This is a genomic window from Hornefia butyriciproducens, from assembly GCF_009695915.1.
GTDB classification, from domain to species: Bacteria; Bacillota; Clostridia; order Peptostreptococcales; family Anaerovoracaceae; genus Aminicella; species Aminicella butyriciproducens.
Window position 1 is genome coordinate 115,344 of the sequence record NZ_VUMZ01000003.1, and the last position, 115,343, is coordinate 230,686.

The window sequence follows — 115,343 nt, forward strand, 5'->3', positions numbered from 1 at the left end:
GATGTGCTGAAGCTGTCGGGAATCACGGATTTCTCTGAATACAAAGTTATCGACGGCGGACCGATGATGGGACCGCTGCTGGCAGATATCCATGGTTTTGTCGTCAAGAAGAACAAAGGATATGTCATCCTGAGGAAGGATCATCCGCTTATCAGAAAGAAGGAAGTCACCGATCCGCAGGCGCGGAAAATCAATCACGCCACCTGTGAGCAGTGTCGTATGTGCACGGATATGTGCCCCAGAGCGCTGATCGGACACGATACGGCACCGCATAAAGCGATGCGGTTCATGCTCTACGGCGGAGACGACATGCAGGGAAAGACCATCGGACAGCTCTGCTGCCAGTGTAATCTTTGTGAATACTTCGCATGTCCGATAGGACTCCATCCCAAGATGGCCAACATGGCCCTGAAGGATGAGACGATGAAGGCGGGCGTCCGGTTCCAGAGAGACGAGAACCGGGAATACAAGCCGAACAAGAACAGAGACTGGCGTCTGGTTCCGAGCCATCGCCTGATCGCCAGGATCGGGCTCACCGGGTTTGACGCTCCCGCGCCGATGTCTGACATCCGGTTGGAGCCTCAGGAAGTGCATATCATGCTGTCTCAGCATGTAGGCGCACCTGCGCAGCCGATTGTCCGCGCGGGCGATAGAGTAACCGTCGGTCAGATGATCGGCAGAATTCCGGAGGATGCTTTAGGCGCGGCTGTACACGCCAGCATCGGTGGAGAAGTAACCGAAGTCACAGACAAGTACATCGCGATTAGGAGGTAGCAGGATGCAGAGAGCGATAGGAATGGTCGAATTTACGAGCATTGCGCGCGGCATATATGTAGCGGATCAGATGGTCAAGATCTCAGAGGTGGAGATTGTCACGTCGGTCAGCACCTGCCCGGGCAAGTACATCACTATTGTGACCGGCGATGTTGCGGCGGTTCAGTCCTCCGTAGCATTAGGAGAACAGCTGGCCGAAGAATTCTTTGTGGATTCGATTGTCGTGCCGAATGTAACAGAATCCGTATTCCCGGCGATTACCGGCGCAACGATGCCGGAGAAGCTGGATGCCGTCGGAATTATGGAATCCTTCTCACTGGCGACGATGATCATCGCGGCAGATGAGATTCTCAAGTCAGCGGAGCTGGAGCCCATTGAACTGAGACTCGGCAATGGATTGGGCGGCAAATCATACTTCACCTTTACCGGAGAGGTTGCGGCAGTTCAGACCGGTGTCGATACCGGTATGGCAATTGCGAAGGAAAAGGGACTTCTGGTCAACGCGGAAGTTATTCCATCACCTTCCGATCGATTGATAGAATCACTACTATAATGAAAGGAGTGAAACTAAATGAAAACGTTGATAACTGAGAAGTGTGTCAGAGAATTCATCGAGAAGGGACAGAAGAGCATCTGCATTGACGATAACACTCTGATCACACCGGCCGCTCGGGACATGATACGCGCGAACGGAATCGAGCTTACGGAAGGCTGCGCGCCGGCCGCCGGCTGCTGTACACCGGCTGCGCCCGCGGCACAGACGACATCCGCTGCACAGCCCGCGTGTGAAGGAGACAGCCTGAGCAGCGACATGATCTATCAGGTGCTGAAGAAACTGGCGGATCAGGGACTGCTGGACGGATTCGTCAACAGCCTGAATGCGGCGTCCGGAAATGCTCCCTACACCGCGGAATGTGAGAACGGTCTGAAACTGGTCCGGGGACAGGGCATCAAAATGGAGGTTCTGGATACCGGAGTGCCTGCTGATTACGGCAAAGTCATGTACCAGGAGATCGTCGGGGCGGATGACGGCGCTTCAGTGGCATCCGGCTTCATGACGGTGGATCACTGCACATTCGACTATCCGGTGGAAATCCAGGAAACGCATTATGTTGTCGAGGGACAGATGACGATCACAATCGACGGAAAAGAGCATACGGCTTATCCAGGCGATACGTTCTTCATCCAGAAGGGACAGCAGGTCCGCTTCAGCAGCGGCGACACATTTGCCAAGACGTTCTACGCAACGTATTAATAGATGAAAGCAGTTAACGACGAGTAATCTGAAAAGGAGCAATTACTATGAAAGCAATTGGTATGATTGAAACAAAGGGTCTGGTTCCCGCAATCGAAAGTGCCGATGCGATGCTGAAGGCAGCGGAGGTTACGCTGATCGAAAGAAGATTCGTAAAGGGCGGACTTGTGACGATCGTGATTGCCGGTGATGTAGCGGCCTGCAAGGCTTCCGTCGATGCGGCGGCGTCAGCGGTTCAGAGAATGGGCGGTGAGATTGTTTCAACTCACGTCATTCCGAGACCGCATTCGACACTCAGCGGTCTGATCGTGAACAGGATTCCCGGGGATGATGAAGAAATCTCCGATCCTGACGATGAGGAGTCTCACATAAGTAGCCGGAACAAAGAAAATGAAGGCGGAGGAACTCCGTCGGAGACGGTAGAAGAGGCAGAGGAACACGCGGAGAATACAACGGAAGAACCCGCGGAAATCGAAGAGACCGGGGAGAGCAGAACGGTCGAAATCCCTGAAAATCTCCATAAGGCAGAGCTCGACGAGATTGTTGAGGCCAAAGGCGCCGACGCAGTCCGGGAGATCCTTTCCGGGAAGAAGGTAGTTGAGCTGAGGACACTGGCTCGTGAATATAACGGACAGTTCGGCATCTCAGGCAGAGAAATTACCCACTCGAACAAATCAGCGCTCATTGATCAGTTCGAGGAATACTACAAGAAATAACAAGTTTTAGCAATTTAAAAGGAGGTGCTGCATAATGGAGAATATGGATTTTGATCTGCGCTCCGTACAGGAGGCCAGAGATCTTGCCAGAGCCGGTCAGATCGCGACAGAGCAGATCGCTACATACACAGATGAGCAAATCGATAAGATCCTGCAGAACATGGTACGCGTAGCGGAAGAGCACGCATATGAGCTGGCGCAGATGGCTGTTGAGGAAACGGGTTTCGGAAAGGTTCCGGACAAGACCTACAAGAATCATTTCGCCTCAACCGTTCTCTACAATTATATTAAGGGAATGAAGACATCCGGCGTTCTCCGGGAGGATCCGGTCAACAAAACAATCGAGATCGCAGAGCCGGTCGGGCTCCTGCTGGGAATTGTTCCCTCCACGAATCCGACATCGACCGCGATTTTCAAATCAATGATCGCGGTCAAGGCGAGAAATGCGATTGTTTTCGCTCCGCATCCATCTGCAAAGAAATGTACGCTCAGAGCAGCTACATTAATGAAGGAAGCGGCAGAAGCGGCGGGTGCACCGGCAAACACCATCGGATGCGTTTCGATGCCCAGCATGCCCGCAACTAACGAACTGATGCATCATCCGGACGTCAAGATGATCATTGCCACCGGCGGTCCGGGAATGGTCAAGGCTGCGTACAGCTCCGGTAAACCGGCTCTTGGCGTCGGCGCAGGGAACTCCCCGGCGTACATCGAGAGAACAGCGAATGTTGCAGAGGCTGTGAAGAACATTATTGCGAGCAAGAGCTTTGACTACGGCACAATCTGTGCGTCTGAGCAGTCAGTCATCGCAGAGGAATGCAACAAAGATCAGGTCATCGAGGAATTCCGGAAGCAGGGCGGATATTTCATGAGCCCCGAGGAAACTGAGAAGGTCTGCAAGATTCTGTTCCGGCCGGGAACGACTTCCATGAGCGCCAAGTTTGTCGGAAGATCTCCGCTGGTCATCGCGAACGCGGCGGGATTCAGTGTCCCTGACAACACAAAGGTACTGATCGGACCGATGGGCGGCGTCGGAAAAGAGTATCCGCTGTCCTTCGAGAAGTTGACCTCCGTGCTGGCGTTCTACACAGTGAAGGACTGGCACGAAGCATGTGAACTCAGCAAAAAACTCCTGCAGAACGGAATCGGCCATACGATGAGCATCCATACGCAGGACAGAAATATGGTTATGGAATTCTCCGCGAAACCGGCGTCCAGAATTCTGGTCAACACCGGCGGAAGCATGGGTGGCGTCGGTGCGAGCACCGGTTTGGCTCCATCCTTCACACTGGGATGCGGAACCTGGGGCGGAAGTTCTGTTTCGGAGAATGTATCGCCGCTGCACCTGATCAATGTCAAACGAGTCGCTTACGGCCTCGTGGACTGTGCGAACCTGGCGGCGAACGATCCGACGTTCAATCATCCTGAGCTGAACGGCGGATATGCTCCGGCGCAGGTTGCTCCGCAGTGCACACCGGCTCCCGCAGCACCTGTACAGAGTTATATCGGATACAGCCCCACCTGCGGAACCTGTGCTCCGTACAGCCCGGTAAATATCACAGGAGCACCGTCTCCTTCCGAGATCCAGAACGGAGCGGCGTCTGCGGCTCCCGCACCGCAGGCAGCGCCGGCGGCAGGGGATCAGGGAATCAACACTGCCCAGCTGAATGACATGATCAATTCCATGGTGAAGGCTCTGAAAGGAGAATGATAAATGGAGAATTATGAACAGCTGATCAGACAGCTTGTCGATGCGGCCATGGCCAGCGCAGGAAAAACTGCAGCCGGCTGCGGGGCAGAAACCTGTGCAGACGGGTCGGATATTCCGGTAGGCGTATCCAATCGGCATCTGCATTTGTCCCAGCAGGATCTGAATGTACTGTTCGGCTCAGGATATGAACTGACTGCCATCAAGGATCTTGGCCAGCCGGGACAGTTCGCCTGTAAGGAGACGCTGACCGTCTGCGGTCCGAAAGGAGCGATTGAAAAGGTTCGTGTTCTCGGTCCGGTCAGAAGCAGGACACAGGTTGAAATCCTGGCCGGAGACGGCTTCAGGCTCGGCGTCAAAGCACCGGTTCGTCAGTCGGGTGATCTGACCGGTACGCCGGGTGTCACGCTGGTCGGCCCCAAAGGGAGCGTAGTGCTGACAGAGGGAACGATTGTCGCTCAGCGTCACATCCATATGACTCCTGCGGAGGCGGAGCGATATGGTGTTAAAGACGGCGATGTGGTCTCCATCGATTTTGATACGGAACGCGGCGGTGTTATGAGGAATGTGCTTATCAGAGCAACCGACACCAGCGCACTGGAATGCCACGTAGATACGGAGGAAGCGAACGCTTTCGGCGTCAGCTCCAAATCGCATTTCAGGATCATAAAATAGTTGAAAAATGTTAAATAACAATATAAAATCTAATTAGAAATATTAGGAGGATAAGAAAATGGCTAAGTATGATGCATTGGGAATGATCGAAACTAAGGGACTGGTTGGATCCATCGAGGCTGCAGATGCTATGGTAAAAGCGGCGAATGTATATCTGATCGGCAGAGAGTTCGTAGGCGGAGGACTGGTAACCGTCATGGTCAGAGGCGATGTCGGTGCGGTCAAGGCTGCTACAGACGCTGGTGCCGCTGCCGCGCAGCGTGTCGGCGAACTGCTGTCCGTACACGTGATTCCTCGTCCGCACGTTGAGGTTGAGGGAATCCTGCCGTCGATTGAAGGAAAATAAGCTGTCGGGGATTTACGGAAGAAACAGACGTAAGATCGCTTAACAATTCAATCGAGCCATTCTGAAAATATGACGTGCGGTGCGGAAGGAATTTCCCTGCCGCACGTCGTTTTAGATGTTTTGTGTCAACGTCTGCGGAATCTGATGCGATTTCGCGAGCGAACACTTGTTTCAAACGAATAAGGCAGGCAAAAAATGAGTAAAACGATTTTAGTCCTTACAGGAAGTCCGCGTCAGGGAGGAAATTCCGACATCATGGCGGAGGCATTTATTCAGGGCGCACAGAGCCGTGGACACCGGATCCTGCGTTTCGATGCGGGAAGAAAAAATGTGACCGGCTGTGTCGCATGCAAGACATGCTTCAGCACCGGACATCCATGTTCCTGGCAGGACGATTTTGAAGAATTCGCATCCTGTCTCCAACAGGCGGATACACTGGCGATTTTCACTCCTCTGTACTGGTTTTCTTTTCCGGCGCAGGTGAAGGCCACTATCGATAAGATGTATTCTTTCTTCTGCTCCGGAACCGAACTTCCGGTGAAGGAGAGTTTCATGGTTATCTGCTGCGAACTGCCTGATCCGTCGGCTTGTGACGGAGCGGTGACGACATATCGGAAAATCGCGGATATCATGAAATGGGAAGACCGCGGACACATTGTCGTTCCGGGAGTCGGTGAACCCGGAGATGTGCTCAGAACTCCGGCTGTCGACGGTATGAGACGTATCGGCGAAGCAATTTAACAAGCATGAGAAAATAAACAGAGCTGCCGCACTGAATCAGGAATCAGTGTGACAGCTCTGTTTTGATAGTGAACTGAAGATGAGTACAAAGGATGTGAACAGGCAGCGGAAGCAGTGCGTTCGTTCGGTTCCCGCCACGCAGACGTCCGTTATTTCAGGTTCTCGGGGTTCAGACTTTCCAGCTCCGGAAGAACGAACCGGCCGTCTTCCCGGATCAGAACGTCGTCGAACCAGACTTTGCCGCCGCCATATTCCGGCCTCTGGATCATGACCAGATCCCAGTGAACTGCGGATTTGTTTCCGTTGGGAGCATCTTCATAGCACATGCCGGGAGTCAGGTGAAAACTTCCGGAGATCTTCTCATCAAACAGAGTGTCTTTCATGGGCTCCAGGATGTACGGATTGAAACCGAAGGAGAACTCGCCGAAATATCTTGCTCCTTCATCCGTATCCAGCAGCTGGTTGATCCGTGTTGTATCGTTGGCTGCGGCTTTGATGATTTTCCCGTTTTCGATTTCAAACCGGATGTTTTCGAAGGTGAACCCCTGCTCCTGGGAAGCCGTGTTGTAGCTGATGACGCCGTTCATCGATTCACGGACCGGTGCAGTGTAAAGCTCTCCGTCGGGGATATTGCATTCTCCGGCACATTTTACAGCCGGGATTCCCCGGATGGAGAATGTCAGGTCGGTTCCGGGACCCTGAATGCGGACCTTGTCCGTGCGTTCCATCAGAGCCTTCAGAGGATCCATGGCCCGGCTCATCTTTGCGTAATCCAGCGTGCATACATCATAGAAGAAATTCGCGAAGGACTCTTGGCTGGTATTGGCCAGCTGTGCCATGGAAGCGTTGGGATATCTGAGAACGACCCATTTGGTTCTGTCCACACGGTAGTCTGTCGCAGGAGTCAGCTTCTTGCTGTACAGATTCAGTTTTTCGGCCGGAACGTCAGCCAGTTCCGCAGTATTGGCGCCGGCACGCACTGCGATATATGCGGCAACGTCCCTCAACTGATACAGTTTGTAATCGTTCATATAACTCAGCTGTTCTTCATCAGCCCCCAGGAGGAGCTCACGGGTGATGAGGCTGTCGCTGCAGTTTACAAAGGGTTTTCCGCCTGCCCGGTAAACGTCTCTTACAATCTGCTGAATCAGAGGAACGCATTCGGTTCCTTCATATTCGATTAAAACCTTTTCATCCTTCTGTACTTTACAGGAATAGTTCACCAGCAGGTCTGCCAGTTTTTTGTCTCTCGGATCCATTCTGTCCTCCTTTGTCTCAGATCAATTAATATAACCCGGCTGCTCTGGCCGCTTCTGTCAGTTCATCGCGGAAATCAGGATGAGCGATGGAAATCAGCGCATGAGCACGTTCTTTTATGGTCAGCGGCTTCAGATTCACGCAGCCGTATTCCGTGACGACGTACTGCACATCAGAGCGAGGCGTGGTGACCGCTGCACCGGTCGGAAGTGAAGCAACGATGCGGCTGCTGACCTTTCCTGTGTGTTTGCTGATGTTTTCTGAGGTTGCGGCGATAAACGACTTGCCGCCTCTGGACATCTGGGCACCCCGTACAAAATCCAGCTGACCTCCGGTTCCGCTGAACTGTCTTCCGGCGATGTTGTCTGCTGCGACCTGTCCCATCAGATCAATACAGATGGCGCTGTTGACGGAGACTGCCCTGTCGTTCCTTGCAATGATTCTGGGGTCGTTGGCAATGGTGAATGGCATGTAATACATGTCTTTGTTGTGATCGACAAATTCATACAGCGCCTTTTCACCAAGAGTAAAGGCTGCCACAGATTTTCCCGGCAGAACCCGTTTGCCTCTGTTAGTGACGTTTCCGTTCTTCATCAGGAAAGCCAGAGAGTCGGTCATCAGCTCCGTATGGATTCCCAGATCGTTCCGGTTCCGAAGACCGAAGCCCACTGCGTTTCCGATTCCGCCGATTCCCAGTTGAACGCATGCGCCGTCCGGAATCTGATCGATGACATATTCAGAGATGGCTTTGACCTCAGGGGTGGGTTCCATATTGGGAACTTCGGCGATCTCCTCGTCGAAACGAACCGCCATGTCGCAGTCCCGGATATTGATAAGGTTGTCCTCTCCGTAAACATAGGGGGCATATTTGTTAATCTGCAGAATAACAGTTTTCGCCTGCTCCTGAATGAATTTGTTCAGAGCAACGCCGGTCGCTCCGAAGCTCATGTATCCGTCCTCGTCAGGAAGGGAAACCTCCAGGAAGGCGACGTCCGGGGGACAGGTTTCGCGGCAGAAGATGTCGACAAGACTCAGGTGAATGCTGGTGTAATCCAGTGAACCTGCCTTTTGGGCCTGACGCTCCGTCGGTCCCATAAAATATGAAATGATACGGAATCGATCTGGATCAGTCATGATATCCAGCGGCTTAAACAGATTGGAGCATCCGATTGTAATATTTTCCAGTTCGTCCGATCTGCGGCCGAGGGCGCGCGCCAGCTCGTAGCAGGTGCTGGTGCAGGTGCCGATATAGACAGTCTGCCCGCTCCGGATGCATTGAACAGCTTCGTCCGGGGTGACGAGCTTTTCGTCAAATAGTTTCTTCAAAGAATCTTTCATGTTCATCACGTTCCTTACAGCATATTTTTTCGGTGGGCTTTGTTACAGAAATGCAGTCTGACCATTGGAATTTCAGTTATATTCCGATGTCGGGCATGCATCGGCAACAAAATAAAATCCACTTTTTCAGTATAGCATAAAAAAATAAAATGTCCATATTTCCCAAAAGGTGTTGACAAATGAAAATATCGGATATATAATTAGAACAATTCTAAGAGGAAGTGATGAGATTGACAAAATACGCAAGGAAGATCGCACAGATCGTGGACGGCTCCAGCGAGCATCTGACTGCGGAACAGATATTTCTCCGAATGAAGGAGGAATATCCCGGGATTGTCCTGGCGTCTGTATATAACAATCTGAATATGCTTTGTGATACAGGACGGGTTCGCAGACTTCTGCTCGAAGGCTCTCCGGATCGCTTTGACAAGACGTTGCGTCATGACCATGTGGTGTGCAATGTCTGCGGCAGGTTGTCGGATTTCAAGTTTCGGGATCTGACCGGAGAGATTGAGGAACAGCTCGGTAGAAGCATTGAGTCCTACGATCTTAAAATCAGCTATACCTGCCCCGAGTGCAGGCGTGCGATGAAAAAAAACCAAAGCAACAGTTAACTCAAGTCTATTATTTTTTAATGAATATCTGATATAAGGAGGTAATTCGATGAGTAAATACGCAGGAACACAGACCGAGAAGAATCTGGAAGCGGCTTTCGCCGGTGAATCCCAGGCGACAAACAAGTACACATACTTTGCTTCCAAGGCGAAGAAGGAAGGGTTCGAGCAGATTGCCGATCTTTTCCTGAAGACCGCGAACAATGAAAGAGAACATGCCAAACTCTGGTTCAAGGAATTGGAAGGCATTGGAGATACCGCGGCGAATCTGGCGGCTGCAGCGGCTGGAGAGAACTATGAGTGGACCGATATGTATGATGGATTTGCGAAGACCGCGGATGAGGAAGGATTCCCTGAACTGGCGGCGAAATTCCGTCTTGTCGCGCAGATTGAGAAGCGTCATGAGGAACGGTATCGTGCTCTGCTGAAAAACGTAGAGACAAAGGCAGTGTTTGAGAAGAGCGAAGTCAAGGTATGGGAGTGCAGAAACTGCGGTCATATCGTTATCGGCGAGAAAGCGCCTGAGGTATGCCCGACATGCAATCATCCGCAGAGCTACTTCGAGATTCACGCGGAAAACTATTAATCTCATAACAATAAACCGATCAGAAAACCCCGCGTCAGACGCAGGGTTTTCTTTTACTGGCGGAGAGTCAGGGATTCGAACCCTGGGTCCGGTTAAGGACACAGCATTTCGAGTGCTGCACGATCGACCACTCTGACAACTCTCCGGATATATTTGGATATATTACCGCCGGTGCATCCGCTCTGCGCAGAAACCGGCCGCATATTTGCGGCGCGCTTCTGAAGGACTCACCGACTGGATTATTATATCACGGTTCAGAGCGCGATTCAAGAAAAACATATTTCTGCATGGTCTTAACATATTTCTCTGTGGACTGAATCATGCATGGAAGGGGAAGTGAGGATTATGAATAAAAACCTCGGGAATGAAAATCAGAAAACAACTGAAAGCGGAGAACTCCGGAAGCTGGGCTTCGGCATGATGCGGCTTCCGCGCAGGGGCGTGAACATTGACCTGGAGAGAACCGGGAGAATGGTGGATCTCTTCATGGAGGCGGGCTTCACCTATTTCGATACGGCTTTTATCTATCCGGGTTCAGAGAATGCGGTCAGGCGTGCGCTGGTGGAGCGCTACCCGAGGGAGAGCTATCAGCTGGCAACCAAGCTTTACGCCGGCGTGATGCCGACAGCGGGAGCGGCGAAAAGAGAGTTCGCTTCCAGCCTGAGAAAAACCGGCGCGGGATTTTTCGATTACTATCTGCTTCATTCCCTGCGCGGCAGTAATGTGAAAAAATATGAGAAATTCGGCCTCTGGGATTTCGTCGGTGAACAAAAGGAAAAGGGACTGATCAGAAACATCGGGTTTTCCTTTCATGACGGCCCGGAACTTCTGGACGAGATCCTGACGAAGCATCCCGAGACAGATTTTGTACAGCTTCAGATCAATTACGCGGACTGGGACGATCCCAGAGTTTCGGCACGGGCCAACTACGAAACCGCTCGCCGCCACGGAAAGCCTGTCGTCATCATGGAGCCTGTGAAGGGCGGACGCCTGGCCGATCCGCCAAAGGAGGTGAAGCAGCTGCTTCTAGAATATGCTCCCGGAGCATCCTGCGCTTCATGGGCGCTGCGTTTCGCCGCGTCGCTGGAGGGCGTTCTGACCGTTCTTTCCGGGATGTCCACAGAGGAGCAGGTAATGGAGAATATCCGTCTGCTGGCGGAGCCTGAGCCGCTGAACCGGGAAGAACAAAGAATAATCCGACGCGTCCGCGCAATCATGGGAGCATCGAAGGAAATCCCGTGCACGGCGTGTGGATACTGTCTGGAGCAATGTCCGAAGGAAATCCCGATTCCGGATATCTTCACAGCGATGAACAGCTGGCTGGGGGCGGGACAGGCAGCGGAGGCGCAGACACAGTATGAGGCGGCGACAAAGGGCGGTTCAGGCGCCGGGGACTGCATTCACTGCGGCGCCTGCGAGGAAATCTGTCCGCAGCAGATTGAGATCCGGAAAGAACTGACAGCCGCCGCAGAAGAATTTACCGGAAGCCGCAATGAAAAGAATTAAGGGTCGACCGTTGGGGAAATATACCGACTGCCGCACGATACGCGTGATACGTGCGATAAAATAAGGTTGTCTAATTCTTCTTCTGTGCTATAATAGTGTCTGCTCATTACGTCCCCGCCGGACTTAATGGGTACTGGCACAGCTTGTCAGCAGCGCCGAGGCGTACCACAGTCCGGTGACTGTGTGTGCCGGCAGGCCGCCGAATATGCCTGCTGTGTTACTGATGTTTCAGGCATATGCGATGGCTGAGCACGATTATTGTATTTTATGCTTTATGCTGCGGGGGACAGATGATGGAATGGAGTGCTTTATTTTTTCTGAACAGTATCGTTTTTGGAGTCGGGCTGGCTATGGACGCCTTTTCCGTATCCATGGCCAACGGCCTGAATGAACCGCATATGAAGACGGGACGCATGAGCGCCATTGCGGGAACCTTTGGGGGCTTTCAGATCGCTATGCCGATCCTCGGCTGGCTCTGCGTTCATACGATCTCTGTTCAGTTCAAGGCCTTCCAGCGGTTTATTCCCTGGATCTCACTGCTGCTGTTGGCTTTTATCGGCGGGAAAATGCTGTATGAGGGTATAAAAAAAAGAACCGGAGAGGGAGAAGTACCGGCGGTTGGATTTCTGAGCCTGATGGTGCAGGGAATCGCCACATCCATCGATGCGCTGTCGGTGGGATTCGCAATTGCGGATTATCCGTGGAGCATGGCGCTGATGGAGGCTCTGATCATCGGAATTGTGACGTTCGGAATCTGTATCGGAGGTCTGATGATCGGAAAACGCTTCGGAACGAGGCTTTCAGACAAGGCACAGATCCTGGGCGGCGTGATTCTCATCGCTATCGGTCTGGAAATCTTTGTTCGTGGAGTTCTGTAAGGAGGAGACAGAGATGGAAATTGAAAAACTCGTTGAAGCACAGAGAAAATATTTCCGCACGGGCAAAACCCGTACGGTGAAATTCCGCCGGGAGATGCTGCTGCGTCTGCGCCGATCCTTGTTTGACCATGAAAAAATGCTGGCAAAGGCGATGTACGAGGATATGAACAAAAGCCGCCTGGAGGTGTATATGACGGAAACCGGCATGGTGCTGGATGAGATCCGTTTTCATCTGAAACACATTGACGGATGGGTCCGGCCGAAGCTGCGCCGAACGCCGATGGCGCAGTTTCCTTCGAAATCCTTTGTACGACCGGAGCCCCGCGGCGTGGCACTTATCATGGCGCCGTGGAATTATCCGATTCAGCTGGCGCTGGAGCCCCTCGTCGGGGCGATTTCCGCAGGATGCACGGCGATAATCAAGCTGCCGTCTTATGCACCGAAGACCAGTGAAGCTGTCGCGAGAGTCATTGAGGATGTATTTCCTCCGGAATATATCGCTGTGGTGCAGGGAGGAAGGGAAGAAAACCGGACTCTGCTGGATCAGAAATTCGATTATATTTTCTTTACCGGAAGCAGGGAGGTGGGCAAAGTCGTTATGTCCGCAGCAGCTGAACATCTTACCCCGGTGACTCTGGAACTGGGTGGAAAGAGTCCGGTCATCGTGGATGAAACTGCTGATATTCGTCTGGCGGCTCGGCGAATCGCCTTCGGGAAAGTTCTCAATGGCGGCCAGACATGTGTGGCGCCAGACTATCTGCTGATTCACGAGGATGTAAAAGAAAAATTTATCACGGCGTACCGGGAAGCGATTGGGGAATTCTTCCCAGGCGGTGATATGTCCGATATGAATGTGATCATCAACGAAAAGCATTACGCCCGTGTCAGCCGTCTTCTGAAGGACGGCCGGGCGGTTGTGGGCGGCGGTACCGACTCTTCTCGCAGATTCATTGAGCCGACCCTGCTGGATCAGGTGAGTCCCGATTCAGACATCATGAAGGAGGAGATATTCGGTCCGATTCTGCCGATGCTGACGTTCCGGAGACTGGAGGAGTGCGTGGAGTTTATCAGCAGCAGGCCGCATCCGCTGGCGCTGTATCTGTTCACGAAAAGCAGAGCGGCGGAGCGGAAAGTGCTTGGCAGCTGCATCAGCGGCGGCGCGTGTGTCAATGATACGATTATGCACCTGGCAACCTCCCGGATGCCCTTCGGAGGTGTCGGCGACTCCGGAATGGGAGGATATCACGGCAAGTCGAGTTTTGATACGTTTACACACTACCGCAGCGTGCTGAAGAAGTCGAACCGGTTGGATATTCCGGTGCGCTACCGTCCGTACAGCGACCGGAAAGAAAACCTGATCCGGCTGCTTATGAAGTAGAGGCGCGGGAGCTGAGCAGTACGCCGCAGATTGTGAGGCCCAGTGCCGCCAGTGTGAACCATCCGAAGGGATCTCCAGCGAACAGGATGCCGGAAACTACGCCTACCGTGGTGGTAAGACTTGCGGATATATTGCTGGCCGCTGCGGGGTTCATCCTGCCGATCACATAATTGAACCCGAGGTAACACAGGCAGCTGCAGCCGACGCCCAGAAACAGAACGGCAGCCAGCGTGGGACTGTCGGAAAACGTAAGTCTGATGCTCTGAAGGAAATCCCCCTTCAGAGCATTTATTGCGGAGAAAAATCCGCCGGCCATCAGGGACATCAGCGCTGTAATCTGCATGGATGAGCAGGTTTCAGACGCCCGGCTGCTCGCATGAGAAAACAGTCCCCCGGTGATTACGGCGCCGGTCAGCAGGAAATATCCGGTAAGTTTTCCTCCGGCTGAGAAGGATGGGGAGAACAAAGTGTTAATCAGGACGCCGCCGAAGGCGGCCGTGATTCCCAGCAGGAGCAGCGGACGCGCTTTCCGATGGAAAAACAGGATTCCGAAGATCAGAGTCATGCAGGGAATCGTCGCGATAAATAAAGAGGATTCAGAGGAAGAGGTAAGTCCGATGCCCGGAGTTTCGAACATGGAATAGACGCAGGGCTGCAGGAGTCCGGCGAGAACCGCATATTTAAGTTCGGCGGGACGATGGGGAAGACGGACCTTCCTTACCGCGATAAGAATCAGGAAAATCACGGCAGAGATACCCCAGCGCATCTGCAGAACCTGGAAGGTGCTTAGTTTTCGGAGTGCGATAATAGTGGCATAAAAAGAGAGCCCCCAGAATACGGCGATGGTGATGAAGGCGATGTAAATTCTGATTGTCTCTCCTGTTTTTTCTGTCATTTTCGTTTGGTCAATTTTTTTTAGCCAGTATTGCTGCCGTGCCGGCTACCGCGGGGAAGAGGCGGCAGCAGTCGTTAGCCTTGCCGGGTCATGTGTCCGCTGAGCCCACACGGCAGCTTCGACGGGATGTGTGTCTGCTGAGCCCGGCCCGCCACTCCGTCGGGTCGTCAGTTACTGCTGTTTTTCTGATAAATCTCGTAAAGCTGAGCCATCTCCTCGTCGGACAGGTTCTCCTGAGCGAATTCCTTCAGTTTGTCATAATCACCGTCCTTGTAATATTTCAGCAGTTTTGCCGCAGTGGAAGCGGTGATGTGTTTTTTTATGATTTTGCTGACGGCGGCCTTGTCCGAATCGGAAAGACTGTCGGCGGCTTCTTTGATTTTCCGGCTTTCGGCGCTGTTATCCGAGGTGGCGCTTTCAATGACCTTTTCGTAGGTCGTTTCTGCGGCCTTCTCCATCGCCGGATCATATATAAAATATTTGGCTGCGAATCCGCAGATCACAAGGATCAGGACAATGATCAGGGCGGTGCGCAGGCGATGCTTTTTTCTGACTCCGTGTTTCATGACGTAATCTCCTCCTTCTGTACGCGGTGCGGTCACTCCTTCTGATTTGTAACAGGATACCACAGGAATGTGTTGAGCACTTGAAGATGATGTTCTTTCCAGAGACGGGGTTTTGTGGTATAGTGAAGTAAGAGTTTTCCGGATGCGTGTGACACATGCCGCATATCACGCGGAGGGAGATGGGTCGGAGAGGCGGCTCCGATGAAGATTCCATGCGCGCGGCGCGTCCGGAAGGTAACGGCTTAGGATAACGACTTGTTTTGTACGCCAGGGAGGAGCCTATGGAAGTAAAAGAATATGCAAAGAGGCTGGCCGCAGCAAATCCTGCGGTGCAGGATGTGATCGACCGGAAGGAAACGATATGGATCAACGACAGGCTGCTGCCGGTTGATCTCATCGACGGTCTGTGTCAGCTGGTGGTATCAGATGAGGATATCACGGACGCCGAGGACCGTCTGGCCCGGTTTGCGCCCTATATCCGGAAATGTTTTCCGGAGACGGAGGAAACCGGCGGTCTGATTGAATCTCCGCTGAAATGTATTCCAAACATGCAGCAGAAGCTGGCAGACAGGGAGAACGTCGATATTCCGGGAATGCTGATGCTGAAGATGGACAGTCATCTGGCCATCGCCGGATCGGTCAAGGCGAGGGGCGGTATCTATGAGGTGCTGAAGCATGCGGAAACACTTGCGATGGAGGCAGGGCTTCTGACCCGGGAGGATGACTACGCCAGGCTGGCGGATGACGAGATGAAGAAATTCTTCGGACAGTATACTGTGCAGGTGGGTTCCACCGGAAATCTGGGACTTTCCATCGGTATCATGAGTGCCTTCCTGGGATTCCGTGTCAAGGTTCATATGTCCTCTGATGCGAAGCAGTGGAAAAAGGATATGCTCCGCAGCAAGGGCGTGGAGGTTATTGAATATGAAGACGATTATTCCAGAGCAGTAGAGGAAGGACGCAGGGACAGCGACCGCGATCCCATGAGTTATTTTGTTGACGACGAGTATTCCGTGGATCTGTTCCTGGGTTATGCGGTGGCAGCGCACCGGCTTCAGGAGCAGATGGAGCAGATGCATATCACGATCGACGAGGAGCATCCCCTGATTGTTTACGTTCCCGCCGGGGTCGGCGGTGCGCCCGGAGGCGTCTGCTACGGCCTGAAGCGCCTGTACAAAGAAAATGTTCATGTGTTCTTTACAGAACCTGTGATGTGTCCGTCTCTGCTTGCCGGCTTCGCGTCTCAGCGATATGAGAGGGCGAATGTTCACGACTTCGGCCTCAGCGGGCTGACTCACGCAGACGGCCTTGCCTGTGCCAGCCCGTCAGGCTTTGTTACCCGTATCGACAACAACCTTGTGTCCGGGGACCTTACGCTGAACGATGACAAGCTGTACGATTACATGCGTATGCTGATGGAGACAGAGAACGTGCGGATCGAGCCGTCCAGCTGCGCCGCGTTTATCGGCCCGGTAGGCCTTTCCCGCTATCCGGCAGCCGGGGAATACTGCAGGAAGCACGGTCTGACTCGAGAGAGACTGGAAAATGCTGTTCAGATCTGCTGGGCGACAGGCGGACGCCTGGTTCCGGAGGAAATATGGGAGGAATACCTGGAGACTCATCTGTAAGTTAAACGACCGCGGACGCGAACGAATTCGGAGTCTCTGAGCACGGCGGACGGAGAGACCGGGAAAACCTGTGTTTTTTCGCAATTCGGGGTTTCATACAGAGGGGAAAAGGGTAGTAAATTCAAAGGATAACTGTTTCTGTGTAACAGCGGCCGGAAGGCCTTTAGAAATTAGAAAGAGGAAATCAAAATGAGGAAATTAGTTAAGAACAATGTCAGCTGGGTCGGTTACATCGACTGGGAACTGGAAACCTTTCACGGAGATGAATATTCCATTCTGAACGGTTCCAGTCAGAACGCCTATCTGATCGAAGAGGAAAAGACCGTGCTGATGGATACCGTATGGCTGCCGCATAAGGAATGGTTTATGGAGAACCTGAAATCAGAAATCGATCTTAATAAAATTGATTATATCGTAATGCAGCACGGCGAGCAGGATCACTCCGGTTCTCTGAGCGCGCTGATGGAGGAAATCCCCAATACGCCGATCTACTGTACCGAAGAGGCGGTCAAGAGCCTGGAGGGTCAGTACGGAAAGCACGGATGGGACTTCCATGTGGTAAAGACAGGTGACAGTCTGGATATCGGAAACGGCAAGAAGTTGATCTTTGTCGAAATGAAGATGCTTCATTGGCCGGATTCTATGGCCACATACATGACCGGAGACAATATTCTGTTCTCCATGGATGCGTTCGGACAGCATTTCGCAGTGGGCGAACTGTTCAACGACCTGGCGGACCAGGGGCTGCTGTATAAAGAGGCCCTCAAATACTTCACCAACATTATCAACCCGTTTGCGAATTTCGTGACCCCCAAACTGGATGAGATTGCGGCGCTGAATCTGCCGATTGACATGATCTGCCCTTCTCACGGAGCGATCTGGAGAGATAATCCGATGCAGATCGTTGAGAAATACAGAGAATGGGCGGACGCTTACCAGGAGGATCAGGTAACGATCGCCTATGATACCATGTGGGATGGAACAAAGAAAATCGCTCATGAAATTGCGGATGAGATACAACGTCAGAGTCCGGAGACAACGGTCAAGGTGCTGAATATCTCCAAGGTGGATAAAAATGAAATCATGACGGAGGTCTTCAAATCGAAAGCGATTGCTGTCGGTTCTCCAACCTGCGTCAACGATGTTCTGACTTCTGTTGCGGGATGGCTTGCCTTCCTGCGCACGCTGCGGTTTAAAGGAAAGAAGGCGGCGGCCTTCGGCTGCTACGGATGGAGCGGCGAGTCTGTGGACATTATCCGTGATGAGCTGCAGAAATCCGGCTTCCTGGTCGTCAACGAGCAGGTTAAATCTCTGTGGAATCCTGATGAGGATGACTTTGCGAAGATCCCGGCGCTGGTAGAGGCGCTGCTGTCGAAGGAAGCTCCTGCTTCGGAGCCTGCCGGCGAACCGGTAGCGGAGGGCAGAATCTTCCAGTGCTCCGTCTGCGGATGGACATATAACGAGGCGGAGGGCGCACCGGACAAAGGAATCCCTGCGGGCACTAAATGGGAGGATCTCCCGGAAGACTTCCGCTGCCCGGTCTGCAAGGTGCCGAAATCAAAATTCCAGGAGAAGGGAGGCACCGGAGCACCGGCTGCTGAAGAGGACGTTGCGGAGACAACCGGAAATGCTCCGGGAAGCCGCGTGTACAAGTGCTCCGTCTGCGGATGGACATATAGCGAGGCAGAAGGCGCTCCGGAGCATGGAATCAAACCGGGAACGCTCTGGGAGAATGTTCCTGAAGACTTCCGCTGCCCGGTCTGCAAGGTACCGAAAACCATGTTTGAGGAAGAAAAGTAAGCACAGTTCAACGAGGTCGCTGAGGTCCCAGCGGCCTCGTTTTCAGGAAGAGCGAAGTGCCGCGGAGGAACGTTGTTTTCTATGGTGAAGGTCGGAATATGATCATAAATACCGGAAGCAGAACAGATATACCGGCATTTTTCAGTTCCTGGTTCTATAACCGGATCCGGGATGGTTTTGTGATGGTAAGAAATCCCTTTGATCCGCGGAGGGTGATTCGCTACAGGCTGGATCCCGCCGTCGTTGACGCCATCGTCTTCTGCACCAAGAATCCGGAGCCGATGTTGCCCCGCATTGCGGAACTCGATGCATTCAATACTTTCTGGTCTGTAACCGTCACATCCTACGGAACGGAAATCGAGCCATATGTGCCTCCTGCGGAACGAGCCGTAGAAGCGCTGTGTGCACTCTCGGAGCATGTGGGATTTCATAGTTGTGGCTGGCGGTACGACCCGGTGTTTATCAGCGAAAAATACAGCGTGGATTATCATCTGAAGGCCTTTCGAAGGATGGCAGAGAGCCTGAAGGGGAGTACCGGTCAGTGTGTAGTCAGTTTTATCGATCTCTATAAAAAGACGACCAGAAATTTTCCGGAGGTGAGACCGGTGTCTTACGGGGACCAGAAAACTCTGGTCTCGCAGATGGCGGAAATCGCCGGGGAAAACGACATGGTACTGTATTTGTGCTGCGAGGATCCGTCTCTTGAAGGCCCCGGCGTTGACGCAGGAGGCTGCCTTTCACGAGGCGTTCTGGAGCGTGCTCTGGGTGTCACTCTGGATGTGCCTGTGCTTCCGCGGGCCAGAAAGGGGTGCGAGTGTCTTCTGAATGCGGACATCGGTGCCTATAATACCTGCGGCCACGGCTGCAGATACTGTTACGCCAACTATGACCGGAAACTGGTCGCGCAGAATATGAAACGTCATGATCCGGAATCACCTTTCCTGATCGGAAATTCCATGCCTGGGGATATCGTTTCAGACGCTCAGCAGCAATCCTGGGTGAGTCCGCAGCTCGATATGTTCGCGCGGATGGGATAAGTTCAGCGTGCTCGCATGATTACGATAGCCCGACATGTTCGCGCGGATGGAGCGGGTATGACAGACGAAGGAGGAGCATTTCTGATGAAGAGAAAAAACTATATTTTCCGTCGCTACTGTATTTTTTTCACGGGTCTTTTTTTTGTGGCGTTCGGCATAGCCTTTGTAACAAAGGCAGGTCTGGGCACCTCGGCGATTTCCTCTGTACCGTATACCCTGTCGCTGATCTGGCCCGCGCTTACGATGGGGCAGTGGACGATTCTGTTCAATTATCTGCTGGTGGCAGCGCAGATCGTGATTCTGAAAGGTCGTGTCAGCAAAATCGAGATGCTCCTGCAGCTGGGAGTCACGTTGATTTTCGGATACTGTATCGACTTCGGAATGTGGATCCTCACCCCTCTGGAGCCGCAGAACTACGGGACAAAGCTGGCGGCGCTGGGAATCGGCATCTTAATTATGTCCTTCGGCGCATATCTTGAATTCGTCGGCAACGTAGTTATGCTTCCGGGAGACGGATTCGCAAACACGATTGCCGGGGTCAGCCACAGAAGTTTTGGATTCATCCGCTTCATTTCCGATACGATTATGGTCGCGTGTGCGGCACTCATGTGTATCTTCTGTCTTCACGCGCTGACCGGTGTTCGTGAGGGAACTGTCATCGCAGCTCTGACAGTGGGAAATGTGGTGCGCATCTATACGAGATTGTTCCGAGGAGTTGAAGAGCGTATACTGCCGGCGGAGTGAGGGAATTGTCATTCCAAAAAAGAGAGTATCATCCCGATATATCTTTTCTTCTTATATAAAGTTTATCGTAAATCGCTGAGATTTCAGATGCGGTCTCTTTCAGCTTCTGAGCCAGTTCCTTGCGTCCTTTTAGTTCCAGACGGCTTGTGGGGGCAGAGAGGCTTATCGCGGCGATTAATTTTTTTTCATGATCATATAGCGGCGCAGCGATGCAGGATAATCCGTATTCATATTCTTCCGTCTCTGTTGTAACTCCTGTTTTATCGTATTCCTGCTTCCAGTTAAGGTAATCCTCATAGGTTGTTTGTGTGTATATCGTTCGTTTTGGGAGCTCCTGATCAAAAAAGGAGATTATCTCATCTTTACTCCGGTGCATCAGAAATATTTTTCCTAAAGAAGAGCAATATAAAGGAGAAATCGGCACTAATTTGGATACCAGTACAGAAGATTCTCCTGATACATTATATATTGTATAGACCGTATCTTCATTGCAGATACCGAGATTGATGCTTTCTCCGATATCTTTGGCCAATTTGTCTATATACGGCTGGGCAATTTCCGCAGAGTTACGCGATGCTTTAACGCGTTCGCCCAACGCGATGAAGATTAACCCCAGAGAATATTCGTCCTGTTCATTTCGGTCGAGCATGCCGAGATTTGTCAGCGTTACACAAAAACGGGAAACCGTCGGTTTGGGAATACCGGTCTGCTTTGAAAGTTCTGTGACGCCGACCGGCTCCGGAGATAATGATATTGCTTTGATTAGGAGTATAGTACGCTCAACCGCGGTCACATTATTTTTTTCGTTCATCAATCAGCCCTCCAATCGAAATATAAAAATATAAAAATTCAAAAAAATCTTGACAATCCCTCCTTGTTGGATATAATAGTCAAAACTAAAAATGAAACCGTGTTTCAAAAATAAAACCATAGTAATCGTTTTTAGAAACAGCGTTTCAAAAAAATAAAGATTTGTCATAATTATAGAACAGCAGAGAATTTTGTCAAGGAGGAGGGAAGCACAGAAAATGAGACATAAGTTTATTGCAAAACGGTACTGGAAAGACATATCCACACCAATGGGGAAGGTGGATGAGTTAGCAAAGAACTATAATGACGTGATTAATTTAAGTCTGGGTGATCCTGATTGGACGACAAATAAAATTATCATTGACGGAGCGTATAAAGACGCGCTGGCGGGACATACTAAGTATACGGAATTTCGCGGCGATCCGGAGCTCCGTACAGAAATCCGCAAATACTATAAAGAGAGTTTCAATCTGGATTTGAAAGATGAAGAGATTTTTGTCACTGCCAGCGGCTGTCTGGCCATGTATCTGATTATGGAAGCTATTCTTGACGATGGTGATGAAGTTATTTTACAGGCGCCGTATTTTACGCCATATCCACAGCAGGTGGAACTGGCAAGAGGTGTTCCGGTGGAACTTCCGACATATGAGAAAGAAGATTTTCAGATTGATATCGACCGGCTGGAATCATTAATTAATGAGAGAACAAAGGCTCTCGTGATTAATACCCCAAGCAATCCGACAGGGAACTGTCTTACCGTCGATACGATGAAAAAGATTGCAGATATTGCTGAACGGTACGATCTGATCGTTATCTCAGATGATATTTATACGGCGTTCAGTTATCAGCATCCTTTTGTACCATTTGTATCAATTGGAAACATGAAGAGCCGTACCTGTGTTATCAACAGCTTCTCCAAGGATTTTACAATGACCGGCTGGCGGATCGGAAACATTATCGCACCCGACTATATTGTCAAAACGCTTCAGTCCATTAACGAGAACGTTGTTTTCACGGCTCCGTCTGTTTCCCAGAGAGCGGCGATTCATGCACTGAGAAACAGAGATGTTATACAGCCGCCGATGATTGATGAATACAAGAAAAGAGTATTTTACGCTGCGGAACGTATCAATCAGATTCCGGGAATGCATGTCATTACACCGCCTAAAGGAACCTTTTATTTGTTTATCAACATCAGAGAAACAGGAATGGATTCCGTTGAAGTAAGCAATGTGATCTTGCAAGAGGCGCATGTGCTGACGATTCCGGGAATATCATTTGGTATGTGCGGTGAAGGATATCTCAGAATTGCATGTACGGTGGATGTGGATCTGCTGAAAGAAGCTTTTGATCGGATTGAAGGTGTGAGCATATTCAGATAGTATCTGTTGCAGCATAGGCAAGATACGAGTCGACGATTTAAAACTGCAGAAAAATGAAACAGAGCTGAATCTGATGCGTGGAATTAAAAGAGTGTTTGATCCCAAAGGAATATTGAATCCGGGAACGGTAATTAATGGATGAGCATGTATTAATCTGCAGAGACAGGAAATTCTGCAATCTGCAAATTGCTGTACACAGAAGTCCGGGGATTTACGCTCTCTTGCGTTTGCAGGGAAAATGTGCTATACTGATTTAGTTGTAAAAGCAACTAAATCAGTATAGGAGCAGGATAATGAAGGAAAAGTCAAAATTGAACTTCGGGCTGATTCTCACCGTTTATCTGCTGGGAATTTTTATGGGCGCACTGGATACGGGAATCGTAACGCCTGCACGCACGGTGATTCAGGAATCGCTGAATGTAGGGGACAAAGCGGGGATCTGGATGATCACCGTTTATACGCTGGCTTATGCTGCGAGTATTCCCGTGATGGGGAAACTCGCCGATCGAATGGGGCGCAGAACAATCTATCTGCTGAGTATTTTCCTGTTCGGCGGCGGCTCTCTGTTCTGCGGGCTTTCTCACGGAATGAACAGCTTCACTGCGCTGCTGATCGCCCGGGCGGTTCAGGCCGTCGGCGGCGGAGGGATCATGCCTGTGGCGACAGCGGAATTCGGGACGACGTTCCCGGAGGAAAAGAGCGGAATGGCGCTGGGAATGGTGGGCGGCGTCTATGGAGTAGCGAATATTTTCGGCGCCAGCGTCGGAAGTGCCGTGATGGACTTTTTCGGAACCGGTCATTGGGAATTTATTTTCTTCGTGAATGTGCCGATTGCGGTATTCATACTGGCCGCGGGATTTTTTTGTCTTCCGAATACAAAGGAAAAGTCGCGCGATCCAATTGACGGAACGGGAATCTGCGTTCTTGTCATAATGGTCCTGTGCATAATGTATGGCCTGAAAAATATCGATTTTTTCAATTTCCGGGAAACGCTTCAGAGTACGGATGTCTACCCGTATCTTCTGATCTTTTTAGCACTGCTTCCGATTTTTGTCTGGATAGAGCGCCGGGCTGCTGATCCGGTCATGAATCTGCATTATTTCTCAACTCCCAGAATCCTTATTACTCTGGGAGTTTCCATCATTACCGGAATCGTACTCATGGGCGTGATCTTTGTGCCTCAGCTCTGCGAAAACGCTATGGAAGTGCCTTCAGGCAAGGGAGGATATTTTGTCATTATACTCGGTGTGTTTGCGGGGGTGGGAGCACCGTTCTCCGGACGCCTGACGGACCGGTTCGGACCAAGGGCAGTTCTTGGAGCGGGACTGATCGCATCAATCCTCGGGTCTCTGACGGTCATCTTTTCCACCACAGTTGATCCGGGCTGGCCGAATGTTATCGCCGCTCTGATGTTTATCGGTCTGGGAATCGGATTTACTATGGGAGCACCGCTGAACTACATGATGCTGTGGGAAACGGATGAGCGAGAGGCGAATTCCGCACTGGCGACGCTGTCACTGGTCCGGTCTCTGGGGACAGTAATTGCACCGGCAGTCATGGTAGGCTTTATTGCGCATGCCGGAACAGGTATTTCCGATGATGTTATGAAACTGATGCCCAAGGAAGTGAATGTTCCCCGGCTTCCGTATGCGGCGGAACTCACAAAGGTGATGAGATCTCAGGGCGTGGAGAATGTGCCGGATTTCGATTCTATGACACGCATACAGATTGACATGAACGCATCCGGGGGTGACACGGAAATTCCGGAAGCATTGCTGAACGAGTTGAAGAATTCCGATGTGACGACTATTACTGAGAATACAAAGGATATGGCCCGCTATATGTTCGAGAAAATGAGTCCTCAGATACAGAAAAAGATTGATCGCGGAATCAGCAAGGGAGAATCCGGTGTGCGGTCAGGGATCCGGGGGATGGATCAGAGCATCCGGAGGATGCGGGAAGCAGAGTCAGGAATGCAGCAAGGTATCGATGGAATGAATCAGGCTCTGGCGAAACAGTCTGAGGCTCTGAAGAAAATGAAAAAAGGCCGTGCCGGCGTGCATAAGGGATATCAGGGAGTAAGCAAAGGTGTGAAAGAAATGCAAAAAGCATATGACGCACAGCAGGTTCCCTTTGTGAGAGAGAAAATGAAACCGCAGCTTGAAAAACTTCAGAAGAAACAGAAGGAGCTCGCCCGAACGGGAAAAAAGATGGATAGGGGTATTGCGTCGCTGACCGCCGCACAGAGAAAAATCCGGCAGAAGCAGGCCAGGCTTAAATATCAGAAAGCGCAGATGGCAAAGGCGATTACCGGCATTCAGGAAGGAAAAAGAGAAGCGAAAGATACGCTAAGGAAATTGAAAATCATGAAAAAGGCGGTACCGGGGGCGCTTGCAGCTGCAGAAAAGAATTATATAAAGGAGCTTGACAGGAAGTCACCGGAAATACGGCAGACATATCAGAGTGCACTGAACAGAGGATTCCGGCAGGTCTTCATCATGACAGCGATCGCATCTGGCGCAGGCCTTCTTCTGCTTCTGATGTATCGCAGAAGAAGAGAGGAGAGCAGCTCAAATGACTGATGTATGTATGTCAGACTGCTATATGAGTATCGGACGGATTATGATGGATTATGACCGTCAGTTTAAAGGGTTTCTCAAAGCTGAACTTGCTCCGCGGGAGCTGACTGTCGCGGCGGCTCTTGTGCTTCTCGCTCTGTACGAGAGGGACGGACAGACCGCAGACAGTCTTCTGCAGACCGTATATTATGATAAGAGTGTAATGACCAGAACGCTGCAAATCCTGGAGAAACAGGGACGAGTCCGCCGCAGCCGGAATCCGCAGGATGGACGGTCATGGCTCTTTCATCTGACAAAAAAAGGGGGAGAGGAGAGAAGAAAAATCACAGATTCTCTGCGGGACTGGTGCTCCATTGCCTTCCGCGATATGGACGAGGAAGAAGTCTTTTCTCTCTTGCAAATACTGCAAAATCTGCAGAAAAACATCCGGAACAGGGGTTGATTTTTTGAAATTCTATGTGATAAAATAGCAAAAGTTGAGTAGCGAAGAGCGTAAGTCCAAACGGGCCTGCGCTCTTTTCTTTCGTCAGGAACAGGAGGTAGTGAACTATATGATAAAACTTATTACGAAACACAGACGGTGGAGACTGGCGGCGTCGATTCTGTCCCTGTCTCTTCTGACTGTCATGGCGGGCGCGGCGGTGGCACCGGCGCTGAATCTGATTCAGGAGCATTTCCGCGATACGGATCCGATTTATGTGCAGATGATCATCAGCATGCCGGCGGTGTTCATTGCGCTGACAAATCTTTTTCTTTTTAAACCTCTGAGCAAGCGGCTGAGGGCGCGTACCATGCTTCTGATCGGACTTGGATTCTATGTCGTGTTCGGATGTCTGGCAGGCGCGTTCAGCGATATCCGTCTGATTCTGATCTGCCGCGGACTTGTCGGCATCGGCGTCGGCATCCTGATGCCGCTTTCCACGGGCCTGATTTCCTTTTATTTCACAAAGGATAAGCAGGCGGAGCTGATGGGCTATGCTTCCGCGATGAATATGCTGGGAGGCGTGGTCGCTACGCTGATCGCGGGTGGACTGGCAATGGTCAGCTGGAGATTCAGTTTCCTGGTCTATCTGCTCGGACTCATCAGTGTTGTGCTCTGCTTGTTCTGGATGCCGAACGAACGAATCTATGATTCCGGAAAAGATGTTAAAGAAAAGGGCGTGTTCCGCCGGTATCTGATTTTCGTTGTAGCCATGTTTCTGGTGATGGTAACATTCTTTATCTATCCTGCGGACTTTGCGATGGAGACGGCGAAGCAGGGAATCATTCCGCAGCGTTTTATTGCGGTGATTATGGCCGCGATGGATGTTTTCGGATTCTTCGGAGGTCTCGCGTCGGCTCCTCTGCGAAAAGGACTGGGGCGGAACGCGAAATTCTCTGCGCCGGTATTCTTTCTTGTCGGATATCTCTGCCTGCGGTTTGCGGGTGGCTGGACAGGCGTGCTGGTCGGCTCTTTCATGGTGGGATTTGCCAACGGCGTCGGAGTTCCGTATGTTATGACCGCGGCGTCGATGCAGGCGGGGAGAAGTGCGGCGACTACGGTGATGCCCATGCTTTCTGTATCTCTCTACACCGCGCAGTTCGTGACGCCGTTTATTATTTCAGCCGTAAAGGCGCTGACTCTGCACCTGGGTTTAAGCGGCAGTTCCTATACCGTCGCAGTCATCACGGCGGTTCTGCTGTTCGCATGCTGCTTTGCAATTAGGGAACCGGAGACAAAGGGAGATAAGGCAGATTCTGAAAAATGTACGACCGGAGCGGAGATAGCCCGCACCATCTGAAATCGCCTCTGCAACGGCCGCCGCCCGTTGCGGCGGCCCGGTTCCGCAGACGATATGAAAAAAATTCAAATTAGTGCTTGCATTCCTTTCATTTTCGTGTATAATAATATTTGCGTGCTGATGAAGCGCGGAAACAAAAGGAAATAAGCGGTCTTGGCGGAATTGGCAGACGCGCACGGTTCAGGTCCGTGTGAGGAGACTCATGGGGGTTCGAATCCCTTAGACCGCACCAATGGTAATGATGAAAAGCCTTGAAAACAGCCGATTAGGTTGAGATTTCAAGGCTTTTGTCATACATAATCGGAAACGGCCGAAGCCCTGAGCACAGGCATCAATTAGTGTCTTTCGGCGCACCCTTTTATTGGTCGGTGTGCCGCGGCGCTGCTGACAAACTGCCGTCAGCGTCCATTAAGTCCGACGGAGACTTAATGAGCAGACACTAATTTAATCTCTCTTCTCAATACCGTATCGTATATCAGAAAACACCTGGCAAGTGCTGCGCCTGGTGTAGCAGCCTGGCTGATGGACATTATGAAGACGAAGCTCCGGATGATATCTATGCAAGGCATGACAACTGCAACTGCACGGTGACGTATATCTCCGAGAAGGGATATCAGGACGCACACACGAAAAAGTAAATTGATCAGCAGGAGTTGGAGGCCAGAAGGGAACGAATATTAGTAGATAGAAAACATAGACATTCACACGAGAAAAAGTTACAAACGGGAGGGAAAGAAAGGGAAGTTCAGAGTTATGTAACAACTGGTGGTAAGAACTACAAGCCGTATAATATTGATAATCCCAAAGATGTTAAGGCCGCATCTACATATAGGAAAATCAGCCGAACAAATGATATAGACTTAATAGCAAAGGCCACTGGGTTCACGCATGATGAGATACGCCAAATTAAAAGGCATATATTCTTTGATAAGCATAAGAAATATGACGGAGAATATGGAATGCTTGACCCGGATTACGATATGGCCGTAGCATGGAAACGATTACAGCAAGGATGCCCAAAAGAACGGGACATATTACTATTGAAGCATGAATTTCTTGAAAGTCAGCTGGAAAAGAAGTATAATCTAACTGTGGCAGAGGCACATGCGATGGCAACAAAAAAATATGATTGGCAGTCAAGACTTGAATCAGAGGTTGGAACACGAGGTGAACCAGATGGTTTATTGTGATTACATTGAAAATACAAAAAAGACTGTAACCTATTCGTACGGTCAAACTATTGATGATATGACCGGTGAGGTGGAGTATAATTTTGAGAATGATGAGTTGAAAATAAAAAAAAGCCCAGTGAAATACAAAGTTATTAGTAGACACTTAGAAAGCGTACTCAAAAAACATAGGCGTGAGTTTATTAATGGAGAATTTAAAAAAAAGATAGCTTATGAAGCATAAAAGGCACCGGTCACAGCGGTGCTTTTTTCGTGGAGGAAACACATGAAGTATCGTAAGAAGCCGGTGTTGGTCGAAGCCTATCAGACAAAGGATCCGATCGATATCGAGACGCTGGAGGGTACGATGCATGCCAGTCCAGGTGATTACATTATTACCGGTGTGAACGGAGAGAAGTACCCGTGCAAGCCGGATATTTTTGAGAAGACATACGAACCAATTAGATAACCTCACAAGAACCTAACACAGGAATCAGCCGCATAACCTATTGACACGGATCAGGAAGTCTGACCCAGTTTAAACAAAATACTTGACACAATCGAAAAATCATTGAAAACAAGATAAATGTGTGATAATATATAGATAAGAGAAAGCAGCTTAGAGGTTGAAAAGTATCCGTCTCCAACGCGCCACCACTTGGTGGGTCGAGAAATGCGGGCGACACAGACGGTCCCGCCTAAGCTGCTTATTCATTTAAAACACATATCAGGAGTTTTATACCTCGCGGCAACGCGGGGTTTTGTTATACAGAGAAAACGCTGCAATTTAGCAGCATATTTCAGAAGTGTGCTGCGAAAATGCAGCGGGAGAAATGATATGAAGCACATAAGAGCACCGGCCAGACAATTGAACTGAAGGAGGGGAAATGGCAGACAGAATCGGACGCCAGCCCCCTACAGAGAGCTTTGTTTTACCTTACCAGAAGACAGACGGCGCAGAAGCCATAGCATGTTACGGGAAATCCGGGCGAGAGGCAATGGATTGGCAGAAGCAGGGGCCATCACGTTCTTACGTTACCTGACGAAATCTAGAGCCTCAATTCTACAGCTCGGGCATCTCTTCTACAGTTCCAGCGGACGTCCGTCCAGCGCCGCGTACATCAGCCGGTCGCCGCCGTCGTAGACCAGTTTCAGAGAGAAAAATTCCAGATGTGTATTCAGCAGGCGGAAGAAGATTTTGTCACCCTCCCAGACATTCAGGTTGGGGCACTCTTCTTTGTTCACCCATACAAGCTCGCCCTCGTCGCAGTCGGCAGGCTCTCCCTGCAGGTCCTCTGCGGTATAGAGAAACATGTATTCTGTTACGCCTGCGCCCGGCGCACGTCCGTCGGAAACAAAGGTGACGATTCCCCGGAGCGTACAGCTGCCCAGGGTGCATCCCGTTTCCTCGAATACTTCCCGCCGTAGACATTCGTCCGGGCTCTCGTCGACCTCGAAATGACCGCCGATGCCGATCCATTTATCCTTATTGATGTCGTGCTCTTTCTTTGTGCGGTGGAGCATCAGATACTGACCATCCTTCTCGATATAACATAATGTTGTCAGACCCTTCATCATTCATTCCTCTGCTTTCTTCGATTTTCTCTGTTCTGTCCTCCGGATGTCTGTTCCGTCCGCGCCGCATGTCTGCCGGTAGTACAAATGTATGTGCGGACAGACGCAGCCGTATACCGCGGGGTTTCGATATATCATGCGGGAGCCGGTACAAATATTATACTTCCCGCAGACGACATCGGCAAGAGCAGCCTCCATGAAACAACAGCACCTGAGAAATTAACGGAAAATATCGCAATATTCGGTACATGATAAAATGGCTTGCCGCACTTCCGGATCCGGCATATAATACACGTTGACAGATGAATTTTCAGAGAGGCAGCTTTAGAGAGGTGACTATGGAAACAAAAGACTGTATTTTAACGAGGAGAAGTGTCCGCAGGTTTACAGACCGGCCGGTGCCGCATGAGACTATTCGTCAGATGGTGTCTCTGGCGGCGTATGCGCCTTCCTGGAAGAACACGCAGGTGACGCGCTACTATGCGGTGGAAGACCAGGCGGTGAAAGAAGAGATCGCGGATAATTGTGTTCTCGGGTTCGAGAGCAACGCCAAAATCATCCGGCGCTGTCCGGTTCTGATGGTGATTACCTATAAGCACGGAATATCGGGCTATGAAAAGTCCGGAGAGCCGACCACAGGCAAGGATGACCGCTGGGAGGTGTTCGACTCGGGAATCGCGACGCAGACATTCTGCCTTGCGGCGCACGATCTGGGTCTGGGCACGGTGATTATGGGGATTTTCGATGATGATAAGGTTGCTGAAACGGTTGGCGTTTCCGACGGGGAAATTGTCGCGGCGCTGGTCGCGCTGGGCTATCCGGACGGAGATCCCAAGGCACCGCCGCGCAAAGATGCGGATGCGCTGCTGAACTTCAGGTAGGGAGACTTCTTTACAAATTCCATTGTGCGTCATTCTGCACCGTGCCATGAACTGCCATTGGATTCGAACACGCCGCGGCTGAGTCCCGGACAGAACTTCTGAAAAGAAATTTCGGAAAAGGAAAAAGGATTTTTTGAGATTCCGAAAAATAGGGCTTGAAAAAACTTTTCGGCATGTTATAATGGATAAGTCGGCGGGGTGTGGCGCAGTTGGTAGCGCGCTGTGTTCGGGACGCAGAAGCCGTGAGTTCGAGTCTCACCACTCCGACCAACAGAAGGAGACCGTGTATTGCCTGTGTGGCAGCGACGGTCTCTTTTCCTTTGTTGTGAACGGATAAAAAATAAGACTGCCCGAAGGCAGTCGCCGGAATTTCTGCGGAGCTATTGTTCTTTTCCGCCGATATTATGGTTCCGTTTGATTTTATCGATGTCATCGGAAAGGTAGATGACATTTTCCTCCTGCCGAAGATCATCATCCGGCTTTTTCTTTTCAGGCCGCTCTTCGTCAGAACCGCCGGATGTAGAAAAAATATAGTACAGAAGCAGTCCAACCATAAAGATTACTCCGATCAGAATTAATTGCATAAATGTCACCTCCTTTTCTTATCTTTATTCTACCACATTTTCTGAATAATAAAAGTCATTTTATGCTGATTGAGCGGATGGTCAGGTACTTGACATTCCGTTCACATTTGTTATCATGAAAACATTAAAGACTGCGCCTGTGCAGTCGGAAAATCAGACAAAGCAGAGATTGATAAGGGGGATGATGAGATGAGAAAGTATATTGCGGAACTTATCGGAACGTTTGTGCTGACGGCGTTCGGATGCGGAACCGCGGTGGCGGCGAATTCTATATTTCTCAGTATGAACGCGGCGATTCCGGTTGCGTTTACCACACTGCTGATCGCGTTTGCGTTCGGGCTGTCTGTGGCGGCGATGGCTTACTCGATCGGGAATATCTCCGGATGTCATATCAATCCGGCGGTTTCGGTCGGTATGCTGGCGGCGGGTCGGATGAGCGTAAAGGACTGTGTGGGGTATGTGGTCGCACAGTGCGTCGGCGCTTTGTCCGCAGCGCTGTTCCTGTGGATGATTTTCGGTTCCAGGGATTCGCTCGGACAGAACGGCTATGGCGAGGCCAGCACGCTGGGACTGGGTGCCGGAAGCATTCTGATTCTGGAAATCGTTATGACCTTCGTCTTTGTGCTGGTGGTTCTGGCGGTTACCGACAGGACGGAGTTCACCTCTGCGGCGGGACTGGTCATCGGACTGACGCTGACGCTGATTCATATCTTCGGAATTCCGTTTGACGGGACATCTGTCAATCCGGCCAGAAGCTTCGGACCGGCAATCGTCGTCGGAGGGGATGCGCTGGCGCAGCTTCCGGTGTTTATTATTGCGCCGCTGATTGGCGGAGTGCTGGCAGCACTGGTGTACCGGCTTTTGTTCACGGAGGCCGGGAATCCTGCGGAGGAGCCTGATACGGACGCAGAGGATGTACGGGGGGACGACAGCGAGGTTGAACCCGATGAGGCTGATGCTGCAGCAGACGGTGAGGACGCTGCGGAAGAGGAAGAAAGGGAGGAACGCTGAAAGCAGATGAAGGGGAGTGCTGCAGAAAGCAGGCGCCGAAGAACGCCGAAACCCTTGACACTGCGGATTTTTCCATTTATAATGAAGCAGTTGAATTTAATATTCCCGAACGATGACGGAACCAGTAGTCCTGCGTAAGATCCTTACAGAGAGAGAGGCGGCGGTGAGAGCCTTTCGGTGAAGCAGAGTATGAATATCACTCCTGAGTTCGACACTTTTGAGATGGCCCCCTTGAACACGAGGGCGGCAACTAGGGTGGTACCGCGGTTTGAATGATCGTCCCTAACCGGCTTAGCCGGCTGGGGACTTCTTTGTATAGGCAGAAGATTCTCCGCTGGCACGAAACAAAGAAAGGAATTTGTGCATGTTTAAAAAACTATCAGACAAGCCTGTCGCAGAGGTTCAGAAGGAACAGGTGAAAGAATGGAACGAGCAGGATCTGCTCGACAAGTGCGTAAAAGCCCGGGAGGGGCAGCCGCAGTTCGTCTTCTATGAGGGGCCGCCGACTGCCAACGGCAAACCGGGCATCCATCACGTGATGGCCAGAACGTTGAAGGACTCCATCAACCGCTACAAGACGATGCAGGGATTTCAGGTCAACCGAAAGGCAGGCTGGGATACCCACGGCCTTCCGGTGGAGATTGAAGTCGAGAAGCAGCTGGGATTCGACGGCAAACAGGACATCGAGCGCTACGGAATCCGGGAATTCAACAAGAAGTGCCGAGAGTCCGTCTTCACTTATACCGGAATGTGGCGCGATATGAGTGAGCGGATGGGATATATGGCGGATATGGATCATCCTTATATCACGCTGGACAACGACTACATCGAGACAGAATGGTGGATCCTGAAGCAGTTCTTCGGGAAGGACATGATCTATGAGGGGCACAAAATCCTGCCCTACTGCCCGCGCTGCGGGACCGGACTGGCCTCCCACGAGGTGGCGCAGGGCTACAAGGACGTCAAGGTCAACACCCTGATCGTGAAATTCAAACGGAAGGACCGTGAGAATGAGTATTTCCTGGCCTGGACCACCACGCCCTGGACGCTGGCGTCCAATACTGTCATTACGGTGGGACCGGACTATGATTACATCCGTGCGAGAATGACGGAAGGAGAAGATGCGGGAAACGTCTTTTATGTGGCGAAGCATCTGGCGGACAAGGTTCTGGGAGAAGGAAAATATGAGATCCTGGAAGAAATGAAGGGAAAGGATCTGGAATATATCGAGTATGAGCAGCTGATGCCGTTTGTAAAGGCCGACCCAAAGAAGAAAGCCTTCTTTGTCACCTGCATGGACTACGTTTCCATTGAGGACGGCACAGGCATCGTCCACACCGCCCCGGCCTTCGGTGAAGATGACTATCAGTGCGGCCGTAAATATGATCTTCCGATGCTACAGCCTGTGGACGAGCAGGGCTGCTTCACCGAGACCCCGTGGAAGGGACATTTTGTCATGGAAGAGGGTCTGGATGTGGAGATCATTAAGTACCTGGCGAAGGACAACAAAATCTACAAGAGAGAAAAAATCTCCCACAACTATCCGCACTGCTGGAGATGCGGAACGCCGCTGGTCTATTACGCCAAGCCCAGCTGGTACATCAAAATGAGCGAACTGAAGGATCAGCTGGTGGCCAATAACAATACCGTCAACTGGTATCCGCCCTTTGTCGGCGAAAAACGTTTCGGTAACTGGCTGGCGGAGGTCAAGGACTGGGCAATTTCCAGGACGAGATACTGGGGAATGCCGATTCCCATCTGGCGCTGTGAGTGCGGTCATCTGGAATGTATCGGAAGCCGCAGCGAGCTGGTGGAGAAGGCGATTGAGAATATCGACGAGAGCATCGATATGCATCGCCCCTTTGTGGATGATGTCCATATCACCTGCCCGGTCTGCGGAAAACCGATGACCAGAATTCCGGAGGTAATCGACTGCTGGTTCGATTCCGGCTCCATGCCCTATGCGCAGTGGCACTATCCGTTCGAACATAAGGAGGATTTCGACAAGCTGTTCCCTGCGGATTTCATCTGTGAGGGCATAGACCAGACCAGAGGGTGGTTCTATTCCCTGATGGCCATTTCCACCTTTATTATGGGGCGATCTCCGTACAGAAATGTGCTTGTTAATGACCTTATCCTGGACAAGAAGGGGAAGAAGATGTCCAAGCATGTGGGCAACACGGTTGACCCCTTTGAGATGCTGGACAAATACGGGGCTGATGCGACCCGCTGGTATCTGCTCAGCGTGTCTCCCGCCTGGTCGCCCACCAAATTTGACGAAGGCGGACTGCAGGAGGTGGTCAGCAAGTTCTTCGGAACGCTGAGAAACGTATACAACTTCTTTGTGCTGTATGCGAATATGGATAATATTGACGTGAAGAGCATGTCGGTTCCTTATACAGAGAAGCCAGAGCTTGACCGCTGGATTCTGTCGAAATACAACCGTCTGGTGAAGGATGTCACGGATTATATGGATCATTATGACCATATGAAGACTGTCCGGGCCATAAGCGAGTTCGTCAATGAGGACCTTTCCAATTGGTACATCCGCCGCGCCCGCCGTCGTTTCTACACAGAGGGAATGTCTAGAGACAAGGAGAGCGTTTACGCCACGACCTATGAAGTGCTGGAGGGAATCGCCCGTCTGATCGCGCCGATCGCGCCGTTCATCTCAGATGAGATGTACCGGAAACTGACCGGAGAGGAAACCGTCCATGTGGCGTATTTCCCGAAGGCAGATGTGAGTCAGATCGACAGGAATGTCGAGGAACGGATGGATCTGGTGCGCACACTCTGCAATCTGGGACGCGGAATCCGTGAAAAGGAGGGGATCAAGGTGCGTCAGCCGCTGTCAGAGATTCTGGTGGACGGCAAGTACAAAACTCTGATCGAGGATCTTTCGCCTCTGATTCGGGAGGAACTGAACGTGAAAGATGTTGTGTTCGCGGAAGATCTGGACGAATACATGAACTTCTCGCTGAAGCCGAATTTCCCCGTCGCGGGACCGGCGCTGGGCAGGAACATCAAGGCTTTTGGCGCCGCTCTTGCCAGAGAGGACGCCAACGCATTCATCTCCAGATTGGAGACGGAGGACAGCGTTCTGATGAATCTGAACGGAGAAGATACGGAAATTGAAAAAGACTTTGTCGATGTCCGCATCAACTCAAAGGAAGGATTCGCGGTGGCGATGGAAAACAACGTGTTCGCTATTCTGGATACGCAGATCACGCCGGAGCTGACAAGTGAAGGTCTCGCGAGAGAGATAGTTTCCAAGATTCAGCAGATGCGCAAGCAGAATGACTACGAGATGATGGATCGCATCAATATCTTCATTGAAGCTGACGCGGAAGTGATGGGTGCGGTCAGCCAGCATGAGGAGTATATCAAGAGCGAGACGCTGGCGCAGGCGATGGAAGAGGCTTCGGAGCTCCCGCAGGTGGACATCAACGGGCATAAAACCGGCCTCAGAATCGAGAGAATCTGATGAAGGAACTGAGAGGCCTGACGCTGTCAGAAACGGAGGATATCGTTCGGGCCGAGGGTGAACCGCGCTTCCGGGGGAAGCAACTGTTTCAGTGGATAAGCAGGGGCGTGACGGATTTCGGAGAGATGAGAAATCTGCCGAAAACCTTGAGGCAGAATCTGGCGGAAAAGTACAGAGTTGACAGTCTCAGGGTGATCTGCGACCAGCAGTCCCGAAGCGACGGGACGAGAAAGTTTCTCTTCGCGCTGGAGGACGGAAACGCGGTGGAGAGCGTGTTCATGAAGTACAGCTACGGGAACACCGTGTGCGTTTCCTCTCAGGCCGGATGTCGTATGGGATGCGCCTTCTGCGCATCGGGAATCGGCGGACTGCGTCGGAATCTGACTGCGGGGGAGATGATTTCCCAGATCCTGGATATCGAGAGAATGACGGGAGAAAAGGTGTCGCGGACAGTTGTCATGGGGACGGGAGAACCGTTTGACAATTATGACGGACTGACAAAATTTATCCGCGTCATGAACGATGTAAACGGACGGAACATGGGACTGCGGAATTTTACTGTTTCCACCTGCGGTCTGGTTCCGGAGATGCTCCGGTTCGCCGGGGATTTTCCGCAGGTGAATCTGGCGGTTTCGCTTCATGCGCCCACCGATGAACAGCGGAGCCGCATCATGCCGGTGAACCGGAGGTATCCTCTCCGTGAACTGATGGAAGCGGCAAAGGAGTATGAAACGATAACCTCCCGGCGGGTCACCTTTGAATACGCGCTGATCCGGGGCGTCAATGACCGGGACCGGGATGTGGAGCAGCTGATTCGTTTGCTGTCCGGGACCCTCTGCCATGTGAACCTGATTCCGCTGAACGAGGTCAGCGAAACAGGCTTTGTCACAGCGGGGAGAGAACGGGCGAAGGCAATACAGAAAACTCTGGAGCAGAAAGGAATACCGGCCACTGTGCGCCGGCAGCTGGGAGCGGATATCGACGGCGCCTGCGGACAGCTGCGATTGGAAAATTCACAAAAATACATTGAATGAACAGGGCCGTTGTTGTATAATAAATGCAATACATAAGAACGAATGGAGGGCAACGACATGGTTAAACTACTGATTGGGCATAAGGGTACCGGTAAAACGAAGCAGATGATCGCTCTTGCCAATGAGCAGGTTGAACATAGTGACGGGAGTATCATTTTTATCAATAAGAATGCGAGGCTGACCTATGATCTGAAATATCGGATCCGGGTGGTCTGCATGGAGGACTTTGAACATATTACGAATGCGGATGAATATATCGGTTTCCTTTATGGAATCATCAGTTCCGACCATGATATTGAGACGATTTATATTGACAGCATTCTGAAGCACGCGGACTTTTCTCTCGGAGATATCCCGGAATTTCTGGAACGGCTGTCGGATATTTCCAAGAACTACGGAATGGACTTTGTTGTCAGCCTGTCCGCGGAGAAGGAAGAGATGATCGGAGTCGACTTCTCCCAGTATGAGATTTTAAACTGATCACAGGAACAGATTAAGGGGCGTGAACAGCCCCTTTTTTTTGACAGGTTATACAGGAAGGAGCGGCATGGACACCATCGAACGCATTCGCAGGATCTACGAGCGGCATGAACCTGCGCCCATTGGTAAGTACCGTTTTTTCAGCGTATTGATTCCCTTTGTTGAAAAAGACGGGGAGCTCTGTCTGCTTTACGAGGTCAGAGCACGGGATATGGACAGCGATCCGGGAGAAATCTGTTTTCCGGGCGGTCATGTGGAGCCGGGAGAGGAACTGCTTGCGGCGGCGCTCAGAGAGACGGAGGAGGAAATCGGAATCCCTTCCGACCGGATTGAAATTCTGGGTCAGGGGGATGTCCTCTACGGATACGCGAACTATTCTCTCTACACTTTTATCGGCGTTATTCAATACAGGGATTTTCTGAAGGCCACTATCCAGGAGGAAGAGGTGGACGAGATTTTCCTGATGCCGGTTTCACATCTGGACTTCAGCAGGGCGCAGCATTTCCGGGAAAGAGTCTATGCAGAGGTTACGGACGATTTTCCGTATGATGAAGTCGGCATTGATGAGGATTATAACTGGCGGACAGGGCAGTGGATCGTGCCGGTGCTTACCGTGGACGGTCGGGTAATCTGGGGACTGACAGCCCGGATCAGTGAAGGTGTTGTGAAGCTGCTGCGGGAGCATCATATCGGAGAACTGGAGATTCAGCTGGAGGTTCCGGAGACCACGGAGGAAAAGTATACAGGAGAGAGCGATGTTTCTGCCGATAAATAGGAAGGAAATGGAAGAGCGGGGCTGGGAGCAGCCCGATTTTGTGCTGGTCACGGGAGACGCCTATGTGGATCATCATTCCTTTGGCACGGCGATTATCAGCCGGCTTCTGGAGCGCTTCGGATATAAGGTTGCGGTTCTTGCGCAGCCGGACTTCCGCTCCTGTGAGGACTTCCGCCGGTTTGGAAGGCCGCGGCTGGGGTTCCTGATCAACAGCGGTGTCGTGGATTCCATGGTCAATCATTATTCGGTATTCCGGCACCGGCGGCGTGTGGACGAATATTCTCCCGGAGGCGTTCCGGGGAAACGTCCGGATAGGGCGGTGATCGTATACAGCAACCGTGCCAGAGAGGCTTATCGTGATGTCCCCGTGATTATCGGAGGCATCGAAGCCAGTCTTCGCCGTCTGGGTCATTATGACTACTGGGACGATAGGGTGCGGAGGTCGATTCTGCTGGATTCCAGAGCGGATCTGCTGATCTACGGCATGGGAGAGCGCGCCGTCCTGGAAATCGCGGAGGCGCTGGACAGCGGAATTCACATTTCGGATATCACCTGGATTCGGGGAACATGCTATCGGACTCGGGAATTCGTGCCGGATGAGCAGAGTCAGATTCTTCCGGCGTTTGAGGAAATCGCAGCGTCCAGAGATGCTTATGCTGAGAGCTTCGCGATGCAGTACCGGGAGAATGATCCGATCTGCGGCCGGCGTCTGGCGGAGCCTTACGGTGAGCATTCTTTTGTGGTACAAAATCTCCCCCAGGAACCGCTTACGCGTCAGGAACTGGACGATCTCTATGAGCTGCCGTATGAAAATGAAGAACATCCGATGTACCGGGATATGGGCGGAATTCCCGCATTCCGGGAAGTGAAGTTCAGTCTGGTGTCAAGCCGCGGATGCTTCGGAGGCTGCAGCTTCTGTGCGTTGACCTATCATCAGGGAAGACAGGTGAGGAGCCGCAGCAGGGAATCCCTTGTGCGAGAGGCAGAGAAGCTGATCCGGAAACCGGACTTCAGGGGTTATATTCATGATGTGGGCGGCCCCACCGCCAATTTCCGCGGCCCGGCCTGTGATAAACAGCTGAAGTACGGTGTGTGCAGGGGAAAGGACTGTCTGTATCCGAAACCCTGTCGGAGTATGAAGATCGATCACAGCGACTATCTGGAGGTTCTGAAGGCGATCCGTGAGCTGCCCGGAGTGAAAAAGGTCTTCATCCGCTCAGGGATCCGCTATGATTATCTGATGGCGGACCCGAAACGGCAGAAGTTTATGGATGAACTGTGCGCTCACCATGTCAGCGGAACACTGAAGGTGGCTCCGGAGCATATCGCGCAGCGAGCCCTGCATTATATGGGAAAGCCGTCCGCAGATGTTTTTACGGAATTTGTGAAACAGTACAGGCAGACGAACAGGCGGCTGAACAAAAAGCAGTATCTGATCCCGTATCTGATCAGTTCGCATCCCGGCTGCACGCTGGAAGACGCGGTGGATCTGGCTTTGTTCCTCAAAGAATACGGATTCATCCCCGATCAGGTTCAGGACTTTTATCCCACACCGGGAACGCTGGCCACCGCTATGTTCTATACGGAGACAGATCCGCGGACAGGCGAGCATATCTATGTGGCGAAATCTCTGGAAGACAAGAAAATGCAGAGGGCGCTGATTCATTATAACAGACCGGAAAACCGCAGAACCGTGCTGCGGGCGCTGGAAAAGGCGGGGCGGAAGGATCTGATTCCGGTGCTGCTCACAGAGGGAAGAAGAAATGGGAACACTAAAGGATCTCACAAAGGTCATCGAACAGGCACAGCGGCAGGTCGCAAACACCGGAAGCGTTGAATTTACAATGCTGGAAGAAGTGAATCCGATGAAGAGCCGGTCGGTTCGCAGAGCAGATGCCGAAGAATGTGTTGACAATAAAATGTATTACGGAGACAATATAAGACTGCTGAAATCCCTGGCGGAGAGGGAGGAAAACAGGGGGAAACTGAAACTGATTTACATCGATCCGCCCTTTTTCTCTGAAGCGCGGTATGACGCGGTAATCCGTGTGTCGGGAAGTAACATCCGGCACCCCGCATATGACGACAAATGGCAGCAGGGTTTGTACGGATATCTCAGGCAGCTGACGGCGCGTCTGATTCTGATGAGAGAACTTCTGGCGGATGACGGCCTGATCTGGCTGCATCTGGACTGGCATGTAGTGCATTATGCCAGAATCATCATGGATGAACTCTTCGGTGAGAAGAATTTTGTCAATGAAATCATCTGGACTTACAAATCCGGCGGAAGCGGACGGAGACGCTTCGCCAGAAAGCACGATAATATTCTGGTGTACAGCAAAACGAAGCATTACACATTTAATGTTCTGAAGGAGAAATCCTATAACCGGCAGTTCAAGCCGTACCGGTTCAAGGGTGTAAAGGAGTATCGCGACGAGCTGGGCTGGTACACTATGGTGAACATGAAGGACGTCTGGCACATCGACATGGTGGGACGAACCTCGGCGGAGCGTACGGGTTACGCGACGCAGAAGCCGGAGCAGCTGCTGGAGCGCATTGTGGAATGCTGCACGGAACCGGGAGATCTGTGTGCTGATTTTTTCTGTGGCAGCGGGACATTACCGGCGGTGGCGGCGCGTATGGGACGGTCGTTTATCGCCTGCGACCGGGGAAGGCTTGCGGTCGAAAGCACTATCGGACGTCTCTGTGCGCAGGGGGCCGGGTTCCGTGTGTACGTAGAGGAACCGGAGCATCGCACCGAAGGTATAAGGAAGTCCCGCTTTGAGGCGGAGGTGCATATGAGCATGGAGGGGTTTCCGGGATCTGACAAAAGTCTCGTGACGATTCGTCTCGGAAGTGTCCGGGAGCACCGTCTTCCTCCGGGCATGGAGGAAAAGTCCAGAACTGTGATCCGAAAGGCTGTCCGGAACAGCCCTCTTGACCTGATTGAGGCCTGGAGCGTGGATTTTGACTACGACGGCAGGGTGCATCGCCCCTCCGCGGTATTCGTACGGAACAAAAAAGGACTGGAGGATGTCTGCAGGCAGATCGTGGGGCCGGACTGCCGGAGAATCTGTGTGAAAATTGCAGACGTCATGGGTAATGTGTTCTATGTCGACCGCCCCTGCACGCAGATCCGTTCAGATGCCCAGTAGGGGAGGCCTGTAGGCGAGCCGGATCAGAATTCCGGCAGGGCAGCCTTACACGCGGGCCCGGTCAGAATTCCAGTAGGAGGGCGAGAACATGATGATTATCGCATACATCTCAAGCCTTCCGGCCAGCATAAGCAGGCTCAGATAGAATTTAAAGGGTGCCGCAAAAATACTGAAGTCACTGCCGGTCAGTCTGCCGAAACTGGTTCCGGTGTTTGTGAACGCACCGGCAGCCGCAGACAGAGTCGTTTCCATATCCAGATTGTTCAGAGACAGGACAATCGCGGAGAACATGAACAGCCCGAAATACAGGAGAATGAACATGGTGATAGAGGATGCGACCGGAGCGGAGACCGGCTTTTTCTGTATCATGACCGGTTTGATTGCACGGGGATGGATCCGCTTGTATATACCCCGGCTGATCAGCTTCAGGAAGACCGAGAAACGGATGATTTTCATTCCGCCGCTGGTGGAGAAACTGCACCCGCCGATCAGGGACAGAGTGAGCAGCATAAATTTGGAGAAGGTCGGCCACGATCCGATGTCATCAATGATGAATCCCGAAGTCGAAGCGAAGGAGATCCCCTGTACCAGCGCGTTTCCGATACTGGAAACGAGGCTTCCTCCGATGTGGTGAAGGTGGAGATCCACACCCATCAGCAGGCCGGCAGAAGCGATCACCAGAAGATAAACCCGTACCTCGTAGTGGCGGATGGCTTCCCGGAATTTGCCGCAGGTCAGCATAAAGTAGGCGATGAAGTTGACAGAGGACGCCATGGAGAAGAAGGACAGAACACCCTTGATGTAAGGAGTGATTACAAAGGCATCTTGAGCATTGGACAGATCCACGATTCCTGCGGTACTGATGGATGACAGGGTGTTCAGCAGTGCATCATAGAATGTCATTTTCGTGGGAATCAGAAGCAGCAGTTCAATCAGCGTCAGCGCCGTATAAATCTGATAGGAGATCTTGGCTGTATCGCCGAAACGGGCGGTCAGTTTCTCCAGAGTAGGACCGGGCATTTCCGCCGCGGCCATTTTTTGTCCGCGGATCCCCAGTTTCGGAAAGATTGAGGTGGTCAGAACGATGATCCCCATGCCGCCCAGCCAGCTGCTGACACTCTTCCAGAGCAGCAGAGAGCGGGGCATATTATCGTATCCCAGCACGGTGGCTCCGGTGGTGGTCCAGCCGGCGGTGGATTCAAACCAGCAGTCCCAGAAGGAGTAACCCATGTCGGAAAGCAGATACGGCATTGAGCCCAGCAGGATGACGAACATCCAGCAGACGATGACGATGTAAAAGCCCTCTCTTGAGTGGATATACGGGCGGCTGTGCATCGTCACCCGGTTGATGGTGATGCCGAAGCTGACACATACGACGATGATACAGAAGAAGGCCGTCGCGGGAGCGAATTCCGCGAAATAGCATGCGAAAGCGAAGGGGATCAGCATAGCGATACCCTCGAACAAAAGAATCATGGATGCAGTTCTTAAAATCAGTCTGTGATTGAAGTTCATAATTGCTCCTGTCTGCTTCTGTTATTTTCCGCTGCGCACCTGCCGCAGCCGGGCGGTTCGCCGGTCGGCGACACCTCAGCCTCCTGCCGCTCCGGATCAGGCTTTGTTAGAGTTCCAGTAGTATGGTGAGAACAGCATGAAAACAGTGAACAGCTCTAGTCTTCCTGCTATCATCAGGAATGACAGCACGATTTTGGAAAAATCGGAGAACTGACTGAAATTCATGGTCGGTCCAACCAGGTTGAAGCCCGGTCCCACGTTCCCCACACAGGTCACGACGGCCGAGACCGTGGTGACCAGGTCAAATCCGTTGACGGCGATCAGAAGCGAGCCGACGAAGATGGTGGCAAAGTAGAGGAACATGAAATTCGCGATATTGGTGGCGATTTCCTGAGTGATCTGCCCCCGGTTCAGCTTCAGCGTAGTCACCTGACGGGGATGGATCTTCAGCGAGATCCCTCTGCGGATCAGCTTGATGGAAACCAGGATACGGACGATTTTCGGACCGCCGCCGGTGGACGAGGAGGAGGCGCCCAGCATCATCAGCAGAAAGAGCAGCATCTTCGCGAACGTCGGCCACACGTCGAAATTCGTCGTCGCAAAGCCTGTGGTCGTAATGACTGATGCGACCTGAAAAGCGGAATCCGTCAGGCTCCTGAACGGGTCGTGATAGCCGCCCGCCGCCAGAAGGTCGATTGCGATCATGACGGTGAATGCGATGATGATTCCCATATATGCTCGGTATTCCTCATCCTGAAAGGCTCTGCGGGGTCTTCGTATCATGACAAAGAAGAGATTGAAGTTGGTTCCGCATAAAATCATGAAGATGGTCAGCACCCAGTATATGTATGGACTCGCGAAGTGGGCGACGCTGTTGTTGTAATTGGAAAATCCGCCTGTTCCGACGGTGCCGAAGGAATGAATCAGTGCGTCGTAGAGCGACATGCCTCCGAACATCAGCAGTATGGCCAGAACGACCGTGAAAATTATATATAGCAGGTACAGTCTGCGGGAGGTGTCAGAAAAGTGCGGAGTCATCTTATCGAGTGTCGGGCCGGGGGTTTCACGGCTGGCGATCATCATTCCCTCTACGCCGATGGACGGAATAATGGCTGTTGCGAATACAATTATCCCCATGCCGCCCAGCCAGTGGCTGAAAGAGCGCCAGAACAGAATGGATTTCGGCAGAGCCTCGATGTCGCTGAGAATGGATGCTCCCGTAGTGGAATAGCCGGAGCACATTTCGAAGAAAGCATCCACAAAACGTGGGATGGCGCCGGTGATGACCATTGGCAGAGCGCTGATGAAGGACGCAATCAGCCAGCACAGAGCGACGATCAGGAATCCGTCCCTCGCCCTGACGCGGATTCTGGCCGGCGGGAAAAGCTTCATGATGGCTAGTCCGATCAGCAGACACAGAGCGATAAGTACAACAAAACTGATGGCCGCAGCGACCTCCCTGTAAATCACCGCGGTGACCAGAGAGGGAAGGGCGCAGAGGCCGATCACAAATAATAATATGCCCATCATACTGATTAGATTTTTCATATTAACAGACATATCTTCTTATTAACTCCCGATTATTTTTTTGCCTTCATCAGTTTTTCCAGCTCGCCGAGGCCGGAGAGCAGACTGAAGAAGGTGACTCTGTCATTTTGTTCAATAGTGGTGTTCCCGTCGGGGATGATGACTTTGCCGCCTCTGTGAATCGCGGCGATCAGCACGTCCTTCGGAATCTCCAGCTCATGGATGGGAACCCCCAGCATACTCATGCGGGAGGTTGCGATAACCTCCAGAATCTCCGCCTGGCCCTGAATCAGCAGGGAGGACAGAATGCGCTTGGAACCCTGGATATAACGAAGGATATTGCTGGTGCTGATGTCCAGCGGATTCAGAACCATATCCACGCCCATCTGTTCGATTAAGTCTTTATAGTTCTCGTGGCTCACCTTGGAGATGACATCCGCTATGCCGTGCTGCTTCGCGGTAAGCGCCAGAAGCAGGTTTTCCTCATCGTAACCGGTGGCCGTGACAAAGGCGTCCATATCATCCAGGTTTTCCTCCTCCAGAAGGCTGATATCAGTACCGTCTGAGTGGAGAACCATCACGTTCTTCAGGTTGGTGGAGAGGTAGTGGCACCGCTCCATGTCGCGTTCCACGAGCTTTACGGACGCGCCGAATTCCTGCAGACGATCTGCAAGGTAGAATCCTGTTTTGCCGCCGCCGATGATCATGACCTTGTGAATGTTGGTATATTTTCCGTGTTCGTGAGTCTTCTTGTGAATCTCGGAAATCCGGTCCTTGGCGCCGATGGCGTAGATGAAATCTCCTTCCTTAACCTCATCGTCGCCGTGAGGGACGATGACCTTACCGTTGCGGGAAAGCGCAGCAATCAGAACGTCGGGAAGAACCTCATGGATATCCGGCATGGTCAGACCCACCAGAGCGGGAAAACGCCGGGTAGGAAATTCCGTCATGGCGATTCCGCCGCTTTTGAAAATTCCGTTGCTCAGTGTGTACTTTTCCGCCAGGTATTTGTAGATCTCCACGGTGATGGACATGTCCGGATTGACGATGTGGTCGATGTCCATCGCATCCTTGATGAAGTCGAACTGATTCATATGCTCCGGGTCGCGGACGCGGGCGATCACATGATGGCATCCCAGCTTCTTGGCAAAGGAAGCGATGATCATGTTCGTCTCGTCGCTGGAGGTCACAGCAAGCAGGTATTCAAAAGACTCGATGCCGATATTCTTCAACACGGACAGCCTGCGTCCGTCGTCGTTGATGGTCATGACATCGAGTTGCTGTGAGAGCTTCTGCAGTACATTTGCGTTTTTATCTATGATCGTAATGGAATAATCACCGCCGATCAGGGCCTCTGCCACGCAGGTTCCCAGCTTGCCGGCGCCAACAATCACTACATTCATGTTTTTCTTTCCTCCCGGATAACCTTTCTGATTACAGTATGAAATATTGTAATACCGAAACTTTAATTTTGCAACCCCTTTTGATATAATGGATTCATGAAACAGAAAAGCGGAAAAGAAATCAGAATGATCGCGTTGGATCTGGACGGAACAACGCTGACCGGCAGGTCGGAAATCTCGCCGCGCACCGTGGAGGCGCTTCATCGGGCCATGGAGCAGGGGGTTCATATTGTAATCTCCACCGGACGTCCCTGGTGCTCCCTTCCGGAGGCAATTTTCGGCATCGACGGTCTGGAATATATGATTACATCAAACGGGGCTGTTATTACGCGCATATCCGGACGGGAGCGGATTTACGAGAACTGCAACGAGCCTGCGGCCGTGGAAAGAATCGTGGCACTTCTGCGGGGGCGGGGATTTTCTGTTGACGCCTTTACGGACGGACAGGCCTATATCGGTGCGGCGGAGTACCGGGAGATGAAGGAAAACGGGTGCTCCTTCCGTGACGCGGATTATGTGCTGCGGACGCGGCGGCCGGTGACGGATATTTTTGATTTTATGCTGGAGCACAAAGCCAGGCTGGAGAATATCAGCATCGTATTTCGCCGTGAAGAAGACCAGAAGAAAGTCATGCGTCAGCTTGCTGCGATGGACGACATCACCCTGACATCCTCATTCCATAACAATCTGGAAATCGGCGGCCCCACCACCAGTAAGGCTGATGCACTCCGTTTTCTGATGCGGCGGCTTTCCATTGATTCAGACCGGCTTCTGGCATGCGGGGACAGTCCCAACGACAGCAGAATGATCGAGCTGGCCCGTATCGGTATCGTGATGGGAAACGCGTCAGAGCATATGAAAGCACGGGCAGATTTTGTAACTGATACAAATGATAATGACGGAGTCGCCAAGGCGATTGAGAAATTCGTGCTCTGAGAACTGATGCTTCACGCACCTTATATAACACAGATAAAACGTTCATCAGACTGAAATGCGAACTTAATGCTTATACGATGCGGATATAATATGTGCGGAACGATTGTCCGTCAGATGCCGTCTGTTCATCGGGTATCGACGGACTATTGACGAAATTATTAGCAAAATTCCAAAAAATATTGACCATGATTAAAAAATGTAATAATATTAATGATAAGCAGTGACTGCCCATTAAGTCCCTGTCGGACTCAATGGGCGCTGCCGGCGGTTTTTCTGTGGCGCCGCGGTGTATTGATGACGAATGCTGAAAGGGGGATAAAATGAAGTACGCAACGACTGCACTGGTAATTATGCTGATTGTTAATATCGCAGCGCTTCTGAGTACGACGGTTCTTTCGGGGAAAGCTCTGTTCGGGGCATATCTGGGGCTTACAATGTTTAATGTTGTCTACATCACAATATCGTTGAATTTTGTCAGAAAGAGAAAATAAAAGACAGGAGCCTGCGTCCGGGAATCCGATTCCCGGGGAACAGGGTAAATAATGAATAAGGAAATGATGTTTTACGGCTGCCGGCTGAGGCGGCCGTTTTTTTGTGCACGGACAGGTGTCATATTGTTTACGGTGCGGCAGCGACAGTACTTCGGACAGAATTTTAATCTTTTGTAAAATTCGGTACAGGGGTGTTGACAGTATATGGTAAAAATAGTAGATTGAGGTTACGGGAGACGGGGTAGAAAGGGGAAACCATGACAGATAAAAAATTGCTGGGTACCGGCGGCGAGAATTTTGCGGCCGCAGTGCTCTATGCTCAGGGGTATGATATTCTGCAGAGGAATTTCCGGTGCCGGATCGGGGAAATCGACATCGTCTGCAGAAAGGACGACTGTATCTTCTTTGTAGAGGTAAAGACGAGGACATCTCTGATCGGAGGTCGTCCGGCGGAGGCGGTGGATCCGGGAAAGCAGAGACGGATGAGAGGCGTTGCGAGTTATTATCTGATGACGCACGGTCTGGCAGACTGCAGGGTGTCGTTTCAGGTATTCGAGATCATGGTCAATCAGATACGGGACGCATTCTGAAAGGAGGAAGACAGATGCTGTCAGTTATCAGTACCGCTGCGCTTCATGGTCTGGACGCAGTTGCGGTAAATGTGGAAACAGATATCACTAACGGTTTGCCTGTCTTTCATATTGTGGGACTTGCGGACGTCGGCGTCAAGGAGGCGCGGGAACGGATACGGTCTGCTGTCGTGAATTCCGGATGCCGGATGCCGACGGCGAGGATTATCATCAACATGTCTCCGGCGGATGTGCGGAAGAGAGGGACACATCTGGATCTTCCGATGGCCATGGGAATTCTGGCAGATACCGGGCAGATTCTGGCGGAGGAGACGAGGGGCTGTGTGTTCATCGGCGAGCTGTCGCTGGATGGAACGATTCGCAGAGTGAACGGAATTCTGCCGATGCTGCTTCAGATGGAGAGACTCGGATTCCGGAGTGCGGTCATTCCGCAGGGAAATCGCAGGGAAGCGGGTCTTGTCCGCGGTATCGACCTTTATCCCGCATCTCATTTGAGAGAGGTTATCGATCATTTCAATCTGGCGGCGCCGCTTCCGCGGATCGGGAAAGATGAGCGGCAGTTCCCGGACGGAGAGGAACCCGGCGGACCGGATTTTGTCGATGTCAGAGGACAGGAATATGCCAAGCGCGCCATCGTTATTGCGGCGGCCGGCGGACACGGTCTTCTGATGACAGGCAGTCCGTCCACAGGCAAAACCATGCTGGCAGAGCGGATTCCGTCAATCCTTCCTAGGATGAACTATGAAGAGATTCTGGAGGTGACTCGCATCTATTCGGTGGCAGGGCTGCTGGATGAGAAACTACCATATATAATGGTGCGGCCGTTTCGCAGTCCGCATCACAGTATTACTCCGGCTAGCCTGGTGGGAGGCGGAGCGGTACCCGTACCGGGAGAGATTACATTGGCGGACAAAGGCGTCCTATTCCTGGATGAATTCGGGGAATTTGATCGGGGAACAATCGATATGCTGAGGCAGCCGCTGGAGAACAGAAAAATCGAGATCTCGAGGCTGTCGGAGCGGTTTGTGTTTCCCGCAGATTTTCTCCTGGTGGCGGCCGCCAATCCGTGCCGGTGCGGATACTACGGAGACGAAGAGCATGAATGCAGGTGCACAGCCAGTGAAATTGAGCGTTACAGAAGCAGAATTTCGGGCCCGATTATGGACCGGATCGATCTGCATATCACGTTGAGAAATGTGAGGTACAGGGAACTGACTGGCGGCACATCTGTAACCTCTGCGCATATGCGGAAGCAGGTGGAGCGCGCCCGGAGGATTCAGGAGGAACGTTTCAGGGGAACGGACGTTCAGCGGAACGGTCAGCTTGACAGCCGGACGGCGGAGCAATTTATCCGGTTTGATGAGGAAGCACAGTCGCGTCTCGGAATGCTGTATGACACATATGCGCTGAATCCGAGAACCTTTCTGAAAATACGGAAGGTCGCAAGGACCATTGCGGATCTGGAAGGCGCTGTGCAGGTTCGCTGGGAACATATTGCAGAGGCGGTGCAGTACCGGGAGGAGCCGCCGGGACGAAGGTCAACTGTGACGGAAACTGTCTCTTCAGCCGGAGAGCAGGCCGGAAAGGGGAAGCGGAGAGGAGGCGCGGAAGGATGGACAGAGTGACTGTGCTCCGGAAAGGAGATCCTGAAATCCCGAGGAGACTGACGGAAATCCGTGACGCGCCGGAAATTCTGTACTGCGACGGAGATGTTTCTCTACTCCGGTCCCGATGTGTCGCGATTGTGGGGAGCCGGAAATGCACGCAGTATGGGATCAGTGTCGCCCGGGCGATTGCCCGGCGCTGTGCGGAATGCGGACTGACCGTCGTCAGCGGAATGGCTCTGGGGATTGATGCGGCGGCACATCAGGGCGCGCTGGAGGCAGGCGGCCGGACAATCGCTGTTTTTGCGTGCGGACCCGATGTATGCTATCCGAGAGAGAACCGCAGAATAATGAAGGAAATCCGCGACCGCGGATTGATTTTCAGTGAATATCCTCCGGGAGAAAAACCTGCGCCGTATAAATTCCCGATGAGGAACAGGATAATAAGCGGGATTTCCGAGGCTGTCGTCGTAGTAGAGGCGTCCTATCGCAGCGGTGCACTGATTACGGCCGAGTTTGCGGAGGAGCAGGGCAGACAGCTTTACGCTGTACCGGGCAACATAACCAGTCCTGCCAGCTTCGGATCCAATCAGATCATCGCAGAGGGCGTTATGCCGCTCCTCGTGATTGAGGAACTGATCCGCGGTCTGGGAATTGTCCCGGAAAATTCGTCAGAAATCCGTGAGATTCTTGGTGAAGATGAAAAAAATATTTTCGATCAGATCCGGAAACATTCTGAACTCACAAGTGACGAGCTATGCCGTCTGACCCTGCTTCCACCGCAGAAAATCAACGGTATTATTACTGTGCTTGAAATGAAGGGACTGGTGGTAAGTTCAATGGGAAGAGTATTTGTGAACAGAATGTGAATAATATTTCAGTTGACACAGAGAAACAACTGTGAAAAAATGAATATTGAGAATATTTGACGTAAAACGGATTTGTGTTATAATACGAATCGTTTATCAAATATTTTTTGGAGGAATAATGGCGAATAGTAAGAAAACGTTAGTGATTGTTGAGTCGCCATCCAAAGCGAAAACGATTGGAAAGTACCTGGGTTCCCGTTACCGTGTCATAGCATCGGTGGGGCATGTCCGGGATCTGCCGAAGAGCAAACTCGGCATCGACGTGGATCAGGATTTTGAACCGCAGTACATTTCCATTCGCGGAAAGGGCGACCTGATAAAGGAACTGAAAAAAGAAGCGAAAAAAGCATCGAAGGTGTATCTTGCCACGGACCCTGACCGGGAGGGGGAAGCGATTTCATGGCATCTGGCATATCTGCTGGGGATTGATCCCGACAGTCCGTGCAGGATTGAATTTAATGAAATCACCAAATCGAAAATCAAAGAAGCGATCAAGCATCCGCGGCCGATAAATCAGAACCTGGTGGATGCTCAGCAGGCCCGGCGAGTGCTGGACAGGCTGGTAGGCTATCAGATCAGTCCGCTGCTCTGGCGCAAGGTGCGCAAGGGCCTGTCGGCGGGACGCGTTCAGTCGGCGGCGCTGAAGATTATCTGCGACAGAGAGAAGGAAATTCGGGATTTTGTGCCGCAGGAATACTGGACCATCAGTGCGGAGTTTGAGCACGATCCGGTTTTTTCCGCCAGACTGCATTCCAGAAATGGAAAAAAACTTGCGATTGGAAGCCGGGAAGAAAACGACGCGATTCTGAAGGAACTCGATTCCGGCATATATACGGTTTCTGCGATTAACAAAAAACCGCGGAGCAAGAAGCCCTATGCGCCTTTTACGACCAGTACGCTGCAGCAGGAAGCGTCCAACAAACTGAACTTTAACACCCGCAAGACGATGATGATTGCGCAGCAGCTTTATGAGGGCGTGGACGCCGGAAAACGGGGCACCATCGGTCTGATTACATATCTGAGAACCGATTCTGTCCGTATCTCTGCAGAGGCTCGGACTGCCGCGGCCGGATTCATTACAGCAAAATACGGAGAGCAGTATCTCGGGAACAACGTGTTCTCCAACAAGAAAAAAGATATTCAGGACGCCCATGAGGCGATCCGGCCCAGCATCATCGATCTGGAACCGGACGAACTGAAGGATCAGCTGTCGAGGGATCAGTACCGCCTCTACAGACTGATCTGGAACCGCTTTATCGCCAGCCAGATGAAGCCCGCTCAATATGACGGCATGCAAGTGGACATCAGGAACGGAGAGTATCTCTTCAGAGCGACGGGAAGCAAACTGATTTTCGATGGTTATCAGAAGGTCTACGGCGGTGGAAATGATGAGGATCGTGACCGGATTCTGCCTGAGCTCGCAGAGAATGAAGAACTGAAGCTGCAGAAGGTCGGCGGTGAGCAGAACTTCACACAGCCGCCGTCGCGGTTTACGGAGGCGAGCCTGGTCCGGGAACTGGAGGATCGGGATATCGGGCGCCCAAGCACATACGCTCCCATCGTCGGTACTCTTTCGGAACGGAAGTACGTCAAACGGGAGAAGAAAACGCTTGTTCCCACAGAACTGGGATTCATCGTCACCGATCTGATGGAACAGTATTTTCATGAGATTGTGGACGCCGGCTTTACCGCGAGCATGGAGGATAAGCTGGACGATGTGGAGGCAAAGGGTACAGAATGGAAATCTCTGATTCGGGATTTCTACGGCCCGTTCAAGCAGGAACTGGACAAGGCGGATGAAGCCATTGAGAAGGTTGTTGTGGAGGATAAGCCGACCGGAGAGTTCTGCGAACTCTGCGGCAAGCCTCTTGTCATAAAGGCCGGCCGGTACGGCGACTTTATCGCGTGTTCCGGATATCCCGAGTGCCGCAATACGAGACCGATTGTGAAGACGATTGGCGTCAAGTGTCCCCGGTGCGGGAAGGATATCGTGGAGAAACGAAGCCGGAGGGGAAAGATCTTTTACGGCTGCAGCGGCTATCCTGAATGTGACCAGTCTTACTGGAACAAGCCGGTAAATAAGCAGTGTCCCAAGTGCGGAAGCCTTCTTGTGGAGAAGGTGAGCAAGGGAGAGAAAAAACTGGAATGCTCTAATAAGGAATGCGACTACAAAGAATAGGGAGTGGAAAAATGCAGCAATTACACGCAACGACGATCTGTGCGGTGCGCCGCAGCGCAGATGATGTGGCAATCGGCGGCGACGGACAGGTAACGATGGGCGAAACGGCGATCATGAAAAACGGCGCTGTGAAAGTAAAGAAAATTTTTAAAGGGAAGGTTTTGACCGGATTCGCAGGTTCGGTGGCTGATGCCTTTTCTCTGACTGAGAAATTCGAGAAAAAGCTGGAGGAGCACGGCGGAAACCTCAAGAGGGCTGCCGTCGATCTGGCACAGCTCTGGCGCGGAGACCAGGGAATGAGAAGTCTGGAGGCCCTGATGATCGTAGTGGATCGGGATCAGATGCTGATTATCTCCGGCAACGGCGAGGTAATCGCACCGGATCAGGACTTTGTCGCTATCGGCTCCGGCGGAAATTATGCATATTCTGCCGCGAACGCGCTGTTCAACCATACAGATATGAGCGCTGAAGAAATTGTGCGGGAATCGCTGCGCATCGCATCGTCAATTTGTGTCTATACCAACGACCACATCACGGTCGAAAAACTGTAAAAGGGGGATTGCAGCAATGACTCAGAAGATTCAGAGCATGACGCCGAAGGAAATCGTCGCCGCGCTGGATAAATATATCATCGGGCAGGATGAGGCGAAGAAATCCGTCGCGATCGCCCTGCGGAACCGATACAGAAGAAGCCTTCTTCCGGAGGAAATGCGGGAGGAGATCACGCCGAAGAACATCCTGATGCAGGGGCCTACCGGCTGCGGAAAGACCGAGATCGCCAGGCGGCTGGCGAAACTCATGAAAGCGCCATTTGTGAAGGTGGAAGCTACCAAATTCACGGAAGTCGGTTATGTGGGCCGGGACGTGGACTCTATGATCAGAGATCTGGCAGAGGCCTCTATGCGGATAACTAAAGCCGAGAAGATGCAGGAGAAATATGACATCGCAGACGGCATCGCAGAGGAGAAAATCATTGAGGCGATCATTCCGGGCGCGCACAAAGGAAAGGAAAAGACAAACGAATCCAGAAATCCTTTTGATTTTCTGATGAACAGCGGAGGCTATCCCAGTCAGAAACAGCTGTATGAGGAAAGCCAGCGGAAGAAGGAGCAGGAGGCGCCGGAATCCTCGGATGTGGAGATGGCCCGCGATCAGGTGCGCCAGCAGCTGCATGACGGCCTTCTGGAGGAACAGTTTATTGAAATTGAGGTGAACGATACGCCGAAGGGAAATCAGCTCGACATGAGCAACGAGGGCATGAGCATTGCCATCGGAAATATATTCGGCGATATGATGCCACAGAAAACAAAGAAAAAACGTGTACGCGTCAAAGAGGCGAGGAAGATCCTTCGGGAACAGGAGGCTCAGAATCTCCTGGATATGGATCAGGTGACGGATGAAGCTCTGGAGAACGCAGAGCAGAACGGCATCATTTTCATCGATGAAATCGACAAGATCGCCTCGGGCGGCCGTTACACATCGGGCGCAGATGTTTCCAGGGAGGGAGTGCAGAGAGATATTCTGCCCATCGTCGAGGGAAGCGTCGTTAACACCAAATACGGGCCGCTGAAGACCGATCACATTCTTTTCATCGGTGCCGGCGCGTTTCATACATCCAAGCCGACGGATCTGATTCCGGAGCTGCAGGGACGGTTCCCGATCCGCGTGGAACTGAATAATCTCGACAAGGAGGATTTTGTCAAGATTCTGACGGTACCGGAGAACGCGATTACCAAGCAGCATCAGGCGCTGCTGTCCACAGAGGGAATCAATCTTGAGTTCACTGATGACGCCATCGATGAGATTGCAGAGATGTCCTTTCTGATGAACGAGCAGAATGAGAACATCGGAGCCCGGAGACTGCACACGATTATGGAGATTCTGCTGGAGGATATTTCCTATGAGATTCCGGAGCCGGACGAGAACGGCAAAATCATCATTGACCGGGCCTTTGTACAAAACAAGTTTAACGACACCATCCGCAGGGATGATGTTGATAAATATATTCTTTAGTACTTTTTTAAAGAATGGGAGACTAACATGAGCGAAAAACTATTAGAAAAAATCAGGAAAATGAATTGGATGCTTTCAGAGAGTGCGTCAGGGTATGTGTCCTTTGACGAACTGTGTGAAACGATTGGAGAACTCTTGAATTCCAACGTTTATATCATGAATAAACGGGGAAAGGTGCTTGCCGCGAAGTACAAGGAGGGCGAGGAGGCTCCACTGATCATTGAAGAAGAGGGCGTTTCCTGCCTGCCGGAGCAGTACAACGATAAATTCCTTGAGATTACGGAGACAAAGGAAAATCTGATCTACGACAGCATCAAGGATATCTACGGCGAGGACTATGAGATGGCGTCGAAGTATCACGTCATCGTGCCGATTATCTTCGGCGGAAAGCGAGTGGCGACGCTTCTGCTTGCCCGTCCGGACCGCGCCTATAACGATGAGGATATCGCGATCTGCGAGTATGGTGCGACTGTCATCGGCCTGGAGGTTACCCGGGGAATCACGATGGAGGAAGAAGCTGACAGCAGAGAAAAGAATGCAGTCAACATGGCGCTGGAGACTCTGTCCTACTCCGAACTGGACGCTGTCACAAAGATTTTCGCAGAACTGGAGGGTGATGAGGGACTTCTGGTTGCCAGCAAGATCGCCGATAAATCCGGAATCACGCGTTCCGTCATTGTAAACGCCCTCAGAAAACTGGAGAGTGCGGGCGTGATCGAATCCAGATCTCTTGGAATGAAGGGAACACGGATCAAGATCACCAACGAGTTCCTGCGCGGAGAAATTGATAAGATCGAGATTTAAATGCTTAGATTCACAGAAGATAACAGAGTGCTTGAGGAGGAATGCTACAGAGCGATTCTGGTCGGTCTGCAGCGAAACAGAGACATCTCTTATTCTATGCAGGAACTGAGAGGTCTTGCAGAGGCAGATTCTGTTGAAGTGATCGGAGAAGCGGTGCAGTCGCTGGAGAAGCCAAACACCGCTACTTTGGTTGGAAGCGGAAAGGTTCTGGAGCTGGCCGAGATGGCGAAGAATATGGAAGCCGACATGGTTATTTTCAATGATGAGCTGACCGGGATGCAGCTCCGGAACCTGGAAGACGCCATCGGCGTCAGAATTATCGACCGGACGATTCTGATCCTGGATATTTTTGCGTCCAGAGCCACCTCGGCGGAAGGCAAACTGCAGGTGGAACTGGCACAGCTTCAGTATCGGATGCCCCGCCTGACCGGTTTCGGAAAATCCCTTTCCCGCCTGGGCGGAGGAATCGGGACGAGGGGTCCCGGCGAGAAGAAGCTGGAGACAGACCGCCGTCATATCGAACGCAGGATGGACGACATACGGACGGAACTGGCCAAAGTCAGAATGAATCGCAGCGTGCAGAGAAGCCGCAGAGAAAAGTCAGACATTCCCGTCGTCGCATTGGTGGGGTATACAAATTCCGGAAAATCGGCACTGATGAACCGGCTTCTTGCGCTGTCCGCCAAAGAGGAGAAGTCCGTCTGCGAAAGGGATATGCTTTTCGCCACGCTGGACACGCAGCAGCGGAGCATCCGGCTGGATTCCGGTCATGAATTCATTCTGATCGATACGGTAGGTTTTGTCAGCAGGCTTCCGCATGGAATGGTTGAGGCTTTTAAGGCGACGCTGAGTGAGGTGCGGTATGCGGATCTGCTTCTGCATGTCGTGGACGCGTCTTATGAGGACAATCAGTTCCAGATCGACGTGACCAACCGGGTCCTGGAGGAAATCGGTGCCGGGAACAAAGAGAAACTGATGGTCTTCAATAAAATGGACATCGCTGACGGGCTGACCGTTCCCGAATCGGGCGTACGGAATCTTTTCCTGTCCGCGAAGACGGGGGAAGGTCTCGAAGAACTGGTCGGGGAGATTGAAGAACGGGTCTTTGACACGGAGACTGTACGACTTCTGATTCCCTATGACCGGGGGGATCTGTCGTCTTACCTGTGTGATAAAACAAATGTGATCTCTATGGAATACCGCGAAGCAGGTACAGAATTTCTGACGGAGCTTTCCTCTGCGGATCATCAGAGACTGAAGGAGTATGAGTTAACAAAATGAAACTGTACAGTACGGTGGCAGGGCCGGGCGAGGGTGAGCAGATCATTGAGCGGTCCCGCTTCATTACTCATGTCATGCCCTGCGGAGACAGAGAGGCCGCAGAGACCTTTTTTGAGGAAATAAGAAAGAAATATCGCGATGCGACGCATAATGTGCCGGCCATGGTGATCGGCGACGCCATGCAGGTGCAGTGGGGCAGCGATGACGGCGAGCCGCAGGGGACTTCCGGCGCGCCGATCGTTCAGCTGCTGGTCTCCCTGGGAGTGACGGATACTGCTGTGATGGTGACCCGTTATTTCGGCGGGATCAAACTAGGTACCGGAGGACTGGTACGGGCGTATACCTCAAGCGCCAAAATCGGCCTTGAGGCGGCGGGAATCTGCGATGTGGAACAAAGAGACGTTCTCGTGTGCAAAATCGATTATAAGGCGTTTCACCGGGTTCAGAACCATGATTTCGGGGAGAATGTGACTCTGTCGGATTTCGAGTATCTGGATCGGGTCGGATTTCACCTGACCTGCGATCCTTCTGCGACAGAATCCTGCATAGACGTACTGACCGGTATTGCCGGAGGAGGGAATGTGGTAGAGCATGTGGAGGGTGCTTTGGTGAAGGTGCCGCGGTCGTGGTAAAGCTCCGCACAAAATCTTGTAAAAAAAATTTGGATTTTTCTATTGACAAACCCCGCGATTTACTGTATAGTTACTAACTGTGTCGAGAACATAGACACCGCAATACCGCAGGACTTGGGCGTCTGGCCCGGTCGGGAGAATGCCTGTCATACAGATGGAAGACGTTGGACAGAACGCTGCAGAAATGTAGTGGGCACACATAGATGACCGTCTCCATTGACTCCGGACTGTGAGGACAATCAAGGACATATATGGCCAAGTAGTTCAGTTGGTTAGAATGCCAGCCTGTCACGCTGGAGGTCACGAGTTCGAGCCTCGTCTTGGTCGCCAATTTGCTGGCGTGGCTCAACGGTAGAGCAGCTGATTTGTAATCAGCAGGTTGGGGGTTCGATTCCCTCCGCCAGCTCCATGCAAAGATTGAACCTTTGAAACTGAATACGCGATTTGGTAGAGTCAACACAGATTCTACGCAGATCCCATTATACATTGATGATGTCGAGGGATGCCCGAGTGGCTAAAGGGGGCGGACTGTAAATCCGTTAGCTGAGCTTACGATGGTTCGAATCCATCTCCCTCGACCAACATGCGGAAGTGGCTCAGGGGTAGAGCATCGCCTTGCCAAGGCGAGGGTCGCGAGTTCGAATCTCGTCTTCCGCTCCATTTTGCGGATGTAGTTCAATGGTAGAACCTCAGCCTTCCAAGCTGATGGCGTGAGTTCGATTCTCATCATCCGCTCCACAAACAAATAGTGTGGGCTCGTAGCTCAGCTGGATAGAGCAACGGCCTTCTAAGCCGTGTGTCCAGAGTTCGAATCTCTGCGGGCTCACCAATTATTTTAATCAATGTGATAGTGGGGTATAGCCAAGTGGTAAGGCAAGGGACTTTGACTCCCTTATGCGTAGGTTCGATCCCTGCTACCCCAGCCAGTTGCGACCCATTAGCTCAGGTGGTAGAGCACTTGACTTTTAATCAAGGTGTCCGGAGTTCGAATCTCCGATGGGTCACCATTTTTTTACGAATCACCGCCATCATGGAGAGGTGTCCGAGTGGTTGATGGTGCCGGTCTTGAAAACCGGTGTTCGTAAGAACCGTGGGTTCGAATCCCACCCTCTCCGCCATTTAGGGATTCGGGATGTACCATCGGTTCGTGTACCTGGAGAAGTACTCAAGTGGCTGAAGAGGACGGTTTGCTAAACCGTTAGTGTTCGATTAAGGGCAGCGCGAGTTCGAATCTCGCCTTCTCCGTTTTTTATAGGGGTATAGCTCAGTTGGCAGAGCAGTGGTCTCCAAAACCACGTGTCGAGGGTTCGAATCCTTCTGCCCCTGCCATTTTCGACCCACAGCGCGGGCTCGTTGTATCGGGGTGTAGCGCAGCTTGGTAGCGCAACTGGTTTGGGACCAGTGGGTCGCGGGTTCAAATCCTGCCACCCCGACCATCAGAAATGTGGGCCACTAGCTCAGTTGGTCAGAGCATCCGGCTCATAACCGGCAGGTCCCGGGTTCAAGTCCCTGGTGGCCCACCAATTTACAAGTTAATAATGATGTGCTCAGATAGCTCAGTAGGTAGAGCAGAGGACTGAAAATCCTCGTGTCCTTGGTTCAATTCCGAGTCTGAGCACCATTTTTACGGCAACCGCTGCAAACCTTGACGTTCGGCGGTTGCCGATTTTTCTTTGTACGCAGCAGAAAAATTTTTTGCATCTTTTGTATATAACAAAAACTGAGGGGAAAATGCTGAGAACGAACTGAGAACGATCTGCGAGCAGACGGTCAGTCGGCCGGGGCCTCCGGAGTGTCCAGCTGACTGTGCAGTTTCTCCTCGGCCATCTCGAAGTAGGCGCGGACGCTCTGGTCCAGCGGCTCCAGCAAGTTGATCTCCCGGTCGGTGAGGGGGTTTCCGGAGAGAGCTCCCGCGATGACAGCCGCCGCATAGGCCGGGGTGTGCAGGTTCAGGCGGGTCGCCGTTTCGGTACGCTTCAGGTTTTCGCAGAGGCGGTAGAGCCTCCGGACCAGCAGACGGCTGTCCCGTTCGGTCAGGGCCTCACCAAGCGCCTGGTGAATGGAGGCCTCGAAGATACCGGTCATGGTGGAGCGGAGATAGGGCAGGTGATTCAGCGCGGTTCCCCGGGCCCTGGATTCCGAAATATAGAGATCCAGATAGGGGCGGAAGTCCTCACTGCGGCTGATCACGATGGATTTTGCTTTATTGATGTATTTTCTGTTATCTGACATGATGCTTCCCTTCTCTGCCTGTCGGCCGGATTTTCATTGAAATTCTGTCAACAGTATACCACACGGCTCAATTTTCTTGCAATACCTGCTCAGAATATAGTCTTGCGAATACGGTAAATTTTTGGTATCATAGAACCAAATGATTCGGGAGGGAACATGGCACAGTTATATTATCGCTACAGCACGATGAACGCGGGCAAATCGATTGAACTCATCAAGGTCGCTTATAATTATGAAGAACGCGGGAAACACGTTCTCACTTTGATTCCGTCGGTGGACGACCGCTACGGTGTCGGACTGATCACTTCACGCATCGGGCTGCAGAGAGAGGCTGACATCGTTAACGAGGATACAAATATTCTGGATCTCTTCATCCAGAAGAACACGGATCATCCCGTTGACTGCGTGCTGATTGATGAGTGTCAGTTCCTGAAGAAACATCATGTGGAAGAACTGGCTGAGATCGTGGACAGTTTCGAGGTGCCTGTACTGGCATACGGACTGAAAAACGATTTTCAAAATGAACTCTTTGAGGGATCGTATTATATGCTTGCCTACGCCGACAAGATCGAGGAAATCAAGACGATCTGCTGGTGCGGCAGAAAGGCGACGATGGTTGCCAGGCTGGTGAACGGAAACATCGTGAAGCAGGGGGAGCAGATTGTGATCGGCGGAAACGACATGTACGTGTCGCTCTGCCGGAAACATTACAACGATGGACGTCTGGGACCCGACCGGTAGCCGGATTTGGAGTAAATATGATCATTTCAGTAAAAAAGAATAACCGTGTCAGAATGATATCCGTGACGCTGTTCGGAATTATCCTCGCGATGATGATGTGCGGCACGGACGTTTTTGCTGCATCGAAGCCTGCTGCCTCCGGGACTGCAAAGACCGCATCCGTCATCCGCGCTTCCGCGTCGGTATCTTCTGCGCAGGTAAAAACTTTGTCCAAGGGTAAGAAATTCTCTATCAAGGCGGAATATTTCACTGCGAAAAAAAGCATGAAAGCGAAGTACAAGTGGTATTATATCAGCAGTTATAAGGGATACATCCGTTCGGACCTCGTAAAATACGCGGACAGTGTTACCGTATCGGGCAAGACGACAGCGGCGGTCAATATCCGGACCGGGGCCGGCTGGAGTTATGCGAAGAAGGCTGTTTACAAAAAAGGGAAATCAGTCAAGGTGGTGCTGACCGCTTATGACCGGAACGGAGAGAAGTGGTATAAAATCAAGGTCGGCTCCAAATATTATTATGTGATTGCCCGCTACGTCAAGCTGAGTTCGACATCGTCAAAAGCGTCTTCTTCGACGAAGAAATCCTCTTCTTCGACAAACAAATCCTCTTCGTCCTCATCGAAGAACAGCTCGTCGGGAAATTCGTCTGATTCATCTTCTTCAGGCTCAGCGACCTTTAAGGGCTTTCCTTCCAGTTACACAAAGAAACTGGCCGCGCTGAAAAAAGCGCATCCAAAATGGGAATTTGTGGCGGTAAACACAGGACTGGACTGGTCGGATGCGGTCTCCCGGATGACAGATAGGACGGGAACCAATCTGGTCTATACGACCTTTCCGTACTCCTACCGTTCCGTGGAGAAGGGATGTTACAACTATCTGACCAACAGATACACGCCGAAGGACGGAGCGAAGTTTATCGCCGCCTCCGAAGGATGTGTGAAATTTTACATGGATCCCAGAAACTGGCTGGACGATACGCATGTGTTCATGTTTGAAGACAACCGGTACCATTCCTCCTATCAGACGCGTTCCATGGTGGAAACCATGACAAAGGGAAGGAACAGTTACCTCTATAAGAATTCCGGAAGCTTTGTCACAGCGGCGAAGAACTATAACATCAGCCCGGTCTATCTGGCCGCCAAGGCGCTGGAGGAGCAGGGCACCGGGATCAACAGCGGAACGGTCAGCGGCCGGAAGGTGTACAATGTTTTCAACATCGGCGCCTACGATTCCGCCAGCGGCGGTGCGTCTAACGGTATCAGGTATGCGGGAAGCGGCTCCAGTTATCTGCGTCCCTGGACCAGTATTGACAAAGCGATACGGGGAGGGGCTAAGTACATCGCCTCGAACTTTATCGCGAACAACCAAAGCTGCGCCTATCTGGAACATTTCAACGTGATGAACGGGCTGGGCAAGGTAGGAACTCACGTCTATATGACAGCGGTCTACGCACCGCGCAATACGTCGGTATCCACCGCGTCCAGTTATAAGAGATACAAAATCTACGACAAAAAGATCGTATTCTATATCCCTGTTTATAAAAATATGCCGTCGAGCGCCTGCAAGGTTCCGTCCTCCAGCTGGAAAAAGGACAATAATTATTATCTGAAGACCCTGAAGGTCACGGCAGGCGGCAGAACCTACACGAAGATCAGCAGTTCGTCGCAGAATTATACCAAGTCGTTTACGGTCTATGTAGACAGGAACGTGTCCTCGGTGACGATTTCCGCCGGCGCGGCGAGCAGAACCTCCGCGAAGGTTTCAGGAACAGGAAAGAAATCTCTTTCGCAGGGAACCAATACGTTCAAGGTGGTGTGTACAGCCTCGTCGGGTCTGAAACGGACTTATACGGTTAAGGTCGTGAGGGGTTCCTGAACCCCTGATATGTGCCGCGTTTGCGGAGCTCGGCATAAATGCCGTTCAGGATGCTCCGCTTGCGGTAACTCCACTCCGGCGCAATGAGATCCCTGCGGGGCGTGTCTCCTGTCAGGCGGTGGACCACCATTTCAGGAGGAAGCATCTCGACAATATCACAGACCAGATCGATGTATTCTTCCATACTCTGAAAGGGAATGTATCCCGGATATTCGTCTGCCATACGTGATCCGCGGACCACGTTCAGCAGATGGAGCTTGATTCCCCAGGCGCCGCTTTCCGACACATATCGGACGGATTCCATCATGTCCTCCGGGGTTTCCCCCGGAAGCCCCAGAATCAGATGAACCACTGTTCGGATCCGATGTTCCTGCAGACAGGTCATGGCGGACTCGAAAACGGAATTGTCGTAGCATCGGTTGATTCTCCCGGCGGTGGTTTCATTGCCGGTCTGAAGCCCCAGCTCCAGCCACATGAAATGTTCACGGTTTATCTGATCCAGAAGCTCCAGAACATCTTCCGGCAGGCAGTCGGGGCGGGTGGCAATCACCAGGCCGCGGATGCCGGGCGAATTCAGCGCGGCGGAATACTTCTCCCGAAGCACTTCGACGGGCGCATAGGTGTTTGTATGATTCTGGAAATAGGCGAGATGCCCGGCGCCCGGCCATTTGTCTGACAGAAGGTGGATCTGCTCCTCGATGGTGGACGCGAAATCGCCGCCTCCGCCAGTCCCGCAGAACAGGCAGCCGCCGTATCCCTTAGTTCCATCCCGGTTCGGACAGGTAAAACCGCCGTCCAGAGCCAGTTTCGCCATCTTCTGACCGAAGCGGCTTTTCAGCCACCGGCCGATGGTGTTAATCCGCAGAGATTCACCGTACTCATTTACTCCGGCTTTCACTTCACACTTCATTTCAGCATTCATTTCATCGTTCACTTCAGCATTTATTTCTGCGTTCATGTTACTGCCCTTTGTCATCACCCTTTTTTCTTCCTTTCAGCATATTTTTATGATATAATAAATTGTTACGAATGTGAAGTGATTTTAAGCGTTGGAGGAAGTATGACGGAGAAAAAACGTGAAGCCGGCGACTGCGGTCTCGCATACTGCGGACAGAGTCAGACGGAATGCCGGTTTGATCCCGTCGGGAGCCGCCTGGAGCAGAAAAATCTTCTGCTGCACAGCTGCTGCGGGCCGTGCAGTACCGCTGTAATCGAGCGACTGCTGCCGGATTACAGTATTACAGTCTTTTTCTATAATCCGTGTATTACGGACCGGGAGGAATACGAGAAACGCAAAGCGGAGCAGATCCGATTTATTGATGCGGTCAACCGTCAGGCGGCGGGAGCGCGGGGCCATGTAACCTTTGTTGAAGGTGACTATGATCCGGAGCGGTACCTGGAACGGGTCCGCGGACTGGAACAGGAACCGGAGGGAGGGGCCCGATGCACCGTATGCTTTCAGATGCGCCTGGCAAGAACCGCCGCGTTTGCCGCGGAGCACGGTTATCCGATCTTCGGCACGACTCTCACCGTCAGCCCGCACAAAGACTACCGCAGAATTTCCGAAATCGGCCGGACGCTTGCGACGGAGTTCGGGATTGAGTATCTGGACCGGGATTTCAAGAAGAAAGCCGGCTTCCAGCGCAGCGTACAGCTTTCCAGGGAATACGGACTGTATCGGCAGAATTACTGCGGGTGCCTGTTTTCCAAAAACGACTAGACTACGATAATAATTTATTGACAAGGAGAAAATATATGTCAGAATTGATTTTGCCTGAAGGCTACAAAGCACTGCTGAACCCTCTGGAAACACAGAGAGCTATTAAAAAAATCAAAGATTACTTCCAGTCGGAGCTGGCTTACGGCCTCTCCCTGCGCCGGGTTTCCGCACCGCTGTTCGTAGTTCCTGAATCGGGACTGAACGACAATCTCAACGGTGTGGAGAGACGGGTGGATTTCACGCTGAAGGACATGGATGAGAAACGTGTGGAGATTGTGCAGTCTCTGGCGAAGTGGAAACGCTACGCCCTCGGAAAGTACGGAATCAAGCCGGGACACGGTATTTACACGGACATGAATGCAATCCGCCGGGACGAGGAGATGGACAATCTTCACTCGGTGTATGTGGATCAGTGGGACTGGGAGAAGGTTATCACAAAGGAGCAGCGCTCCACAGAGTACCTTCACGAGACTGTTACGACGATCTACAACGCGGTCAAAAATCTCGGCGATTATGTGAACCGGCTCTACCGCGATGTACAGACGGAGATTCCCAATGAAATATATTTTATTACGGCACAGGAGCTGGAGGATCTGTATCCCAACAAAACGCCGAAGGAGAGAGAAGATCTGATCTGCCGGGATCACGGAGCTGTCTTCATTGAGAAAATCGGCGGCGCGCTCCGGTCCGGCAAAAAGCACGACGGCAGATCTCCGGACTACGACGACTGGGAACTGAACGGAGATATTATTCTCTGGAACGATGTACTGAACAGAGCTTTTGAAATTTCTTCCATGGGCATCCGCGTGGATGCCGCTGCGATGGATCGTCAGCTGAAGCTCGCGGGAAATGAAGACAGACGCCAGCTGCCGTACCACCGGGCCGTTCTGAACGATGAACTGCCGTATTCTATCGGCGGAGGTATCGGGCAGAGCAGACTGTGTATGTACTTCCTGCGCAAGGCTCATATAGGTGAGGTTCAGGTATCCGTCTGGCCGCAGGCGATGACGGAGGAGTGCAGGAGACACGGAATTTTCCTGCTGTAGCGGAGAATTCGGATGAACTATGTCAACCTTGTTGTAGACAATAACAGCAGACATACAGATGAACTGTATACTTATGCTTTCGACGAACCCCTTTCTCCGGGCCAGATCGTGAACATTCCCTTCGGTAGGAGCAAAGGCCACCGGCGAGGATTTGTTTTTCAGACCGGCGTGGATCCGGAGATCGATCCCGCCCGTATTCGGAAGATCGAAAGCGTGGACGGAAGCCTTTCGCTGAACGGAGAAATGATTGAGACCATATGCTGGATGCGCCGACGCTACGGGATCCGATATATGGACGGCGTAAAATGCTTTGTGCCTCACGGAAAGCCTCCTGCGCCGGGAAAGGAAAAGGAGCCCTATAAAAACGCCCGGGGAGAATCGCAGCCGGTGGAAACCCTGACAGACGAGCAGCAGCGGGTAACCGACATCATCGGCGCAGCGATCCGGGAGGGCCGGGAGGAACGGTTTCTGATCCACGGCGTTACCGGCAGCGGCAAGACAGAGGTCTATATGAGAGCCATTGAGCAGGTTCTTGCGATGGGAAAGGGCGCGATTATGCTCGTTCCCGAGATAGCGCTGACAAAGCAGATCGTGGAGCGGTTTATCGGACGCTTCGGCAAGGAGAGAATCGCCGTAATGCACAGCAAACTCACGGGCCGGGAGCGTTTTGATGAATGGATGCGGATCCGCCGCGGTGAGGCCAGAATTGTGATCGGAGCCCGGATCGGAGTGTTTGCCCCGATGGAGAACATCGGCGCCATAATTCTGGACGAGGAGCACGAAGCGACCTATAAATCCGATCAGACGCCGAAATACGAGACGCTCGACGTTGCGGTCAGACGGCTGATGCATTACCACGGAGTACTTCTTCTGGGAAGCGCCACGCCCTCTGTGGTTTCCTACCAGCGGGCGAAGGAGGGAATCTATTCTCTTCTGGAGATGAAGCACCGGTACAATGCGGTTCCGCTTCCGGTGGTGGAAATCGTCGATATGAGGAAAGAACTGCGGCGCGGGAACCGGACGATGTTCAGCAATCAGCTCTACCATGAGATGAAGCGGACACTGGCCGCGGGGGAACAGGTGATTCTGTTTCTGAACCGGCGCGGGTATTCCACGTTCATCGCCTGCAAGGAATGCGGTGAGGTGCTGAAATGCCCGGAATGCGGAATTTCGCTGGTTTATCACAAAGGAGAAAACGCCGCAATCTGCCACTACTGCGGAAAAAAATTCGCAGTTCCGGCCCGGTGCCCGTCCTGCGGAGGAGAGAACATTCGCTTTTCCGGTGTGGGAACGGAACAGGTGGAGGAATTTACCGCCCGTCAGTTTCCGGATTACGTCGTGAACCGTCTGGATCTCGACACGGCGAAGAAAACAAAAGAGATTAACGGAATCATCGGCGATTTCGCCAAAGGGAAAACGGATATCCTGATCGGAACGCAGCTGGTGGCGAAGGGACTGGATTTCCGGAACGTCGGGCTGGTCGGCGTGGTGGCGGCAGATGTGAGCCTGAACATTCCCGATTACCGCGCGACGGAGCGAACCTTTCAGCTGGTGACGCAGGTGGCCGGAAGGGCCGGACGCGGAGCCAGACAGGGAAGAGTGATTGTCCAGACCGGCACCCCGGACAATTTCGCGCTGCTGGCGGCGGCACAGCATGATTATAAAAGTTTTTTCCGGCAGGAGATTATGGTTCGCCGGTTTATGAATTATCCGCCCTTCAGTGATCTGATCGCGGCGGAATTCACCGCGGGAACGGAGGAACTGGCCAGCAGTCAGGCGGATCGCTGCAAGGATTACCTGGTTCGGGCCGGGCTGCCCGGTGCGGAACGCATATTCGCGCCGAAGCTTTCCGGAAATTTCAAGGGGCAGGACAGCTTCCGCTATCACATCCTGATTAAATGTCCCCGTGGAGAGCGCGGCCGATACATATATTATCTCCGCTTCTTCGCGGAGCAGATGACAAAGAACAGAATTGAATGCAGCATGACGATTGATGTCAATCCATACAGCATGCTGTAACAGACACAGGAGGAACAATGGCAATCAGACACGTAGTTAAGGAAGGCGATGCGATACTCAGAAAGCATTGCCGTGAAATCACAGAAATCACTGACCGGATCCGCACAACCATGGAGGATATGCTGGAGACCATGCGTCAGGAGCAGGGTGTCGGAATCGCCGGCCCGCAGGTCGGCGTGATGAGGAGGATGTTCGTGGCGGAGCCTGCGCCGGGGGAGGTCTATTTCATGATTAACCCGGAAATCCTCGAAAAAGAGGGAAGTCAGACAGGCGAAGAAGGATGTCTCAGCGTTCCTGGGCTTGTCGGCACGGTGGAACGTCCGCAGAAAATCAGAATGCGGGCGCAGGATCTGGACGGAAACTGGCAGGAATATGAGTTTGAAGACTTCCATGCGAGAGTGATGTGTCACGAATACGATCATCTGGACGGGATTCTTTATACAGATAAAGCCACCGATATTCACGAACCTGTGATGGAAGAGGAACCGGGAGAAGAGGAATAACCGCATATGAAACTGATTTTTATGGGAACTCCGGATTTTGCTGTTCCGACACTGCGGAAGCTGATCGAGGCCGGTCATGAGATCGGGTTTGCGGTCACTCAGCCGGATCGTGCCAGAAACCGGAAGCAGGTGACATTTTCACCGGTGAAACAGGCGGCTCTGGAGTACGGAATCGAGGTCCTTCAGCCGGAACGCCTGAAGGACAGTGAGGAGGATCGGCGGAAAATCCGGGACTACAGACCGGACGCGGTCATCGTCGTCGCTTACGGTCAGATCCTGAAGCAGGATGTTCTGGATATCCCCCGGTACGGCTGTTTCAATGTGCATGGTTCTCTTCTGCCGCAGCTGCGGGGTGCGGCGCCCATGCAGCGGGCGATTCTGAACGGACTGGAGAAAACCGGCGTCACTATCATGCGGATGGAACAGGGACTGGATTCCGGAGATATGATCGCAAAGGCAGAGACAGAGGTGGATCACAAGAATTTTGAGCAGCTTCACGACGAACTCTCGGTTATGGGAGCAGATCTGCTGGCTGCGACGCTTCCGAAGATCGAGTCCGGAGAGGCTGTGTACACAAAGCAGAAGGACGAGGAGGCGACTTTTGCGCCCATGCTGAAAAAGCAGGATGGAAAAATCGATTTCAGCCGTGATCCGCGGCAGATCGAGCGGCAGATCCGGGCGTTCGACCCGTGGCCGGGCGCGTTTTGTACATACGGAGAGAAAACACTGAAAATCTGGCGGGCCGAATGCCCCGACGCCCGCTGCGAGCTTCCGCCGGGTACTGTGACGTCGGTTCATTCCGACAGCATCGACATCAGCTGCGGAGGGAAGCTTCTGCGGGTAACCGAACTGCAGCTTCCCGGCAAACGGCGCACCGCTGCGGCGGATTTTCTTCGGGGACACAAAATACTGCCCGGAGACGTTCTGAAATAAAGGATTTTGATGCAACAGAAAGGGATTTCATGGTATACTGACTATAAGGGAGGAGTATATTTATGTATTACGGATATGGGATTGATCCAACGGTCATCATTCTGATTCCGGCAATGATCTTCGCGTTTATTGCGCAGGGACGGGTGAAGAGCGTTTTTAACAGGTATTCCAGGGTGAGAAACCAGAACGGGCTGACAGGGGCGCAGGCCGCCCGCAGAGTTCTGGATGCCAACGGGCTGCAGGATGTGCAGATCCGGGCTGTCGGCGGAAGTCTGACGGATAATTACGATCCGCGATCCAGAACGCTGAATCTGTCGGAGCCTGTATGCAACGTACCGTCGGTCAGCGCGGTGAGCGTAGCCTGCCACGAGGCGGGGCACGCGATTCAGCATGCCCGCAATTATGTTCCCCTCAAGGTGCGGAACGGTATCGTCCCGGTTGTTAATTTTGCATCCAGCGCTTCCTGGATCCTGATTATCATCGGATTCGGCCTGCTGGCTGCAGATCCGGGCACTTCCGCGATCGGGAACCTTCTGTTCAATATCGGCGTCGTGGCATTTCTCGTTGTCATCGCGTTTCATCTGATTACCCTGCCGGTGGAATTCAATGCGAGCCGACGGGCGCTGAAGCAGATGGAAGCGATGCAGCTGGTGATGCCGGAGGACATGCAGGGATCTCGCAGAGTGCTGCGGGCGGCGGCAATGACATATGTAGCGGCGGTAGCTGTAGCGGCGGCAAATCTTCTGCGTCTGATCGCCCTGAGAAACAGCGACTGACCGTGGACACTTTCCTGATAACAAAGTGAGGTCTGTATGGATATCAACCGAAAAACAGCCTATTATACGCTGCTTCGGATGGAGAAGAACACGAGTTATTCAAACATCGAGCTGAATAATCAGATCAGGACGATGAAGCCTGATTCCCCGGCGTTCGTCAGGGATCTTGTTTACGGTGTTCTCGAGAACAAGCTTTATCTGGATTATCTTCTGGAGCAGCTGGTGAAAAAGGGACTCCGAAAACTGGATGCGGAGCCTCATGTGCTTCTGCGCATGGGAATATATCAGCTGATGTTTATGGATTCTGTTCCGGACTACGCTGCGGTGAATGAGACCGTGAAGATGGCGAAGAAATTCTGCTTTTATCAGACGAAAATGATCAACGGTGTGCTTCGTAATTTTCAGCGCAGCCGGGAGACGCTGAAACAGCCGATTAATGAGGAGGATCCGGTTAAACGGCTCAGTGCGGCATATTCCTTTGATCCCTGGATCACAAAGCTGTGGCTGGATCAGTACGGCGAGGAGCGTGCGGCCTCTCTGATGGCGGCGAGCAATCTGGTTCCGCCGTTTACCGTCCGTGTCAATACGCTGAAAACGACGCCTGAGGAACTGCGCGTGCGGCTGGAAGAAAGAGGTGTACAGGCATATTACAGTCAGGTTTCGAAGAATGTTCTGACGCTGGAGGGGCACGGACTGCTGGAACTTCCGGAATACACAGAAGGACTGTTCTTTGTGCAGGACGCCGGTTCAGCCGCTTCGGTAGAGGCTCTGGAGCCGCGGCCGGGAGATACGGTCATCGACGTGTGCGCGGCGCCGGGCGGTAAATCCTTTGTCTGCGCGGAAATGATGGAAAATACGGGAGATATCCACTCCTTTGATATTTACGAGAAAAAACTTGAGGCAATTGAGAAACACGCGCGGCGTCTGGGAATTCATATTATCCATACCGCGCTGAATAATGCAGAGAAACTGAGAGCCGATCTCGTGGAAACCGCGGACAAAGTCATTTGTGACGTGCCGTGTACAGGTCTTGGCGTTGTCCGAAGAAAACCTGAGATCAAATACAGAAAGGTAAAGAATGAAGGCAGAGATCTGGCGAAAAAACAGCTTCAGATACTGCAGACCTCATCGAAATATCTGAAGAAGGGCGGGTATATTATTTACAGTACCTGCACGGTCAATAAAATAGAGAATGCGGATGTTGTGGGAAATTTCCTGAAAAACAACAGCAATTTCCGTCTGATCCACAGCCGGCAGCTGATGCCGAACGGGGAAGGCACCGACGGATTCTATTACTGCAAGCTCAAGAAAAAATACTGATGGAAAGGAGTCAGCCAAATCTATGGACATAGGTTTCAGAACCGATAAGGGCAGGATGCGGAGCAACAATGAAGACGCCTGCTACGTCATGCCCCGGGACAGGGTCTTTGTGATCGCAGACGGCGTGGGAGGCAGCAATTCCGGAGAGATCGCAAGCAGAACCGCGGTGACGGGGATTATCGATTATGTGGATCGCCATCCTGTGGACGAGCTGAAGACGCCGGAACAGATCCATCAATATTTCGACACCTGTGTGAGGGAAATCAACTTCCGCGTTCTGGAAAACTCCAGACGGTTTGAACAGAACCGGGGGATGGCGACGACAGTGGTCATCGCGTTTATCAGAAAAAATAAAATGTACGTTACCAATGTGGGGGACAGCAGAGCTTATGTTTATCGCAAAGGAAGGCTGGAGCAGATCACGGAGGACCACACCTACGTAAACAGTCTGGTGAAAGCCGGAGTGATTACGGAAAAGGAAGCGGAGTCCCATGAGAATAAAAATATGATCACCCGGGCCGTCGGCGCGGAACCGAAAATCGAATCGGACTTTTTCATCGCGCCGGTCATGAAAGATGATATCATTCTCCTCTGTACAGACGGATTGTACGGGGAGGTAAAGAAGAACGATATCGTGAGCAAGCTCTCGGAAGGGAAAACGATGGGAGACACCTGCTACGACCTCATAGAAATGGCCAACATGAACGGAGGCAACGATAACATTACGATAATCTGCTTGAAGATCACGGAGGATGACCTAGATGAGTAACAAATTATTAGTAGGAAGATATGAGCTGATCGAAAAGATCGGAGAGGGCGGCATGGCCGTTGTGTACAAAGCGAAGGACCGTCTTCTGAATCGTTTTGTCGCGATCAAGATCCTGCGTCCGGAGTATACCAAAGACGCACAGTTCGTGGACAGCTTCCGCCGGGAATCTCAGGCGGCGGCGGGACTGCAGCATCCGAATATCATCAGCGTCTATGACGTCGGACATGAGGGGAATATCCACTTCATCGTCATGGAGCTTGTGGACGGAAAACCGCTGAGTCAGATCATTAAGGAGCAGGCTCCGATGGATTACCGGCGGGCCATTGAGATCACCAAGGAGGTTGCCTCCGCATTGAGTCTCGCGCACAAGCACAACATCATCCACCGGGACATCAAGCCCCATAACATCATGATTACCACAGAGGGAACCGCCAAGCTGGGCGATTTCGGTATCGCCAAGGCGGTCAGCGATTCCACTCTGACGGAAACCAGCAAGATTATCGGCTCGGTTCATTACTTTTCTCCTGAGCAGGCCCGGGGAGCATACGTGGACGAGCGTTCCGATATCTACTCTCTGGGAATTGTTTTGTACGAGATGCTGACCGGAACGGTTCCGTTCGACGGCGAGAATCCGGTTCAGGTAGCGCTGATGCACATCAATGACGAGATCACTCCGCCCTCCCAGCTCGTTCCGGGAATCCCGCCGCAGCTGGAAAAGCTGGTCATGAAGGCCACAGACAAATTCCAGTCCAATCGCTACAGGAACGCGGACGAGATGCTTGCGGAACTGAAAAATATCGAATTCGTGACGAATATGGTCGGTGACTCTGTGTTTGCAGCCAGCGATAACAGAAATTACAGACCGCAGCAGAATCCTGTTCCAATGGCGGCAGTGCAGGACTCAGATGAGGATATCGACGGGAAAGGCAGAAAGAAGGGCAAAAAGAAGGGACGGAAAAAATGGCCCGTCATTCTTCTGGTAGCACTTCTGCTGATTGCCGGTATCTTTGGAGTGCTGTTCGCGACGAATACTCTCAGTTTCGGCAAGGTTACCGTACCGTCTGTAACGGATCTCAGTTATTCAGAAGCCAGAAAGGTGCTGGAGGACGCGGGACTGAAAATCGAGAAGGGCGATAAGGTCAACAGTGACAGTATCGATGCCGGTAATGTGGCGAAGCAGTCTCCGGCCGCATATACGAAGGTGAAGAAGGGGACTACTGTTGTTGTGAACCTCAGTGCAGGAAAGAAGACCGGCGCTGTTCCGAATCTGGTCGGAAAATATTATGATAAGGATGAGATCACATCGTATCTGAAGGAAAACGGTGAATTTGAGCTCGGAAGTGTAGACTATGAAAAGAGCGATAATTATTCCAAGGGACAGATCATTCGTCAGGATCCGAGTGCCAATGCGGTGAAGGAGAAGGGCACCAGCGTGAATATCGTCGTATGCAGCGGTAAAAAGACGGTTGAGGAAACAAAAATTTCAGTGCCTTCTCTGACCGGGCTGAGTTACACTGAGGCAAAGGCCAAGCTGACAAGCTACGGCCTGACGACAGGCAAGCTTCTGTACGAGGAGAGCACAGTATACAGCAAGGGAACCGTCATGTGGCAGCAGTACGGCGCGGGAACCAAGGTATCGAAGGGAGCATCGGTCAGTCTGAAGATCAGCAAGGGTGCACCGTCTACAGATACAGACAATCCGGGGAACAATCCGGAAGAGGACTCGGATGATTAAGGAGCCGTGCGCCTGATGAAGGGAAGAATTATAAAAGGAATCGGAGGATTCTATTATATCAGTACAGAACAGGGAATCGTCAGGACTCGCGGCAGAGGGATTTTCCGGAAAGAGGGCATCACCCCCATGGTTGGAGACCTTGTGGAGATCGAGGTACTGGAGGACGGCGACGGAGTCGTCAATGCAGTTGAACCCCGCAGAAATCAGTTTTCCCGACCGCCTGTCGTCAATGTCGACTGCATGGTGATTGTGTTTGCTCCGGCAGAGCCATCGCCGAATTTCGATGTAATCGATAAGTTCCTGATTACGGCGGAGAGCAAAGGAGTAACGCCTGTTCTCTGTATGAACAAAAAAGATCTGGTTTCGGAGGAAGAGGCGGAGGAACTGACCTCGCGCTACAGAGGCGTCTATCCCGTTTTGCGGGTCAGCGCCTGTACCGGAGAGGGAATAGCGGAACTGAAAACGGAGATCTCCGGAAAAGCCTCCGCATTGGCCGGTCCTTCCGGCGTAGGGAAATCCAGCATCACGAATCTGCTTATTCCAGACGCCGGTATGGAGACATCCGGTTTGAGTCACAAGACGGGGAGAGGACGACATACGACGAGACATGTGGAAATCTTCAGGCTTTCCGGCGGCGGCATGCTGTATGATACGCCGGGGTTTACATCTTTCGACTTATCTGATGTGACGGAGGACGAGCTGGATTCCTGCTATCCGGAAATCTGCGAGCGTCTTGGAAGCTGCAGGTTCGACGATTGTCATCACATCCATGAACCGGGATGCGTAATCCGGGAGGCGGTGTCCCGCGGGGAGATTCATCCCCTGCGCTATGAATCCTATATCCGCAATTTCGAGGAACTGAAGGAAAAGAGGAGGAATATATATGGCTAAGCTATCACCATCTATTCTGTCGGCTGATTTTGCCAGACTGGGTGAACAGACGGAAATTGTCTCGGCGGCCGGAGCCGATTATATGCATATCGACGTTATGGACGGGCATTTCGTGCCGAATATCAGTTTCGGAGCATCTGTGATGAAGAGTCTGAATGATTTCGAGACCGCTCCTTATGACGTTCATCTGATGATTGAGGATCCGGATCGGTATCTCGGCGATTTTGTTACGGAGAAGACGGAATTCATCACTGTTCATCAGGAAGCGTGTCCGCATCTGAACCGCACGGTGGAGCATATCCGTTCCTATGGAGTCGGAGCCGGGGTGGCTGTCAATCCGGCGACGCCCATCTGCATGCTGGAGGATATTCTGGAATATGCGGATCTGATTCTTGTAATGACAGTTAACCCGGGCTTCGGCGGACAGTCTTTCATCCGCTCCTGTATGAAAAAAGTTCGGAAGCTCGTGGAGATCCGGGAAAAGTATGGCTGTGAATTCGAGATTGAGATCGATGGAGGAGCCAAACTCGAGAATGCAGAGGAAATTGTAGAGGCGGGGACGGATATCGTCGTTGCGGGATCCGCGGTCTTCGGTGCAGAGGATCTTTCGCAGCGTGTCCGGGAGTTCCGACAGAAGCTGGGCACTGAATAAATAAACGAATACGGCAGGGGCTGTCTCAAAGGAGGGCAGCCCTTTTCGTATGCCGGGTGCGCAGTTCTGCCAGGTCCTCGTCGCAGACGCGGGGATTTATTATGCAATAAAAATCCGGAACGCAGGGGAAGAAAACTTTGCTGATGTCTTCCCCACAGCGTTCCGAATTTTTTCTGACGGCAGATCATTCGTCGTCATCGTCGTCGGTGTTATTTCCGTTGTTTGTATTATTGTTTCCGTTGTTGGCCGGCGTGTTGTTATTGTTATTATTGTTCCCGTTATTGTTCGGGGCCTTCTTGTTGTCGTCGTTATCGTTGCCGGTGTTATTGCCGGTTGTACTTCTGCCGGTGGAATAGCCGCTGTAGCTGTACGTCCCCTTGACGTAGTATTCTCCGTTGACATACTGAACATCGCCGGGCATTCCTTTGTACGAGCCCTTGACTGCTTCCGGAAGCTGATTCATGATCTTGCCCCACAGAGACGCCGCGTAGCCGGACATGCTGGTGAGAGAGATGTTGATATCATTTCCGATCCAGAGTGCTCCGGTGTAGTTCTGCGTGAAACCGTCGAACCAGATATCATACTGGTTACTGGTGGTTCCTGTTTTACCTCCGGCCTGCGTACCCGTGACCGCAGCGGCTGTACCGGTACCGCCGGACACAACGCCCTTCAGCAGGTTGGTCATGATCCAGGCAACTCCCTTGTCGAGTACCCGAACCTTGCTGGTGGTCTTGGTGATCAGGGTGTTCCCGTCGCCGTCTGTGACCTTGGTATAACAGATCGGCGTCTTGGCTCGGGTTCCGTTGTTCGGGAAGGTGGTAAAGGCGTTGGCCATTTCCAGTGTGGTGACGCCCTTGGTCTGTCCGCCGAGAGCGAGAGCTGCGGCGTTCAGGTCGTTGGTGCTGCCGGTGGTCACCAGCGTCGTGATTCCGAATTTCTTGACCATCTTGACGGAGTAGTCCACGCCGACCTGCATGAAGATCTTATACGCGCAGGTGTTGATAGAGTTCCGCAGCGCAGAGCGGAAGGTCTGTCTGCCGCTGTAGGAGCCGGATGCGTTGGCAGGCCATGTGGTGCCGTTGTTGGTGGTCCGCTCGTCCACAACGGTAGAGCCTGCGGTGATGTAGTCACCCCATCCGCTGGTGCCTTGGCTGTCAATGTTATAGTTGACAAAGGTATGCTTCTTTCCTTCGCGCATTTCCTCCACACTCTGCTGGAGCGCCGCGCCGTATACCGCCAGAGGCTTGATCGAGGAACCGGACTGCCGCGGCTCGGTCGCTCTGTTGTAGAGCATTTTGCCCCGGGTCTTTCTTCCGCCGACCATCGCCTTAATCTCACCGGTGCTGTTTTCAATAATCGTCATTGCGGCCTGAGGCTGCACGACCTTCTGATTTACTGTGTAACCGTCCTTTGTGATATAATAGCGTCCGTTTTTCTTATGGAAGAATTTCTTTCCAGCCTTGCTTGTCACGAACTTGGCTGATACGATTACGTTCCCTTTGCTGTCGAGGGTCTTGTATTGCTGAGGAATATTGATATATCCGCCGGAGATGGCATACAGTTTTCCGTTCGCCCACTGATACATGGTGGGGAACTCGATGCTGTAATCCGTCTGGCCGTTGGCGGTCGTTTTGTAAACATTCAGCCGCCTGTTGGCCTTGATGGTCAGGGAATTATCGGAATTCTTTGTGATCTCACCGGATTTGAAGGTGAACCGGCCGTTGCTGATGTAGTTGCTGTATTTGTACATTGCCACAACACCGTTTTTGTTCAGAATATTTCCGTTGCCATCGTAACTGATATTTGTGATCGAAGGGAAATTCGCGTCGTTGCGGAATTCCTTCTGAATGGTTTTCTGCGCCTTAAGATCCAGAGTGGAGTAGATCTTCAGACCTCCCTTATATACTTTGTCCCAGGCATCGTCATAACTGAGATCCTGTTTGTCCTGCAGATCAGAGATGACCTGCTCCACCACGTAGTCAGTGAAATAGGCGATACCTGAGCTGTTTGCGTTGAAGTTGACGTGCAGCATCTTCTTCAGGCTGGTGCCGGTGGCCTTTTTGTACTGGGCGGAGGTGATGTACCCTTGTTCCTTCATCAGCGCCAGACAGGTATCGCGGCGGTCCTTGCTGGTGTCGTTCATGACATATGTTCCTTCACTGTTACGCTTCAGAACGGTGCCGCTGCCGGGCGTCGCGTCAGAGTCCAGAAGTTCTACCAGAGCATAGTTGGACGGTGCCTGGGGAAGAGCTGCCAGCGCCGCACACTGTGCCAACGTCAGTTTCTGAACATGCTTTCCGAAGTAGGCCTCGGACGCAGCCTCTACGCCGTAGCTTCCGAAACCGAGGTTAATGGTATTCAGATATGCTTCCATAATCTGCTTCTTGCTCAGGTTGCGCTCAAGTTTCACGGTATACCATGCCTCGATGATCTTCCTCTTCATCGTGTGCTGAGACATGGAGGATGTCAGATAGACGTTCCGCGCCAGTTGCTGTGTGATGGTACTGGTTCCGCTGACCTGGCCGCCCGATGTGATGGAACTTTTAATCGCGCCCATGACGCGGATGAAGTTGAAACCGTGATGCTTCCAGAAGGTTTTATCCTCCAGCGCAACAAAGGCGTTGACAAGGTTTTCCGGAAGATCGTCGTATTTCACGTTCACGCGGTTCTGATCGGAGTATACGGTATCTACTTTCTTCCCGTTCTGATCGTAGATCACTGAGGCTTCACTGAGCGTCTCATAGATCTTGCTGGTGTCGATTTTCGGCGCAGTGGCAATACATACTACGGCATAGATGACCGTAGCAACAATGAGAGCCAGAATCACCAGAAGAATGATCTTAATGATATTCTTCGGTGTGAGCGCCAGCTCCCGTTTCCCGATTTTCAAGGATTTACCACTGGTTGCTTTATACTTGTCACTTCGCATATTAAACTTTCCCCTTTTTCATTTCCCTGGTTATTTCAAAATATACATCGACATTATACCATATAAGGGTTGTAAAGTTAAGATTTTTCTGGGGTTCCAAAGAAATCTTCAGAAATGGGTTGAAAACTGGAAAAAAATGTAATAAAATTAAGATGTCGATTGATTCTTATGGAGGAAACCATGAGAAGAAAATTAACCGGCGCGGCACTGATGCTGATCGTCGGGATTGCAGCCGGGCATTTCTCCCGTCTCGTGTCCCTGGGTGTCATTCTTCCCGCCGCTTTTTTTATTCGGAGAACAAAGTCTGACCGGCGAGATCTGGCGGTCTTCCTTCTGCTGTTCTATGTGTGCGGTGTGCTCTGCCTGATTTCGTCGGATATCGCCTGGGCCGGAGGTGCAGAATATAACGGTAACGAGGTCTGCCCCATGGAGGCGGAGGTTCTCAGTGTCGAATCGGAAGACACGGGGATACGGATGGAGTGCCGGCTTATTTCATATAATGGAAGAAAGGTGCCGCTCCTTCTGCGGCAGAAAATCCTGCTGCACAGTTATGCTCCTGTGAAAGAGAACTGGAGGCTCACCGGCCGACGCGTCTTCTTTCATGGCCGTCTGTCTGCGCCGGATTCCGCCGGAAATCCCAGATGCTTCAACTACAGGATGTATCTCCGGAGCCGGGGAATCAGCCATATCGGCACGGTAAATGCCTTCCGTCTTCGTCCCTCCGGAGGGATTCATCCGCTGTCTTTCAGTAAGCGCCGGATTCTGGGAATCAGAGAACGTTTTATGGCACGTCTTTCCTGTGATGAGGAAACAAAGGGTGTCGTCCGGGGTCTGTTGTTCGGCGATACATCTGCGATGGATGAGCAGATATATGAAGACTTTCAGTCAAACGGCACTGCCCATGTGCTGGCGGTCAGCGGCCTGCATATCGGAGTGCTCTACGGCGTATACCGCCGCCTCACGAGGAAAAGAAAATCTGTTCCCGCAACCGCCGGCCTTGTCTTTTTTCTTTTCTTTTACGGAACGATGACTCTGTGGTCCGTTTCAGTGACACGGGCGGTGCTGCTGATTCTGCTTGTGGTGCTTGGAGATGCGCTGGACCGCAGGTACGATCTGCTGTGCGCACTGTCGCTGACGGCGATGCTGGTTCTTCTTCATCAGCCGTATGCGCTGTTTGGTGCAGGCTTTCAGATGTCGTTTCTGGCGGTGATCTTTATCAATTTCCTGACGCCGGCACTGAAGCGGTATATTCCCGAGGAAACGGCGGCGATGCTGGCGGTGCAGGGTGGAATGATTCCGTATACTGCCTATATGTTCAACTATATCCCGCTGCTTTCGCTGCTGTGCAATATTCCCGTCATCTTCCTGCTCTCCATCGCGGTTCCCGCGGGACTGGCGGCCCTGCTGATATCCGTGGCCGCGGGAACACCGGGGATTCCCGGCGAGGTGTTCTGCGGCATCGTACAGATGATGACCTGCTGCAACAGACTGCTGTCGCAGCAGGGACTGTTTTCCATCGATGTCGTATCGCCGCCTCTGGCACTGGTCGCGGCGGTCTATCTGTGCGTATTGTTCTTTGTTTCCGAAACATGTTCTGTCCGGCGGAATCGCAGAGACAGAAATTTTCTGCGGACGGCGGCCGTGTGTATTCTGGGGGTTTCACTGATCTTCGCGACCGGGGATCGGACGCCTTTTGACGACGCCTGTGCGGTGATGGTAGACGTGGGGCAGGGAGACTGCATGCATATCAGAACCGCCGGCGGTGCAGACATTCTTCTGGATGGGGGCGGACGAAAGGAATATAATGTTGGAAAAAAGATCCTGAAGCCTTATCTTTTGAAAAATCGTCACAGGCAGGTGGATCTGGCTCTGGCGACGCATCTCCATACGGACCATTACCGGGGACTGAAGGAACTGAAGGAGGTCTATCCGGTACGCAGAACGGTTCTCAGCGGAAACGCGGGACAGCGGATTGATCTGGGAAATGGAGAAGCTGTTGAAATTCTGTGGCCGATACAGCGGGATGACAGTGTGGAGGATGAGAACCGTAACAGCATGATTTTCCGTGTCACGGTGCGGGGAATTCGGATTCTTGTCACCGGTGATATCACCGGCGAGGGAGAGCGGATGCTGCTGGAACGGTACATGGGCACCGATGCGCTGAAATGCGATGTGCTGAAGGTGGCTCATCATGGAAGCCGTTATTCCTCTACCCGGGAATTTTTGAAGGCTGCGTCCCCGAAAATTGCGGTTATCGGCGTGGGACGCAATACTTACGGCCATCCCGCTGAAGAAACCCTGCGCAGGCTGGAGGACTGCGGCGTCCGGGTGTTTCGGACAGATCGGCAGGGCGCTGTGGGAATTATCGCGAAAAAGAACGGGCTGGAGGTGGTGACGAACTGGCGTGGGCCCTGAACTGACCGAATAACAGATGCGGACCTGAAACCGGTCAGCCCGCAGGTGCGGATCCGGATGAAAATCCCGCTTGCTTTCTCAGTGAAAGATGTATAAACTATTCATTACAGGGCCGGGCTCGACAGGCGGGCGGGCTTTTGTCGTATTCGCCTGCAGCTGCCTGCGGCCGAAGGAAGGAAAGGAACATTTATGTCAGCGAGAAAGACCGCGGCTCCGGGATTCAATGAGTTTAGAAATAATCTGAATAAGGGGAAACTGCCTGATATTCTGCTGTTCCACGGTGTGGAGCAGTTTGTGGTCAGTTGGGCTGTGGGAGAGCTGAGAGAGCGCTTTGTTTCTCCCGCGATGCAGTCGGTGGATTATGTTGTGCTGGAGTCCCCGACGCCGGAGGAAATCATAGATGCATGTGAGACGTTTTCTATGATGTCGGAGAAACGACTGGTCTGGGTACCGAACTTCAGGCCGCTGAAGTCAGTATCGGGAATAAAGGGATACGGAGAGGACTCGCTTGAGAAACTGATCCGGTATATCTCCGACCCGAACAAAGGCACTATCGCAGTCTTTTCCTATGACGAGATCGACGGACGCAGCCGGCTGGTGAAAGCTCTGAAAAAGCAGGGCGGCGAGTATGTGTTCAACCAGCTTACCAATGGAGGGTTGAAGAGCTTTGCAACCAAACGGTTTGCGAGGGCAGGAAAGAAAATCAGCGATAGTCATCTCGCGATGCTCATCCAGATGACAGGATATCTGAATAAGGAAAGCAATTATCATCTCTTCAATTTCGATAACGATATCAGAAAGATCATCGCGCATTCTTCCGGTGCCGTGATTACAGAAGAGGATCTGCGTGCGGCTGTCAGCGGCGATGGGGATACCTTTATCTTCGATCTTCTGGATGGAATCAGCGGAAATGACAAATCCGGGGCTCTGGAGATCCTCAATAACAAAATAAAACGGGATACATACAGCAGCATCCCCACCGCAGCCGCCATCATTTCCCAGGTGGAACTGATGATGGAGATTCGGGAATTTATGGACGATCCGACGGGGCCGTCCTCAGCGGCCGCCATCAGCAGATATACGGGAATCCATTCGTTTCGGGTCGAAAAGGCCATGCGGTACGCGTCCCGGTATTCTGCCGAAAAGCTCCGGAAGATGCTGAAGGACAGCTACGAAACCTATGCGGCGCTTCTGACGGGTGAGATTCCGCATCAGTTGGCGCTGGAGATGTTTATCGCACGGATCTGAACCGCAGAAACGGATCAGCCGTACTGATGAGCTCCGGCGGCGGATGGGCATCGAATGAGCAGCTGAGAACGAGCGGCGGACGGGCATCGAATGAGTAGCGAACGGGAGCCTGCCTAATCTGAAAAAAGCGGAATCCGTAGCGAGAAACAGAAAGATACAGAAAAATATAGAATTTACAGCGGAGGAATTGCAGAAGAATGAAAAAAGAAGTATCTGTGCAGATTGACCGGAAGCAGGAAGTCAGAGCAGACATGATGCTGCTTTTGATCACGTTGTTCTGGGGTGTTTCCTATTATCTTATGAATGTTTCGCTGACGGAGCTGTCCACGTTTACCCTGAATGCATATCGCTTTCTGGGCGCGTTTGCGGTGGCTGTCATAGGAACTTTCCCGAAGATGAGGAAGATAAACAGGGAAACTTTTTTTGCCGGAGCCGCCGTCGGAGTCGCGCTTTCCTTTGTCTACACAGGAGCAACTCTGGGCGTGCAGTATACAACGCTCTCCAATTCTGCATTCCTGTGTTCCACGACTGTGTTTTTCACACCGATTCTCGATTTCCTGTTCTTCCGCAGGAAACCGTCGAAGAAGATCATCGTTGCGGTGATCCTCTGTATCGTCGGCATTTCGTTGATGACGCTGAAGGAGGATTTCTCTTTCAATATGGCGCATCTTAAGGGAGATCTCTTCAGCCTCGGATGCGGATTTGCCTATGCTGTCGATATCGTGATCACTTCCCGTGCGGTGCGGAACGCCAGAGTGGAGCCCTATCAGATGGGCGTCATCAGTCTGGGAGCCTGCGGTGCGATCATGCTGGTGCTGGCTCTCGCAACAGAGATGCCGCTGGCACATCCCCGCACGGCCTTTGTCTGGGGTGCAGTCATCTTTCTGTCTCTGTTCTGTACGGGAATCGCGTTCATCGTGCAGCCCATCGCCCAGCAGTATACGGAGGCTTCCCATGTAGGAATCATTTTTTCACTGGAGCCGGTTTTCGCCGGAATCACTGCGTTTTTCCTGGCGCACGAGGTACTGACCGTTCGCGGATACATCGGCGAGGCGCTGATGATTTTCGCATTGCTGTACATGGAAATCGACTTTGGCGGTGCGAAACTGAATCGCAGAAGAAAAGGGTGATGCGATATTGAATCACGCTGTGCATATTTTTCTGTACAGGCGCATATTTCACTGTGCCTGCGTTGATTTTGGTCACAAAATTCAGTATAATAATTACGTTAAAGTTAAATGAGCAACAGGAGGGTCATATATGAATGAGAAAAATTGTTGCGGCGGGGCGAATCAGGAACAGTTCAGGGAGCTGGACCTCGTATTGGACAAATACGCGAAGGTGCCCGGAAGTCTGATCACGATCCTTCAGCAGACACAGGATATCTACGGGTATCTGTCCGTTGAGGCGATCAATCATATTTCTGAGGCAACAGGAATCAAACCGGCCAAGATTTACGGCGTAGCTACGTTCTATGCGCAGTTCAGACTGCAGCCGGTCGGCAAGTACCTGATCATGCTGTGTAAGGGAACGGCATGTCATGTAAACGGAGCGGACCATATTGAAGAGGCGGTTTCTGAGTATCTCAACATTAAGGATGGCGAGACGACGGAGGACGGCCTGTTCACGCTGAACAACGTAGCATGTCTCGGATGCTGCTCTCTGGCACCGGTCATGATGATAAGAAGCAGCGAAGGTGATGAAACCTATGGAAACCTGACCAAGGACAAGGTTCAGCAGATCCTGGGTGAAATCAGAGAAAGAGCTTAGGAGGTGCAGGGATGAAAGTAGTAATCGGACAGGGTAGCTGCGGAATTGCAACCGGCGCCAAAAAAACCGAAGCGGAATTCAAAAAACAGATGGAAGCCCGGAACGTCAACGCGGAGCTGACCATCACAGGCTGCGTGGGCACCTGTTATCTGGAGCCCATTGTGGATGTTTACGAAGACAACGGAGACATGACCCGGTACGTCAAGGTGCAGCCGGATCGCGTCGAGCGGATTGTAGAAGAACACCTGCAGGGCGGAAAGCCTGTGGAGGAGTTCGCGCTTGCGGATGAGGACAAGGAATTCCTCAGCAAGCAGCAGCGGGTCGTGCTGCGCCACTGCGGTATCATCAACCCGGAGCACATCGAGGAATATATTGCTGTGGGAGGATATGAGGCATCAAAGAAGGTTCTCACGTCCATGACACAGGACGAGGTGATTTCCGTCATCAAAGTTTCCAACCTGAGAGGAAGAGGCGGAGCCGGATTCCCGACCTGGTTCAAGTGGAACGCGGCCAAGAACAATCCGGGAAAAGAGAAATATATCGTATGTAACGCGGACGAAGGCGATCCGGGAGCGTTCATGGACCGTTCCGTACTGGAGGGCGATCCTCATTCTGTACTGGAAGGCATGATCATCGGCGGATTCGCGATGGGAGCTACGGAGGGCATCATCTACTGCCGTGCCGAGTATCCTCTGGCGATTAAGCGTCTGGAGATCGCGATGGCGCAGGCGAGAGAAAAAGGCTTCCTGGGCAAGAACATCTTCGGCACAGGCAGAGATTTCGATATCCGTATCAAAGCCGGAGCCGGCGCGTTCGTATGCGGAGAAGAGACCGCACTGATCGCCTCCCTGGAGGGCGAGCGCGGCATGCCGCGGCTGAAGCCGCCTTTCCCGGCAGCAAAGGGCTACTGGCAGCTTCCGACCAATATCAATAACGTCGAAACCTACGCGAACGTCGCGTGGATCATTGAAAATGGCGGCGAAGCCTTCGCGAAACTGGGCAAGGCGCCTTCTACGGGAACCAAGGTATTCGCTCTGGCAGGAAAGATCAAGAAGGGCGGACTGGTTGAGGTTCCGATGGGCCTTGCGATTAAGGACGTCATCTACGGCATCGGCGGCGGCATCAAGAACGACCGTAAGTTTAAAGCCGTTCAGATGGGAGGACCGTCCGGAGGCTGTATTCCGGCAGATCTGGAGGATACGCCGGTCACCTATGAGGATATCGTCAAGACCGGTGCGATCGTGGGTTCCGGCGGAATGATCGTCATGGACGAGGACACCTGTATGGTGGATATGGCGCGTTATTTCCTGGATTTCACTAAGAAAGAGTCCTGCGGAAAGTGTAACTACTGTCGTCTGGGAACCATGAGAATGCTCGAGATCCTTGAACGGATCACCGAAGGCAAGGGAGAAGACGGCGATATCGAGAAACTGGAGGAACTGGCGCGTAAGATCAAAGACGGTGCGATGTGCGGTCTGGGGCAGACGGCGCCGAACCCGGTGCTCTCCACGATCCGTTACTTCAGAAACGAATATGAAGATCACATTTACAATCACACATGTACAGCGAAATCATGTAAGGCGCTGATCCATTATGAGATCACGGACGCATGTAAGGGATGTACTCTGTGCGCGAGAAACTGCCCGGTCAACGCCATCACCGGCGAGGTCAAGGGCCTGCATGTTATCGATCAGGAACTGTGCATCAAGTGCGGCAAGTGTGAGGAACACTGCAACTTCGGCGCAGTCGTCAGAAAATAGGAAGGAGGATATTTGATGAAAAAATTCAGAATGAATATTGACGGCAAAGAAGTATTCGGCCTTCCTGGACAGACGATCCTTGAGGTTGCCCGGGAGAATGATATCTTCATCCCGACGCTTTGCTATGATGAGAGAACAAAGATTTACGGTGCCTGCGGCATCTGTGTGGTAGAGGTTGAGGGAAACCCCAAGCTCTGCAAGGCGTGTGCGACGGACATCGCGGACGGAATGGTCGTGATGACCAGCACAGAGCGCGTTCTGGAATCCAGAAAGACGAACCTGGAACTGCTGGTATCCAACCATAACGGAGACTGCAAGGGTCCGTGCTCCCTGGCATGTCCCGCCGGAACCGACTGTCAGGGATATGTCGGACTGATCGCCAACGGTGAATATGAGAAGGCGAACGAGCTGATTAAGGACAAGATTCCGCTTCCGGCGAGCATCGGACGCGTCTGCCCGCATCCCTGCGAGGATGACTGCCGCAGAGCACTGGTGGACGAGCCGATCAGCATTATGGCTCTGAAACGTTTCGCTGCGGATAACGATCTGATGGCGGACGAGCAGTATCTTCCGGAAATTGATGAACCGACCGGAAAATCTGTTGCGATCATCGGCGGAGGTCCGATGGGACTTTCTGCCGCGTATTTCCTGCGCCAGATGGGTCACGAGGTCACGATCTTCGACGCGATGCCCAAGCTGGGAGGAATGCTCCGCTACGGAATTCCTGAATACAGACTCCCCAAGGAGGTTCTGGACAGCGAAATCGAGCTGATCCGCGCCATGGGCGTTGAAATCGTACCGGACACCAAGGTCGGCGAGGATATCCCGTTTGAGACAGTGCGCGGAGATTTTGACGCGGTGCTGCTCGGAATCGGCGCGTGGGTGTCCACCGGCGTCGGATGTCCGGGTGAAGACGCGGAAGGCGTCATCGGAGGAATTGATTTCCTGCGCAAAGTGGTAAGGAACGAACCGATTGACTTCGGTGAAAAGGTTGCCATCGTCGGAGGCGGAAACACGGCGATGGATGCCTGTAGAACCGCGGTCAGAATGGGCGCGAAGGAAGTCTACAATATTTACAGAAGAACGAAAGACGAGATGCCGGCCGATATGCTGGAAATCGAAGAGGCTGAAGAGGAAGGCGTAATCTTCAAGAACCTGACGAATCCGAAGGAGATCCTGAAGGACGAGAACGGTCATGTGAAGCAGGTCGTGCTCCAGTGCATGGAGCTGGGCGAGCCGGATGAGTCCGGACGCCGCCGTCCGGTTCCTGTGGAAGGAAAGACCGAGACCATCGACATCGACACGGTGATCCTGGCCATCGGGCAGGCCGTAGACGCGAGCATTTTCGATGTGGACAAAACCAGAAAGAACGCGATCGCCTACGATCCCGACACCTATATGACCAGCATGCCGGGCGTGTTCGCCGGCGGCGACTGCGGAAACGACAAAATCTCCATCGCCATTGAAGCTATCGCTGACGCGAAAAAGGCTTCGGAGGTCATCGACTCTTATCTGAACGGCGAGACGATCAAATACGAGAAACCGTTCTTTGTGGAGAGAGACGACATCACCGAGAAAACCTTTGAAGACAGAGAGCGGATCTGCCGTGAAAAAGCGGATCAGTTGTCTGCGGCAGAAAGGAAAGACAACTTCTCTGAGGTCGTGTTCGGCGGCCTGACAGAAGAGCAGGCGGTGAAGGAAGCCAACCGCTGCCTGGAGTGCGGATGCCACGATTACTATGAATGTAAGCTTATCGAGCTGTCCAACCAGTACGGCGTGAAGTCCGACCGCTTCTGCGGCGAGAAGAACCTGACCGAGTTTGAGGACGATCATCCGTTCATCGCCAGAGATCCGGACAAATGTATTCTCTGCGGCCTCTGCGTCAGGGTCTGTGACGAGGTCATGGGCGTAGGTGCTCTGGGACTGGTGAACAGAGGATTCGACACGGTCGTGATGCCGAATATGATGAAGCCTCTGGCTGAATCCGGATGCGAATCCTGCGGTCAGTGTGTGGCCTGCTGCCCGACGGGAGCACTGCAGGAGAAGCAAACGGTTCAGAAGGAAGTTCCGTTGGATACAGAGATTACGGAAACGACGTGCTCCTACTGCTCCGTGGGATGCTCCCTGGATCTGGAATCCTACGGTGATATGCTGATCAAGGCTAATCCGGACAAAGAAGGCTATGTGAATGCGGGAATCTGCTGTGCCAAAGGAAAATGGGGCTTTGACGCTTCTGTTCTGGAGGATAAGATCGTCGATCCGAGAATCAAGGACGGAGACGGTTTCCGTCTGACGGATTATCATGAAGCCTTTGTAATGATGGCGAAAAAACTCGAGGCAGTCAGAGTGAGACACGGCGCGGAGAGTATCGGCGTTGCGATCTCTGACCGCTATACCAATGAGGAGGCATATGCGATCAAGAAGTTCGCGGATGTCATCGGTGCCCGTACGTTTACCTTTAACAGAAGGGCGAGCGGAGTCAGCGAGGTTCTGGGACTTGATCACGAGGCCTCTCCGAATACTATCGACGAGCTGCTGTCAACAGATGTGATTCTGGTACCGGGCTTCATCAAGAACAGAAACGCGGTGATCTGGAACAAAATCAAGCAGGCGGCGGAAAGAGGCGCCAGCGTCATCGTGCTGAATACAGAAGGCGCACAGGACGAATGGGAATTCGCAGCGAAGGTGATAGACATTGACAACAGCACAGAATTCCTGAAGAGAATCGCCAAGTATCTCGTGGAGACCGGAAAGACAAGCGATGCGGAGGGATTTGACGCCTTTGTTAAATCGCTGGAGGGCGTAGAGCTCTGCGATGAGTGCAGAAGTGTTGCGGAAATGTATGCCGGCGCGAAGAAAGCGATGATCGTATACCAGCAGAATGTACTGTCCACAGAGGCGGCGCGGCTGATCGGTGAAATTGCGATGCTGTCCGGTCATATCGGTACGCCGCGCGACGGAATCCTGGAAGTGAAGCCTAAGAACAATTCTCAGGGACTGGTTGATCTCGGCATCTACGCGGGAGCTGAAGCGATGGATGGTCTGAAGGGACTGCTGATCTTCGGCGAGGATCCGACGGATGCGGACCTGTCCGGCCTGGAATTCCTGGGCGTGTCCGACGTCATGATGACGGAGACCGCGAAAAAGGCGGACGTTGTACTTCCGGGAACGGGATTCGCCAGTGCGTCAGGAACCTACACGAATACCGAGCGGAGACTGATGCCGGTTGAACCCGCTATCGATGAAGATGTTGATTTCAGCAACTGGGAGATTGCGGCAGAGCTTGCGCACGTATTCGAGGAGGAATTCTCCTTCGAGGATGAATACGATATCTCTGAGGAGATGAATGATGCGGTTCCGATGTACAAATACGCGGAGGAAGGCGAAATCCTGGGCGGTGCGCTGAAGCCCTGTGAACCGAAATTCACAGCGGCGGAAGATGCGAAGCTCATCGACGAGCTTGTCTGCACCGACGCGATGATGCGGCAGACCGCAGAGCGCATCCCGACTCCGGTAAAAGCTACCGTATAATTTCGTCAGGAGCATTCGTAATCCCGGTACAGAGACAGCATGACTGCGGAAGAGAACAGCTGTGTAAACCTGATAGGCTGGGTGGCAGTGCCAATGCTAACGAGTGTATAACATAATGTTATATTATGCAAACCTGCAAAAGAGACCGCTGCGTTACGCATCGGTCTCTTTTTTCGGCAATAAAATCCCCGTATCGGTGATGAATGCACTGATGCGGGGATCGTTGATTGATGTGGGAACGTTATTTCTTTCCGGAGATAAGCTCACGCGCACTTCTGCGTGTGGTTTCCGTAATTATCTCGCCGCCCAGCAGACGTGCGATTTCATCGACAGTGGCTTCCTCATCCAGGCGGTCCACGTGAGTGTATGTGCTGTTCGCGTCGGTTTCCTTGCAGATCCTGTAATTGGCGTTTCCGCAGGCGGCGATCTGCGGCAGATGGGTGATGCAGATGATCTGATGAGAAGATGAAATCTCCCGCAGCTTTCGGCCGACGATGCTTGCCGTAATACCGCTGATTCCGGCGTCGATTTCATCGAAGATCATGGTGGGTATTTTGTCATAGGTACCGGTGATGTTTTTGATTGCCAGCATGATACGGGAAATTTCGCCGCCGGAGGCTACCCGGATCAGAGGTTTCAGCGGCTCTCCGCGGTTGGTGGAAATCAGGATCTCCGCTTCGTCGCCTCCCTCTGCGGAAATTGCCGGCGCGGCAGAAATGCGGATCTCGAATCTGGCGCTGTCAAAATTCAGGTCGTGAAGTTCAGCTTCGATGGCCTGTCCCAGTGCTTCTGCGCTTGCCTGCCGGGCCCCGGTCAGTGCGGCGGCGGAGGTGCGAAGCGCCCGGAGCCTCTGCTTTGTTTCCTGCTCAAGCGTTCCGCGGAGCTCATCGAAGTTCTCAAGCTGAGATAGTTCCTGCTGTATTCTGTCGCGGTACGCCAATACATCGCCGATAGAACCGCCATATTTCTTTTTCAGCTCATCGATCTGATCCAGTCTGGAAATCAGCTTATCGAGCTCCTCCGGCCGGAAAGATATCTGTTCCCGGATGCCGGCTATTCGGGCAGCCACATCCTGCAGGCCGTAATATGCATCGTTGAAGATATCGGCAGTTTCCGCGAACTCCCGGGAAAAGTTTCGGATGCTTTCCAGGCTGGACTGAATGTTTCCCATCGAGGAGAGCACATTAAACTCGTTTTCGTCCAGTGGTCCATAGGCGGATTCAACAGCGCTGAAAATCTTTTCGCTGTTCTGCAGGATCGCGATCTGCTCGGTAAGCTCTTCGTCCTCCTCCGGTGCGGGATCCACCCGCTGAATTTCTGCCAGTTCGAACCGGTAAAAATCCGCCTGCTTTCGGCTTTCTTTTTCCGATTTCAGCAGGGTATCCAGCTGCCCTCGACTTTCTTTGTATGCCGCATATGCTGTGTCGAATTCCGCACGCAAAGGGCTGATCTCGGCGTCCCGGTACTGATCGACGAGAGCGAGGTGCTGCCGGGGATCCCGCAGATTCTGATTATCGTATTGACCGTGGATGTCCGCGATCCGGGAAGCCAGTGCGGAGATCTCACCGAGGGTGACCAGCTGTCCGTTCAGACGACACAGATTTTTTCCTGTGGCGGAAATCTCCCGGGTGATCACATAATCCTGACCGTCGAGAGAGGCGGCCAACTGAATGACGGCTTTATCTTTTCCGCTGCGCACAAAAGACGAGTCTGCCCGCGCTCCCAGCGCCAGACTCACGGCTTCAATCACAATGGATTTACCAGAGCCTGTTTCACCCGTGATGATGTTCAGACCGTCTTCAAATTCAATCTCTGTATTTTCGATGATCGCAAAATTCTGTATTAAGAGATGTTGTATCATGATCGGATTATTTTTTGTTCTTCATAATGAGCATATCGTTGAAAATGGAGAGAATCTCCTCGACATGCTCCTCTTTGTCAACAACAAGCAGCAGGGTGTTGTCCCCCGCAATGGATCCCACGACGTGAGGGAGTCCGATGCAGTCGACGGCCTCTCCCGCGGCCGGTCCGCAGCCGGAAAGCGTCTTGATGACGATCAGGTTCTGTGCTGACGCAAAGGAAATGATGGTTTCTCGGAAAATCTTTACGAACCGATCTGAAATCGGTGCGTCGTGTCGGGTACTGACTGCATATTTATACTTTCCGCTTGCAGCGAGAACTTTAATCAGCTGCAGTTCCTTGATGTCTCGGGAAATGGTTGCCTGTGTAACATCGAATCCTTCCTTCTTCAGCATACTTGCCAGTTTGTCCTGAGTTTCAATCTCATTGTTGGCAATCAGCTCTAAAATTTTGTTCTGCCTTGAATAACGCATAATCTCCTCCCCGATTATCGAAAAGAATTGTACAAATCGGTAATATGTGAATATTATAGCACAATTATGCAAAAAATGAAATGCTAATTATTATCCCAGGATAGACAAACATCTGTTCTTATAGTATAATTAATAAAACAGTCAAAGCAGGAGAGGTAACGGATGAGGATACTTGGAATCGACCCGGGCTACGCAATCATGGGATGGTCCGTACTGGATATGAAGGGGAACCGCTTCAGGGCCGTTGACTACGGCTCAATTACAACAGATGCAGGAGTGGAGATGCCTCTTCGGCTCCAGCATCTGTATTCGGAGCTTACGGCCGTCATTGAGCAGTACCGTCCGGAGGAAGCGTCCATAGAAGAACTGTTTTTTAATAACAATGCGAAGACGGTAATTCATGTCGGGGAGGCCAGAGGCGTCGCCGTTTTAGCGTGTGTCAACGGAGGTCTGGACGTGTATGAATATACACCTCTTCAGATCAAGCAGGCGCTGGTGGGATACGGCCGCGCGGACAAAAAACAGGTTCAGGCCATGGTCAAGACCATTTTGAATCTGGAGCAGGTTCCCAGACCGGACGATACAGCGGATGCAGTTGCCGCTGCGATCTGTCACGGCCATTCCGCAGGAGCTGCTCAGAGACTGGAGAAACTGAAAAAGAGAGGAATGAAAAAGATAATATGATACGTTTTCTTAGGGGAAGCTTCCATCCGAATCCGGACGGGACTGCGGTGATCGAGACTGCATCCGGCATCGGATTTCTGGTCAGTCTTCCAGCAAATTCCGGATTGTATAAGAATCCTGAAGGCGCTGAAGTGAAGGTGTATACTCTGATGATCGTCCGAGAGGATGATATGAGTCTGTACGGCTTTGAGAGCAGAGATGAACTGGAGCTTTTCCGCCTCCTGATCACGGTGAACGGCGTGGGCGCCAAAGCCGGAATGTCCATTATGGGAATCCTGCCTCAGATGGAGCTCCGCAGAGCGATTGCGGCAGGAGATACAAAGGCTGTTTCGGCAGCCAGCGGCGTGGGGAAGAAGACCGCGGAGCGCGTGATTCTGGATCTGAAGGACAAGGTGGGAGATTTCGGCGAATTCAGTCCTGAGTCTGTCGCGGAGGGTGCTGCGGTATTCACCAGCGAACGATCCGAAGCTGTGAACGCGCTGATGGCTCTGGGATACAGCAGGAGCGAAGCAGAGAACGCGGTAGGAAAGGTTGGAACAGAGGGGCTCAGTGCGGAGGAATATATTAAAAACGCACTGAAGCAGATGTAACGGAGCGAGCAGATCATGGAATCAGAACGAATTACGCAATCCAGTGCGGGCGCCGCAGAGGCGGGACAGGAAGTTCTCCTGCGGCCTCAGCATCTGGAGGATTTTATCGGCCAGACAGACGCCAAGGGTAACCTGAAGGTCTTTATTGAAGCGGCGAAACTGCGGGGAGAGCCCCTGGACCATGTTTTGTTCTACGGCCCCCCGGGACTCGGCAAGACGACGCTGGCGGGAATCATCGCAAACGAACTGGGCGTGGACATCAAGATTACCTCCGGTCCGGCAATCGGGCGAGCCGGCGATCTGGCGGCGATTCTGACCAATCTGAACGACAACGACGTTCTGTTTATTGATGAAATTCACCGGCTGAACCGCAGTGTTGAGGAGGTACTGTATTCCGCCATGGAGGACTACGCACTGGACATCATCATCGGGAAAGGCCCCTCCGCCCGGTCTATCCGTCTGGATATCGCCCGTTTCACGCTGATCGGAGCGACGACCCGCGCGGGCAGTCTGTCAGCTCCGCTGCGGGACCGGTTCGGAGTCATCAGCAAGTTTGAGATTTATAAAAAGGAGGAGCTGGCGGACATCATCAGACGTTCGGCGCGGCTGATGGGCGTGGAGATCGACGAGGACGCGACGCTTCTGATGGCGCAGTGTTCACGGGGAACCCCCCGTATCGCGAACCGTCTCCTGAAGCGGATCCGTGATTTCTCTCAGGTGCGGGGGAACGGCCGGATCGATCTGGCGATAACAGAGGAAGGACTGAAAGCGCTTGGGGTGGACAGCCTGGGTCTGGAGCGTCTGGATCGTGAGATCCTGTCTACAATCATCGACCGGTTCGGCGGAGGTCCGGTGGGCATCGATACGATCGCGGCATCTATCGGAGAGGAGCGGATCACCATAGAGGACGCCTACGAGCCGTACCTGATCCAGACCGGACTGCTCTACCGCACTCAGAAGGGGCGCATGGTTTCCCGGCTGGGATATGAGCATATGGGTCTGAGATATCCCTATGAGGATGACCGCCGGGAAATCTCAGAGTCGGAGGAACGCACCGGAGAAGGTGAAGAAAAGGATGAGCAGATCAGGTTCGTGTAGCACCGTGGAAAGTGCGACGGACACGGCCTTGTGGAGTTCCGCGGCAATACGGGATTTGTGACAGGCAATGAGGAGAGAGTAACGAAGAAAGTATGAGAGGCATATGAGAATAGAAGACTTTGATTATGAACTGCCGAAGGAATTGATCGCGCAAACTCCGGAGCAGCGGCGGGATCACTGCAGGCTGATGGTCCTGAACCGTGAGCACGGAACAATCCTTCATCAGCATTTTTACGACATACTGGAGCATCTGAAACCGACGGACTGCCTTGTCCTGAATGACTCCAGAGTGATTCCGGCCCGCCTGTTCGGGCAGAAGGAGGGAACCGGCGCGCACATCGAGTTCCTGCTGAGCAAAAGAATCGAAGGAGATGTATGGGAAACACTGGTTCGCCCGGGACGACGGCTGAAGCCCGGAGACTCCGTCAGTTTCGGCGAAGGCAGACTTCGGGCGGAGATCCTGGATTACAGTGAAGGCGGAACAAGGAAGGTTCGTTTCCTCTATGACGGGATCTTCATGGAACGTCTGGAGGAACTCGGGAAAATGCCTCTTCCGCCGTATATCGAGAGGGAAAGCACTGATGAGGACCGGGATATGTATCAGACGGTGTACAGCCGGGTGGACGGATCTGTGGCTGCGCCTACGGCAGGACTCCATTTTACCGAGGAACTGCTCAGGAAGGCGCAGGAAAAGGGCGTGAAGCTCGCGTATGTGACCCTTCATGTCGGAATCGGGACATTCCGTCCCGTGAAGTGTGAAAACATCGAGGAGCATCAGATGCACTTCGAAGAATATTTTGTGGACGAGGACACTGCCTCCGTAATTAACGAGACGATCCGCGCAGGCGGCCGAATCGTCTCGGTCGGAACAACATCGACCAGAACGCTGGAAAGCGCGGCATTCTATGACGAAGCCTGCGGCCGGTATCTTGTGAAGGCGGGGCACGGGAGCACCGGAATTTTCATCTATCCCGGATACGAGTATAAAATCGTGGATGCGCTTATCACGAATTTCCACCTGCCGAAATCCACGCTGATCATGCTGGTTTCCGCGCTGTACGACCGGGAGAAGATTCTGGATGCGTACAGAGAGGCGGTGGAAAAACAATATCGTTTTTTCAGCTACGGTGACGCCATGCTGATCGAATAGATGACGCGCGGTTCCGCAGAAGACCGTGAGCAGTAATATGGGCTAGTTTTACAGGATTTATCGGTGGGTGCATCGATAGAAAAGGAAGGTTGAAATGATATTGGATTTTAACAAAATGCCGACATTGACCTGGGCTAATTTCAGGGGCGGTGAAAAGGATACTGCGGTTCGCATGTACAAAGACACGGACAATCGCATCATGTTCATGAAACTGGAGCCCGGAGCATCCATCGGGTATCACCGGCATGAGGATTGTTCTGAAATCATGTATATCCTGCAGGGCGTGGCCTCTGCGGTGTATGACGGCGTAGAGGAGGAACTGCAGGCCGGAATGTGCGGATACTGCCCCAAGGGACATTCACATGGAGTGGCGAACAAAGGCGAGGAGGACCTGGTATTCTTCTCGGTGGTGTCGGAGCACGGCTCGTCCGGCGGAGCACAGGAGGAACGGAGCCGCGGTCAGAATGCCGATGAGGAGAAAAAAGGGGATACCTTATGACGGATGCGATATCATACGAGCTGATTCATCAGGACCGCAAAACGGGAGCGCGGCGCGGCGTGATTCATACGCCTCACGGCGACATTCAGACCCCGGTATTCATGCCGGTGGGCACACAGGCCGCAGTCAAGGCGATGCGTCCGGAGCAGGTCAGGGAGCTGGGCGCGGAAATCATTCTATCCAACACATATCATCTGTATCTGCGGCCGGGGCACGAGCTGATCCGGGAGGCCGGAGGCCTGCACCGCTTTATGAACTGGAACCGTGCGATTCTGACGGACAGCGGCGGATTTCAGGTGTTTTCGCTGGGGCAGCTGCGGAAGATCACCGAGGAGGGCGTGCAATTTCAGAGTCATATTGACGGTTCACGGCACATTCTTACGCCGGAGAAGGCTGTGGAGATCCAGAACGCGCTGGGCTCTGATATCATGATGGCCTTCGACGAATGCGCGCCGTATCCCGCCGACAGAGAATATATCCGGGACTCCATGGAGCGCACACTGCGCTGGCTGGAGAGATGCAAGGCGGCGCACCGGAACAGGGAGCGTCAGTCTTTGTTCGCGATCATGCAGGGCGGTATGTACCGGGATCTCCGCAGGGAATGCGCGGAGCGTATGGTGGAGATGGATTTCCCCGGATACGCCATCGGCGGGCTTTCCGTGGGAGAGCCGAAGGAGCAGATGCTGGAAATTCTGGACGACTGTGTGGATTATCTTCCCCAGGACAGGCCACGGTACCTGATGGGGGTCGGCACTCCGGATTATCTCTTTGAGGCTGTGGAACGGGGAATTGACATGTGCGACTGTGTGGAGCCTACCCGCATCGCGCGGCACGGTCTGGCCACCACGAGCCGCGGCAGAATAAACATTAAGAACGCTCGGTTCGAGCGCGATTTTGGTCCGCTGGATCCGGAATGCGACTGTTATACCTGCCGGAATTACAGCAGAGCGTATATCCGCCACGTCTTCAAGGCTGGGGAAATGATGTCCGCGATGCTCCTGTCCAATCACAACCTGCACTTCCTGATCAATATGATGGCGGGAATGCGGAAGGCGATTGAGGAAGACCGGTTTACTGAGTTTAAAAAGGAATTCTATGATAAATACTATGGAACAGAATAACATCTGCAGGCATAATGAGTTTTGCGGCGGCTGCACTTATCAGGGAACTGACTACGGAGAGCAGCTCCGGACAAAGGAAAGTGCGGTGCGGTCGCTTTTTTCCTCTGCGGAAATCACTCCCGCGCGGTTTGCTCCTATCGAGGGCTGCCCGCGGGAGCAACGTTTCGGCTACCGCAACAAAATGGAGTACACCTTCGGCGATATGGTCAAGGACGGTCCTTTGTGCCTGGGAATGCACAAAATAAAAAACTTCATGTCTATTGTAACGGTGGATGAGTGCCAGCTGGTGCATCCTGATTTCAACCGTATTCTGCGGTTCACTCTTGATTTCTGCACTGACCGGGGATATGTGAAATATCACAAAAAATCCCACTTAGGGCTTCTGCGGAATCTTGTGGTGCGCCGCGGCGTGCGAACCGGAGAACTGCTGGTAAACATCGTTACATCTTCCCAGAGTGAGTTCGACGAGGATGCTTGGAAGGAGGGTCTTCTGGCACTGCCTCTGGACTGCAGAATCGTTGGCATCATGCATACGCTGAACGATGGGCTGGCTGATACGGTGGCCTGCGACGAACTGCGTCTCCTCTACGGACGGGAATATTATTACGAAGAACTTCTGGGGCTCCGGTTTATCGTCCATGAATTCGCATTCTTCCAGACTAATGTTGATGCCGTGGAGCGTCTTTACAGCGAGGCGCTCGCACTGATCCCCGATCTGGAGGGAAAGACTGTTTTCGATCTGTACTGCGGCACCGGCACGATCAGCCAGATTGCCGCCCGATCCGCTGCCCGGGTTCTGGGCGTCGAAATCGTTCCGGAAAGTGTGGAATCCGCTCGGGAGAACGCGGCTCTGAACGGACTGGATAACTGCGAGTTCGTCTGCGGCGACGTGTTCGCTGTTCTGGACACGCGGCAGGACAAGCCGGATGTGATCATCGTCGATCCGCCTCGAGCGGGCATGTCACAGGAGGCCGTAACCCGCATCGCCTCCTACGGCGTGAAGCAGATCCTCTACATCTCCTGCAATCCCAAAAGCCTGGTGAAAAATCTGGCCTGGTTCGCCGAACTGGGATACGAGGCCGAGTATGTCCGGCCATACGACAATTTCCCGATGACCCGACATGTGGAGACGGTAGTATTGATGTCTAAAGCAAACACATAAGAGGCGATGAAAGGCTTGAAAACAAGCGGTTTATGGAATTAGCTTCTATCGAGTCGGCCACTCAGGAAGCTCAAAAAACACTCCCCGGAAACTTATCTAAAGGTCATTTTGCCGGAGGGTTGAGTAGGCCATTTAGATGTCGGGGGTCGAGTGCGCCATTTAGATGTCAGAAACCATAGGGTTGAGTGGGCTGTTTAGATGTCGGGGGTTGAGTGCGTTATTTAGATGTCAGGGATGAAAACGGCAGATTGTAATTGTAAGGAGCAGCATGCTATGAAGAAGAGCATCGGTATCATTCTAATAATTTGCATTGTGCTTACTCTCGCGCTTTTGATCGGTATTCTTCCATCAGTTACAGACTATCAGGCAAAGCATCGCATATACACTGATATGCAGACTGATCTTTCTGATGTGATGAATGTAAACATCAGAATTGTTTCAGTCGATAAGCATGATGGGGGAATTGCATATGGTGCCGGAAGCAGCGGAGTTGTAATAGAAAAAACAGAGAACAAGTATTATGCTTTGACCGCATTTCATGTTCTTGCGAATGATGAGATCGATTATTTTGTAGTCATAACACCGGATGATCCGTCCGTTTTCGACTACAAAAAAGAACATGAAGGCGTAGGGCAGGAAGAGTATTATAATCAGCTTCCTAAAGTAAAGGTTGAATTCGAGAAAGAGGAATCTGATTTGGCTGTTATTTCATTTGAGTCTGACAAGCAAATCTCTGTCGTACAAATCGCAGAAACAATGCCTGAGAAGGGAGATCGAATAGCTGTGATATCCAATCCGGAAGGAGAGAAGTTTGTTAGTACATACGGCAAAATCAAATCCAGTAAACCAGAGAACTTCAGTTTCAATGATGATCAGTCTGACAATCTGGTCGTAAAACATAGTGCATATGAAGCACCCGGCAGCAGTGGAAGCGCAGTGTATAACGAAAGCATGGAGCTGGTCGGTATCAACATAGGCGGCGGCAGAGATGTATTTGGGCGTTTCCGATATGGTGTGATGATACCAACAGATCAGATCAATGAGTGCATCAGCGGATGGCAAGAGGAGAAATGACATGGCATGTTCCGTTTCCGTATAGATATGAGGTCAAATAAGGAAGAATGAGTAGAAGGATTCTCATAATAACAATGATTTGCATTCTGACAGTTTTGGCTGGATGTGGAAAGAAAGCTGAGCCGATAGATTTGCCATCCAATGAGGCTGTCACAAGTATAGAGGTCATTACGATCGACGGAGCTAAAGCCGATATCACAGAAACCACTCAGATCGAGACAGTCATGACTGCTTTAAGTGCAGCTAAACCGACCCGAGTACAATCCGTAAACGACCAGCCTGCAAATGTTGACGCTTACGGAACCATCAGCATCAATACCGCTGGTGAAGCAACAGTGGTTTACTACTATGATAAAGATAGTAAACATTATATCGAACAACCGTACAGGGGAATCTACGAGCTGGAAGATAATTTAGAAGAGACTCTGCGTCAAGAGTAAGTGAGGTGTCGCAATGTCTATGAAAGCGGTCAAGATCATTGATATTATTTGCATAGTAATATTTGTGCTCATGGGGGTGTATATTTTTGCTTTACCTGAAGCAACACAGGATCTCCTTTTGCCTGTCTTTACAATCATCAATCCTTATAAGACCGGTGCGTGGATCATGGGAATCGGATTTCTTGTCACCTGTCTCTGGGGAAAAGGAAAGGCAGGCTTGGTTTTAGGTGTAGTGCTACTGGTATGTTATCTGATTACGGCGTTTGTATCACTGGTAGGATTAATGGTAGTGACAACCGGGCTTGACCTTCTGTGGTATTTGCATCCTATTCCTATTGTAATTGGATGCATTGTGGCAATTTGCAGGAAGAGAAGAAGATAAGAAAAAAGAGACAGACCAGAGCTCCTCACTACCAATCACGGCGGTGGGGAGCTCTTATTATGCCTCGATGTCGATTGTGATCCCGGACTTGAAGTCTACTGTGAAGTGATCCTCGAAGACGGTGATCTTGGCAATGTGCCTTGAGACCAGTGCCTCGTCAAATTTTGTGATGTCAGCGGCCTGCTTATTGATGAAGTCCTGCAGGTCTTTGATCCGTTTCATCTGGTCATCCCGGAGGACACTGTCGACTTCGGACTGCTTGCGCATATCCCGGAGCCGGATTATCTCATCAGTGATGGCATCATAGTCCGCGCTCTGGTTGGCTTTCTTGATGAGCTCTTTCTGTAATTCCTTCATCCGCGCGTCGATGACTTCTGGGGAGAGAGTATCTCGATCTGAAATGGCAGTTTTCATGTTGGACTGCAGTGTTTTCAGGAAGTCAGTTTTCTGGCAGAGCACCTGATTGATGGCGTCAATCACCACCTGCTCCAGAATCGTTTCATTCACTGTGCGGCTGCGGCAGGCATGGCCGGTGTTCTCAAGCCGTGAGCAGCACCGCCAGACGATCGACCTGCAGCCTCGGTTGTTCCAATGAACGCGCCGGTAATATTCTCCGCACTCGCCGCAAAAAATGATCTGTGCGAAGCAGTGCTTGCAGGAGTAACAGCGGCGCCTGCCATTCTCGGTGGTATGCACTCTGCGTCTTCTGGCCAGTTCCTCCTGCACCAGCAGGAAGATGTCTTTCGGAATGATGGCCTCATGATCACCTTCCACATAGTACTGCGGCATGGTGCCGTTGTTCTTAACTCGCTTCTTCGTCAAAAAGTCCGTGGTATAGGTCTTCTGAAGCAGGGCATCACCGATGTACTTCTCGTTTGTCAGGATCTTCTTTATGGTGCTGGGGTGCCATCTCTCTTTCCCAGCGCCGGTGAGAATACAGTCAGCTTCCAGACCGGCAGCGATCTTATCCATGCTTTTGCCTTCGAGATATTCCCGGTAGATACGTTTGACGATCTCGGCCTGTTCGGGGTCGATGACCAGATTGCCGTCTGAGTCTTTGGTGTAACCGAGAAAGCGGTTGTGATTGACCTGTACCTTGCCTTGCTGGTAGCGATACTGGATTCCCATTTTTACATTCTGTGAAAGGCTCTGGGATTCCTGCTGGGCGAGGGAGGCCATGATGGTAAGCAGCACCTCGCCTTTAGAATCCATTGTGTTGATGGACTCCTTTTCAAAGAAAACCGGGATGTTCTTATCCTTGAGCTCACGGATATATTTCAGGCAGTCCAGCGTGTTACGCGCAAACCGGCTGATTGACTTAGTGATGATCATGTCGATGTTTCCGGCATGGCATTCGTCGATCATGCGGTTAAACTCGTCACGCTTCTTAGTGTTGGTGCCGGTGATGCCGTCATCTGCAAAGATGCCAGCCAGTACCCATTCTGGATTCTTTGAAATGTACTCTGTGTAATGCTCAATCTGTGCATCGTAGCTGGTGGCCTGCTCATCGCTGTCAGTACTGACTCTGCAGTACGCCGCGACTCGGAGCTTTGGCTTCTCAGCTTTTTTGATATTGTTTCCGACCTGCCGTTTGGCTGGTATGAAGGTAACGTTTGCCATCAGCTTACCTCACTTTCAATCTGGCTATAAATGTATTCTGCCTGCTGCACCGGGCTGTCAAAGTGCTCAGTGAGCTCACCAAGCTTGAATCGTCTGAACGGCTTTACCTCCCGTGGCTTTGTCTTCCGGCCATTCCTGCCGAGGGCTTCCGCACGCCTCGTGATTTCTTCCTGAGCCCTTGTAAAGGTGCTTTCACCGATGATGGCAGGGTAGAAGGCATCGCCGAGATAGTGCTTATTACTCAGGAGCCGCTTTACACTGCCGTGATAAGCGTCGATTCCGACCTCTGCCGCAGCCGACATGAGCCCCATGCCTGCGAGGTAGTTTTTGTAAAGGTTCCGGAGCCTGTCTGCAGCATCATTGTCGATGACTGCGTTCCCGTTTACGATCCGGTAACCATAAGGGGTATGTCCCATTTCTTCACATCCTTTCTGTTAGCGTGAGTCCGCATTTCAGTTCAAAGGCGATCTTTTCCCTTGAGAGCACCCGGACGCAGCTAACGGTCTCTTCGAATAATTCATCATCGAAGGAGTCGAGCATGGAGCTTTTCTCCGTAAAGCGGAGCAGGGTAGTTGCGGCCTGAATTTGGCAGGCGTCGCCTTTGACGCTTTTGCTCAGCATTTCGATTTCCGTGTTGTATCTGTCAGCCTGTGCGAGCAGGGTGTTCATCTCCTCGTTATAGAGAATCTGGTCAATATAGCCTTGCGCCATGAATCCGGTCAGACGTTCTTTCTGCTGGCTGTTTTCCATGAGCAGGGTTTGCAGCTCCTGAATCCTATGGAGGGAGTCGTCGTTGTTTCCCTTGCGCAGCGCTTGCACATATGGCTTCAGGATCAGCTTCCTCGCGAAGATCAGCTTGTTGATCATCGTCACAAAGGCAGCCTTTAGTGCATCGTCCCGGATGAACTTCATGGAGCATTTGCTCTTGTCGTCGAGATGCGTGCTGCAAGCCCAGACGATGTATTTGTATTCGCTGCAGTAATGCGTCCGGCGCTTGAAGACGTCGCCGCATTCACCGCAGATGATCTTACCGGAGAAGCAGTACCGGTTCAGGTATTTGTCACTCCCTTTGACGATGCCTTTTTCTTTGCTGTGTTGACGGAGCACTTCACGGGCTGCTGCGAAAACTTCTCGGCTTACGATGGCTTCATGATGATCAGCCAGAGCGTATTGATCTTTTTCACCGTTGTTCACGTGCCGGTTGAACTGCGAGTCCGTATAAGTTTTCTGGAATATCACATCGCCGGTGTATTTCTCATTGACGATCAGTGTGCGTATCGTGTTCGCCGTCCAGCGATTTCCCTTTTTAGTACAGATTCCTTTGGCGTTCAGGTCTTTGGCAATGTCCTGCGTGCCACGACCTGCCAGCACCTGATCAAAAATCCAGCGGACGTTTTCGGCCTGTTCTGGAATCACAACCATCTGATCGCCGTCCCAATCATAGCCGTAGGGTGGGTAGCTGATCTTGAAGGTTCCGTTCTTGAAGCGCTTCTGTATCGACCACTTGCTGTTCTCCGAGATGGATACAGACTCGCCCTCGGCCATGCTGCTTAAGATCGCAAGGAAAAGCTCGCTTTCCATTGAGCCGGTGTTCAGGTTTTCCTTTTCGAAGTAGATCGGGATATTCAGGTCGAGGAGCTTTCTGACCATCTCCAGACAATCGGTTGTATTCCGGGAAAAGCGGCTGATGGACTTGGTAATGACATAGTCGATCTTGCCAGTCTCGCAGTCCCGGATCATCCGCATCAGTTCAGGTCGCTTGTCCTTCTTGGTGCCGGTGATGCCTTCGTCGTAGTAGAGCCCGGCAAATGTCCAGTCGTCCCGACAGGCGATGTAGCTTTCGTAGTGCTGTTTCTGGGCTTCCAGACTTTCGAGCTGCGCATCGGAGTCCGTGGACACACGGCAGTAGGCAGCAACACGGAATTTAGTCTTTTCTGCTGCAGGAGCCTGCTTTGCCTTGATCTTCGTGACCTTTTTCACTGTTTCACCTCCCTTCGGTAGTGTCGTATATTACCTCTGAACCGCAGTACTATCAACGGTATTAGGAAATATATCCACGAGAAACGGAGAGAAAGATTGCGCGTTCAGCTCACTCATTTTGTGGTATTCTTCCAAGCTGATCAGCTCCGCATCAAGCAGAGCTTTTGTGATGATCTGGGCGCGGTAATAGTCGATATCTTGCTGAAACTGCTCCGGGGTAAAAAAGCGATCTGTTGTTATACCGGAGAGGGCAGACTTGACTTCCGGGCTTAATGTATCTGTCATGAGGACACCTCCTTCGTAGTACGGACATTCAGAAGGCTCATTGATGGGGTGCTTCTGAAAGTTCTTCACTTTCCACTGGAGGTCAGGAGGGCGATTTGACGAAAAAAAAAAAGAGCCGCCTGCAGGCGCGGAGCCCACAAGCGGCGAGAAAGAATTATGACAGGATTTCATTGACTCTTTTCTGAACGGCATTGTAATCATATCCGGCAGCAGTGAGCTTCTGCTTCCGTTCCTCACCGTTACCCCATTTACCAGCGATGACTTCCTTGGCAAGGGTATCGATGGACTTCTTGGAAGAAGAACTGGACTTTACATCGTACTGCGTCAGCTTCCATTTTTCGATGATGCTGCAGAGCTTATCGACATAGGTGAGACTGGTCGCATAGCCGCCGTCCTTGATGATCTTTGCCGCCTTCTTGTAATCCTTGCAGCCCTTCAGACCGGCATACCTTTTCTTGCTGCCGTTCTTGGCACCGAGCAGGTATGCAGAGTGATCCGCAATGGAATCCTCGACAGAAGGATACTTTCTGAAGTCGGCAGTGATCGTAGTGTACGATCCATCCTTATTCTGTTCCTTCGTCTTTTTGGTGTAGACGCTCTTGCCATCCCACACGGAACCAGACCATGTGTTGCCGGACAGAGACTTCTTCATACCAAAGCAGTTATTAGCTTTCTGTGCCAGCTCGGATTTGCCGTAGCTGGACTCCAGAATAAACTGTGCGAGGGAGACGGAGGCAAGGATGCCGGACTTCTTCATATCAGCAGTGAAGAGAGCGCCGACTTTCTTGATCACATCAGCGTCAGACAGATCCTTAAGACTGGATGCCTTCAGGCCTGAAGCAGTGGAACTGCTGAGCTGCTTTGTAACCTCCGTGGCCAGTTTGTCGAGCCTGCTGTAGAGCCAGTTTCCCGGGCAGGACTTGTTGGCAAACCAGCGGTGTACCGTCAGGATCATCTCATCAGACTTCGGTACATAGTTCAGCGCCTTGCTCTTGTTGCTGATCCAGAGCAGCTTCTTTTTACCGTTCCTCTTGCAGATGTCTACACAGAGCTTGACCAGTGTCGCATAGACTTTGCTGTTCATCGTGTACGGTTCCTTAGTATCGGAAGCGCACTCGATCGTCACGGCTCTCTGGTCATTGGCATTACTGGAGGAGCACCATGAGCGGTTCTTCTCATCAACGTAGAGCCCGATGCGGCCATCCTTATCGATTCCGTAATTGCTGGAGGCCTGCGTGGATGTCTTTGCAAACCAGCTTCCGAGGCCTTCTGCGGTACACTGGCCAACGACACAGTGGGGTGTAATGCGGTCGATTGCATGGGTTCTCTTTCCGGAGTGGTTCGGAGAGAGTTTCTTGTAAACGACCAGTTTGCTGTTTGTATACCCCATTACTGATCACCATCCTTTCCGGCACGGTCATGGAGCTGCTCCAGAACTGTTTTAAGCTGTTCTGGAATTGGCAGTCCGAGGTGACCGGCGTTTTCAAGAAGGCTCACACCTTCATTGGAAAGATAAAAGAAGATAACGGCTGTACGCAGGATTCCGACCTGCCCGATTACCTGAACATCAATGATGTTGGCAATGCCGACGAGTAAAAAAATGAGCACCTTTCTGCAGATGCCCTTAAATCCTACGTTGCTTGACAGCTTTTTGTCGGCTATTGCACACATGACGCCAGTCAGGTAATCAACTGTAACAAAAGCGATAAGTGCATACAATAGACCATCACATCCTCCCAAGTAGTAACCGATCCATCCACCGAGTCCTGTGAACACGGCCTGAATCATTAACCAAAATTCCTTCATAGCAAATTCCTCCTTTACATGACTTTCCACTCATCTTTAGACTTTGGCTCTTTCGGCCAGATGTCTTTTGTAACAAGGCAAAATAAAAGAGCCCAGCCCAGCGGAATGCCAAGGCAGACTCCTGCGAGTAATGTTATTATGCAGTTCATGATACTTCCCTCCTATAAAGCAGCTGTTGCAATATATGTTACATAAAGAATCATCTTTATCTTTGCCGCTGCAGTATGGTTGTTCCTTATCTGGAATTCTGCTGTACTTGCATCCTTGATCTTTGCGGCAAGAACAGAGCAATATGCCACATTCGCACCACTTGATGATGCATTGTCAAGATCGAAACCTCTGATCGCAATTGGAGTATATCCGGATTTTGCAATGGAGAACGTGAACGATGAGGTGGTTGATTTTGCTATGCTCTTATTATCAGCAGAAAGTGTAGCAGTAACAAAGAGCGCATTTGATCCAGACATATATTTTCCAGATGGCGCAAAACTCCCATTGGCATTGAACTTAAAATATGCGTCCTGAGTATTGGTTTCGGATTCATAGTTCTCGTTCGTCACATAGCTCAACCATACGTTCTCACCATATGTGGCCATTGCCCAATCACCAAATTGGGTCAGAGTATCGAAAAAAGGATGCATCCCAGTATCAAGTATTTTTCTGATTTTACGGAGTGCTGCATAATCTCTCTGAAATACCCAAGAGCAATTTGTTGGATGACCGGCAATTTCAACACAGCCATTCTCATCAATCGTGACGAGACGAACATTTGACGTTACAGAGGGGAAAGCGATATAAGTGTCTGTCCCATCATAAAACTGCACCTTGAAGTCATATGCGTCATCTCCGACAGCTTCTATAGAAAGAGTGTCGGTTCCAGAATTTCCGGAAAGCGTTTTTGAAGCTGAAGGCTCAGAAGGATACGTGGAGTCTGAGGCTGGTTTCATATATATTGTCATAGTTCTCTCTGATGTCGATGCCCCAGTAAGCCATGTGAGAGCTATGGTCACATCTTCACCATCTTCGTCTTCTTGGCCACCACTTGTCCTTGTTGCTGTCACTCTAAAAGTGACACTGGATGCACTTCTTGACCATGTCCCAGCATGCTGGGCTGGAGTCAAAGCACGAAATGCAGCATCACTGTTCACGATAAGGCTTCCGGTTTGATTCCTTGCGCTTGGGAAATCATATCCAACAAATCCAAGTCCCTGAGACTCTGTTAGGGCTGAGGTGCTAAATAAAGAGCCAAAGGTAACGGTTGCTAATAGAGAGCATCCGGAAAACATTATGCCCATATCAGTTACCTTAGTTGTGTTAAATGGGGATAGGTTGAGTGTGGTAAGCGATGCACAACCAAAGAACATGCCACTCATATCTGTAACGTTGCTCGTGTTGAACGTTCCTTGGAATGTCAGGCTTTTCATGTTTGAACAGCCATAGAACATATTTGAAGTAACATAGTCATCAATATATCCGCCCATAAGAGCTTCCTGCTTTCCAACAACGACTCCTGTTGCAATTGTACAGGCAGTGATATCTTTTACATGATCTCCCCAAGGCCATCCGCAGTTCATGATTCCGGTTAACCAAGGTGCGTGAAGAGTTCCTGCTCCGATTGTCAGAACACCTGAGTCTGAAATTGTCCACGAACAGGTTCCACAAGTTCCACTTGCAATAGCCATTTATTTTCTCCTTCCTATGACGAGTTTCCCGTCACCCGCAACTCTTAGGGAATAGGCGCCTAAATAGTAGGAGCCATTCACTTCAATGTTTTCAGATAGGATCTTGCCCGGCGTCAGATAGGTATAGACTGTGCTCCCATAAGCAAACACAGTCTCATCTGAATTAATCCGCTGATGCCATCCTTCGGGTTGTCCGATAACAACGTTTTCGCCGAAACTGGCCAAAATATCGCAGCCTCTTCTGATATCCACAGAGTCATTGTCGATCAATACATTCCTGCCTGAAGGATTAGAGGGGGTCTGCTGTGACCCACTCCTCATATCCGCGACCATGATTCCGGTTGAGTCTGCTGACATGAAATTCGTCGCGGTTTTCTTTGCGTTCTGCGCTTCGTTATATGCCTGCTTCGCCGCCTCATAGGAAGATGCCTTTGACACCGCTGACCAGCTGACCTCGCCATCAGTGAAAGAGGTGAGGTCGCAGGTATACAGGCTGTTTGTTGAAGTCCCATCATATGCAGGCTCTGAGATGCTCCAGCCGGAAGGAACAGTTTGGTTGTTCACATAGGCTTTTCCCTGAGCCTCCGTTGGCTGCGAGGGAGTGGAGGAGGATGAGGCGATGCGGTAAAAGCGCCATGTGGCATTGACGTCACGTTCCTTGATAATCGTGATCGTTTCTCTTGCTTTGATCGCCATGCTTATCCCTCCAATCTTGCCTCATACACCGCCTTGCTCGTTACATCTGATGCGTTGACCGTCAGTGTCGTTCCCGTTCCAACATCGATGCTGCCGCCGTCCTTGTACCACTTGATCGTGCCGAGGGCGGTAAGAGCGCTTCCGGTCACTTCCGCACCGGCCTTATACACGTGTGCGGTCAGTATCGTGCTCCCGGAGTTGTTCTTGAAGATGTTACCGTTGCTGGCCGTGATAGAGATCAGGATCGCATCAACACCCGGATTGCCCTGAGAGCCCTGCTTGCCATGAGCCGCAACAGAATAGCTGATCGAGTCGGAGCCGGAAGTATAGTGGATCGTTGTCCTCGTCCAGAGATACTGTCCCTGTGCTGTTGTTGCCACAGGCGATGTGCTCCAAGTGCCGGTCGGTGCAGAGGTTCCGGAGGTGCCCACCTGATATTCCACTACGGTGGAGGAGATTCCGCGACCGGTTGCACCTTGTCCACCGGTGGAGCCGTGGGCTGCGACCGAGTAGCTGACAGAATCAGAGCCGGAAGTATAGTGGATCGTTGTCCTCGTCCAAAGGAACTGTCCTTGTGCAGTTGTGGCAACAGGGGAGCTGCTCCAAGTGCCGGTCGGGACAGTGGTGCCTGACGATCCGACCTGATATTCAATTGTTGTAGAAGATATCCCTCGTCCTGTAGCTCCGGTCTCTCCGGTTGCTCCTGTCTTTGCAATAGCAAAGGAGAAGACCTTGTTGATCGTGACAGAGCCATCCAGCACAACCGGAATCGTCACGACGCCGCCAGATGCTACGCTTATGGATACTGTAATCGTGAGCGTCTTTGTGTTTGCATTCCAGCTGGTCGTTACACCGGAAGGCTTGGTGATCTGGGAGTTATCGACGGAGATGGTCGGCTCCTCATCACCGCGCAGCGCTTGAATGACTGTGGTGGTGCTCTGCTGGGTTGCAATTTTTCCGTCCTTGTCTCCGGCAAAAGTGAATGAGTCATTTGTCAGGTTGACGGAATAGCCATCGGTAAGGTCGACGACTGTGATTTGATCTGAAGATTTGATTGCCATTATGCTTCCTCCTAATCCGTGATTAATTCACACATGAATGTTACTTTGGTATCGACTTCCTCCGGCGTCAGCGTCAGGGTGAAGCCGTCATTTGACAGCTTATGATCACTGTCAACGATAATGAAAAAGCTGTCATCGCCGAGCCTCTGCCAGTACCACTGAAGGTGAGCAGAAGCTCCAAATGTATTCCTTAGATCAGTAATGTTTGTGATCCGCTGGCCACCGATATATACAGCTACCGACAGCACCGTGTTTACAGAGTTATTTTTAAAGACCGTACCCCGGGAAGAGTCGATCCGGAGCACGGCTGCATCAATTCCATCTTTCAGCGAAACGGTCTGATCTCCAACTGTGATCTCGGCACCGGAATCTGTCTGTCTTGTATGGATATCCAATGTTGTCAGAAGATCTGACAGCTTCTTGTTCTGTCCGAGGGTGACCTTGCTGCCGCCAATATTGATCGCATCCGGGATCCCATCATTGTTGCTGTCATAGAAAATGATGTAGGCATCCTCGCCGCCGATATATTGTGGCCGGGTGGATGAAAACTGGATCGATTCACCGAAGGTTGCCACCAGATTCCCTTGCGCGTCATAGACCTTCATGCCGTCAGCTGCGAGCAGGATCTTGTAGCTCTGGTTATCGTTGGTCACCCACAGTCCGGCATTCGTCAGCGCCAGATGGCTCGCCACATAGTTTGATACGGCCTCGTCCACAGAGGTCAGCTCATAGTAGCCCTGATCGGAGGGATTTCCTTGTGGGCTTACCACGACATTGTAGCTGTCGCCTTGCCTTGTGAAGTAATATTTGCCGGGCACAACCTCAAGATCATCTGTAGGTGCGTAGCTTCCATGCTCAGATATCCACGTCAGGGTGCCGACCACATCCTCCACTACGGAAAGCTGGGAGAGGGCACCGTTTGCAGCTCTGTTTGCAGTCCTTGCTGAACTGGCTGCATCCTCCGCAGCTTCTTCAGCTTCCACAGCTTTGTCATGCGCCTGTTGCGCGGAGGCAGTTGCTTCTTCGGCTTTATTGTGTGCTCGCTTGGCAGAGCTTTCCGCACTGTCCGCAGCTTCCTTGGCACGCTCGGCTTCCTTCTCAGATGCTTCCGCGATCTTCACAGCCTCAAAAGCCGTATCCCTCGCCTTATAAGCCTCCGTGTTATCCGTCGGTGGGGAGGAGGCGTTACCGGTAAGCCAAGCTCTGCCGCCGCTCACCCTGACCTGAACCATATCCCCGGGATTGGCGTTCATGGTCATCCGGACTGGTGTCTCATCAACGCCGCCCGGGATATGCACCCATGCAGTGTCTCCCTCCACACGTACAACTTCTGCCTGCGTATCATAGGGCGAGGTACCTTTCTTATTCGCTGAACCGATAAGCCTGACCATTTCCTTGCTCATGCTTTTGCTCATACTTTCTTGACCTCCTCGCTCGTTTTTGCTCCGTACCCAAGCTCGACCGTCTGGGATGTGACCTGAAACAGTCCATCAAGGCCTTGCTTTGGGTAACGGAGTCTGATTACATCGCCGACCAGAATGCCCGGATGGTAGCGTCTTTCGTAGGCAGCAGTCGTAGATATGCTCTGAAGCTCCCTGAGCCTTCGCAGTGCATATTCCGAGATGCTCTCGCCGGTATTGAAGTCACAGGAGGTTTCTTCAGCCCAGACCTCGCGGCCACGGTTCACGGTCGAGAGGGGACTTTCCGGAGAATCATCCCTTGCTACTGCCGACAGGTCATCCTGCGCAGCCCTGAAGACGTTAGGGCAGGAATACCAGTCATAATCGACCGTGATGGAAGGCTCGATCACATCCTGTTCGATGGGATCAAACTCAGCCAGCTGCAATGTCGCTTCCGGACAGATTTCAATGGTGCCATCCCCGGATATACGCATACGCCAGCCGATCACTGCGAGAACTTTCTCTGCCATAGACAGGTGGCTTTCACCATCTTCAGCAATGATTGATTTCTGGATGCCCGGAGCGCCCCCGTTTATAAAAACAGGTGCCGGGCAGACAGAAAGCAGATCCTTCACTGCAGCCGCACCGTCTGTGCCTGCTGGGACATAATATCCCCGGTCGAGGAGCACGTCATCGGCAGCCTTTAAGACGGAGTAGCATTCCAGCGTATTCTTCTCGAAATACCCGTCAATATCCCTCGATGGACTTGTGGCAAGGCCAGTAAAAAGCGGCTCATGAGAAGCCGCTCCGTTCTGCCACGCATCAAGGTAGACGCGTATATATTGTTCCTTCCCGTGCTCGTATGCCTTGCACTCGATATCGGCAGATTCTCGCAGGCCATCTTCCGACCTGCTGATGCTGCCTCCTGTGATCTCGATCCTTTCTTTTTCCCTCCAGCTTACCGGATCAATGATGTATGCATAATAGCTTGCGCTATAACCATTATTCCATTTCATTGCATCAGACCTCCTCGCTTATCCATTCGGCGTAGGTCAGGCCGTCCAGTTCCTCCGGATCAACGCGTGTGACCGACAGGCTGTATTCAGCGCGGATTGTGTTCGAATCATAACGTCTGTCCTCGCTAACCTGAATGTCGCACTTGAAGCTTGATCCATCGACCGTCCGGATATGACAGATGCCCGGATAGGCAGCAAGGCGTCTGAACTTCCGCATCGTGTCCTGATCCTTTATGGTTATGGTTGAGCCCTTTAAGGATGCAGTCCTGCCGATCGCCTTGTTCCAGTCGCCAGTAACGGAGCCGCCGAGATACCTTGTTTCCTTGAAGTCCTTCTCCCATGTATTGGAATGGGTGACATCGTAGTAAAACTCGATCTGTTCACCCTCGAAGTCGATCAGGGAGTAGACGATATTCAAAGCGTCGCCGTCCTCAGCTGTGATATCCAGCCAAGCGATCTCGTTCTCCGCAGTGATGTAATCACCATCAGCGGTGCGGTAGACGATCCGGTGACCTCCAAACTCGCCGATAGCAGGGTAAGGGTCGATGTAGGTCACTCCAAAGGCTCCACCGGATACAATGAGCTCCGGCCTGTCGGCTGAGAGCCTGTAGATATCACAGGTATCTCCCTCCATGAAACCTTCCGGTGCGATCGGCGTGATGAAAGCAACCGTCCCGGATATGGATGCGGTGCCTGCCGGGATCACGGCCTGATGTGACCAGTGGACTTCAAAGTCGATGCTTGCAGAATCACTCTGGCCGAGGCTGTCCTGCACGGTTGCCACCAGCCGATACTGCGCACCATCATCAAGGTTTCCGATCAGGTCTTCCCGGCGTATTGTGATAGGGTCTTCACCCGTCTGTGAGTACAGCAGGATCGTTTCTCCCTCAAAGCCGTTGAAGTCCTGCTCGTCAGGCCTGTCGATGTGATAATCCTCAGCCCGTTCAATGACAAGGGTGGTCGTACCGCCCGTGCCTGCGCCTGTGATTGTCGCCGTAAGCGGCAGCGCAGTAAGAGCCATAACTGTTCTGGAATTATCATCAACAATGATTTCCTGTCCCACGAGGCTTGTGCTTTCGATAACAGCAGTCAGCTCTTCAGCGATGATTACCGGTACCGGATCAGACCATTCGTCGGAAACGCGACCGGAGCCGGATACGACTCTGACGCACAGATAGTGGGTCTCGCCGGAAGCCCAGCCGAGCTTTTCTGCATACAGGGTGATATGCTGTGCAGTCTGGGTGCTGGCAATGATATCGCCATGCTGGACGCCTTCACCTGTGATCGTTGCCTCACAGATCTCCGCATAAGCCTGACCGGTTCCATCACCGGACACATACGACCAGAAAGCGGAGAGGCTTCCATCGGCAGTGATTACACCCTTGGATAGTGTCAGGGTAGGTACGCTCGGAGCAGAGGAGAGGTCGATCATGGCCAGTGCAGACCATGCACCGTACACTCCGTTATCTCCATAGCCCTTGACGAGCCTTACCCTGAAGTACCACCTCTTGCCGGTCTCAAGACCAGAAACGTTCCATTCACCAGCATGGGTGTTATTGATCGTATAGGTCTCCGGCTCTGAGGTACTTTCCCATGCATCCTCATGGTCAGCCCACGAGATGACAGCACTCTGTGCCTCACGCCATGTCCAGTCCCAGATCACCTTTACAGTGCCACTAATGGCTGTTGCATTTACTGATACATTCCCGGGAGCATGTGGCACCTGACCGCCTTGCCAGACGGGAGCATCGGATTTCATGCGTGGCGTTACCGTGTAGGCATCAACGCCATCAGCCCTTGTGACATTGGTATAGCTTCCGATGCAGGCATAAACGCCAAACTCATATGAGTCTTCGGAAGACCAATCTGGACACTGCACAGCGACCTGTGTCTGCCCTGCAGGGATGATGCCGACCGTGGCTTCCTTGTCTGGATCGGAGCCAGTCCGAAAGAGGACTACAAGGAATGATCCCGGAACATCCGAGAGGTTGTTTGCCGTGACTGTTGCCCGGAAGGTAGTGTCATCCGTCTGTATATCCGTGATCTCCGGATCTTTTAAAGAACCGGTGCTGGCAAGCACCCAGCCGCTATAAGTCGTCTGGTACAGGTGGGTAGTACTCACCCGTACAAACAGGCACTCATCCTTCGCAAGACTCTGGCTGATGAAGGCTGATGCCGCGCCGCCTGCTCCTGCCATCGTTCCGATCACTCCATCAGCGGTGCCGTTGTAGGTGAGGCCATCCTCGGGCACCTTGATGGCATATTCTGCTGTTGTCGAATCGACCGGATAGGCGTTGTTTTTCGTCTGTGACCATGTGACCTTCACCTGCATGCCACCAGCCTGATTGGTGACGTTTGCCTTGACATTCGAAGCAGCATAAGGCGCGGAGTAAACACGGCAGGAGTAGCGCCATTCGCTGACCCCGGCAGCACCCCGCGAGCGCACCCGGAACCATCTGGTATGGGAGCCGGACGCGATTGTAGCTGCTGATTCCGTATAGGTCTTGCTTCCGCTTGCACCGCCAGTGCCGGAAGTCCAGCCCTTGTCACCGCCGTAGTCGTAGTTTTCGACCAGCTTTGTCTGATACTCGACGTCGGTGAACACCTTATGGGTATTGGACGTATCGACGCTCCAGCTGAAGGTGCACTGGTTATAATTGCTCTCGCTTGGAGAGGCGGACAGGCTGGGCTTTGCCGGGACGTCGATAGAGAACGCCTGACTTACCCAATCTGACCATTTTTCTTTATCTGAGACACCCCTTACCCTGAACTTGAATTCCGTGATCTTCGGCTTGCCGGAGTAAGGGAAGTAGTTTGACAGTGACAGGGACACCGACTTGCTGGTTACAGCCTTGCCGATGTTGACTGCGGTTGTCCATTTGTCTGATTTCCCGGCACGGTTGACCAGATAGGAAAACTGCTGCTTGTCACTGTATGATTCGCCTTTCTTCCAAGAGCAGGCGAACTTCATATTGTTCCTTGCTATAGATAGGCCTTTCGGCTTTTTACTTGTTTTCTTTCCCATATCACACCGTCCTCATTTCCAGTCTCATCTGTTTCACGAACTTGCGAGCCCATTCCTCCGGATTCTCAGCGCCGGAGACCTCCACATTGATGTTTACATCACCGGAGTGACCGGTCTTTCCTGCGGAGAGCAGGGCTGCGACAATTTCATCACCGACACCGGATACTGCCGATGTGATCATATTCATCAGCGAGTCCGTTCCGACCACTGTTTCCGATCCGACTTCACCGCCGCCAAGCAGCGATCCGTTCTTCATGCCAAAGATCGTCGGGCTATTCAGGATCATTCCTTTTTCCATAGCCTTTGCATACCAGCTGACACTGAAGGAAGGCAGGGAGCCTTTGCCTCCGATGCCGAACGGTGCCTTACCACCGGACACACTGATATGCGGCAGCTTCAGGTTGCTGAAGATCCTGCCGATGGAAAGAGGGAAGAAGCCTTTGATCTTGCTGATGATTCCGCTGATCGTAGACTTTGCGGAATTGATCGGTGAGATCATGGCATTCTTGATATTTGACCACGCCGAGCTCGCTGCAGACTTAATGCTGCCCCACGCAGATGAAAGCGTGGATTTGATTGCCTGCACAGGCGAGGTTACGGCAGTCTTGATGCTGTTCCAGATAGAGCTGGCCGTGGATTTGATGCTCCTCCATACAGAAGAAGCGGTGCTCTTGATTCCGTTCCATAGGGACGAGAGGCCGCTTTTCACTGCCCGGATCGGCGTCAGTATTGCAGTCTTTATTCCATTGAACACTTTAGCTGCCAGTGACTTGAGTCCGATCCAAAGGCCTGATGTGAAGCTTTTGATTCCATTCCAGATCTTCTTCCAGTTGGTACCAAACCAGCTCAGCACGGTATTCGTCACATTCTTTATCGTATTCAGGGCTGAAGAGAGAACGCTCTTAATTCCAGTCCATACGGCGGAGAAGATTCGTTTCACTCCCTGCCAGACCTTCTTCCAGTCACCTGTGAAGATACCGATAAAGATATCGAGCACGCCAATGATCACATCCAGCACCGTTTTCAGAACGGCAGAGATGATCTTGAATGCTCCTTCAAAAATCGGAGCGAGGATCTGGCAGAAGCCCTCCCAGATCTTTTTCATGGTAGCTGCGATCTTTCCAAAGTCGATACCGAGGCTGTCAAACCGCGACTTGACCTCGGAGACAAACTTTCCGATGGTGTTCTTGATCCCGTTCCAGATCTTGATCATGGAGTTTCGGAACTTCTCGTTAGTACGCCAAAGATGAATAAAGGCAGCCACGAGGACTGCCACAATCGCGATCACAATGCCGATAGGGGATGTCAGGAAGCCGATCGCCTTTGACAGGATGCTCGTCATGCCTCCGGCTTTGCTGACCGCTCCGGACAGCTTGGATAAGGCACCGCCGAACTTGGCAAAGCCCTGTATGGCGATTCCTACTTTCGATATCACTGTCCCTATGATTATCAGCATCGGTGCAAGGGCAGCGATAAAGCCGCCAACGATAAGGATCGCCCGGCGCTGTCCCTCGCTCATGTTATTGAGCTTATCGACAAAGCCCTGAATCGCGGACACGACTCTCCGGATCATCGGCATCAGCGCATCACCAAAGGATATGGCAAGCTCCTGCAGCTGGCTCTTCAGGATCGTGATCTGTCCCATGAGGTTGTCCTGCATGGTTTCAGCCATGCTGAGCGCAGTACCGTCACAGTTATCAATCGCTCCGGTCAGCTTGTTGAAATCCGAATCCGATGCATTGATAATCGCGAGCCAGCCTGCCATCGAGTTCTTTCCGAAGATGGCTGATGCAGCTGCAGCCTGCTCAGATTCCGAAAGACCGCCCATCTTGTCACGAAGGGAGATCATGGTCTCTCTGAGATTGATGGAGCCGTCGTCATTTTCCACAAGAGCGATATTGTATTTGTCCATGAAGGACTGCATCTGCTTGGTAGGCTTGGCAAGGTTTGTAAGACCAGTACGGAGAGCCGTACCGGACTGAGATGCCTTGATTCCGGCATTCGCCATCAGACCAAGCGCAACCGATGTGTCCTCAGCAGAGATTCCGAGCGAGCCTGCAACCGGAGCGGCATATTTGAAGGACTCGCCGAGCATGGACACGTTCGTATTGGCATTGCTGGATGCCGCAGCAAGGACGTCGGCAAAGTGGCCGGAGTCCTCCGCAGACAGACCGAATGCCGTCAGAGCGTCTGTCACGATATCCGATGTAGTCGCCAGATCCTCTCCGGATGCAGCGGCAAGGTTCATGATGCCCTCAACACCGGAAAGCATGTCCTCGGTCTTCCAACCGGCCATCGCCATATAGTTCATGGCGTCAGCTGCTTCAGAAGCGGAGAACTTCGTCTTGGAGCCCATCTCCCGGGCTTTGGCACGCAGCTTATCAAAGTC

General features: G+C 52.0%; 101 protein-coding genes, 17 tRNA genes and 2 pseudogenes (2 of these 120 cut by a window edge). 91 read left to right on the plus strand and 29 right to left on the minus strand.

Annotated features, from left to right (window positions below; genetic code table 11):
• From FYJ64_RS04240 to FYJ64_RS04275, 8 genes and pseudogenes are all read left to right on the plus strand, one after another.
• Nucleotides 1-774, plus strand: the 3' portion of a protein-coding gene (locus tag FYJ64_RS04240; RefSeq protein WP_154573993.1) for a 4Fe-4S dicluster domain-containing protein. The gene continues 555 nt to the left of window position 1, outside the view; the window shows 774 of its 1,329 coding nt (coding positions 556-1,329); its start codon lies beyond the left edge, outside the window; its stop codon occupies nucleotides 772-774.
• Nucleotides 775-778: 4 nt separating this feature from the next.
• The gene (locus FYJ64_RS04245; RefSeq protein WP_154573994.1) at nucleotides 779-1,327 is read left to right on the plus strand and encodes a BMC domain-containing protein; all 549 of its coding nucleotides are present in this window, start codon (nucleotides 779-781) and stop codon (nucleotides 1,325-1,327) included.
• 18 nt (nucleotides 1,328-1,345) lie between these two features.
• Nucleotides 1,346-2,029 carry a cupin domain-containing protein gene (locus FYJ64_RS04250; RefSeq protein ID WP_154573995.1) on the plus strand — a complete coding sequence of 228 codons (684 nt, stop codon included), beginning with the start codon at nucleotides 1,346-1,348 and terminating at the stop codon, nucleotides 2,027-2,029.
• Nucleotides 2,030-2,070: 41 nt separating this feature from the next.
• A pseudogene (locus FYJ64_RS11880) lies at nucleotides 2,071-2,337 on the plus strand (BMC domain-containing protein); the annotation flags it as partial.
• 442 nt (nucleotides 2,338-2,779) lie between these two features.
• A complete protein-coding gene (locus FYJ64_RS04260; RefSeq protein WP_154573997.1) occupies nucleotides 2,780-4,456 on the plus strand; it encodes an acetaldehyde dehydrogenase (acetylating) in 1,677 nt (558 codons plus the stop codon).
• Nucleotides 4,457-4,459: 3 nt separating this feature from the next.
• The gene (locus FYJ64_RS04265) at nucleotides 4,460-5,128 is read left to right on the plus strand and encodes a phosphate propanoyltransferase (RefSeq protein WP_154573998.1); all 669 of its coding nucleotides are present in this window, start codon (nucleotides 4,460-4,462) and stop codon (nucleotides 5,126-5,128) included.
• Nucleotides 5,129-5,186: 58 nt separating this feature from the next.
• On the plus strand, nucleotides 5,187-5,474 hold the full coding sequence (locus tag FYJ64_RS04270; protein ID WP_075712122.1) for a BMC domain-containing protein: 288 nt from the start codon (nucleotides 5,187-5,189) through the stop codon (nucleotides 5,472-5,474).
• A gap of 195 nt (nucleotides 5,475-5,669) precedes the next feature.
• Nucleotides 5,670-6,215, plus strand: a complete 546-nt coding sequence (locus tag FYJ64_RS04275; RefSeq protein WP_154573999.1) for a flavodoxin family protein — start codon at nucleotides 5,670-5,672, stop codon at nucleotides 6,213-6,215.
• 149 nt (nucleotides 6,216-6,364) lie between these two features.
• On the opposite strand, the gene FYJ64_RS04280 is transcribed toward FYJ64_RS04275, so the two are convergent.
• A complete protein-coding gene (locus tag FYJ64_RS04280) occupies nucleotides 6,365-7,474 on the minus strand; it encodes an aminopeptidase (RefSeq protein ID WP_154574000.1) in 1,110 nt (369 codons plus the stop codon).
• Between the two features lie 25 nt (nucleotides 7,475-7,499).
• Nucleotides 7,500-8,810, minus strand: coding sequence for an acetyl-CoA hydrolase/transferase family protein (locus tag FYJ64_RS04285; protein WP_206045538.1), 1,311 nt, complete (start codon nucleotides 8,808-8,810; stop codon nucleotides 7,500-7,502).
• A 224-nt stretch (nucleotides 8,811-9,034) separates the two neighbouring features.
• Between FYJ64_RS04285 and FYJ64_RS04290 the strand changes: the two genes are divergently transcribed.
• Together FYJ64_RS04290 and rbr are read left to right on the plus strand one after the other, a co-directional pair.
• Entirely contained in the window at nucleotides 9,035-9,424 is a 390-nt protein-coding gene (locus FYJ64_RS04290) for a Fur family transcriptional regulator (protein ID WP_235897106.1), read from the plus strand.
• Between the two features lie 49 nt (nucleotides 9,425-9,473).
• On the plus strand, nucleotides 9,474-10,010 hold the full coding sequence (gene rbr, locus FYJ64_RS04295; RefSeq protein ID WP_154574002.1) for a rubrerythrin: 537 nt from the start codon (nucleotides 9,474-9,476) through the stop codon (nucleotides 10,008-10,010).
• 57 nt (nucleotides 10,011-10,067) lie between these two features.
• Here the strand turns inward: rbr and FYJ64_RS04300 are convergent.
• Nucleotides 10,068-10,155, minus strand: a tRNA-Ser gene (locus FYJ64_RS04300).
• 200 nt (nucleotides 10,156-10,355) lie between these two features.
• On the opposite strand from FYJ64_RS04300, the gene FYJ64_RS04305 reads away from it, so the two are divergent.
• The 3 genes from FYJ64_RS04305 to FYJ64_RS04315 all read left to right on the plus strand — a co-directional run bounded on the left by FYJ64_RS04305 (nucleotide 10,356) and on the right by FYJ64_RS04315 (nucleotide 13,772).
• The gene (locus FYJ64_RS04305) at nucleotides 10,356-11,516 is read left to right on the plus strand and encodes an aldo/keto reductase (RefSeq protein WP_154574003.1); all 1,161 of its coding nucleotides are present in this window, start codon (nucleotides 10,356-10,358) and stop codon (nucleotides 11,514-11,516) included.
• Nucleotides 11,517-11,806: 290 nt separating this feature from the next.
• Complete coding sequence (locus FYJ64_RS04310; RefSeq protein ID WP_407928765.1) at nucleotides 11,807-12,394, plus strand: manganese efflux pump MntP; 588 nt, start codon at nucleotides 11,807-11,809, stop codon at nucleotides 12,392-12,394.
• Nucleotides 12,381-13,772, plus strand: coding sequence for an aldehyde dehydrogenase (locus tag FYJ64_RS04315; RefSeq protein WP_321074577.1), 1,392 nt, complete (start codon nucleotides 12,381-12,383; stop codon nucleotides 13,770-13,772). The genes FYJ64_RS04310 and FYJ64_RS04315 overlap by 14 nt, the downstream gene beginning before the upstream one ends.
• Here FYJ64_RS04315 and FYJ64_RS04320 read toward each other — a convergent pair.
• Nucleotides 13,762-14,667: a DMT family transporter gene (locus FYJ64_RS04320; protein WP_154574005.1), complete on the minus strand. Its 906-nt coding sequence runs from the start codon at nucleotides 14,665-14,667 to the stop codon at nucleotides 13,762-13,764. The genes FYJ64_RS04315 and FYJ64_RS04320 overlap by 11 nt on opposite strands.
• Nucleotides 14,668-14,834: 167 nt before the next feature.
• Nucleotides 14,835-15,233, minus strand: coding sequence for a hypothetical protein (locus FYJ64_RS04325; RefSeq protein WP_154574006.1), 399 nt, complete (start codon nucleotides 15,231-15,233; stop codon nucleotides 14,835-14,837).
• 281 nt (nucleotides 15,234-15,514) lie between these two features.
• Here FYJ64_RS04325 and dsdA point away from each other — a divergent pair, with 281 nt between their 5' ends.
• From dsdA to FYJ64_RS04345, 5 genes and pseudogenes are all read left to right on the plus strand, one after another.
• Nucleotides 15,515-16,861, plus strand: coding sequence for a D-serine ammonia-lyase (gene dsdA / locus FYJ64_RS04330; RefSeq protein ID WP_154574007.1), 1,347 nt, complete (start codon nucleotides 15,515-15,517; stop codon nucleotides 16,859-16,861).
• Between the two features lie 189 nt (nucleotides 16,862-17,050).
• Nucleotides 17,051-18,232 (plus strand): annotated as a pseudogene (locus tag FYJ64_RS04335) (oxygen-binding di-iron domain-containing protein); the annotation flags it as partial.
• 54 nt (nucleotides 18,233-18,286) lie between these two features.
• A complete protein-coding gene (locus FYJ64_RS11885; protein ID WP_321041086.1) occupies nucleotides 18,287-18,661 on the plus strand; it encodes a rubredoxin in 375 nt (124 codons plus the stop codon).
• A gap of 98 nt (nucleotides 18,662-18,759) precedes the next feature.
• Nucleotides 18,760-19,698: a DUF1848 domain-containing protein gene (locus FYJ64_RS04340; protein ID WP_154574009.1), complete on the plus strand. Its 939-nt coding sequence runs from the start codon at nucleotides 18,760-18,762 to the stop codon at nucleotides 19,696-19,698.
• 84 nt (nucleotides 19,699-19,782) lie between these two features.
• Nucleotides 19,783-20,442, plus strand: coding sequence for a YczE/YyaS/YitT family protein (locus FYJ64_RS04345; protein WP_154574010.1), 660 nt, complete (start codon nucleotides 19,783-19,785; stop codon nucleotides 20,440-20,442).
• 28 nt (nucleotides 20,443-20,470) lie between these two features.
• Here FYJ64_RS04345 and FYJ64_RS04350 read toward each other — a convergent pair whose 3' ends face one another.
• A complete protein-coding gene (locus FYJ64_RS04350; RefSeq protein ID WP_154574011.1) occupies nucleotides 20,471-21,253 on the minus strand; it encodes an IclR family transcriptional regulator in 783 nt (260 codons plus the stop codon).
• A gap of 217 nt (nucleotides 21,254-21,470) precedes the next feature.
• Here FYJ64_RS04350 and FYJ64_RS04355 point away from each other — a divergent pair, with 217 nt between their 5' ends.
• The 10 genes from FYJ64_RS04355 to FYJ64_RS11325 all read left to right on the plus strand — a co-directional run bounded on the left by FYJ64_RS04355 (nucleotide 21,471) and on the right by FYJ64_RS11325 (nucleotide 29,206).
• Nucleotides 21,471-22,634 (plus strand): pyridoxal phosphate-dependent aminotransferase, encoded by a 1,164-nt coding sequence (locus tag FYJ64_RS04355; RefSeq protein ID WP_154574012.1) that lies wholly within the window; start codon nucleotides 21,471-21,473, stop codon nucleotides 22,632-22,634.
• A 22-nt stretch (nucleotides 22,635-22,656) separates the two neighbouring features.
• A complete protein-coding gene (locus tag FYJ64_RS04360) occupies nucleotides 22,657-22,776 on the plus strand; it encodes an FAD-linked oxidase C-terminal domain-containing protein (protein WP_321041087.1) in 120 nt (39 codons plus the stop codon).
• A 151-nt stretch (nucleotides 22,777-22,927) separates the two neighbouring features.
• Nucleotides 22,928-25,216, plus strand: coding sequence for an MFS transporter (locus tag FYJ64_RS04365; protein WP_154574013.1), 2,289 nt, complete (start codon nucleotides 22,928-22,930; stop codon nucleotides 25,214-25,216).
• Entirely contained in the window at nucleotides 25,209-25,655 is a 447-nt protein-coding gene (locus tag FYJ64_RS04370; protein ID WP_154574014.1) for a MarR family winged helix-turn-helix transcriptional regulator, read from the plus strand. Before FYJ64_RS04365 ends, FYJ64_RS04370 begins: the two co-directional genes overlap by 8 nt.
• A gap of 109 nt (nucleotides 25,656-25,764) precedes the next feature.
• Complete coding sequence (locus FYJ64_RS04375) at nucleotides 25,765-26,994, plus strand: MFS transporter (protein ID WP_154574015.1); 1,230 nt, start codon at nucleotides 25,765-25,767, stop codon at nucleotides 26,992-26,994.
• A 147-nt stretch (nucleotides 26,995-27,141) separates the two neighbouring features.
• Nucleotides 27,142-27,226: transfer RNA gene (locus tag FYJ64_RS04380), tRNA-Leu, on the plus strand.
• Nucleotides 27,227-27,647: 421 nt separating this feature from the next.
• Nucleotides 27,648-28,184 carry a hypothetical protein gene (locus tag FYJ64_RS04385; protein WP_154574016.1) on the plus strand — a complete coding sequence of 179 codons (537 nt, stop codon included), beginning with the start codon at nucleotides 27,648-27,650 and terminating at the stop codon, nucleotides 28,182-28,184.
• Nucleotides 28,171-28,407, plus strand: a complete 237-nt coding sequence (locus FYJ64_RS04390; RefSeq protein ID WP_154574017.1) for a hypothetical protein — start codon at nucleotides 28,171-28,173, stop codon at nucleotides 28,405-28,407. Before FYJ64_RS04385 ends, FYJ64_RS04390 begins: the two co-directional genes overlap by 14 nt.
• Nucleotides 28,408-28,449: 42 nt before the next feature.
• On the plus strand, nucleotides 28,450-28,632 hold the full coding sequence (locus FYJ64_RS04395; RefSeq protein ID WP_154574018.1) for a hypothetical protein: 183 nt from the start codon (nucleotides 28,450-28,452) through the stop codon (nucleotides 28,630-28,632).
• Between the two features lie 418 nt (nucleotides 28,633-29,050).
• Nucleotides 29,051-29,206, plus strand: a complete 156-nt coding sequence (locus FYJ64_RS11325; RefSeq protein ID WP_206045539.1) for a hypothetical protein — start codon at nucleotides 29,051-29,053, stop codon at nucleotides 29,204-29,206.
• A 40-nt stretch (nucleotides 29,207-29,246) separates the two neighbouring features.
• Here FYJ64_RS11325 and FYJ64_RS04400 read toward each other — a convergent pair whose 3' ends face one another.
• The gene (locus FYJ64_RS04400) at nucleotides 29,247-29,741 is read right to left on the minus strand and encodes an NUDIX hydrolase (protein WP_235897107.1); all 495 of its coding nucleotides are present in this window, start codon (nucleotides 29,739-29,741) and stop codon (nucleotides 29,247-29,249) included.
• Nucleotides 29,742-30,040: 299 nt separating this feature from the next.
• Between FYJ64_RS04400 and FYJ64_RS04405 the strand changes: the two genes are divergently transcribed.
• Both FYJ64_RS04405 and FYJ64_RS04410 read left to right on the plus strand, forming a co-directional pair.
• The gene (locus tag FYJ64_RS04405) at nucleotides 30,041-30,619 is read left to right on the plus strand and encodes a nitroreductase family protein (protein WP_235897108.1); all 579 of its coding nucleotides are present in this window, start codon (nucleotides 30,041-30,043) and stop codon (nucleotides 30,617-30,619) included.
• Between the two features lie 194 nt (nucleotides 30,620-30,813).
• Nucleotides 30,814-30,889 (plus strand) — tRNA-Pro (locus FYJ64_RS04410).
• 110 nt (nucleotides 30,890-30,999) lie between these two features.
• Here FYJ64_RS04410 and FYJ64_RS04415 read toward each other — a convergent pair.
• Complete coding sequence (locus FYJ64_RS04415; protein ID WP_154574019.1) at nucleotides 31,000-31,203, minus strand: hypothetical protein; 204 nt, start codon at nucleotides 31,201-31,203, stop codon at nucleotides 31,000-31,002.
• 189 nt (nucleotides 31,204-31,392) lie between these two features.
• Here FYJ64_RS04415 and FYJ64_RS04420 point away from each other — a divergent pair, with 189 nt between their 5' ends.
• From FYJ64_RS04420 to FYJ64_RS04450, 7 genes are all read left to right on the plus strand, one after another.
• On the plus strand, nucleotides 31,393-32,214 hold the full coding sequence (locus FYJ64_RS04420) for an aquaporin (RefSeq protein WP_154574020.1): 822 nt from the start codon (nucleotides 31,393-31,395) through the stop codon (nucleotides 32,212-32,214).
• 364 nt (nucleotides 32,215-32,578) lie between these two features.
• Nucleotides 32,579-35,698: an isoleucine--tRNA ligase gene (ileS, locus tag FYJ64_RS04425; protein ID WP_206045540.1), complete on the plus strand. Its 3,120-nt coding sequence runs from the start codon at nucleotides 32,579-32,581 to the stop codon at nucleotides 35,696-35,698.
• Nucleotides 35,698-36,732 (plus strand): dual-specificity RNA methyltransferase RlmN, encoded by a 1,035-nt coding sequence (gene rlmN / locus FYJ64_RS04430; protein ID WP_154574022.1) that lies wholly within the window; start codon nucleotides 35,698-35,700, stop codon nucleotides 36,730-36,732. The genes ileS and rlmN overlap by 1 nt, the downstream gene beginning before the upstream one ends.
• A gap of 57 nt (nucleotides 36,733-36,789) precedes the next feature.
• A complete protein-coding gene (locus tag FYJ64_RS04435; protein ID WP_154574023.1) occupies nucleotides 36,790-37,212 on the plus strand; it encodes a hypothetical protein in 423 nt (140 codons plus the stop codon).
• A gap of 67 nt (nucleotides 37,213-37,279) precedes the next feature.
• On the plus strand, nucleotides 37,280-37,987 hold the full coding sequence (locus tag FYJ64_RS04440) for an NUDIX hydrolase (RefSeq protein WP_154574024.1): 708 nt from the start codon (nucleotides 37,280-37,282) through the stop codon (nucleotides 37,985-37,987).
• Nucleotides 37,968-39,824 (plus strand): YgiQ family radical SAM protein, encoded by a 1,857-nt coding sequence (locus FYJ64_RS04445; protein ID WP_154574025.1) that lies wholly within the window; start codon nucleotides 37,968-37,970, stop codon nucleotides 39,822-39,824. The genes FYJ64_RS04440 and FYJ64_RS04445 overlap by 20 nt, the downstream gene beginning before the upstream one ends.
• Complete coding sequence (locus tag FYJ64_RS04450) at nucleotides 39,751-41,142, plus strand: DNA methyltransferase (protein WP_154574026.1); 1,392 nt, start codon at nucleotides 39,751-39,753, stop codon at nucleotides 41,140-41,142. Before FYJ64_RS04445 ends, FYJ64_RS04450 begins: the two co-directional genes overlap by 74 nt.
• A 45-nt stretch (nucleotides 41,143-41,187) precedes the next feature.
• On the opposite strand, the gene FYJ64_RS04455 is transcribed toward FYJ64_RS04450, so the two are convergent.
• The 3 genes from FYJ64_RS04455 to trkA all read right to left on the minus strand — a co-directional run bounded on the left by FYJ64_RS04455 (nucleotide 41,188) and on the right by trkA (nucleotide 45,587).
• Nucleotides 41,188-42,657: a TrkH family potassium uptake protein gene (locus tag FYJ64_RS04455; protein WP_154574027.1), complete on the minus strand. Its 1,470-nt coding sequence runs from the start codon at nucleotides 42,655-42,657 to the stop codon at nucleotides 41,188-41,190.
• A 96-nt stretch (nucleotides 42,658-42,753) separates the two neighbouring features.
• Nucleotides 42,754-44,187: a TrkH family potassium uptake protein gene (locus tag FYJ64_RS04460; protein WP_235897109.1), complete on the minus strand. Its 1,434-nt coding sequence runs from the start codon at nucleotides 44,185-44,187 to the stop codon at nucleotides 42,754-42,756.
• Between the two features lie 50 nt (nucleotides 44,188-44,237).
• Nucleotides 44,238-45,587, minus strand: a complete 1,350-nt coding sequence (gene trkA, locus FYJ64_RS04465; protein WP_154574029.1) for a Trk system potassium transporter TrkA — start codon at nucleotides 45,585-45,587, stop codon at nucleotides 44,238-44,240.
• A gap of 96 nt (nucleotides 45,588-45,683) precedes the next feature.
• Here trkA and FYJ64_RS04470 point away from each other — a divergent pair, with 96 nt between their 5' ends.
• The 25 genes from FYJ64_RS04470 (at nucleotide 45,684) to FYJ64_RS04590 (ending at nucleotide 58,607) form a co-directional block, all read left to right on the plus strand.
• Nucleotides 45,684-46,523 (plus strand): Cof-type HAD-IIB family hydrolase, encoded by an 840-nt coding sequence (locus tag FYJ64_RS04470; protein WP_154574030.1) that lies wholly within the window; start codon nucleotides 45,684-45,686, stop codon nucleotides 46,521-46,523.
• A 320-nt stretch (nucleotides 46,524-46,843) separates the two neighbouring features.
• A complete protein-coding gene (locus tag FYJ64_RS04475) occupies nucleotides 46,844-47,014 on the plus strand; it encodes a hypothetical protein (protein WP_154574031.1) in 171 nt (56 codons plus the stop codon).
• A 257-nt stretch (nucleotides 47,015-47,271) separates the two neighbouring features.
• Nucleotides 47,272-47,604 (plus strand): YraN family protein, encoded by a 333-nt coding sequence (locus FYJ64_RS04480; protein ID WP_154574032.1) that lies wholly within the window; start codon nucleotides 47,272-47,274, stop codon nucleotides 47,602-47,604.
• Between the two features lie 14 nt (nucleotides 47,605-47,618).
• Nucleotides 47,619-49,229 (plus strand): YifB family Mg chelatase-like AAA ATPase, encoded by a 1,611-nt coding sequence (locus FYJ64_RS04485; protein ID WP_154574033.1) that lies wholly within the window; start codon nucleotides 47,619-47,621, stop codon nucleotides 49,227-49,229.
• A complete protein-coding gene (dprA, locus tag FYJ64_RS04490) occupies nucleotides 49,217-50,077 on the plus strand; it encodes a DNA-processing protein DprA (RefSeq protein ID WP_154574034.1) in 861 nt (286 codons plus the stop codon). Before FYJ64_RS04485 ends, dprA begins: the two co-directional genes overlap by 13 nt.
• A 118-nt stretch (nucleotides 50,078-50,195) precedes the next feature.
• Entirely contained in the window at nucleotides 50,196-52,256 is a 2,061-nt protein-coding gene (gene topA, locus FYJ64_RS04495) for a type I DNA topoisomerase (RefSeq protein WP_154574035.1), read from the plus strand.
• Nucleotides 52,257-52,267: 11 nt separating this feature from the next.
• Nucleotides 52,268-52,807: an ATP-dependent protease subunit HslV gene (hslV, locus tag FYJ64_RS04500; protein WP_154574036.1), complete on the plus strand. Its 540-nt coding sequence runs from the start codon at nucleotides 52,268-52,270 to the stop codon at nucleotides 52,805-52,807.
• A 16-nt stretch (nucleotides 52,808-52,823) separates the two neighbouring features.
• On the plus strand, nucleotides 52,824-54,269 hold the full coding sequence (hslU, locus tag FYJ64_RS04505) for an ATP-dependent protease ATPase subunit HslU (protein ID WP_154574037.1): 1,446 nt from the start codon (nucleotides 52,824-52,826) through the stop codon (nucleotides 54,267-54,269).
• 27 nt (nucleotides 54,270-54,296) lie between these two features.
• Entirely contained in the window at nucleotides 54,297-55,073 is a 777-nt protein-coding gene (codY, locus tag FYJ64_RS04510) for a GTP-sensing pleiotropic transcriptional regulator CodY (RefSeq protein WP_154574038.1), read from the plus strand.
• Nucleotides 55,074-56,354 carry a GTPase HflX gene (hflX, locus tag FYJ64_RS04515; protein WP_154574039.1) on the plus strand — a complete coding sequence of 427 codons (1,281 nt, stop codon included), beginning with the start codon at nucleotides 55,074-55,076 and terminating at the stop codon, nucleotides 56,352-56,354.
• Nucleotides 56,351-56,986 carry an IMPACT family protein gene (locus FYJ64_RS04520; RefSeq protein WP_154574040.1) on the plus strand — a complete coding sequence of 212 codons (636 nt, stop codon included), beginning with the start codon at nucleotides 56,351-56,353 and terminating at the stop codon, nucleotides 56,984-56,986. Before hflX ends, FYJ64_RS04520 begins: the two co-directional genes overlap by 4 nt.
• 253 nt (nucleotides 56,987-57,239) lie before the next feature.
• Nucleotides 57,240-57,316: transfer RNA gene (locus FYJ64_RS04525), tRNA-Asp, on the plus strand.
• 4 nt (nucleotides 57,317-57,320) lie between these two features.
• A tRNA-Thr gene (locus FYJ64_RS04530) sits at nucleotides 57,321-57,395 on the plus strand.
• A gap of 87 nt (nucleotides 57,396-57,482) precedes the next feature.
• A tRNA-Tyr gene (locus FYJ64_RS04535) sits at nucleotides 57,483-57,567 on the plus strand.
• A gap of 4 nt (nucleotides 57,568-57,571) precedes the next feature.
• A tRNA-Gly gene (locus tag FYJ64_RS04540) sits at nucleotides 57,572-57,646 on the plus strand.
• 4 nt (nucleotides 57,647-57,650) lie between these two features.
• A tRNA-Gly gene (locus FYJ64_RS04545) sits at nucleotides 57,651-57,724 on the plus strand.
• 14 nt (nucleotides 57,725-57,738) lie between these two features.
• Nucleotides 57,739-57,815, plus strand: a tRNA-Arg gene (locus FYJ64_RS04550).
• A 22-nt stretch (nucleotides 57,816-57,837) separates the two neighbouring features.
• Nucleotides 57,838-57,912: transfer RNA gene (locus tag FYJ64_RS04555), tRNA-Gln, on the plus strand.
• Between the two features lie 5 nt (nucleotides 57,913-57,917).
• Nucleotides 57,918-57,993: transfer RNA gene (locus tag FYJ64_RS04560), tRNA-Lys, on the plus strand.
• Between the two features lie 25 nt (nucleotides 57,994-58,018).
• Nucleotides 58,019-58,104: transfer RNA gene (locus tag FYJ64_RS04565), tRNA-Ser, on the plus strand.
• Between the two features lie 37 nt (nucleotides 58,105-58,141).
• Nucleotides 58,142-58,231: transfer RNA gene (locus tag FYJ64_RS04570), tRNA-Ser, on the plus strand.
• Between the two features lie 8 nt (nucleotides 58,232-58,239).
• Nucleotides 58,240-58,315, plus strand: a tRNA-Trp gene (locus FYJ64_RS04575).
• Between the two features lie 30 nt (nucleotides 58,316-58,345).
• Nucleotides 58,346-58,422, plus strand: a tRNA-Pro gene (locus tag FYJ64_RS04580).
• Between the two features lie 10 nt (nucleotides 58,423-58,432).
• A tRNA-Ile gene (locus FYJ64_RS04585) sits at nucleotides 58,433-58,509 on the plus strand.
• Nucleotides 58,510-58,531: 22 nt separating this feature from the next.
• A tRNA-Phe gene (locus FYJ64_RS04590) sits at nucleotides 58,532-58,607 on the plus strand.
• A gap of 149 nt (nucleotides 58,608-58,756) precedes the next feature.
• Here the strand turns inward: FYJ64_RS04590 and FYJ64_RS04595 are convergent.
• Nucleotides 58,757-59,218 carry a hypothetical protein gene (locus tag FYJ64_RS04595; RefSeq protein WP_154574041.1) on the minus strand — a complete coding sequence of 154 codons (462 nt, stop codon included), beginning with the start codon at nucleotides 59,216-59,218 and terminating at the stop codon, nucleotides 58,757-58,759.
• A 156-nt stretch (nucleotides 59,219-59,374) separates the two neighbouring features.
• Here FYJ64_RS04595 and FYJ64_RS04600 point away from each other — a divergent pair, with 156 nt between their 5' ends.
• Complete coding sequence (locus FYJ64_RS04600) at nucleotides 59,375-59,959, plus strand: thymidine kinase (RefSeq protein WP_075712025.1); 585 nt, start codon at nucleotides 59,375-59,377, stop codon at nucleotides 59,957-59,959.
• Between the two features lie 17 nt (nucleotides 59,960-59,976).
• A complete protein-coding gene (locus tag FYJ64_RS04605) occupies nucleotides 59,977-61,833 on the plus strand; it encodes an N-acetylglucosaminidase (protein WP_154574042.1) in 1,857 nt (618 codons plus the stop codon).
• Here the strand turns inward: FYJ64_RS04605 and mnmL are convergent.
• Nucleotides 61,811-62,809, minus strand: coding sequence for a tRNA modification radical SAM protein MnmL/YtqA (gene mnmL / locus FYJ64_RS04610; RefSeq protein ID WP_407928767.1), 999 nt, complete (start codon nucleotides 62,807-62,809; stop codon nucleotides 61,811-61,813). The genes FYJ64_RS04605 and mnmL overlap by 23 nt on opposite strands.
• 84 nt (nucleotides 62,810-62,893) lie before the next feature.
• On the opposite strand from mnmL, the gene FYJ64_RS04615 reads away from it, so the two are divergent.
• From FYJ64_RS04615 to rpe, 11 genes are all read left to right on the plus strand, one after another.
• Nucleotides 62,894-63,553: an epoxyqueuosine reductase QueH gene (locus FYJ64_RS04615; protein WP_154574043.1), complete on the plus strand. Its 660-nt coding sequence runs from the start codon at nucleotides 62,894-62,896 to the stop codon at nucleotides 63,551-63,553.
• A gap of 35 nt (nucleotides 63,554-63,588) precedes the next feature.
• Entirely contained in the window at nucleotides 63,589-64,599 is a 1,011-nt protein-coding gene (asnA, locus tag FYJ64_RS04620) for an aspartate--ammonia ligase (protein WP_154574044.1), read from the plus strand.
• A 12-nt stretch (nucleotides 64,600-64,611) separates the two neighbouring features.
• Complete coding sequence (gene priA / locus FYJ64_RS04625; RefSeq protein WP_154574045.1) at nucleotides 64,612-66,618, plus strand: replication restart helicase PriA; 2,007 nt, start codon at nucleotides 64,612-64,614, stop codon at nucleotides 66,616-66,618.
• A 17-nt stretch (nucleotides 66,619-66,635) separates the two neighbouring features.
• Complete coding sequence (def, locus tag FYJ64_RS04630; RefSeq protein ID WP_154574046.1) at nucleotides 66,636-67,121, plus strand: peptide deformylase; 486 nt, start codon at nucleotides 66,636-66,638, stop codon at nucleotides 67,119-67,121.
• Between the two features lie 6 nt (nucleotides 67,122-67,127).
• On the plus strand, nucleotides 67,128-68,054 hold the full coding sequence (gene fmt, locus FYJ64_RS04635; protein WP_154574047.1) for a methionyl-tRNA formyltransferase: 927 nt from the start codon (nucleotides 67,128-67,130) through the stop codon (nucleotides 68,052-68,054).
• A 62-nt stretch (nucleotides 68,055-68,116) separates the two neighbouring features.
• Entirely contained in the window at nucleotides 68,117-68,830 is a 714-nt protein-coding gene (locus FYJ64_RS04640; RefSeq protein ID WP_154574048.1) for a zinc metallopeptidase, read from the plus strand.
• Nucleotides 68,831-68,866: 36 nt separating this feature from the next.
• Complete coding sequence (rsmB, locus tag FYJ64_RS04645) at nucleotides 68,867-70,150, plus strand: 16S rRNA (cytosine(967)-C(5))-methyltransferase RsmB (protein ID WP_154574049.1); 1,284 nt, start codon at nucleotides 68,867-68,869, stop codon at nucleotides 70,148-70,150.
• A 22-nt stretch (nucleotides 70,151-70,172) separates the two neighbouring features.
• The gene (locus FYJ64_RS04650) at nucleotides 70,173-70,919 is read left to right on the plus strand and encodes a Stp1/IreP family PP2C-type Ser/Thr phosphatase (protein ID WP_154574050.1); all 747 of its coding nucleotides are present in this window, start codon (nucleotides 70,173-70,175) and stop codon (nucleotides 70,917-70,919) included.
• Nucleotides 70,912-72,654 carry a Stk1 family PASTA domain-containing Ser/Thr kinase gene (pknB, locus tag FYJ64_RS04655; protein ID WP_154574051.1) on the plus strand — a complete coding sequence of 581 codons (1,743 nt, stop codon included), beginning with the start codon at nucleotides 70,912-70,914 and terminating at the stop codon, nucleotides 72,652-72,654. The genes FYJ64_RS04650 and pknB overlap by 8 nt, the downstream gene beginning before the upstream one ends.
• A gap of 15 nt (nucleotides 72,655-72,669) precedes the next feature.
• Nucleotides 72,670-73,545 (plus strand): ribosome small subunit-dependent GTPase A, encoded by an 876-nt coding sequence (gene rsgA, locus FYJ64_RS04660; RefSeq protein ID WP_154574052.1) that lies wholly within the window; start codon nucleotides 72,670-72,672, stop codon nucleotides 73,543-73,545.
• On the plus strand, nucleotides 73,538-74,197 hold the full coding sequence (rpe, locus tag FYJ64_RS04665) for a ribulose-phosphate 3-epimerase (RefSeq protein WP_154574053.1): 660 nt from the start codon (nucleotides 73,538-73,540) through the stop codon (nucleotides 74,195-74,197). The genes rsgA and rpe overlap by 8 nt, the downstream gene beginning before the upstream one ends.
• A gap of 184 nt (nucleotides 74,198-74,381) precedes the next feature.
• Here rpe and FYJ64_RS04670 read toward each other — a convergent pair whose 3' ends face one another.
• On the minus strand, nucleotides 74,382-77,126 hold the full coding sequence (locus FYJ64_RS04670; RefSeq protein WP_154574054.1) for a transglycosylase domain-containing protein: 2,745 nt from the start codon (nucleotides 77,124-77,126) through the stop codon (nucleotides 74,382-74,384).
• Between the two features lie 180 nt (nucleotides 77,127-77,306).
• Between FYJ64_RS04670 and FYJ64_RS04675 the strand changes: the two genes are divergently transcribed.
• From FYJ64_RS04675 to FYJ64_RS04700, 6 genes are all read left to right on the plus strand, one after another.
• Nucleotides 77,307-79,541: a DNA internalization-related competence protein ComEC/Rec2 gene (locus FYJ64_RS04675; protein WP_206045541.1), complete on the plus strand. Its 2,235-nt coding sequence runs from the start codon at nucleotides 77,307-77,309 to the stop codon at nucleotides 79,539-79,541.
• A gap of 189 nt (nucleotides 79,542-79,730) precedes the next feature.
• The gene (gene holA, locus FYJ64_RS04680) at nucleotides 79,731-80,789 is read left to right on the plus strand and encodes a DNA polymerase III subunit delta (RefSeq protein ID WP_154574056.1); all 1,059 of its coding nucleotides are present in this window, start codon (nucleotides 79,731-79,733) and stop codon (nucleotides 80,787-80,789) included.
• A 197-nt stretch (nucleotides 80,790-80,986) separates the two neighbouring features.
• Entirely contained in the window at nucleotides 80,987-81,919 is a 933-nt protein-coding gene (locus FYJ64_RS04685; RefSeq protein ID WP_154574057.1) for a DMT family transporter, read from the plus strand.
• 130 nt (nucleotides 81,920-82,049) lie between these two features.
• A complete protein-coding gene (gene nuoE / locus FYJ64_RS04690) occupies nucleotides 82,050-82,559 on the plus strand; it encodes an NADH-quinone oxidoreductase subunit NuoE (protein ID WP_075712009.1) in 510 nt (169 codons plus the stop codon).
• A gap of 11 nt (nucleotides 82,560-82,570) precedes the next feature.
• Entirely contained in the window at nucleotides 82,571-84,319 is a 1,749-nt protein-coding gene (locus FYJ64_RS04695; protein WP_075712008.1) for an NADH-quinone oxidoreductase subunit NuoF, read from the plus strand.
• 15 nt (nucleotides 84,320-84,334) lie between these two features.
• A complete protein-coding gene (locus tag FYJ64_RS04700) occupies nucleotides 84,335-87,850 on the plus strand; it encodes an NAD(P)-binding protein (protein WP_154574058.1) in 3,516 nt (1,171 codons plus the stop codon).
• 241 nt (nucleotides 87,851-88,091) lie between these two features.
• Here the strand turns inward: FYJ64_RS04700 and recN are convergent, their stop codons facing one another.
• Both recN and FYJ64_RS04710 read right to left on the minus strand, forming a co-directional pair.
• The gene (gene recN / locus FYJ64_RS04705; RefSeq protein WP_154574059.1) at nucleotides 88,092-89,711 is read right to left on the minus strand and encodes a DNA repair protein RecN; all 1,620 of its coding nucleotides are present in this window, start codon (nucleotides 89,709-89,711) and stop codon (nucleotides 88,092-88,094) included.
• Between the two features lie 7 nt (nucleotides 89,712-89,718).
• Nucleotides 89,719-90,183 carry an arginine repressor gene (locus FYJ64_RS04710; protein WP_154574060.1) on the minus strand — a complete coding sequence of 155 codons (465 nt, stop codon included), beginning with the start codon at nucleotides 90,181-90,183 and terminating at the stop codon, nucleotides 89,719-89,721.
• Between the two features lie 162 nt (nucleotides 90,184-90,345).
• On the opposite strand from FYJ64_RS04710, the gene ruvC reads away from it, so the two are divergent.
• From ruvC to FYJ64_RS04760, 10 genes are all read left to right on the plus strand, one after another.
• Complete coding sequence (gene ruvC, locus FYJ64_RS04715; RefSeq protein ID WP_154574061.1) at nucleotides 90,346-90,867, plus strand: crossover junction endodeoxyribonuclease RuvC; 522 nt, start codon at nucleotides 90,346-90,348, stop codon at nucleotides 90,865-90,867.
• On the plus strand, nucleotides 90,864-91,457 hold the full coding sequence (gene ruvA / locus FYJ64_RS04720) for a Holliday junction branch migration protein RuvA (RefSeq protein WP_154574062.1): 594 nt from the start codon (nucleotides 90,864-90,866) through the stop codon (nucleotides 91,455-91,457). Before ruvC ends, ruvA begins: the two co-directional genes overlap by 4 nt.
• Nucleotides 91,458-91,472: 15 nt before the next feature.
• Nucleotides 91,473-92,555 (plus strand): Holliday junction branch migration DNA helicase RuvB, encoded by a 1,083-nt coding sequence (gene ruvB, locus FYJ64_RS04725; RefSeq protein ID WP_154574063.1) that lies wholly within the window; start codon nucleotides 91,473-91,475, stop codon nucleotides 92,553-92,555.
• Between the two features lie 103 nt (nucleotides 92,556-92,658).
• A complete protein-coding gene (gene queA / locus FYJ64_RS04730; RefSeq protein WP_154574064.1) occupies nucleotides 92,659-93,705 on the plus strand; it encodes a tRNA preQ1(34) S-adenosylmethionine ribosyltransferase-isomerase QueA in 1,047 nt (348 codons plus the stop codon).
• Nucleotides 93,706-93,799: 94 nt separating this feature from the next.
• On the plus strand, nucleotides 93,800-94,204 hold the full coding sequence (locus FYJ64_RS04735; RefSeq protein ID WP_154574065.1) for a cupin domain-containing protein: 405 nt from the start codon (nucleotides 93,800-93,802) through the stop codon (nucleotides 94,202-94,204).
• Entirely contained in the window at nucleotides 94,201-95,325 is a 1,125-nt protein-coding gene (gene tgt / locus FYJ64_RS04740; RefSeq protein WP_154574066.1) for a tRNA guanosine(34) transglycosylase Tgt, read from the plus strand. The genes FYJ64_RS04735 and tgt overlap by 4 nt, the downstream gene beginning before the upstream one ends.
• Nucleotides 95,312-96,487: a 23S rRNA (uracil(1939)-C(5))-methyltransferase RlmD gene (gene rlmD / locus FYJ64_RS04745; RefSeq protein ID WP_154574067.1), complete on the plus strand. Its 1,176-nt coding sequence runs from the start codon at nucleotides 95,312-95,314 to the stop codon at nucleotides 96,485-96,487. The genes tgt and rlmD overlap by 14 nt, the downstream gene beginning before the upstream one ends.
• 273 nt (nucleotides 96,488-96,760) lie before the next feature.
• A complete protein-coding gene (locus FYJ64_RS04750) occupies nucleotides 96,761-97,561 on the plus strand; it encodes a S1 family peptidase (protein ID WP_206045542.1) in 801 nt (266 codons plus the stop codon).
• Between the two features lie 47 nt (nucleotides 97,562-97,608).
• Nucleotides 97,609-98,001 carry a DUF5301 domain-containing protein gene (locus tag FYJ64_RS04755; RefSeq protein ID WP_154574069.1) on the plus strand — a complete coding sequence of 131 codons (393 nt, stop codon included), beginning with the start codon at nucleotides 97,609-97,611 and terminating at the stop codon, nucleotides 97,999-98,001.
• Between the two features lie 19 nt (nucleotides 98,002-98,020).
• A complete protein-coding gene (locus FYJ64_RS04760) occupies nucleotides 98,021-98,383 on the plus strand; it encodes a hypothetical protein (protein ID WP_154574070.1) in 363 nt (120 codons plus the stop codon).
• A gap of 57 nt (nucleotides 98,384-98,440) precedes the next feature.
• Here the strand turns inward: FYJ64_RS04760 and FYJ64_RS04765 are convergent, their stop codons facing one another.
• The 13 genes from FYJ64_RS04765 to FYJ64_RS04825 form a co-directional block, all read right to left on the minus strand.
• Entirely contained in the window at nucleotides 98,441-100,003 is a 1,563-nt protein-coding gene (locus FYJ64_RS04765; RefSeq protein WP_154574071.1) for a recombinase family protein, read from the minus strand.
• On the minus strand, nucleotides 100,003-100,419 hold the full coding sequence (locus FYJ64_RS04770) for a serine integrase family protein (protein WP_154574072.1): 417 nt from the start codon (nucleotides 100,417-100,419) through the stop codon (nucleotides 100,003-100,005). Before FYJ64_RS04770 ends, FYJ64_RS04765 begins: the two co-directional genes overlap by 1 nt.
• Before the next feature lie 4 nt (nucleotides 100,420-100,423).
• Entirely contained in the window at nucleotides 100,424-101,983 is a 1,560-nt protein-coding gene (locus tag FYJ64_RS04775) for a recombinase family protein (protein WP_328596985.1), read from the minus strand.
• Between the two features lie 30 nt (nucleotides 101,984-102,013).
• The gene (locus FYJ64_RS04780; protein WP_206045543.1) at nucleotides 102,014-102,268 is read right to left on the minus strand and encodes an SHOCT domain-containing protein; all 255 of its coding nucleotides are present in this window, start codon (nucleotides 102,266-102,268) and stop codon (nucleotides 102,014-102,016) included.
• 154 nt (nucleotides 102,269-102,422) lie between these two features.
• Nucleotides 102,423-103,658: a glucosaminidase domain-containing protein gene (locus FYJ64_RS04785; RefSeq protein WP_154574073.1), complete on the minus strand. Its 1,236-nt coding sequence runs from the start codon at nucleotides 103,656-103,658 to the stop codon at nucleotides 102,423-102,425.
• Nucleotides 103,658-104,074 (minus strand): phage holin family protein, encoded by a 417-nt coding sequence (locus tag FYJ64_RS04790; RefSeq protein WP_154574074.1) that lies wholly within the window; start codon nucleotides 104,072-104,074, stop codon nucleotides 103,658-103,660. Before FYJ64_RS04790 ends, FYJ64_RS04785 begins: the two co-directional genes overlap by 1 nt.
• 161 nt (nucleotides 104,075-104,235) lie before the next feature.
• Nucleotides 104,236-105,756 carry a BspA family leucine-rich repeat surface protein gene (locus FYJ64_RS04795; RefSeq protein ID WP_154574075.1) on the minus strand — a complete coding sequence of 507 codons (1,521 nt, stop codon included), beginning with the start codon at nucleotides 105,754-105,756 and terminating at the stop codon, nucleotides 104,236-104,238.
• The gene (locus FYJ64_RS04800; protein WP_154574076.1) at nucleotides 105,757-106,452 is read right to left on the minus strand and encodes a hypothetical protein; all 696 of its coding nucleotides are present in this window, start codon (nucleotides 106,450-106,452) and stop codon (nucleotides 105,757-105,759) included. It abuts the gene before it with no gap.
• Nucleotides 106,453-106,454: 2 nt separating this feature from the next.
• The gene (locus FYJ64_RS04805) at nucleotides 106,455-107,513 is read right to left on the minus strand and encodes a hypothetical protein (protein WP_154574077.1); all 1,059 of its coding nucleotides are present in this window, start codon (nucleotides 107,511-107,513) and stop codon (nucleotides 106,455-106,457) included.
• An 11-nt stretch (nucleotides 107,514-107,524) separates the two neighbouring features.
• Nucleotides 107,525-108,928, minus strand: coding sequence for a hypothetical protein (locus tag FYJ64_RS04810; protein WP_154574078.1), 1,404 nt, complete (start codon nucleotides 108,926-108,928; stop codon nucleotides 107,525-107,527).
• On the minus strand, nucleotides 108,925-109,929 hold the full coding sequence (locus tag FYJ64_RS04815; protein ID WP_154574079.1) for a hypothetical protein: 1,005 nt from the start codon (nucleotides 109,927-109,929) through the stop codon (nucleotides 108,925-108,927). The genes FYJ64_RS04810 and FYJ64_RS04815 overlap by 4 nt, the downstream gene beginning before the upstream one ends.
• 4 nt (nucleotides 109,930-109,933) lie before the next feature.
• Nucleotides 109,934-112,954: a phage tail protein gene (locus FYJ64_RS04820; protein WP_154574080.1), complete on the minus strand. Its 3,021-nt coding sequence runs from the start codon at nucleotides 112,952-112,954 to the stop codon at nucleotides 109,934-109,936.
• A 1-nt stretch (nucleotide 112,955) separates the two neighbouring features.
• Nucleotides 112,956-115,343, minus strand: the 3' portion of a protein-coding gene (locus FYJ64_RS04825; RefSeq protein WP_154574081.1) for a phage tail tape measure protein. Its footprint extends 555 nt past the window's final position; the window shows 2,388 of its 2,943 coding nt (coding positions 556-2,943); the start codon falls outside the window, past its right edge — the gene reads right to left on this strand; it ends in the stop codon at nucleotides 112,956-112,958.

What these genes read in the sequence shown, in the direction of transcription:
- FYJ64_RS04810 (WP_154574078.1), bottom strand. Translation starts at nt 108,928, where the DNA reads ATGAGCAAAAGCATGAGCAAGGAAATGGTCAGGCTTATCGGTTCAGCG.
- FYJ64_RS11325 (WP_206045539.1), top strand. Translation starts at nt 29,051, where the DNA reads ATGGCAGACAGAATCGGACGCCAGCCCCCTACAGAGAGCTTTGTTTTA.
- FYJ64_RS04755 (WP_154574069.1), top strand. Translation starts at nt 97,609, where the DNA reads ATGAGTAGAAGGATTCTCATAATAACAATGATTTGCATTCTGACAGTT.
- FYJ64_RS04700 (WP_154574058.1), top strand. Translation starts at nt 84,335, where the DNA reads ATGAAAAAATTCAGAATGAATATTGACGGCAAAGAAGTATTCGGCCTT.
- topA (WP_154574035.1), top strand. Translation starts at nt 50,196, where the DNA reads ATGGCGAATAGTAAGAAAACGTTAGTGATTGTTGAGTCGCCATCCAAA.
- FYJ64_RS04375 (WP_154574015.1), top strand. Translation starts at nt 25,765, where the DNA reads ATGATAAAACTTATTACGAAACACAGACGGTGGAGACTGGCGGCGTCG.
- ruvB (WP_154574063.1), top strand. Translation starts at nt 91,473, where the DNA reads ATGGAATCAGAACGAATTACGCAATCCAGTGCGGGCGCCGCAGAGGCG.
- FYJ64_RS04305 (WP_154574003.1), top strand. Translation starts at nt 10,356, where the DNA reads ATGAATAAAAACCTCGGGAATGAAAATCAGAAAACAACTGAAAGCGGA.
- FYJ64_RS04800 (WP_154574076.1), bottom strand. Translation starts at nt 106,452, where the DNA reads ATGGCGATCAAAGCAAGAGAAACGATCACGATTATCAAGGAACGTGAC.
- FYJ64_RS04450 (WP_154574026.1), top strand. Translation starts at nt 39,751, where the DNA reads ATGGGAACACTAAAGGATCTCACAAAGGTCATCGAACAGGCACAGCGG.
- hslU (WP_154574037.1), top strand. Translation starts at nt 52,824, where the DNA reads ATGACTCAGAAGATTCAGAGCATGACGCCGAAGGAAATCGTCGCCGCG.
- rpe (WP_154574053.1), top strand. Translation starts at nt 73,538, where the DNA reads ATGGCTAAGCTATCACCATCTATTCTGTCGGCTGATTTTGCCAGACTG.
- FYJ64_RS04795 (WP_154574075.1), bottom strand. Translation starts at nt 105,756, where the DNA reads ATGGCTATTGCAAGTGGAACTTGTGGAACCTGTTCGTGGACAATTTCA.
- hslV (WP_154574036.1), top strand. Translation starts at nt 52,268, where the DNA reads ATGCAGCAATTACACGCAACGACGATCTGTGCGGTGCGCCGCAGCGCA.
- rsmB (WP_154574049.1), top strand. Translation starts at nt 68,867, where the DNA reads ATGGATATCAACCGAAAAACAGCCTATTATACGCTGCTTCGGATGGAG.
- codY (WP_154574038.1), top strand. Translation starts at nt 54,297, where the DNA reads ATGAGCGAAAAACTATTAGAAAAAATCAGGAAAATGAATTGGATGCTT.
- FYJ64_RS04605 (WP_154574042.1), top strand. Translation starts at nt 59,977, where the DNA reads ATGATCATTTCAGTAAAAAAGAATAACCGTGTCAGAATGATATCCGTG.
- asnA (WP_154574044.1), top strand. Translation starts at nt 63,589, where the DNA reads ATGTCAGAATTGATTTTGCCTGAAGGCTACAAAGCACTGCTGAACCCT.
- FYJ64_RS04710 (WP_154574060.1), bottom strand. Translation starts at nt 90,183, where the DNA reads ATGCGTTATTCAAGGCAGAACAAAATTTTAGAGCTGATTGCCAACAAT.
- FYJ64_RS04280 (WP_154574000.1), bottom strand. Translation starts at nt 7,474, where the DNA reads ATGGATCCGAGAGACAAAAAACTGGCAGACCTGCTGGTGAACTATTCC.
- FYJ64_RS04770 (WP_154574072.1), bottom strand. Translation starts at nt 100,419, where the DNA reads ATGGGACATACCCCTTATGGTTACCGGATCGTAAACGGGAACGCAGTC.
- def (WP_154574046.1), top strand. Translation starts at nt 66,636, where the DNA reads ATGGCAATCAGACACGTAGTTAAGGAAGGCGATGCGATACTCAGAAAG.
- FYJ64_RS04475 (WP_154574031.1), top strand. Translation starts at nt 46,844, where the DNA reads ATGAAGTACGCAACGACTGCACTGGTAATTATGCTGATTGTTAATATC.
- FYJ64_RS04820 (WP_154574080.1), bottom strand. Translation starts at nt 112,954, where the DNA reads ATGGGAAAGAAAACAAGTAAAAAGCCGAAAGGCCTATCTATAGCAAGG.
- FYJ64_RS04415 (WP_154574019.1), bottom strand. Translation starts at nt 31,203, where the DNA reads ATGCAATTAATTCTGATCGGAGTAATCTTTATGGTTGGACTGCTTCTG.
- FYJ64_RS04765 (WP_154574071.1), bottom strand. Translation starts at nt 100,003, where the DNA reads ATGGCAAACGTTACCTTCATACCAGCCAAACGGCAGGTCGGAAACAAT.
- FYJ64_RS04250 (WP_154573995.1), top strand. Translation starts at nt 1,346, where the DNA reads ATGAAAACGTTGATAACTGAGAAGTGTGTCAGAGAATTCATCGAGAAG.
- FYJ64_RS04480 (WP_154574032.1), top strand. Translation starts at nt 47,272, where the DNA reads ATGACAGATAAAAAATTGCTGGGTACCGGCGGCGAGAATTTTGCGGCC.
- FYJ64_RS04275 (WP_154573999.1), top strand. Translation starts at nt 5,670, where the DNA reads ATGAGTAAAACGATTTTAGTCCTTACAGGAAGTCCGCGTCAGGGAGGA.
- FYJ64_RS04780 (WP_206045543.1), bottom strand. Translation starts at nt 102,268, where the DNA reads ATGACAGATACATTAAGCCCGGAAGTCAAGTCTGCCCTCTCCGGTATA.
- FYJ64_RS04675 (WP_206045541.1), top strand. Translation starts at nt 77,307, where the DNA reads ATGAGAAGAAAATTAACCGGCGCGGCACTGATGCTGATCGTCGGGATT.
- FYJ64_RS04345 (WP_154574010.1), top strand. Translation starts at nt 19,783, where the DNA reads ATGAAGAGAAAAAACTATATTTTCCGTCGCTACTGTATTTTTTTCACG.
- FYJ64_RS04805 (WP_154574077.1), bottom strand. Translation starts at nt 107,513, where the DNA reads ATGGCAATCAAATCTTCAGATCAAATCACAGTCGTCGACCTTACCGAT.
- FYJ64_RS04395 (WP_154574018.1), top strand. Translation starts at nt 28,450, where the DNA reads ATGAAGTATCGTAAGAAGCCGGTGTTGGTCGAAGCCTATCAGACAAAG.
- FYJ64_RS04695 (WP_075712008.1), top strand. Translation starts at nt 82,571, where the DNA reads ATGAAAGTAGTAATCGGACAGGGTAGCTGCGGAATTGCAACCGGCGCC.
- pknB (WP_154574051.1), top strand. Translation starts at nt 70,912, where the DNA reads ATGAGTAACAAATTATTAGTAGGAAGATATGAGCTGATCGAAAAGATC.
- FYJ64_RS04460 (WP_235897109.1), bottom strand. Translation starts at nt 44,187, where the DNA reads ATGATGGGCATATTATTATTTGTGATCGGCCTCTGCGCCCTTCCCTCT.
- FYJ64_RS04790 (WP_154574074.1), bottom strand. Translation starts at nt 104,074, where the DNA reads ATGAAGGAATTTTGGTTAATGATTCAGGCCGTGTTCACAGGACTCGGT.
- FYJ64_RS04390 (WP_154574017.1), top strand. Translation starts at nt 28,171, where the DNA reads ATGGTTTATTGTGATTACATTGAAAATACAAAAAAGACTGTAACCTAT.
- FYJ64_RS04440 (WP_154574024.1), top strand. Translation starts at nt 37,280, where the DNA reads ATGGACACCATCGAACGCATTCGCAGGATCTACGAGCGGCATGAACCT.
- FYJ64_RS04270 (WP_075712122.1), top strand. Translation starts at nt 5,187, where the DNA reads ATGGCTAAGTATGATGCATTGGGAATGATCGAAACTAAGGGACTGGTT.
- FYJ64_RS04600 (WP_075712025.1), top strand. Translation starts at nt 59,375, where the DNA reads ATGGCACAGTTATATTATCGCTACAGCACGATGAACGCGGGCAAATCG.
- FYJ64_RS04750 (WP_206045542.1), top strand. Translation starts at nt 96,761, where the DNA reads ATGAAGAAGAGCATCGGTATCATTCTAATAATTTGCATTGTGCTTACT.
- FYJ64_RS04685 (WP_154574057.1), top strand. Translation starts at nt 80,987, where the DNA reads ATGAAAAAAGAAGTATCTGTGCAGATTGACCGGAAGCAGGAAGTCAGA.
- FYJ64_RS04310 (WP_407928765.1), top strand. Translation starts at nt 11,807, where the DNA reads ATGATGGAATGGAGTGCTTTATTTTTTCTGAACAGTATCGTTTTTGGA.
- ileS (WP_206045540.1), top strand. Translation starts at nt 32,579, where the DNA reads ATGTTTAAAAAACTATCAGACAAGCCTGTCGCAGAGGTTCAGAAGGAA.
- hflX (WP_154574039.1), top strand. Translation starts at nt 55,074, where the DNA reads ATGCTTAGATTCACAGAAGATAACAGAGTGCTTGAGGAGGAATGCTAC.
- rsgA (WP_154574052.1), top strand. Translation starts at nt 72,670, where the DNA reads ATGAAGGGAAGAATTATAAAAGGAATCGGAGGATTCTATTATATCAGT.
- dsdA (WP_154574007.1), top strand. Translation starts at nt 15,515, where the DNA reads ATGGAAGTAAAAGAATATGCAAAGAGGCTGGCCGCAGCAAATCCTGCG.
- FYJ64_RS04365 (WP_154574013.1), top strand. Translation starts at nt 22,928, where the DNA reads ATGAAGGAAAAGTCAAAATTGAACTTCGGGCTGATTCTCACCGTTTAT.
- FYJ64_RS04650 (WP_154574050.1), top strand. Translation starts at nt 70,173, where the DNA reads ATGGACATAGGTTTCAGAACCGATAAGGGCAGGATGCGGAGCAACAAT.
- FYJ64_RS04355 (WP_154574012.1), top strand. Translation starts at nt 21,471, where the DNA reads ATGAGACATAAGTTTATTGCAAAACGGTACTGGAAAGACATATCCACA.
- dprA (WP_154574034.1), top strand. Translation starts at nt 49,217, where the DNA reads ATGGACAGAGTGACTGTGCTCCGGAAAGGAGATCCTGAAATCCCGAGG.
- FYJ64_RS04815 (WP_154574079.1), bottom strand. Translation starts at nt 109,929, where the DNA reads ATGAAATGGAATAATGGTTATAGCGCAAGCTATTATGCATACATCATT.
- FYJ64_RS04670 (WP_154574054.1), bottom strand. Translation starts at nt 77,126, where the DNA reads ATGCGAAGTGACAAGTATAAAGCAACCAGTGGTAAATCCTTGAAAATC.
- FYJ64_RS04455 (WP_154574027.1), bottom strand. Translation starts at nt 42,657, where the DNA reads ATGAACTTCAATCACAGACTGATTTTAAGAACTGCATCCATGATTCTT.
- FYJ64_RS04245 (WP_154573994.1), top strand. Translation starts at nt 779, where the DNA reads ATGCAGAGAGCGATAGGAATGGTCGAATTTACGAGCATTGCGCGCGGC.
- FYJ64_RS04420 (WP_154574020.1), top strand. Translation starts at nt 31,393, where the DNA reads ATGAGAAAGTATATTGCGGAACTTATCGGAACGTTTGTGCTGACGGCG.
- rlmN (WP_154574022.1), top strand. Translation starts at nt 35,698, where the DNA reads ATGAAGGAACTGAGAGGCCTGACGCTGTCAGAAACGGAGGATATCGTT.
- mnmL (WP_407928767.1), bottom strand. Translation starts at nt 62,809, where the DNA reads ATGACAAAGGGCAGTAACATGAACGCAGAAATAAATGCTGAAGTGAAC.
- FYJ64_RS04285 (WP_206045538.1), bottom strand. Translation starts at nt 8,810, where the DNA reads ATGAAAGATTCTTTGAAGAAACTATTTGACGAAAAGCTCGTCACCCCG.
- FYJ64_RS04470 (WP_154574030.1), top strand. Translation starts at nt 45,684, where the DNA reads ATGAAACAGAAAAGCGGAAAAGAAATCAGAATGATCGCGTTGGATCTG.
- recN (WP_154574059.1), bottom strand. Translation starts at nt 89,711, where the DNA reads ATGATACAACATCTCTTAATACAGAATTTTGCGATCATCGAAAATACA.
- FYJ64_RS04785 (WP_154574073.1), bottom strand. Translation starts at nt 103,658, where the DNA reads ATGGGGTATACAAACAGCAAACTGGTCGTTTACAAGAAACTCTCTCCG.
- FYJ64_RS04370 (WP_154574014.1), top strand. Translation starts at nt 25,209, where the DNA reads ATGACTGATGTATGTATGTCAGACTGCTATATGAGTATCGGACGGATT.
- FYJ64_RS04405 (WP_235897108.1), top strand. Translation starts at nt 30,041, where the DNA reads ATGAATTTTCAGAGAGGCAGCTTTAGAGAGGTGACTATGGAAACAAAA.
- trkA (WP_154574029.1), bottom strand. Translation starts at nt 45,587, where the DNA reads ATGAATGTAGTGATTGTTGGCGCCGGCAAGCTGGGAACCTGCGTGGCA.
- FYJ64_RS04760 (WP_154574070.1), top strand. Translation starts at nt 98,021, where the DNA reads ATGAAAGCGGTCAAGATCATTGATATTATTTGCATAGTAATATTTGTG.
- nuoE (WP_075712009.1), top strand. Translation starts at nt 82,050, where the DNA reads ATGAATGAGAAAAATTGTTGCGGCGGGGCGAATCAGGAACAGTTCAGG.
- FYJ64_RS04735 (WP_154574065.1), top strand. Translation starts at nt 93,800, where the DNA reads ATGATATTGGATTTTAACAAAATGCCGACATTGACCTGGGCTAATTTC.
- FYJ64_RS04400 (WP_235897107.1), bottom strand. Translation starts at nt 29,741, where the DNA reads ATGATGAAGGGTCTGACAACATTATGTTATATCGAGAAGGATGGTCAG.
- FYJ64_RS04260 (WP_154573997.1), top strand. Translation starts at nt 2,780, where the DNA reads ATGGAGAATATGGATTTTGATCTGCGCTCCGTACAGGAGGCCAGAGAT.
- FYJ64_RS04290 (WP_235897106.1), top strand. Translation starts at nt 9,035, where the DNA reads ATGAGATTGACAAAATACGCAAGGAAGATCGCACAGATCGTGGACGGC.
- queA (WP_154574064.1), top strand. Translation starts at nt 92,659, where the DNA reads ATGAGAATAGAAGACTTTGATTATGAACTGCCGAAGGAATTGATCGCG.
- ruvC (WP_154574061.1), top strand. Translation starts at nt 90,346, where the DNA reads ATGAGGATACTTGGAATCGACCCGGGCTACGCAATCATGGGATGGTCC.
- holA (WP_154574056.1), top strand. Translation starts at nt 79,731, where the DNA reads ATGTCAGCGAGAAAGACCGCGGCTCCGGGATTCAATGAGTTTAGAAAT.
- fmt (WP_154574047.1), top strand. Translation starts at nt 67,128, where the DNA reads ATGAAACTGATTTTTATGGGAACTCCGGATTTTGCTGTTCCGACACTG.
- FYJ64_RS04615 (WP_154574043.1), top strand. Translation starts at nt 62,894, where the DNA reads ATGACGGAGAAAAAACGTGAAGCCGGCGACTGCGGTCTCGCATACTGC.
- FYJ64_RS04265 (WP_154573998.1), top strand. Translation starts at nt 4,460, where the DNA reads ATGGAGAATTATGAACAGCTGATCAGACAGCTTGTCGATGCGGCCATG.
- FYJ64_RS04445 (WP_154574025.1), top strand. Translation starts at nt 37,968, where the DNA reads ATGTTTCTGCCGATAAATAGGAAGGAAATGGAAGAGCGGGGCTGGGAG.
- FYJ64_RS04485 (WP_154574033.1), top strand. Translation starts at nt 47,619, where the DNA reads ATGCTGTCAGTTATCAGTACCGCTGCGCTTCATGGTCTGGACGCAGTT.
- FYJ64_RS04435 (WP_154574023.1), top strand. Translation starts at nt 36,790, where the DNA reads ATGGTTAAACTACTGATTGGGCATAAGGGTACCGGTAAAACGAAGCAG.
- FYJ64_RS04340 (WP_154574009.1), top strand. Translation starts at nt 18,760, where the DNA reads ATGATCATAAATACCGGAAGCAGAACAGATATACCGGCATTTTTCAGT.
- priA (WP_154574045.1), top strand. Translation starts at nt 64,612, where the DNA reads ATGAACTATGTCAACCTTGTTGTAGACAATAACAGCAGACATACAGAT.
- FYJ64_RS04595 (WP_154574041.1), bottom strand. Translation starts at nt 59,218, where the DNA reads ATGTCAGATAACAGAAAATACATCAATAAAGCAAAATCCATCGTGATC.
- ruvA (WP_154574062.1), top strand. Translation starts at nt 90,864, where the DNA reads ATGATACGTTTTCTTAGGGGAAGCTTCCATCCGAATCCGGACGGGACT.
- rlmD (WP_154574067.1), top strand. Translation starts at nt 95,312, where the DNA reads ATGGAACAGAATAACATCTGCAGGCATAATGAGTTTTGCGGCGGCTGC.
- rbr (WP_154574002.1), top strand. Translation starts at nt 9,474, where the DNA reads ATGAGTAAATACGCAGGAACACAGACCGAGAAGAATCTGGAAGCGGCT.
- FYJ64_RS04320 (WP_154574005.1), bottom strand. Translation starts at nt 14,667, where the DNA reads ATGACAGAAAAAACAGGAGAGACAATCAGAATTTACATCGCCTTCATC.
- FYJ64_RS04640 (WP_154574048.1), top strand. Translation starts at nt 68,117, where the DNA reads ATGTATTACGGATATGGGATTGATCCAACGGTCATCATTCTGATTCCG.
- FYJ64_RS04325 (WP_154574006.1), bottom strand. Translation starts at nt 15,233, where the DNA reads ATGAAACACGGAGTCAGAAAAAAGCATCGCCTGCGCACCGCCCTGATC.
- FYJ64_RS04350 (WP_154574011.1), bottom strand. Translation starts at nt 21,253, where the DNA reads ATGAACGAAAAAAATAATGTGACCGCGGTTGAGCGTACTATACTCCTA.
- tgt (WP_154574066.1), top strand. Translation starts at nt 94,201, where the DNA reads ATGACGGATGCGATATCATACGAGCTGATTCATCAGGACCGCAAAACG.
- FYJ64_RS04520 (WP_154574040.1), top strand. Translation starts at nt 56,351, where the DNA reads ATGAAACTGTACAGTACGGTGGCAGGGCCGGGCGAGGGTGAGCAGATC.